Source organism: Limnobaculum eriocheiris, assembly GCF_021010575.1.
Lineage (GTDB): Bacteria > Pseudomonadota > Gammaproteobacteria > Enterobacterales > Enterobacteriaceae > Limnobaculum > Limnobaculum eriocheiris.
Genome location: NZ_JAJNAG010000011.1, coordinates 1 through 90,604, shown reverse-complemented (window position 1 = coordinate 90,604; position 90,604 = coordinate 1). Strand labels below are relative to the sequence as shown.

Genomic DNA, 90,604 nt, shown 5'->3' with positions numbered 1-90,604 from the left:
TGCGAACCCATCTTAAACGGTTGACCCGCAAGACTATCTGCTTCTCAAAGTCAGAAGAAATGCACGATAAGATCATCGGATGGTATCTGACGATCAATCATTACCACTAAATCTGCGTCACGACCCTGACGATCAATCATTACCACTAAATCTGCGTCACGACCGCCCAATCCGGCTTATTCAGAATATGGTCCTGCCAGTCAATCACTTCACTCTCCGGTACCGCAATATGGCGCACTGAAATTCTGGCAGCATGCATGGCAGACTTAGAACCGGCTAACAGCGGATGCCATTCAGGTAGGGCTTTGCCTTCCGCTATCAAGCGATAGGCACAGGTAGGCGGCAACCATTCAAAAGTGGGTAAATTGTCCCGGGTCAGTTTGATACAGTCTTCTTCCAGTTCAAAACGACGATCGTAATTGCTGCACTGACAGCTTTTAATATTAAGCTGATTGCATGCGACATTAGTGAAATAGATTTCATCTGTATCTTCATCAATCAGTTTGTTCAGGCAACATTGACCACATCCGTCACACAACGACTCCCATTCGTCATCGGTCATCTCAGGCAGCGTCTTTTGCTGCCAAAAAAAGGATTGGCTCATGATGGTATTCCGGTATTAATAAACAAGGGATTAATCTAAAAATAAACGCCTGTAACGGTTGGCTACAGGCGTCTGTTTAAGACGATGTATTGTGATTATAACACGCGGCTGGTGATTTCTTTACCATTAAGCGCCACGACGAGGTTATCACCATGCTCAATCGGACCAACACCGGATGGAGTACCGGTCAGCACAATATCACCAGGACGCAGGGTAAAGAAGCGGCTCATGTAAGAGATCAGTGGCAGAATCGGAGTAATCATTTCGCGGGTATTCCCGTTCTGACGAACCTGACCATTAATCGACAGAGAGAGTGAAGCCTGTTGAGCATCACCAAATTGCCCTACCGGAATAAAACCCGATATAGGACAAGAATTATCAAAAGCTTTAGCCTTTTCCCAGGGTTCGCCGGCTTTTTTACACTCTGCCTGCAAATCACGCAGGGTTAAGTCAATAGCGATACCGTATCCTACGATGGCATTAGCGACTCGCCCTTCATCAGCATTCTTCAACGGTAAACCAATAAGTACTGCCAGCTCGACTTCATAATGAACCGAACCAAACCCGTCCGGTATTGCTATTGGCTGAGTAATATCGCATAGCGCGGTTTCAGGTTTAATAAACAGTAGCGGCTGCTGAGGCGTATTATCCCCCATCTCTTTGATATGGTCTGAATAATTTTTGCCAACGCAAACGACTTTACTCACAGGCAATTCTAACAGATCGCCCTGCCAATCCCGATGTTGATACATATGATTGCTACTCCTTCATAACCTTTGTCTGATTTTCGATGTAGAGATTTATTATTGTTCTTAACCCGACATATTGCCGGGCCGTTTGGTATTGTCCGAGTGTAATCGCCCGATAGTATCATTACATCGGTAACAAAAACTTAGATTAAACGCTTAGTTTTGTACAACTTTATCTGCCAAAGTACCGATGCTAATCGCAAAGTAAGTAGAACGGTTCCAGTGCATAATGGTGCGGAAATTGTTAAACACCATAAATGTACGGCCCTGCGCATCATCTGGCTGAACAATCCAGGCCTGCTGATTGCCCGGAACTTTACGGGAAAGCACAACGCCCTGTTTCTGCCATTCGGCTACCGTCTTCATTTTTGCATCTTCCAGCCCGATGGCTTGATCCGTCAGGGCTTTGGTTAATTTAACCTCTTGCCCCCAGCCTTCATTCGGATTCCAGCCTTCGGTTGCCAGATAATTAGCCGTTGAAGCAAACACATCGTCCAGGTTATTCCATATATCAATACGCCCGTCGCCGTTGCCATCCAGACCATACTTAAGGAATGAGGTAGGCATAAACTGACACTGTCCCATTGCCCCGGCCCATGACCCCTTAAATTGATCGATCCGAATATGCCCTTGCTGTAAAATTTGCAGCGCAGCTATCAACTGTTTAGTAAAAAACTCCTCACGACGCCCTTCAAAAGCTAATGTGGACAACGCAGAAATGATATCTTCTTTACCCTGACGCTTACCAAAGGTGCTCTCCATGCCCCACAGCGCCACAATATAGCTGGCAGGCACGCCAGAACGTTTGCTGGCTTTATTTAGTTTACTTCTATTAGCCTGATACATTTGGCGCGCGCGATCTATTTTCCAGTCAGGCAAAACTCGCTGTAAATAGTCATCAAGGGTGATCTTCTTTTCTAACTGATTTTTATCTGAATCAATGACGCGACTAAGAAAATAGACATTAGCAAATGCCCGATCGATGGTTTGCTGATTAATACCTTCGCTCAAAGCTCTGGCCTTGAGTTTTTCCACATAAGCAGGAAACTGTGACTGGTTATAATCCGAACTCTGTTCCGTTGAAGAACTACCTGCTGAAGCGTTGTTGACGACCGGTTGAGCCTGAAGATTTTTGCCGCTGCACCCGGCGAGTAATGCTACACCTGTCAACCAAGCAATCATTGATAATTTCACTATCATCATCCCAAATTATTTTTACGTAAACCGCGTAAACAAAAGTTCTATTTTTACAACCCTATGAAAACGATATCGGCTTCTTTTCCTTAATATTAAACGCGGTTTAATCGTCAACATCATCAGGTGTTTTTAATAAGCTTTCTACCGGAGGTGGAACCTGTAAATAGAACCCCTGCCCGATCAGATCTTGTTTTACTCGAGCAATATCTGCTGAAGCCAGTTTAGTTCGTTGCTCTAACTCCAGCGTCATGACAAACACAGGCTTACCAAAACTATTCATTAAGGCCTCAGGAATTTTAGAGAAGTCATCCCGCCGTTCAATATAAAGATAGGTCTGATCGCGTTTATTGCTTCGATAAATTGCACACAACATTATTCTTTCGCTCTAATTAATTTAGTCATTGACTTGCCTAGATATGCCGCTAACTATAACATGCAGCTATACGTTCGTGCATTTTACAATATTGAACATTAAAACAGCGCTCTGGCTACAATAGCGGGAGCCAAAAACTGAGTCAGGATAGATGTCACAATCGCCAGTTGAGTTAAAAGGCAGTAGTTTTACTCTGTCTGTTGTTCATTTGAATCATTCAGAACCCAGCATCATTCGGGAAGCTTTAACTGAAAAAGTGAAGCAAGCTCCCGCTTTTCTGCAAAATGCGCCGGTGGTTTTGAACGTTGCTGCACTCACACCTGATGCTGATTGGTTGCAGGTGCAGCGTGCCGTGATGGATGCTGGCTTGCGCGTTGTTGGCGTAAGTGGGTTTCATAACGATGAACAAAAACGATCTATCCAATCTGCCGGTTTACCGCTGCTGACAGAAGGCAAAACAGGAAAAGTGACCAAAGCTGTTGCGCCCCCACCTCCACCACCAAAAACACGAATAATTAGTACCCCTGTTCGTACCGGGCAGCAAATTTATGCCCGTGGTTGCGATCTTGTGGTTATCAGCTCGGTCAGTTCTGGTGCAGAGCTGATTGCTGATGGCAATATTCATGTTTACGGTATGATGCGCGGTCGCGCGCTGGCCGGTGCCAGTGGCGATATAACCAGTCAGGTTTTTTGTACTCAGCTTGCTGCTGAATTAGTTTCTGTTGCCGGTGAATATTGGCTAAGTGACCGAATTCCATCTACATTCTATGAGCGCAGCGCAAGACTGTTTTTGCAAGATAACATCTTAACTATTGAATCATTTAATTAAGCCTTATTTACAAGGAACACCTTATGGCACGAATTATTGTTGTTACTTCCGGTAAGGGGGGCGTTGGTAAAACCACCTCCAGCGCTGCCATTGCTACTGGTTTAGCACAAAAAGGAAACAAAACTGTTGTTATCGATTTTGATATTGGGCTGCGTAATCTCGACTTAATCATGGGATGCGAACGTCGCGTAGTGTATGACTTTGTTAACGTCATTCAGGGTGATGCCACGCTGAATCAGGCTCTGATTAAAGATAAACGTACAGAAAACCTCTATATTCTGCCTGCGTCTCAAACGCGCGACAAAGATGCATTAACTAAAGAAGGCGTGGAAAAAGTACTGGCTGACCTGGGAGAGATGGAGTTTGATTTTATCGTTTGTGACTCTCCAGCCGGTATTGAAAGCGGCGCCCTGATGGCCCTCTATTTCGCCGATGAAGCGATTATCACCACTAACCCGGAAGTCTCTTCAGTTCGTGACTCTGACCGTATTCTTGGCATTCTGGCATCAAAATCTCGCCGGGCTGAAAATGGAGAAGAGCCGATTAAAGAACATTTGCTGGTCACTCGTTATAACCCGGGCCGCGTTAACCGTGGCGATATGTTAAGCGTTGAAGACGTACTGGAAATTCTGCGTATTCCTCTGCTGGGGGTTATTCCTGAGAGCCCTTCTGTGCTGCGTGCCTCCAACCAGGGTGAACCTGTTATTCTGGATACCGAATCTGATGCTGGTTTAGCTTATGCGGATACTGTTGAGCGTTTGTTAGGCGCAGAAATACCATATCGTTTTCTGACTGAAGAGAAAAAAGGTCTGTTAAAGCGACTGTTTGGAGGGGCATAAACCATGGCATTGTTAGATTTTTTCCTGTCCCGTAAAAAGCCAACCGCCAATATCGCAAAAGAGCGGCTACAGATTATCGTTGCAGAACGTCGTCGCGGCGATAGCGAACCGCACTATCTGCCTCAGTTAAAGCGCGATCTTCTTGAGGTTATCTGTAAGTATGTACAAATTGATCCAGAGATGGTTTCTGTTCAACTTGAACAGAAAGGTGATGATATCTCCGTGCTGGAACTTAACGTGACACTCCCTGAAAATGATGAAGTGAAACGTTAAGTTAAGTCTGCCAGAATTATTAGCATGGCTATATGAGAAAAACCGCCTTAATGGCGGTTTTCTGTTTTAAGCATCGTAACTGATTTCTACATAAAAACGCTGGCTTCCTGCTCAAGTAATGCGGTCAGACGCTCACTCATTAACTGCCCTCGCCATCCCTGCATTAGTTCAGGCTGTTCACCGGCATCCTGTTGCCAGAAAAACTTCAGTAGCTGGTTAATCTGGCGGCGTGATGCCAGTAGCTCAACATTCAACCCGCTTTCACCAGAAATGGTCTGGATCAGCGTTTTGATATCTTTAAACACTTTCTTATAACCGGCATGATCCACAATTCGGGATATTTTCTCCGGTAGTATCTCTTCCGGCAGTTGCTGACCTTCCGCCACTAAACGCAGCATAGTGCGACCATGATAGCGAATTTCTGGTCCGCTTAACCCTAAGGGTTCCAGCTCTCCCATTGATGATGGCTGATGCCGGGCGACTTGCCAGAGGTTCTCCTCCCTGACAACAAAATTAACCGCCATATCTCGCTCACGGGCGTAATTTAAACGCCAGGCGGCTAACAGCTTCAGGCAGCCTAACTGACGGCGATTCAACTGCCAGGCATTATTAATATCCATATAGGCATCTTCAGGGGCAAGCTGCTCACAACGGCGCTTGCTCATCATAATGCACTCATTTTTAGCTGCATCCAGCCATTTTAGCTGCTCGGTCTCTTGCAAAATGACCTCGGCGATAGGCAGCAGGTAAAAAACATCGGCGGCCGCATAAATACATTGCCTTTCGGTAAGCGGACGCGCCAACCAGTCGGTGCGCGATTCGCTTTTATCCAGTTCAATTTCCAGATATTCCGCAACCAGTGCGGCAAATCCGGTAGAAAGGGAACGTTGATTAAAGGCTGCCAGTATTTGGGTATCAATCATCGGTTCTGGCAACACGCCAAATTCATGGAGAAAGACTTCCAAATCTTCACTACAGGCATGAAGAAACTTAATCACGTTTGGATTCACCAATAGCGCGCGAAATGGTTCCCACTGTTGAATACTCAACGGATCGATCAAAACCACCTGTTCACCATCATAAAGCTGAATTAAACCTAACTGAGGGTAATAGGTGCGGGTTCGAACAAATTCAGTATCCAACGCAATGCGTGAAACCTGACTGGCACGTTCGCAAACCTGCTGTAATTCGACATCGGTTGTTATCAGTTGATAATCCAAAACATAGTCTCTTATTTGTTAGTTTCTGACACAAATAACGCCGGAAAACCGGCGTTATATATGCCTCATCACAAACCGATTAGGCTTGATTGCCGGCCTGTTGTTTAATGGCTTCGTCACGCAGATCCTTACGCAGTATCTTACCCACGTTAGATTTAGGCAGCTCATCACGAAATTCAACGATTCTCGGAATTTTATAACCGGTTAATCCACTGCGGCAATGGGCCAGAAGTTCATCCTTAGTCAGGCTTGGATCTCTCTTAACCACATAGATTTTTACGGTTTCTCCGGAAACTTCATTCGGCACGCCAATGGCAGCCACTTCCAGCACTTTTGCGTGACTGGCTACCACTTCTTCAATTTCATTAGGATAAACGTTAAATCCGGAAACCAGAATCATATCTTTTTTACGATCGACGATTTTCATAAAGCCCTGTTCGTCCATCACCACAATATCACCGGTTGCCAGCCACCCCTCTTTTAACACTTCACTGGTTGCTTCAGGGCGATTCCAGTAGCCTTTCATAACCTGTGGGCCTTTAACCCAAAGCTCACCCGGCTCGCCTTCCGGTACATCAATACCCTGGTCGTCAACCAGACGGATTTCCGTTGATGCCACCGGTAAACCAATACTGCCGCTGTATTGCTGTAAATCATAAGGATTACCGGCAACCAGTGGTGAACATTCGGTGAGGCCATAGCCTTCCAGCAAATGAGTGCTCGTCAGTTGCTGCCAACGGTCAGCTACGCTGCGCTGCACCGACATTCCGCCACCAACAGTAATACGCAGATGGCTGAAATCTAACTCGCGGAAATCCTCATCATTAATTAACGCATTAAACAGAGTATTCACCCCAGTCAGTGCCGAGAATGGATAACGGGAAAGCTCTTTTACCATTCCTTTTAAATCGCGCGGATTGGTAATTAGCAGGTTACATCCCCCCACTTCAAGAAACAGCAGGCAGTTTACGGTTAAAGCAAAAATATGATAAAGCGGTAGCGCCGTTACCACCAGTTCCTGTCCCACAATTAACAGTGGAATATAGGCCGCACGGGCCTGCTCCATGTTAGCCAGCAGATTACCATGGGTCAGCATTGCGCCTTTGGCCACACCGGTGGTTCCACCGGTATATTGCAGCAGCGCCAGATCCTCCGGTAATAATCGCGGTTTAATATACTGCTGGTTACGTCCCTTATGTAAAGCACGGCGAAACGATATGGCACCCGGCAGGTTATATTTTGGCACCAGTTTTTTAATGTACTTAACAACAAAGTTAACCAGAGAACGCTTACCAACGGAGAGTTGATCGCCAAGACCGCTAAGAATCACATGCTCGATTTGCGTCTGCTTAACCACTTTTTCCAGCGTATGGGCAAAGTTCGACACTATCACTATCGCTTTTGCACCACAGTCATTTAGCTGATGCTCCAGCTCTCTTGGGGTATACAGTGGATTCACATTAACCACCACCATACCCGCACGAAGAATGCCAAACAGCACGATAGGATATTGCAACAGGTTAGGCATCATTACCGCAACCCGGTCACCTTTTTTCAACCCCAGTGAATTTTGCAAATAAGCGGCAAAGGCGCGACTACGCTTCTCTAATCGACGGAAAGTCATTACCTTTCCCTGATTGATATAAGCAGGCTGATCGGCAAAGCGATTGACCGCATTTTCAAACATATCCGCCAGTGATGAGTAACGTTGAGGATCGATCTCTGCCGGAACATCTTTGGGATAACGGGATAACCATACCTTATTCAATGAAATACTCCTGTATCTGACGCTTTGTCCTGGTTCTGCCGTTATTATTCTTTAAACAGAACAAGACGCATTACAGTGAACTAAACCGTTAATAACCTTATGGTTACCATAAGCAAATAATCTATTACCACTGTAATATCAAAAAATGGCATTCTCTGACAAAAATATAGGGGAAAAACAACGGTGGTTTCCGCTTATTCCCGGCCCGGTAATTTCTTCCAGGTCACTTCATTACGTAAATAGACCGGCTCGGCTAACTCAACCGCTTGAGTCTCACCCCTTTTCCAGCAGGCAACCGCCAAAGGCAGCATATCTTCCGCCTGCGGCAACGGCATTTTACCGTTATAAATAATCACATCGGTTTCGTCGGCCATATCCGGATAGGTTTCCCATCCGGTACCGGCAATAGCCCATTCACCATGGGTTGATTTTAACTGGGCTTTAACCTGCTGCGGAGACAGAACCTGTTCCGTATTAATCAGACTCCACTCCCCTTGTGAGGAGCGTTGATATTGCCCCCAGTAAACTTCGCCCATTCTGGCATCAATGGCGGTCAGAACTTGCGTCATGCCGGTCATACGGTAAGCCCCCTGAGCCATAGTGTTCAGCGTTGAAACGCCAATCATGGGTAAGTCGGCACCTAAAGCCAACCCCTGAGCAATACCTATACCAATTCGCACACCGGTAAAGCTACCCGGGCCTCGACCAAAAGCCAGGGCATCCATATGGGCCAGAGTTAGTCCGGTTTCAGCTAAAATTTGCTGAACCATAGGCAAAATACGTTGTGTATGTTCACGGGGACACAGTTCGTACAAAGCATGAACTTTACCGTCATTCCAGATGGCAACGGAGCACGCTTCTGTGGCTGCATCAAGCGCAAGAATTCGCGTTGACATAGAAAACCTCAGGCGGGATTACCGATAAAAATAGTCCGCCAATCATATCATATTGATGAGAGTTATTATTCATTAGCTAAGCGGTTTTATTTATCATCAGCCGTTGAGCGTTGATGAAGAAATTCAATCGCTTTAGTCAAATCACGGGTTCTGGGAGCCGGCGGCAGGCTATTAAGAAATATCGCCCCATACGGACGCATCACTAAACGGTTATCACAAATAACGATAACCCCACGATCGTCCGTGTCGCGAATCAGGCGTCCTACCCCTTGTTTCAGCGTAATAACCGCATCCGGAAGCTGAACCTCATTAAAAGGATCGCCACCGCGTAATCGGCAATCCTCAATACGCGCCTTAAGCAGCGGATCGTCCGGTGAAGTAAATGGAAGCTTATCGATAATGACACAAGAGAGTGCATCACCACGAACATCCACCCCTTCCCAAAAGCTGTTAGTTGCCACCAGTAAGGCATTGCCTGAATCAACAAACTGAGAAAGCAACTTGCCTTTACTGGTTTCTCCCTGCATCAAAACCGGCAAGGTCATGCTCTCACGGAAGGCTTCCGTTAAGTCGCGCATCATTTGATGGGAGGTGCATAAAAAGAAACAGCGGCCATCATTAGCTTCAATAAGTGGTTGCAGCATGGCCGCCAGCTGTTTAGCTCCGCCATATTGATTAGGCGACGGTAGAAAACGTGGCACACACAACAGGGCCTGAGTTTCATAATCAAACGGACTGGCAAGAATTAAGGTTTCAGCCTTTTCTAATCCTAAACGCTGATTGAAGTGATCCAGAGAATCATTCACCGAAAGGGTTGCTGAAGTAAAAATCCAACTTCCCTTTTTTTCGTCCATTAAATCGCGGAACTTATCCGATACAGACAACGGGGTCAGAGCCAGCACAAAATGGCGGGCACCACATTCATACCAATAGCTATAGCCGGGAATAGTGACATCTTTCAGACGGTCAAGGCGGGCACGGTACTGAGTCGCTCTTTCAAAGGCGGCATCCAACAAGGCCGAGCGGCCCAGCGCCATTTTGATGACGTCATAACAAAGAGTCAGCGCATCATCCACTAACAGCAGGGCTCGTTGAATTGCCGGTTGCTCCAGCACATCCCGCAGATTACCGCGGAAACCGGGTTCCCCCAGCGCCAGTCGAAAATCCTGAGTGCTTTGGGTTAAACGGTCGGCGCTCTTTTGCAGTTGAGCCATATCCCGCACTTCAGTGCGGTAAGCAATAATAATATCTTTAGCTAAATCCAACAGCTGACGGCTGGTAACCTGCTGACCAAAGTATTGACTGGCAATATCCGGCAATTGATGGGCTTCATCAAAGATCATAACATCGGCATTAGGGATCAGCTCGGCAAAACCGGTCTCTTTCACCACAATGTCAGCTAAAAACAGATGATGGTTAACAACCACCAAATCCGCATCCATCGCCCTACGCCGTGCTTTAACCACAAAACACTCTTTATAATAAGGACAGTCGCTACCCAGGCAGTTATCGTTGGTGCTGGTGACCAGTGGCCAGATATAGCTATCTTCCGCCACCTGAGTACAGGTACTTACATCACCATCTACGGTGCTGGATGACCAACGACGTAAACTCACCAGATCGTTAAGGGTTGAATTCGTCAGTTCTCCCCCGGTCATTGATTGCTGCTCCATGCGCTCAAGACACAGGTAGTTAGAGCGCCCTTTTAGCAGCGCCAGCTTGCCGCTAAACTCCAGTGCGGTAGCGACCGTTGGTAAATCGCGGGCAAACAGTTGGTCTTGTAAGGCTTTTGAACCGGTTGAAATAATAACCTTACGCTTAGAGCGTATTGCCGGTACCAGATAAGCATAAGTTTTCCCCGTGCCGGTACCTGCCTCCACCACCAGTTCCTGTTTTTTCTTGATTGCCTGAGTGATAGCTTTGGCCATTACGCGCTGCGGTTCACGCGGCTTAAAGCCTTTAATTGCCTGAGCTAATGCACCTTTGGGTGCGAAATCATCTGCCAAGTATGAGTATCCGTTGGGTTAAGCTTGAATGAGTCTGACCGCCAGCATTGAGCAGATACGGTAAAGAAGTTGCTTATTATGCCTGTCCTGACCTGTCACCACCACCCTGTTTGCTCATATAACCGGAAATTGGCTGATATTCAGTCTATTGATTTTTCCGGCAATGACTCATCCGGTTCGCATTTGTGAAAAAGGGTTTATGCTTGATCCTGGAGGGGAATTGACCCACAAGAGTGGTTATCTTAACCTTATGCCATTACTATGATGTCACTATGATAAATTCAGGAGCAATACACAATGACCATTAAACGAATTAATCCGGACAAGCGCTGGTCTGACGCCGTGATTTATAACGATACTATCTATTATACCAGCGTACCTGACAACCTGGATGCAGACGTTACCGCTCAAACGGCTAACGTACTTGCCGATATTGATATCATGCTCAGTCAGTTGGGCTCCAGTAAAGAACGTATTCTGGATGTCACCATCTTTTTAGCCGATCGGGTTGATTTTGCCTCCATGAATGCTGCGTGGGATGCATGGGTTCCTGCTGGCAATGCGCCGGTACGTTGTACCGTTGAAGCAGCGTTAATGAAGCCACAATATAAAGTCGAGATTAAGATTATTGCTGCCTGTTAGCCACAGGGATAATAAAAATCAGATTAATATTCTGAGGTTTGCCACCATTAACATCGTTAAATTACAGCGATAAAAAATCCCGCCTGCAATTAAAACGGGCGGGACTTATGCATAACTGAACGGCGAAAAAAATTAACCTTTTGCGTGCGCTACCGCTTCACGAGCCAGCTCAGTGATACGATTAAAATCACCCTTCGCAATAGCATCTGCCGGAACCAACCATGAACCACCCACGCACAACACGCTTGGCAGTGCCAGATAGTCACGGCAGTTGTTCAGCGTAATACCACCGGTAGGACAGAAACGAACTGAAGAGATCGCACTACAAATTGCCTGAAGCGCTTTTACGCCACCGTTAGCTTCTGCCGGGAAGAATTTAAACTCACGTAAACCGTAATCCATACCCAGCATCAGTTCAGAAACGCTACTGATCCCCGGAATCAAAGGCATATTGCCTTCAACCGCTGCCTGCAACAGAGGTTCGGTTAAACCAGGGCTGATAGCGAACTGTCCGCCAGCGGCAGCAACCTCAGCCAGTTGTTGAGGATTCAGCACTGTACCTGCACCAATAATGGCTTCGGGTACTTCTTTGGCGATGGCGCGAATGGCATCCATGGCACAAGGGGTACGCAACGTCACTTCCAGTACGCGAACGCCACCGGCAACTAAAGCTTTGGCCAGAGGAACGGCATCTTTCAGCTCCTTAATAACAATAACAGGAACAACCGGCCCATCAGACAGGATACTTTCAGCGCTTACTTTCCAGTTTTTCATCTCGAGAGATCTCCATGTGGCTAATCAAATACCTGACTCAATCAGGCATGTCGCAGCCGTTAAAATAAACGTGCAACTGACTCGCCACACGCAGGATTATTAAATTCTTTATGCAGACCAGAACACATCTACCGGCGTTTGAGTTTGGTGAATAACCGCACGAACGGGCATTTCATTGACGTCATCCCCTGCCTGTGCCTGATGAAAAACCGCGCGCTTATTTTCCCCCACCAGATGCAGGAAAATATGGCGGCTGTTTAATAGCGCAGGAAGCGTGAGCGTTAATCGGTCTAATGGTGCGGTTAATGGCGTCATTCCCATACACAGATGTTTAGACTTCATATCCAGTGCCGGAAATAAATTCTCAGCGCCAGGAAACAATGATGCCGTATGTCCATCATCACCCATACCCAAAATCACGACATCAAAAGGTTTGGCTATCTTCCTGAGGGAGTTTTCAATCCCTGAGGCGCCTTCAAATGGAGTAAGGCTCTCATTTATTAATGAGACAAAATGTGCCGTTGCAGCATGATCCTGCAATAAGTTTTCACGTACTAACTTCTCATTGCTGGAATCATCACTGCTGTCTACCCAACGCTCATCCGCCAACGTAATGGTGACTTTTTCCCAGGCTAATGGTTGCTGACTGAGTAATTTAAATAAACCTAACGGAGTTTTGCCACCGGAGACTACAAGACTCGCTTTTCCCTTAGTATCAATTCCTTTTTGCAACTCAGAGACTACCTGTTGCGCTAAGCGGCGATTTAAATCATCCGTTGATGGGAAGTTAGTTAAGTTTGCCATGGTAGTTACCTTCATTAACAATCGTTTTAGCCATCCCACTCTAACCTGCGAGATGGCATCGTTTGGTCCTATTTATTCAAATTCGCTCCATGAGCGGCCATCGCGGGTAATCATAGCAACGGATGCTACTGGCCCCCAGGTTCCTGCCTGATACGGTTTTGGTGGTTCATTATCCGCAGCCCAGGCATCCATAATGGAATCAACCCATTTCCACGCCTCTTCCACCTCATCACGACGAACAAACAGCGCCTGAATACCGCGCATGGTTTCCAGCAACAGACGCTCATAAGCATCGGCCACATGTTGTTCATGGAAGGTATCTGAGAAGCTCAGATCCAGTTTAGTTGTTTGCAAGCGATGTTTGTGGTCCAGACCCGGTACTTTATTCAGGATCTGTACATCAACCCCTTCGTCAGGCTGAAGACGAATGGTTAAGGTGTTTGGTGGTAATGTTTGATAAGAATCCCGGAACAGATTAATTGGCAGATTTTTAAAGTAGATAACCACTTCAGAACATTTAGACGGTAAACGCTTGCCGGTTCTCAAATAGAAAGGTACGCCTGCCCAACGCCAGTTATCAATATCTACCCGCAGGGAAACGAAGGTTTCAGTGTTACTGCGTTTATTAGCACCCTCTTCATCCAGATAGCCTGGTACTTTTTGCCCCTGAACAAAACCAGCGGTGTATTGGCCTCTGACCGTTGCTTCGCGAATATTGGTATGGTCGATACGACGCAAGGAGCGCAACACTTTAACTTTTTCATCGCGAATACGGTCAGCACTTAAGTCCACCGGCGGTGACATAGCAATCATCGTCAGAATCTGTAACAGGTGATTTTGTACCATATCACGCATCTGCCCGGCTTTGTCAAAATAGCCCCAACGCCCTTCAATACCAACCTCTTCTGAAACGGTAATCTGAACGTGATCGATAGCCGTGTTATCCCACTTAGCGGCAAACAGTGAGTTAGCAAAACGCAGTGCCAACAGGTTTAGAACGGTCTCTTTACCCAAATAGTGGTCGATACGGTAAACCTGAGATTCATCAAAATACTCAGCAACCTGATCGTTAATTTCCTGAGAGGATTTTAAATCGGTACCCAGCGGTTTTTCCATCACTACACGGCTGGGAAATTTATTTAACCCAGCTTCACCTAAACCACGACAAATTGCACCAAATGTATTCGGTGGCATAGCAAAATAGTTAATGGTGACTCTGCTGGTTTGGTCAAGCATCTGACCCAACCTGTTATAGCCCGGGACATCATTAACGTCCAGATTACAGAAATCTAAACGTGCGCTTAACCGTTTCCAGACCTCAGGATCGATCTCCTCTTTCATAAAGGTGGTTAGCGCTTTTTCGATAACCTCAGTATATGCAGCCTTATCCCAGTCAGCACGACCAACCCCCAGAATTCGAGTATCCGGATGGATATGACAGGCTTTTTCCAACTGATAAAGTGATGGTAATAGCTTACGGCGCGCCAAATCACCTTTAGCGCCAAAAATAACTAAATCACAGGCTTGAGCTATCGAATCATCTACCATAACTATCTCCTCAATTAAGCCGTAAAAATGTTAGTGTACGACTTAAAAAATCTTGTAATTTTATTACATAACTAATGTACCTCTTTATCTGACCGGCGTAAACAGGTGGATAAAAAGGCCAATACCTGTAATAAACCCTTGCGAGACTAAGAGGTAACCCATTAAATATAAAAAATATTTGGCTATACCCTTACGCTTTTCGTGCTTTTAAAACGCTAAAATCAGATATGAGTCAAATTTTCTGAAAAAAAATTACAAGACCCAGTTTTATTACTGCACGAACTGATATCACGTAGTATATTTCCACAAATCAGAGATTGATTTCTCCTTTGAATGTAATAGGCAGATACAGCGGGATATAAATATGCTGGAAAGAATTCACCAATTTCGAGATTCATTAAGTAAATCAGAGCAAAAAGTTGCCGATGCTATTTTAGCTGCGCCACAAACCGCTATTCACTCCAGCATTGCTACCTTAGCGAAAATTGCCAACGTTAGCGAGCCAACCGTTAACCGTTTTTGTCGCCGACTCAATACTAAAGGCTTCCCCGATTTTAAACTGGCGCTGGCACAGAGTCTGGCCAACGGAACACCTTATGTAAATCGTAATGTAGATGAAAACGACACCACCGATGCCTTTACCTATAAGATTTTTGAATCTGCCGTTGCCAGCCTGAATATGGCCAAAAGCAGTCTTGACATTATAGCCATTAATCGGGCAGTTAATTTACTGACACAAGCGAAAAAAATATCATTTTTTGGCTACGGTGCCTCCTCCGTTGTGGCTCACGATGCCATGAATAAATTTTTCAGATTTAATGTTCCGGTGATCTATTTTGATGACATTGTGATGCAACGAATGAGCTGCATGAACTCTAATCAGGGTGATGTTGTGGTATTAATTTCTCACAGCGGCAGAACCAAAAGTCTGGTTGAACTGGCGGATATTGCCAGCCAAAACGGTGCTACAGTTATCGCAATCACATCCCAGGGAACACCGTTAGCAAATGCTGCTACGCTATCCATTTTGCTTGATGTGCCTGAAGATACCGATATTTATATGCCTATGGTGTCTCGCCTTGCCCAACTCACCATTATTGATGTGCTGGCAACAGGATTTACCCTGCGTAACAGTCTGGCCCGTGATAATCTGAAACGGGTTAAAGATGCCTTAAAACAATCGCGTTTTGATAAAGAAGGTTAATTTTTATTTTATCCACCATTTTAATTAATAAAGGAACGGGAACGATTCATTCACTGAATCTGATAAGTTGATATTAAGCAAACGATTAAGCTTTAGGTGATATGAAACGAGACAGCTCTTATTTGAGAAGCTAGTTATATAGTGGTATAAAACCCCTCAGAAATTAAGACAACGGAATTTTTTAAAGTCCGGCAAATTTATTCTGTCTGACTTTTATTAACACTAACGCTTTAAAAACACACTGATTAGGTCAAAACTTATCATGTTAAATGGAGTGATACATGTCCAGAAGGCTTAGAAGAACCAAAATTGTTACCACGTTGGGCCCTGCAACTGACCGTGACAATAACTTAGAAAAAATTATTGCCGCAGGCGCCAACGTAGTTCGCTTAAACTTCTCCCACGGAACCCCCGAAGATCACCAACTCCGCGCTAATAAAGTCAGAGAAATCTCAGCAAAATTAGGTAAGCATGTTGCTATTTTAGGCGACCTGCAGGGGCCTAAAATCCGTGTATCAACCTTTAAAGAAGGTAAAGTATTCCTCAATGTGGGCGATAAGTTTCTGTTAGACGCCAACCTTTCCGTTGGTGATGGCGATAAAGAAAAAGTCGGTATTGATTATAAAGGCCTGCCTGCGGACGTCGTTCCTGGCGATATTTTGTTACTGGATGATGGTCGCGTGCAGCTCAAAGTTCTCGAAGTTCAGGGAATGAAAGTGTTTACCGAAGTTACCGTTGGTGGCCCACTATCCAATAATAAAGGGATTAACAAACTGGGTGGTGGCCTTTCTGCCGATGCGCTAACCGACAAAGATAAAGCCGACATCATTACCGCAGCGAAAATCAATGTAGACTATTTAGCCGTCTCTTTCCCTCGCACCGGTGAAGACTTGAACTATGCACGCCGTTTAGCACGCGATGCTGGCTGTAACGCCAAAATTGTCGCCAAGGTCGAACGTGCAGAGACAGTAGCTACCGATGCAGCTATCGACGATATCATTCTGGCATCTGATTCCATCATGGTAGCTCGTGGCGATCTGGGCGTAGAAATTGGCGATCCTGAACTGGTTGCTGTACAGAAAAAACTGATTTTACGCGCCCGCCAGCTAAACCGTACTGTTATCACCGCAACCCAGATGATGGAGTCGATGATTACCAATCCTATGCCAACCCGTGCTGAAGTCATGGACGTTGCTAATGCCGTATTGGATGGTACCGATGCCGTGATGCTTTCAGCAGAGACCGCCGCGGGTCAGTATCCTGCCGAGACCGTCGCTGCAATGGCTCGCGTTTGCGTTGGGGCAGAGAAAATGCCTCGTCTGAACGTATCCAAGCACCGTATGGACGTCGAGTTTGATAACATTGAAGATACTATTGCATTATCGACTATGTATGCCGCTAACCACCTGAAAGGTATTAGCGCCATTATTGCCATGACAGAATCTGGTCGTACCGCGCTGATGATGTCTCGTATCAGCTCCGGTCTGCCGATTTTCGCCATGTCTCGTCATGAGCAAACGCTGAACCTGTGTGCCCTCTACCGTGGCGTGACGCCGGTTATGTTCACCGGTGATTGTGATGGTCTTGCTGCGGCAATGGCCGCCACCAATCAGCTGCGTGATCGCGGTTTTCTGATGTCTGGCGATCTGGTTATCATTACTCAGGGCGACGTGATGGCGCTGGTTGGCAGTACCAATACCTGTCGTATTCTGCGAATTGAGTGATTGAGTTTTAATATGCAAAAAGGGCCCATTTGGGCCCTTTTTGATTGATGACAATAATTATTTATTTTTTGGCCACAGGTCCTGACGCTTATAAGGTTCTGTGTCGCCCTCTTTTCTGGTTTTCAGAAACTTAAGTACCCAAACATACTGCTCAGGGTTAGGACGAACCAGTTTTTCAACTTCTTCATTCATTCTGCGGGCAATAGTATGTTGGTCCGCATCAGCAATATCGCTCATTTCCGGATTAATGTAGATATCCAGAATACCCTCATCGGAACGATATACCGGAAATAGCGGTACAATCGCCGCATGGCATACTTTCATTAGCCGACCAACGGCAGGTAACGTAGCTTTGTAAGTCGCAAAAAAATCAACAAATTCGCTGTGTTCCGCGCCGTGGTCCTGATCCGGAAGATAATACCCCCAATACCCCTGACGTACTGAACTGATAAAAGGTTTAATACCGTCCTGACGGGCATGCATACGACCACCAAAACGGCGACGGACGGTATTCCACATCCAGTCAACCAGCTCATTCTTCTGGTTATGGAACATGGCGGCCATTGGCTGACCGCGTGCCGCCATCATCATCGCCGGAATATCCACGCTCCAGCCGTGCGGCACCATAAAAATCACATTACGACCGGAAGCACGAATAACATCTAATTGTTCATCACCGTGCCAGCGCACGCGCTTCATTAAATATTCCGGACTGCGCACGCTCTGCTCCACCATCAACATCGTGGAGTGAACCGCAGTGACAAACATCTGTTCAATGATGGCATCCCGTTGCTGTTCACTTAGCTCAGGAAAACAATAATATAAATTGATTCGGGCGCGGCGTCGGGCACTACCCACAAATCGCCCGGCAAATTTGGCCAGTGACGCTAACATCGGGTTTCTGATTTTTACCGGCAGGTAAGCCAGCAATAACATAACGCCAACCCCCAGCCAGACTCCCCAATATTTAGGCAGAAAAAAGGACTTCTTAAATAGAGGAATAAACTCAATATTTGAACGTTGTTGTTTTTGCATGCCAAAACTCATTAGATAGATGAACAATCTGCCGTTGATAATAGTCTGCTCATCTGATGAATATAAATAATTAAACTGTGTTTGAAAAATAAAACGCTGCCAAATTATTAGCAGCGTTTTATCTTATTCTCAGAGATGAAGCTGTGGAACTACTTCTTTAACCTGGGCCAGATATTCCGCACGATCCTGACCAATCAGCGAGTCGGAACGTGGAAGCGTCGCAGTTAATGGGTTCACTGCCAGTTCGTTAACCCACAGTTCATAGTGTAAGTGAGGTCCGGTGGAACGGCCCGTGTTACCGGATAATGCAATGCGATCGCCCCGCTTAACTTTCTGCCCCGGTTTCACCAGAATCTTATTTAAGTGCATATAACGTGTGCTGTACTGACGACCATGGCGAATTGCCACATAGTTACCCGCTGCACCGCTGAATTTAGCTACAACCACTTCGCCATCACCAACCGCCAGAACCGGGGAACCAATCGGGATAGAGAAATCGACGCCTTTATGCGGTGCTACGCGACCGGTAATCGGGTGTAAACGACGTGGGTTAAATGATGATGTCACTTTGTACTGTTTTGGTGTCGGGTAGCGCAGGAAACCTTTTGCTAAACCAGAACCTTCACGATCGTAGAATTTACCGTCACCAGAACGAATGGCGTAATAATCTTTACCTGAGCTCTGCATTCTTACGCCAATCAATTGACTCTGTTCATTCTTACCATCCAGTACTTCTCTGGAAAATAATATTGAAAAACGATCGCCGTTACGTAGCTTGCGGAAATCCAACTGCCATTGAAGCGCCTTGGTCACTGCCCGAATTTCCGAGTTAGTCAGACCCGCCGCTCTGGCGCTAACCAAAAAACTTCCATCCATTTTGCCGGTGACAACCGCGTTCTTCCACTCGCCTTTTAAGGTATTAATCGTCTCTTTAAAGCCGTTTTCTGCACGCTCATAAACACGCGTTTCACGGCGAGAAACTACCCAGGTCAACGATTGCAGAGTTCCCTCGTCATCCAACACCCAGTTCAATTGTTGACCAATTTTCAGGTTAGTTAGGGCACTGTTCTTATTTGCCAACAAATAGATGTCAGAAGCATCCATACCAAACTGGGTCAGAATACTGCCAAGGGTATCACCGTTAGAAACGACATATTCATTTGGTGTTGAAGCGTCCCCCGTTGTTTCATCCAACTCATCCTTAGGAATTTCATCATCAGGGGTTGGCTGATCCATAGGTTCAGCATCATCAGCATCGGTATTGGTTGAAACGCTGCTGTTGGTTGCGGTAGTTGTAGGTAAAGGAAGCGGCGATTCCGATTCCGTTATCGGTTTATATACTGCCGCCTGCCACACCAACATACTCCATGTGAGAAACAAAAGTGCCCCAAAGGTAAACTTATGAAGCCGGGGTAAGTTATTATAAAACAAAGCAATAGATCTAACGACTTGGAGCACTACTCGAATTCCTCGTTCTGTTACTCCAGGCAGCTCGTAAACTGTTGGGATAGCTGAGTCAAAAACTGTATGTAGCTATCTTTACCTAACGTTATTTTGCTGCCTAACGGATCCAGTGTTCCGATGCGGACATTCGTCCCTTGGGCGACAGCATTTATGACGGCTGGCTGGAATTGTGGCTCAGCAAAAACGCATACCGCTTTATGCTCAACCAACTGTGTTAGTATATTGTGTAGGCGTTGCGCACCGGGCTGGATTTCGGGGTTGATTGTAAAGTGCCCTAATTGGCTTAAACCGAATGTTTTCTCAAAATAATTATAAGCGTCATGAAAAACAAAATATCCTTTGCCACGCAACGGCTGCATTATATTAGCAATATTTTCTTTTGTCAGCTCTAGTTGTTTCTCGAACTGACTAAGATTACCATCTAGTTTGTCCTTACTTTGTGGCATAAGTTCCAATAATTTGTGATGAATTGCAATTGCGGACTGTTTTGCTATTTCCGGTGACATCCAAATGTGCATATTGTAGTCACCATGATGATGGTCATGTTCGTCATGATTATGAGTATTATCAGTATGTTGCTCCTGATGCCCTTCATCATGATCGTCATCTTCACTACCTTTAATCAATAATGACTTTACTGAACTCAAACTGGCTAATGGAATTTGTTTTTTTTCATCAATCTGCTGTAAAGGCTTAGTGAGAAAAGCTTCCATATCCGGACCTATCCATATGATTAAATCCGCTGAACGTATTTTCTGGACATCTGATGGCCGAAGCGCATAATCATGCGGCGATGCGCCATCCGGAAGCAACACTTCTACCGGCGTTACCCCTTCGGTAATAGCGGACGCAATAAACCCCAGCGGTTTAGTTGAGGTTAAAACTGCGGCTGATGCGTTAATAGCAATACCTGCTGTTAATAGTGTTCCTGCCAGAATCATGCGGTTAAACCATTTTGTATTTGCTGTTTGCTGCATTTGTTCTAATCTCATTTGAATAGTAATTGCCTTTGATATGTTATAATATAACACATATTGAATTCTGCAAGAAAAATGAAAATGTCCACTTTGCTTAAGCTAGAACATATTTCTGTTATTTTCGGTAGCCGGAAAGTCCTTTCCAACGTCTCGCTGACGCTGGATGAAGGCCGGATTCTTACCCTGCTTGGCCCAAATGGTGCTGGTAAATCAACTCTGGTTCGCGTGGTTTTAGGGCTGGTCGCTCCCGCTTCAGGAACAATTAACTGCCCAAAAGATTTACGTATTGGCTATGTCCCGCAGAAATTGCATCTTGACCCTACCTTACCATTAACCGTTGAGCGTTTTATGCGCCTGCGTCCCGGGGTCAAAAAGGATGATATTCTGCCAGCCCTCAGCCGTGTTCAGGCAAAACATTTAGTAAAAATGCCGATGCAAAAACTATCGGGTGGAGAAACCCAACGCGTGTTACTGGCCAGAGCCCTATTAAATCGTCCGCAATTGCTGGTACTGGATGAACCAACTCAGGGTGTTGATGTTAACGGACAACTGGCACTGTACGATCTTATTGAAAAGCTGCGTATGGAACTGAACTGCGCAGTATTAATGGTTTCTCACGACCTGCATTTAGTCATGGCAAAAACGGACGAAGTGCTGTGCCTCAACCAGCATATTTGCTGTTCTGGTGCGCCGGAAGCCGTATCAGAGCATCCGGAGTTTATTGCTATGTTTGGCCATCGTGGTGCCCGGCAGTTAGCTGTTTATCATCACCGGCATAATCATCAACATGACCTGCAGGGTCGTATCGTTCTTAAAACTTCAGGCAGTAATAAAGCATGATAGAACTACTATTCCCCGGCTGGATGGCGGGCATATTATTGGCGCTGGCTGCTGGTCCTTTAGGCTCTTTTGTCGTTTGGCGCAGAATGTCTTACTTCGGTGATACTCTGGCGCACTCTTCTCTGCTGGGCGTAGCTTTTGGCCTGTTACTGAACATTAATCCTTTCTATGCGGTGATTGCCATCACTCTGCTACTGGCGATTGGTTTAGTCTGGCTGGAGCGCCGTCCTCAATTTGCGGTGGACACGCTATTAGGTATTTTAGCCCATAGCGCCCTCTCTTTGGGTTTGGTCACTATCAGCCTAATGTCAAACGTCCGCGTTGATCTGATGGCTTACCTGTTTGGTGACCTGCTCTCTGTCACCATTAACGACCTGTGGATGATTGGTGCCGGTGTGATTGTGGTACTGGTAATTTTATGGTGGCAATGGCGTTCATTATTATCGGTGACGATTAATCCTGATTTGGCGCATGTTGATGGTATTAACCCTGAAAGGGTTCGATTACTGCTGATGCTGGTCACTGCGCTAACCATTGGTCTGGCCATGAAATTTGTTGGGGCATTAATAATCACCTCATTACTGATTATTCCTGCTGCGACTGCCCGTAGATTTTCACGTACTCCAGAACAAATGGCTGGTTTTGCAATTATTGTTGGCATAATTGCCGTAACCGGCGGTTTAACCCTTTCCGCTTTTCATGACACGCCGGCTGGCCCTTCCGTCGTGCTTTGCTCCTGCTGTCTGTTCATCTTAAGCCTGATGAAAAGGCAATCTGATTAATCTTATGAGAAATAAAGAAAAGATAAATTTATTGATCTCGTGAAGCAAAGTTGTATTTTTTAGTATGAATGAGACGACAATAAGCTTTAAAATAGCCCGTCAGAAATATAAAGGTCTTGCTAAAGGCGAACTTTTCGTCAGCGCAAGACTCTTTTTTATGTGGGTTATAAAGATGAATCCACTACTCATCCATTGCATATGACGTAAAGTTAACATTGTGAACATTGATATTATCAGCCTGCTAAACAGCAACTACATTCTTTTGCTATTTGTAGTGTTAGCATTGGGCTTATGCTTAGGGAAAATTCGTCTGGGTTCAGTACAACTGGGTGGCTCAATTGGCGTACTGGTTATCTCCTTATTATTAGGTTATCAACATTTTACTATTAACACCGAAGCCTTAAGCCTGGGCTTTATGCTCTTCATCTTCTGTGTTGGTGTTGAAGCGGGTCCAAACTTCTTTGCTATCTTCTTTCGCGATGGAAAAAACTATTTTTTACTGGCGCTGATTCTGGTTGGTAGCGCTATGTGCATTGCGCTGGGGCTGGGCAAATTCCTTAAGTGGGATATTGGCCTTACCGCCGGTATGCTGGCAGGTTCAATGACCTCTACCCCGGTGCTGGTTGGTGCTGGCGATACGCTACGCCATACCACTTCTGATTCAGCCTTATTAGCAGCCGCTCAGGATCACCTCAGCTTAGGCTATGCTCTGACTTATCTGATTGGTCTGGTGAGTTTAATCTTTGCGGCCCGTTATATGCCAAAGTTACAGCGGCAAGATTTATCCACCTGTGCCCAGCAAATTGCCAGGGAGCGCGGTCTGGATCATGATAGCCAGCGTAAAGTATATTTACCGGTGATCCGCGCCTATCGCGTAGGTCCGGAGCTGGTTGCCTGGGCCGCCGGTAAAAACCTGCGTGAACTGGGTATTTACCGCCAGACTGGCTGCTATATCGAAAAGATTCGTCGTAACGGCATTATTGCCTCACCTGACGGCGATGCCGTTTTACAGGTAAATGATGAGATTTCATTAGTCGGCTACCCGGATGCGCATTCCCGACTGGACCCCAGCTTCCGCAACGGCAAAGAGGTATTTGAACGCGATTTGCTGGATATGCGCATCGTCACCGAAGAGATCGTAGTTAAGAATAATAATGCGGTAGGCAAACGTCTGAGCCAGATTAATCTGACCGATCATGGCTGTTTCCTTAACCGGGTTATCCGCAGCCAGATTGAAATGCCTATTGACGATAATATCGTACTGAATGCCGGTGATGTGCTACAAATCAGCGGTGACGCGCATCGAGTTAAGGGCGTTGCAGAACATATTGGTTTTATCTCTATTCATAGCCAGGTTACGGACCTGTTAGCCTTCTGTGCCTTCTTTATTCTTGGTCTGATGATCGGCCAGATCACCTTCCAGTTTAGTAACTTCTCGTTTGGTATTGGTAATGCTGCGGGTCTGCTGTTCTCAGGAATTATGCTGGGGTTTATGCGGGCTAATCACCCTACCTTTGGTTATATACCTCAGGGTGCCCTTAATATGGTAAAAGAATTTGGGTTAATGGTCTTTATGGCCGGTGTGGGGCTGAGTGCCGGTAGCGGCATTGGTAATAATCTGGGGTTGGTTGGTGGGCAAATGCTGATTGCCGGTTTAATTGTTAGCCTGCTTCCGGTTGTTATTTGCTATCTGTTTGGTGCCTACGTTTTACGTATGAACCGTGCCCTGCTGTTTGGCGCCATTATGGGTGCCAGAACCTGTGCGCCAGCAATGGAAATTATCAGTGATACCTCCCGTAGTAATATTCCTGCTCTGGGTTATGCGGGTACATATGCGATTGCCAATGTCTTACTTACTCTGGCGGGTTCCCTCATCATTATTATTTGGCCGAGCCTGCTTTAAAAAATAATTTAATATAAATCATGGCATTATGAATAAATGTAAAAAAAGTGAAAAAAATCTTGCTTACGCGATGAACTATTTAAACCCATTCACGTCTTAAATAGTGCCACTGCTTTACTTAGAACTCCCTCATTGAGGTTGACCCGATAAGTCGTTTTTTTACGTTTCATACTTATCGGGTTTTTTATTGCCCCTAATTCAGTCACTCTCGCGATTTGTTCATGCATGTCATAACGCAATGGCATACAATGTAAAAAATGCATTACCCCAAAACTCATAAGGAAGCGTGATTCTTATGTCATTAATCAAAAAAATATTTATTGGTTATCTGATCTGTTTTGCTATCGGCACAGCTCTTCTTTGCAGCTTTTATCTACCATCAACTGATATTGTTAAAATCACAGGTTCTGAAGTTAAGCGCGTTGATAATGATGGTCCAATTTCTGCAGAAAATCCGGCTGATGGCCCAACGCGCGACGTGTATTACATTTATACCATCGATGAAAATAAAAATATCATGGTTTACCGTAACGAAGATACCGGATGGAACTTTCCCTGGTATTTTAAATTCAACAGTGCAGATATTCAGGCTCAGGCTCAATCCGCTAATGATGCAAACCAAATCACCCGCGTTGTTCACTACGGCTGGCGCTTTAATATGGTGAATATGTTTAAAAACATTATCTCAATTAAACCTGTTGATGGGTTTGACGCATCCGGCTTCTCTTTTTATACCGTGATGAAAGTACTGGGCTGGCTTATCTGGTTTGTTCTGATTGCCGTTCAGGCTGCACTACCAACGGTTATTACTAACTGGCGCGATCGTAAAGATCTAAAACGCTCTGATGGTTCTATCGTTAAATAATTTATCTTTTCTGCCATAAAAATGGCGGCATGAAACCCAGCCGCCATTTCGCTTTAATAAAATAAACCAATGATCAATGTATGTACCACCAACCCAACCAGAAGTGGTACTGAGGTTCTTTTACCACCTATTATTCAAAGTTGATTTATTTTGAAACTCAAATTTTCTGGTTTTATCTGTCTGATGCACTAAACTACTGCCAGCTGTCGGCCAGCAAATCACCGTATCTGACTATATAATTTTGGCTCCGACATCGGTAGAATTCCATCCCAGTCGCTAACAGCTGCAAATATCGACAAGTCGGTCTGCGGCTGAATTACTAATCAATGAGTTTTGCATAATGTCCCAAACTACAACGCCTCATGCTCCAACAGTCGGATTTATTTCTTTAGGCTGCCCTAAAAATCTGGTCGATTCAGAGCGCATTCTTACCGAGTTACGTACTGAAGGTTATCAGGTAGTTCCAAGTTACGAAGGTGCCGATTTGGTGATCGTGAATACCTGCGGCTTTATTGAAGGTGCAGTACAGGAGTCGCTGGAAGCCATTGGGGAAGCATTAACCGAAAACGGTAAAGTTATCGTCACGGGTTGTTTGGGTGCCAAACAAGATCAAATTCGTGAAGTCCACCCTAAGGTGCTGGAAATAACGGGCCCTCATAGCTATGAGCAGGTTTTAGCCCATGTCCATACTTATGCGCCGAAGCCAGAATACAATCCATTTACCAGTCTGGTTCCGGCTCAGGGCGTTAAGCTAACGCCGAAGCATTATGCTTACCTGAAAATATCTGAAGGCTGTAACCACCGCTGTACTTTCTGCATTATTCCTTCCATGCGTGGCGACCTCGACAGCCGTCCTATTGGATCTGTACTGGATGAAGCAAAACGTTTGGTGGAGGCTGGGGTAAAAGAGTTACTGGTTATCTCACAGGATACCTCAGCTTACGGTGTAGATGTTAAACACCGCACTGGTTTCTGGAACGGTCAGCCGGTTAAAACCGATATGGTAAGCCTGTGCGAACAACTCTCTACTATGGGAATTTGGGTGCGTTTACATTATGTCTACCCATACCCGCACGTGGACGATGTTATTCCACTGATGGCTGCGGGCAAAATACTGCCTTATCTGGATATCCCTCTACAGCATGCCAGCCCAAAAATTCTGAAGGCCATGAAGCGCCCTGGTTCAGTGGAACGCACGCTGGAACGCGTTAAGCGCTGGAGAGAGATCTGTCCACAGTTAACCCTGCGTTCCACCTTTATTGTTGGTTTCCCTGGTGAAACGGAAGAAGATTTCACTATGCTGCTGGACTTCCTGAAAGAAGCTAAACTGGATCGCGTCGGCTGCTTTAAATATAGCCCGGTTGAAGGTGCTGCTGCTAATGAGCTTGCCGATCAGGTACCGGAAGAGATCAAAGAAGAACGCTTCCATCGCTTTATGCAGCTTCAGCAACAGATTTCTGCCCAGCGATTACAGGACAAGATTGGCCTGACTATACCGGTTATTATCGATGAAATAGATGAAGAAGGTGCCATTGGCAGAAGTATGGCCGATGCACCAGAAATTGACGGTGTGGTTTATCTGAATGAAGAGCGTCAGGTTAAAGTAGGTGATATTGTTCAGGTTACTATCGAGAATGCTGACGAGTATGACCTGTGGGGTTCTGTAACAAGATAAAGCTGTACCAATTTGACTGATAAAGATCCCGGCAAATATATAAGCCGGGATTTTTTATACGGCAAAAATAGAGAATCAGAGCCCCTGCGTTACAATTTTTGCCGCCAATGCTAAAACTTCCCGACGAGATTTGGCCTCTTTTTCATTCTGGGTAAAGTAAGTGACCAGAATTAATGGTGCTTTATCCTTAGGCCAGATAACGGCAATATCATTGGTAGTTCCATAGGAGCCGCTGCCCGTTTTATCACCGACCACCCACTCTGTTGACAAACCAGCTCGAATACTGGCGGCACCGGTAGTGTTTCCTTTTAACCATTCCACCAGTTGATCACGTTGTGGTGCAGCAAGCGCATCTCCCAGCGTTAATTTTTGCAAACTGAGCGCCATAGCCAGCGGTGTTGTGGTATCGCGTTTATCTCCGGGAATGGCAGAATTTAACGTCGGTTCGGTGCGATCTAAACGAAATGTTTTATCACCAATAGAACGCGCAAACGCCGTAGCTTTTTTAGTGCCGCCCAGTTGTTCAATCAGTTTATTCATGGCTGCATTATCGCTGTATTGCAATGTTGCTGCACTAAGCTCGGCTAATGACATCTTATTGTTTAAGCTTTTTTCAACAATTGGACTATAACTGACCAGATCTCTCTTTTTAATTTCTACTTGCTGACTCAAAAGATCTTTTTGTGATTCGCTTTGTTTCAATACTCCGGCAACCACCATCACCTTGCTGGTACTGCACATTGGAAAACGTTCGTCACCACGATAAACAATCTGTGAATTATCTGCCGTGTTAATTAGTACAACGCCCAATCGTCCACCGCTACTTTTTTCTAAATCAGCCAGACTCTGCTGGATGGTTGAAATCTGGTCCGTTTTAGCGGCTAACGAAGGTGTAGAAAATGTGATAAAGGGTACAAAGGCTGCTGCTGCCAGCATGCTTTTACGCAACATATTTTTAGCCATATTAGTCTCGTTAAATGAATATTTTACAAAAATTCGATCTCTCAAATGGTTATGCGTTATCACTTCGATGGTTAATCAGCTTATCAAAAGAAATACTATTACCATCGTCAAATTAATCGCTATGATGATAGATATAACTCATCATACCCTGTTCTATTAATGCATTGGATTAGTGATAATCCCGGGCAATATCAATCATTATCAGACGATTTACAAGCAAGGTTATTTTCAGTAAGGGTAAAGAAAAACTTATAGGTATTGATTAATGCGATCTTTTTTTCCGCTTAATGCATTACGTGCTTTTGAAGCCTCAGCAAGACACCTGAATTTTACCCGCGCCGGTCTTGAACTAAACGTCACTCAGGCGGCGGTAAGCCAACAGGTTCGCTTACTTGAAGCACAGTTGGGTACCGCACTTTTTAAGCGGTTACCGCGCGGTTTAGAAATGACCGAACAGGCTCAGGTTCTGCTACCGGTATTAACCGAAGCATTTGACCATATCCAGACGGTGTTAAAACGATTTGAAGGCGGTGAATTTCATGAGGTTCTCACTGTTGCTATCGTAGGAACTTTTGCCGTGGGTTGGCTACTGCCCCGACTGTGGAAATTTCATGAAAAATACCCTTTCATTGAATTGAAACTGCTCACCAATAATAACGTGGTCAACCTTGCTGCCGAAGGGTTGGATTTTGCCATTCGTTTTGGCGAAGGAAGCTGGCCGGGCAGTGAGAATACTCTGCTATTTGATGCCCCATTAACGGTGCTATGTTCACCCGAAGCCGCTAAACGTTTATCTGAACCGGGCGATCTGGCAAAAGAAGTCCTTCTGCGCACTTATCGTGAGGAGGAATGGGATCGCTGGTTAATCAGTGCGGGCCTTAACCCATGGCGACCAAACGGTATGATTTTCGATTCTTCCCGTTTAATGGTTGAAGCCGCCATACTCAATGCCGGAGTCGCTTTAGCCCCATCAAAAATGTTTAATAAGGAGCTGGAAAGCGGTGTGCTTGTTCGTCCCTTCAATACAGAGATCAATATGGGTGGCTACTGGCTAACCCGATTAAAATCAAAACACCTTACCCCGGCTATGCAACTGTTTCAGGACTGGATATGCCAGGAGGAGTAACCCGCTTTTTTATCGCTTTCATCTTTAATAAAGATTTTGCTTGCTTATTCATATTTAATGAATATATATTCGATTTATGCGAATAAATAGTCATAGCCTTTTTTTACTATCGGAGTCTGTACCATGAAGAAAGTTGTAGCCATTCTATTATTAGCCGGTGTCGCGTTATCTGCTCAGGCCGCCGACCCTATTCGTTTTGCATCATCTGCAACTTACCCTCCGTTTGAATTTATGGATAAAGACAGCAATATCACTGGCTTTGACCTCGATTTAGCCAAAGCACTCTGTAAAGAGATGAAAGCGGAATGTACTTTCTCTAATCATGCGTTTGACAGCCTGATCCCTGCCCTGAAATTCCGTCGTTATGATGCGGTCATTTCCGGTATGGATATCACCGCTGAACGCAGTAAACAAGTTTTGTTCAGCCAACCTTACTATGCAAACTCTGCCGTTTTGATTGTACGTAAAGACACCATTACCTCCGTTGACCAAATGAAAGGTAAAAAAGTGGGTATGGAGAATGGCTCCACACACCAGAAGTACATGAACGAAAAGCATCCTGAAATAAAAACCGTTCCTTATGATAGTTACCAGACCGCCGTTATTGACCTGAAAAATGGTCGTCTGGACGCGGTATTTGGTGATACCGCCGCCGTGAACGAATGGCTGAAAACCAGCCCTGAACTGGTCACCCTGGGTGAGCATATTGCCGATCCGGCTTACTTTGGTGCAGGTTTAGGTATTGCAGTGCGTCAGGATAACACCGCGCTGATGGAGAAGATTAATGCTGCGCTGGAAGCCGTGAAGAAAGACGGAACCTATCAACAAATTAGTCATAAATGGTTTCCACAGTAATCATTGGTCTTAACTGTAAAAATGGTCTCTTTATGAGACCATTTTTACTTTAAGTTTCGCAGTGTTAATATACCTTTTCTCTCGTTTCCGGTTAAAGGATAACCTGTTATGTATCATCAACTCTATCTCTCCCCTGTTGGTCAGTTGCGTATCGTGGCAGACGATATTGCTCTGCGTCAGCTCTGGTTACCCAATGAAGTAGAGCAGCGTCAGCCAGAAACTACATGGGTTGAAGATAGCCATCATCCGATAATTAGCCTGGTGGTCAAAACGCTCACTGATTATTTCGCCGGTAAAAAGGTCGATTTCAGCGTAATCCCTTGTCAGCCAGAAGGTTCAGAATTTCAAAAAAGCGTCTGGCATCAGTTGCAATCGATTGATTATGCAAAAGTTGTCAGCTATGGCGATATTGCCGCTGCGATTAATAAACCCAAAGGTGCTCAGGCCGTTGGTGGTGCTGTTGGTGCTAACCCTATAGCCATTATTCTTCCATGCCATCGAGTGATGGGAAAAGATAACTCATTAACCGGATATTCAGGCGGTTTACACGTGAAGAAGGCACTGCTGGAACTGGAAGGCATTCCCTATAAAGAGAATAAACGCTGAGGTCTTATTTCGGTTCAGTGTGTTGTAGCAAGGTCAGAACTTCATAATGGGCGGTATGGGGGAACATATCAAACAGCTGAACCCTTACTACCCGATAACCGTTAAGCTGATGAATGTCTTTTGCCATGGTTTGGGCATTGCAGCTGGAGTAAAGGATCCAGTCGGGAGACATTTGACTCAGGTATTCACACAGCGCCTCACCAATACCCCGACGTGGAGGATTAACCAGTACCAGATCCGGAATATTCTGCCGGTGTTTACTTTGGGCAAATTGGGTTGAGTCCAACGCATCAAACTCAATATCCCTTAATCCAATAGCGGCTGCCGAGCGTTTAGCACATTCGATAGCTTCCGCACTGATTTCAATACCGGTTAACTTGACCCCAGAGTTAGCCGCACAGTGAAGACCAAAGCCCCCTACACCGCAAAACAGATCCCACATACTGTGAATATTCAGCGTTGAAACCCACTCTCTGGCTGTGGCATACAGTTTTTCTGCCACAACAGGATTGGTCTGGAAAAAACTGCGCGGTCGAATATACAGTGGAATATGGTTGAGCTGCTCTTCCAGCGCATCCTGTGAAGTGAGGATCACTTCCTGCTCCCCTTCCAGTACCGCCATATGAACCGGCTGAATATTTGCCGATATGACCTGGAGTTGAGGCAGCTGTGCCTGTAACCAGGGCAGCGCCTGACGAAGCTGTTGGAGCTTGATTTCCGAACGCAGCACAAAGCGCAGCATTAAACCGCCGTTGAGACGACTTTCGGTAAGTAAAATAAACTTCAGTTCCCCCCGTTTACGCTCAACGTTATAAGGCGTTAATCCTGCCCGGGCAATAAACTGTTTAAGATGAGGAAACACATCACGCATAGATTGCGGATAAAGCGGACAATCGCATAGATCGACAGCTTCATCCTGTTTAAGAGGAAGCCCCAGCACCGGGCGTTCAACGCTACCGCTCACCACCATTTTTGCTTTATTACGAAATCCGGTTTCAACACCCGATACCGGCATACACCATTGTTCAACAGGCATCGACTCCAGCAAGGCGGCTAACGCTTGCTGCTTCTCTTCCAGTTGTTGTGTATAGGGTTTATCTATCCATTGACATGAATAGCAAAGCCCTGCGGCATGAAGCTGGCACTGCATCAGAACTGACTCCGAAACCAATGAATTAAGCAGGTATGGGAAAGATTAATGAATGGTATGGGTAATTGAGTGAAGCACCTGAATATCATCTTCAGTTTCACGTTCGTTATCGCTGACCGTCAGCAGCTCATTGGCTCTGGCTTCCATAATAATTTGGGTGGTTTGCTCTTCGGCTTCCTGAAGTAATAAACGGAACTGTTCTAACGTAATACCGGCGGCGGCACTTAATGACTGACAAATAACCAGCTTAGGTAAATTGTCATCCTGAACATCAATAAATACTTTAGTGGTTAATGATGAGGCATTAATCTGGCTAAGGTCTGCAACCAGAGGAATCAATGCCACAGGACGAATTTCCGCTACCGCAGAGAACAGAATAACATTTTCGAGCAGATCGACTTTGGCATCAAAAATACCATCAACACTTTGCAGGTAGGGTAAATGTAACGCCTGACAAGAATCACATTCGAAAAAGGCGATGCCCAACTGTTCAAGCCAACTACGCATTAGGGCCAGATCAGGGACGATCAGCTTATCCATTATGGTATGTCCTCAGTAAATCAAAAAGAAAGTGCAATAACGCACGAATATTACCCTATTTATCACTCGATGAGGTAAGTTATTATGAATTTTTATGTTAGCGTCGGAAAAAATATGCAACATCAAAAATTTTTAGCTATGGACCCTCACCTGCTGTTTAGCATTATCAATATGAAACTAAGGGATGAATTTGAATCCCTTGACGATCTGATCGCTAGTTATGAGATTGATCGAGAAGCGCTAATAAAAAAGTTATCGGATGCCGGATATCAATACCAGCCATCCAATAACCAGTTTCGATAATTTAACGGGTCGCCCATCCTTGCTTATGCAAATAATCCAGAATAAAAGGACGACGTTCTTTACGAACCGTAACGGCTATTTGTTCGCTCCAGCTAACATGCTTCTTATTTTCTGAGCGGGCTTCATAATAGGCCACAATATGGGCATCGTACTGCGCCAGCAGATCCCGGTTCAGTGGCTGGTAGCTGTTTTCGTGCACTACTATGTCAGCAGGTAAACGAGGCTTCTGTTCAGGCTGTTGGTCCGGATAACCCAAACATAAACCAAACAGGGGTAATACCTGTTTTGGCAGTTGCAGTAGTTCTGTTACTGCTGCAATATTATTTCTTAACCCACCAATATACACGCCGCCGAGCCCTAAAGATTCCGCAGCAGTTAAGGCATTTTGCGCCATCATGGCAGTATCTACTGCACCTAACAATAGTTGCTCGGCATAGCCCAGTTCGGCTTCAGGACAAATCTCCTGATTACGATGATAGTCAGCACAAAACACCCAAAACTCTGCTGCCTGAGCCACATGCTTTTGACCACCGCTGTATTCAACCAGCGCTAAACGTAAATCCCGATCGGTTACCCGAATAATGGAGCTGCATTGTAAAAAGCTGGAGCTTGATGTCGACTGCGCGGCCCGAATAATTGCCTGACGTTGTTCATCCGATATTGACTGAGGGGTAAAAGCGCGGATAGAACGATGAGAGCAGATAAGATCGATAGTCGGCGTCATAGTAAGTCCTGATATTGGTTGGTATGGCTGAAGAACATGAACACAAGGGGTATCCTAACATAAGCAACGCCTGTGACAGAAAGTGATTCCCTATTGTCCGGCCGCTATATATGTTTTTTTACACAAATTTTTCTTCATAAATTTATGTAGTTAGTGTCAGATAGGTAAAATTTATCAAACTGACAGGCAATTCCTGCTTTTTTTTACTGCCTGTGACGGGCATAGTAATGCAGTTTTTATCATATTGGCTAACGGCGAAAAGCCGAACATTTTAATAATTTTAAGGAGTATTCATGTTTGTTGTGATTTTTGGACGTCCTGGGTGTCCTTATTGTGTTCGTGCTAAAGAATTAGCAGAAAAGTTAAGTCAGGAACGCGATGATTTCAGCTATAACTACGTTGATATTCACGCAGAAGGTATCACTAAAGCCGACCTGGAGAAAACTGTCGGTAAACCAGTAGAAACCGTACCTCAAATCTTTATCGATCAGGTTCATATTGGTGGCTGCACCGATTTCGAAGCTTACGCAAAAGAAAACCTGAGCTTGTATCAATAATTATTAATAATACGTCTGACTTAATAAAAAACCGGAGCTATGTTCTCCGGTTTTTTCATCTCTATGGCTAATCTCAATTAACGCCGTTCGTCATCTCTGGTAATGCCAAAATGCTGATAGGCATGTTGAGTCGCCATTCGCCCTCTTGGTGTGCGTTGAATAAACCCCTGCTGAATCAGATAGGGTTCGATAACATCTTCGATGGTTTCCCGTTCTTCACCAATGGCTGCCGCAAGGTTATCCAATCCAACCGGGCCACCCATAAATTTATCAATAATGGCCAGTAGTAGCTTACGATCCATAAAATCGAAACCTTCTGCATCTACATCCAGCATATCCAACGCTCGGGTTGCCACATCACCATCAATAGCACCATTCGCCCTAACCTCAGCAAAATCACGTACCCGACGCAGCAGTCGGTTAGCGATACGCGGGGTTCCTCGTGCACGACGGGCTATTTGATTTGCCCCTTCCTGTGACAGGTTAAGATCCATACACTGGGCGCTACGTGAAACGATAGACTCCAGATCGGCAACCTGATAAAACTCCAAACGCTGCACAATTCCGAAGCGATCGCGCAGTGGCGAGGTTAATGATCCTGCACGTGTCGTAGCCCCGACCAGAGTAAAGGGAGGTAAATCAATTTTGATAGAGCGTGCAGCCGGGCCTTCACCAATCATGATATCCAACTGATAGTCTTCCATCGCCGGGTACAGGATTTCCTCCACCACAGGCGAAAGGCGATGAATCTCATCAATAAACAGCACATCGTGAGGCTCAAGATTGGTTAACATTGCTGCCAAATCCCCTGCCTTTTCCAGAACGGGCCCGGAAGTGGTTCGCAGGTTTACCCCCATCTCATTGGCAACGATATTCGCCAATGTGGTCTTCCCCAAACCGGGAGGGCCAAAAATCAACAGATGGTCCAGCGCATCACCACGCAATCTGGCGGCCTGAATAAAGATTTCCATCTGCTCACGCACGTGAGGCTGCCCAACATACTCATTCAGCAGTTTGGGGCGCATCGCACGGTCAATGGGATCTTCTTCTTCAAACTGCGCTACGGGTGAAATCAAGCGATCGGCTTCAATCATGATTGTTCTCTTTCTACTTACAGTGCAGAACGCAATGCTTCACGGATCAGGGTTTCGCTATCAGCACCTGGCGTTATCACTTTGCTGACCAGTCTGCTGGCTTCCTGTGGTTTATACCCCAGAGAAACCAGTGCAGATACTGCTTCTGATTCCGCATCGTTATCCGCACTTTTCGACGGACTGAGCGGAGGTAAATCATTATTGTTGTTAAACAGATCGCCATTAAGTCCTTTAAAACGATCCTTCATTTCCACCACCAGACGTTCGGCAGTTTTCTTGCCGACCCCCGGCAATTTAACCAGTGTGCTAATTTGCTCCTGCTCAACCGCATGAACAAACTGCTGGGCTGACATACCCGAAAGAATCGCCAGTGCCAGTTTTGGCCCTACACCATTCACTTTAATCAATTCGCGAAACAGCGCCCGCTCCTGCTTATCGTTAAAACCATACAGTAATTGCGCATCTTCACGTACCACAAAATGGGTGAAGATAATGGCTTCCTGACCCCGATCGGGCAATTCATAAAAACAGCTCATTGGCATAAATACTTCATAACCAACGCCGTTCACCTCAAGCAGAACTTCAGGGGGCTGTTTTTCCAGAATAATTCCACGTAAACGACCAATCACGACTCGGGCTCCTTATGGCTTACACAGGGCAGATACTGAAGATAAAGTTTCTCTTAAGTGAGCTGCCGCTCAATATCTCTATTTATACACGTATTACAAACAAAAGCTGGATAAATATCCAGCTTTTGTTTTATTTATTTGATCGCCGCATCACCTGGCTTTAGCGTTTCACGCAATTATTCCCCGACCCGACCACGGGCTAGCATTAATCTGGCGTTACCTATGCGAATAGTATTTTGGCTCAGGTGACAGTGGGTAATAGCAATTGCCAGCGCATCAGCAGCATCCGCCTGTGGGTTAGCGGCCAGTTTAAGTAAGGTTTTCACCATATGCTGTACCTGTGTTTTTTCTGCCGCACCGTGCCCTACTACCGTTTGCTTAACCTGACGGGCAGCATATTCAAACACCGGTAAATCTGCATTAACCGCCGCAACAATGGCAGCACCGCGCGCCTGCCCCAGTTTTAATGCTGAGTCCGCATTGCGGGCCATAAATACTTGTTCAATGGCAAAAAAATCGGGTTGAAACTGGGTGATAATTTCACTGACGCCGGCATATACCAGCTTAAGACGGGTGGGAAGATCGTCGACAGCGGTGCGAATGCAACCGCTACCGAGATACTCTAACTTGCGCCCCTGCTGACGAATTACGCCGTAACCGGTAATTCGCGAGCCGGGGTCAATGCCAAGAATAATGGCCATTAAAGGGTTGCCGCAACCTCATCAGAGATTTCACCATTGTGGTAAACCTCTTGAACGTCGTCGGAATCTTCCAGCATATCAATCAGACGCAGCAGTTTTGGTGCAGTTTCTGCATCCAGCTCGGCCTTGGTTGATGGAATCAGGGAGACTTCTGCTGCAATGGCGACCAGACCGGCTGCATCCAGAGCATCCTTCACATCACCAAAGCTTTCCGGTGTGGTGAAGACATCAATAGCGCCATCATCATAAGTAACAACGTCATCGGCGCCTGCTTCTAATGCTGCGTCCATTACCGCATCCTCATCGGTACCTTCAGCGTAAGAAATAACGCCTTTCTTGGTAAACAGATAAGAAACCGAACCATCAGTACCCAGATTGCCACCAGTTTTAGTAAACGCATGGCGCACTTCAGATACGGTACGGTTACGGTTGTCACTCAAGCACTCAACCATAACGGCTGTACCACCAGGGCCATAACCTTCATAAATGATAGTTTCCATATCGTTATCATCATCGCCACCCACGCCGCGGGCAATGGCACGGTTTAAAGTATCCCGCGTCATATTGTTTGATAACGCTTTATCGATAGCAGCACGTAAACGCGGGTTCGATCCTGGGTCACCACCGCCTAATTTGGCAGCGGTTACCAGCTCACGAATGATTTTTGTAAAAATTTTACCGCGCTTTGCATCTTGTGCCGCTTTACGATGCTTGGTATTGGCCCATTTACTATGACCTGCCATAAAAAATCTCCAGTCGAAAGCCGGTTAAGGCTTAATGAGAAATAACAAATTCTTCAATCGCCTGCCGGTTGCTCCACGATTTTGTCAGTCGAGCCGCCTGCATTTTATCCAGCCATTGATAAGCATGATGCTCAGATAACGCGATCTCACGCTCTACGGGTAGTGCCAGACAAAACCAATGTTCCAGATTATGCAAAGTACCCGGCGCATAACGGTGGCGAAAATGTGTAAAAATTTCAAATTCAACGCTACGTTGGCAATCTTGCAGGGTCAGCTGTTCTGCCAGAATATCAATGCCAACTTCTTCTTTGACCTCACGTAGCGCCGTTTGCTCCGTAGACTCACCCGCTTCCAGACTACCAGTAACCGATTGCCAAAAACCAGGATCATCGTTACGTTGTAACATAAGTACCCGACCACTATCACGGCTGTAAATCACAACCAGCACAGATTCCGGGCGCTTAAACTGCTTCATATTACCTGTCTGACTTCTCTGTCACTACACTGATAGACAGCTCTTTTAGCGATGCCGGGTTAGCGTAGCTTGGTGCTTCAGTCATCAGACAGGACGCTGCCGTAGTTTTCGGGAAGGCAATAACGTCACGAATATTTTCAGTACCGGTTAACAACATCACTAAACGGTCCAGACCAAATGCAATACCCGCATGTGGCGGTGTACCATATTTTAGCGCATCCAGTAAGAAACCGAATTTTTCACGCTGTTCCTGTTCATTAATGCCCAGAATGCCGAATACCGCCTGTTGCATTTGGCCACTGTAGATACGAACCGAACCGCCGCCAACTTCATAACCATTCAGTACCATATCATAAGCATTCGCAATGGCTGATTCCGGATCGACAACCAACTGTTCTGGCGTCATCTCTTTTGGTGAAGTAAACGGATGGTGCATAGCGGTTAAGCCACCTTCGCCGTCATCTTCAAACATTGGGAAATCGATAACCCACAGCGGCGCCCAGCTGTTTTCATTAGTGATCTTCAGATCACGTCCTATTTTCAGTCGCAGCGCGCCCATAGCATCGGTCGCTACTTTAAAGCTGTCCGCACCAAATAGCAGAATATCGCCGTCTTTCGCCTGGGTACGTTCCAACATCGCTTCGATAATCTCAGCGGTAAGGAATTTAGCTACCGGACTCTGTACGCCATCCATTCCACCATGACGCTCATTAACCTTCATCCAGGCCAGACCTTTGGCACCATAAATAGAAACAAACTGAGTGTAGTCATCAATTTGTTTACGGGTCAGTTGTGCCCCACCCGGTACACAAAGCACGGCAACGCGACCTTTAGGATCGTTTGCCGGGCCAGAGAATACTTTGAAATCGACCTCTTTTAGCAAATCAGCCACGTCAACCAGCTCCATTGGGTTACGCAGGTCTGGTTTGTCAGAACCATAACGGCGCATCGCTTCCGCGAAAGTCATTCTTGGGAACTGGCCTAAATCAACGCCTTTTACTTCCGCCCACAGCTCGCGCACCATTTTTTCCATAATGGCGCGAACCTGTTCTGCGCTCATAAATGAGGTTTCTACGTCGATTTGGGTGAATTCTGGCTGGCGATCTGCACGTAAATCTTCATCGCGGAAACATTTCACGATTTGATAATAACGGTCAAAACCGGACATCATCAGCAATTGTTTAAACAGCTGAGGTGATTGAGGCAGCGCATAGAATTTGCCTTTATGTACCCGGCTTGGCACCAGATAGTCACGAGCACCTTCCGGCGTCGCTTTGGTCAACATCGGCGTTTCAATATCCAGAAAACCGTTGCCATCCATATAGCGGCGAACAAACGCAGTTATACGCGCACGCGCTTTCAAACGCTCAGCCATTTCCGGACGACGCAGGTCCAGATAGCGATATTTCAGACGCTGTTCTTCAGTATTGTTTTGATTAGAATCCAGCGGCAGTGGCTCTGAACGGTTAATGATATTCAGAGTGTGGGCAAAGATTTCTACACCACCGGTTGCCATATCTTTGTTGGCCTGGCTTTCAGGACGAGCGCGTACAGTTCCAACGATCTGGATGCAGTACTCATTACGTAACTCAGAGGCTTGCTCATATGCAGCTTTGCAATCAGGATCAAAAAACACCTGTACAATACCTTCGCGGTCACGCATATCGATAAATATTAAGCCACCTAAGTCGCGACGACGATTTACCCAGCCGCACAGGGTTACTTCTTGCCCAACGTGAGTGGTGTTGAGCTGTCCACAATAATGAGTACGCATAACGATCTATCCTTTTATTCAGCCAATGCTGCGCCCGGGCAATTCGCCTGACAGGCCCCAGCACAAGGGGTATCTGATGAAGTATTCTTACGGCTTTGCGGGGCTTCACTCGCATACCAGCCGGAACCTTTCAAATGAAAATTTCCGGGGGAGACCAATTTAACTAACGCTGATTCACCACACTCCGGGCATTCCACCAAAGGGGCATCAGCTAACTTCTGTAATTTATCCAGACGATGGTGGCAAATACCACACTCATATTCATAAATAGGCATAATGATAATTCTGAATACCGATCGTTTGTTATTTCATTCAATCAGGATAACGCTAAACTGCTAACGATAGCGTCACTCAAAAGGCAGTTATTATAAAGGAAATTATCACTGCCGATAAGAGCTACATCAGGTGACATCAACCAGATTCAAACTAATTTATGCTTAAACGAACAAAAAAACAGCACCCTGGTTTTTAAAATCTGATTATTTGCTATCTCACAAACCTGAATTGTGCCATTGCGTTATCCACAACTTTGTTAATTATTTCTCTGAAAATAATATTTGATAATAATCCGACTTTATCGTTATGTTTTTTATCTTATAAAATAGTAAGTAAGCTAAAGTTATTTCTTTATAGCGGAATTTTTTGTTATATCCGGTTATTATCCTGTTGCAAAAATTAATATCTGTGGGGTGATGAATGGTTAGCGCACTGTATGCTGTGCTGGGCGCACTACTATTATTTAAGCTGTCTCTGGATGTTGTAAAACTTCGCACTCAATATCGTGTTCCTTTTGGGGATGGCGGCTTTTATGAGTTGCAGATGGCGGTTCGTATTCATGGCAATGCTGTGGAATATATTCCTATTGCACTCATTTTAATGGTGATTATGGAAATGAACGGGGCCAATGTCTGGCTGGTTCATGTTAGCGGGATTATGTTGTTCGCCGGCCGCCTGAGTCACTATTATGCTTTACGCCATCGCGACTGGTTTTGGCGTCGTTCGGGTATGGCTGCCACCTATATATCTATGGTTATGATGGTTTGTGCCAACATCTATTATTTACCCTGGGAACAAATTCTGATTCTGTACTAATTCGTTATCATAAAAATACGGGAATAGCCGTTACTACGACCATTGGTTATTTGCCGTTGGGTTTACAGACATTCCACCACTGCTCTGATAAACTGTGCCTCTTATTCATTGTTCTGACGCTTTCTATTGCTATGCCAAACCGCGATACCTTATTTGCTGCCCCAATAAATAAACTGGGTGACTGGACTTTCGACGAACAGGTCGCCGAAGTGTTCCCGGATATGATTCAACGCTCTGTTCCCGGTTACTCCAATATTATTTCGATGATTGGGATGCTGGCTGAACGCTTTGTCCGTCCCCATACTCGCATCTATGATTTGGGCTGTTCGCTTGGCGCAGCAACCTTATCGGTCAGACGTAATATTAAAGTTGATGGTTGCCATATTATTGCTGTTGATAACTCACCGGCAATGGTCGAACGCTGCCGCCGTCATATTGATGCATTTCGTGCAGCCACGCCGGTAGAAGTTATTGAAGCTGACATTCGTGATGTTGAAATTCAGGATGCCTCTATGGTGGTGCTGAATTTTACCCTACAGTTTCTTGAACCCGATGACCGCCAGCGGTTACTGAATAAAATCTATCAGGGGATGCTGCCCGGCGGTATTTTGGTGTTATCGGAAAAATTTAGTTTTGAAGACCAGCAAATTGGCGAATTACTGTTTGATATGCACCACGATTTTAAACGAGCCAATGGCTATAGCGAGTTGGAAATCAGCCAAAAACGCAGCATGCTGGAAAACGTAATGCGTACCGATAGTGTGGAAGCCCACAAAACTCGTCTGCATCAGGCGGGCTTCAACCATGCAGAAACCTGGTTTCAATGTTTTAACTTCGGATCATTGATTGCAGTAAAAGAGGACGCTAATTCATGATTGAGTTTGGTGATTTTTACCGTCTGATCGCTAAAGGCCCTCTCAGCCACTGGTTAGAAACGCTACCGGCACAAATTGCTGCCTGGCAAAAAGGGTCCCATCACGGGCAATTCAAGCAGTGGTTTAACGCGGTTGAGTATCTACCTACCATTAAACCCGAGCCGTTGGATTTATTGCACAGCGTTACCGCAAATACCACTCCCGGCCTGAGTGAAGGTCAGCAGTTAGGCATATTGACCCATTTGAAAGCCTTGATGCCATGGCGCAAAGGGCCGTTCAATTTATATGGGATCCATATTGATACCGAATGGCGCTCAGACTGGAAATGGGAGCGTGTTGTTCCTCATATTTCATCGTTAGCCGGTCGTACCGTATTGGACGTGGGTTGCGGTAGTGGTTATCACATGTGGCGCATGATTGGCGCGGGTGCGCATTTAGCCGTTGGTATTGACCCTACTCAACTATTTTTATGTCAGTTTGAAGCAGTACGTAAACTGTTAGGCGGCGACCAGCGGGCACACTTGCTGCCATTAGGTATTGAGCAATTACCAGAACTGAAAGCTTTTGATACTGTCTTCTCTATGGGTGTGCTCTACCATCGCCGCTCCCCTCTGGACCATCTGTATCAGCTAAAAAACCAGTTAGTTTCAGGCGGTGAGTTGGTTCTGGAAACCATTGTCATTGAGGGGGATGAACATCAGGTGTTAGTACCGGGAGATCGCTATGCTCAAATGCGTAATGTCTATTTTATTCCATCGGCTGCGGCACTGGTTAACTGGCTGGAAAAATGTGGCTTTGTTGATATTCGCATTGTTGATGTTTGCCCGACGACCCTTGAAGAACAGCGTAAAACAGAGTGGATGACCAGCGACTCTTTAGCTGAATTTCTTGACCCGCAAGATCACAGAAAAACCATTGAGGGATACCCTGCGCCAGTCAGGGCCGTTATAGTAGCAAAAAGATCATAACGGAACTCCCTGCCCGGCTGGGGGTTTCCTGAAAAGGTTATCCTGACTGCTGACGAAACCGCACCACGTTAGGAGCAAAAACCTCCTTCATTGCCGCCACCATATCACTATCAACCTGAAACTGAGCAAACTCATCGGCTTCGCTATCGGTATTCATATTCACTCCTGCCTTACGATAACGCATACAGGAGGGGATGGTCTGACAGGCAGAGGTATGGATCTCCTGAACGCCCACTTCGATAAACTTATGAATATTCGTCAGGCTAATCCCACCGCCGGGCATAATGACAGGTCGTTGACTTTGCTGAATTAAGGTACGGATTAAAGGCAATCCAACTTCAGCAGTTTGCTGTTGGCCTGACGTCAGAATACGGTCTACTCCCAGATCCGTCAGTTGGCTTAATGCCAATAACGGATTAGCACACATATCAAACGCCCGATGAAAAGTAATAGACATTCCTGCCGATTGACGGAGGATTTGTTGCATACGTTCAACGTCAATATGGCCATCTTCCGTCAGGATCCCAATGACTATCCCGGGGAAACCAAGGTCACGGATCTGGTCAATATCACGTTTAATTATGGCAAATTCACTTTCGCTATAACAAAAATCACCTCCTCTTGGACGCACAATCGGATGAACCGGAATAGAAATTTGATGAGAAACCAGGTCAAGCATACCGATACTCGGCGTAATTCCCCCTTCTTGCTTGCCTGCACAAAGTTCTATGCGATCCGCGCCAGCGCGTTCGGCCTTTATGGCACAATCGGCGCTATAACAACACACCTCCAGTTTTGACATCTTTCCCCCTAAATCAAGTAAAAATAAAACAATTCTTGAGCAAGAGAACACATCTGGCGTAGTCTACACTTTACTGAATGACACCTAATCAAAGGCACACTAAAGGTTTTATTATGGCATCTAATTTTGATCTGTATGTGGAGCGGCATCACACCGATAGTGATAAGTGGCACAAATATGAAGATAAAGAGATTATTCCCCTGTGGGTGGCGGACAGCGACTTTAAATCTCCTCCTGCAGTGATTGAGGCCCTGCAAAAACGTGTAGCCCATGGAGTCTTTGGTTATGGCTACCCTTCTCCTGAGCTGGTTGACGTGTTCATTCAGCGTATGAAACAACGCTATCAATGGGATGTTAAGTCAGAGTGGCTGGTTTTTCTTCCGGGCCTGGTGTGTGGATTAAACTTATGCGTTCGGGCATTAACCACGCCAGAACAGGGAACTATTGCCCCCCATCCAATTTATCCTCCCTTTATGAAATCTGCACGCTTTGCCAATCGCAATCAGGTTTCTGCACCGGTTAAGCTACAAAACAAGCGCTGGGTGTTAGATCTGGAGGCAACGGAGAATCAACTCTCCGGTTCTGAAAAACTATTGCTGTTATGCAATCCTCAGAACCCGGGGGGAACCGTTTATCGTCGTCATGAATTAGCCGCTCAACTCGATTTCGCCCAACGACATAATTTGATTGTCTGTTCCGATGAAATTCACTGCGATCTGCTGTTGGATGAAGGATTAGAACATATTCCTTTCGCCTCTCTCAACGAAGATGCGGCTCAACGTTCTGTGACATTAATGTCGCCGTCCAAAACTTTTAATATTGCCGGATTAGGGGCATCAATTGCCGTTATTCCAAATGCAGCATTACGACATCGCTTTACCGAAGCGCGGGCGGGCATTGTTCCCAGCGTCGATATTCTGGCTTATGTTGCCGCAACGGCTGCTTATCAGGGTGGCGATCAATGGCTCGAGGAACAGTTACTTTACCTGCGCGGTAACCGCGATCTGGTCATGGAAAAGATCAATGCCATCCCCGGACTAAAACTGATGCCCGTTGAGGCCACCTATCTGGCCTGGATTGATGCATCAGGACTAGCCGTAAGCAACCCTCATACCTTCTTTGAGCAAGCTGGTGTTGGGTTATCGCCTGGCAGCGACTTTGGTAATCCAAACTTTGTTCGTCTGAATTTTGGCTGTCAGCGAGCACTATTGGAACAAGCGCTAACGCGTATGGCGAATGCCGTAGCAACCTTACCCGCTTTAGCCTGACAGATTACGGCCATCATCAAATCAGATAGTGGTCCGTTTTTTCTTTACCTCCAACATTTAGCTTTCGCTTCTGACAACATCCTGAATACTATATGGATGAAACTTAATGGTTATACCATTATCTGTTATCGCCAGCGTTGGATTGGGTAATCTTTCCCCTTCTCCGGTCGGATTGCTGAATTTTAGTTTTAACTGCGGCATTAACAAAATATCGTCAGAGAATAGAGCCAGCGCCGTTTGATGGAAGTTTTCCGCAACGCCAGGCACCACCCACTCAACATGCTCCCAGCCCTCTTGCGGATAAAGCTTATCTCCCGGATAGGGTAACTCAATGCAATCAATCAACCACTGACCAACCTGTAAAGGTTCATACAGATTAAACAAACAGATAGGACGACCATTAATCATTTTCTCTGACATCAGTTCGCCGCACTGCATTAGCCCCTGACGCCAGCGTTCCGCCGTGGCTTTCTGAAAACAGCGAACTGAAATATGATCCGCATAATAAGTTCCCAGTGACAGCTCCAACCGAATGAGCAGCTGTTGTAACTTATCAACAAATGCCGGTAAGCTCTGATGTAAATCATTAAGCTCTGCAATATCCTTCAATGATGCCACTTCTGTTTCCACCTTTGGTATGCTAATTACACTGACTATTATTCATAATAACTTTGTTCAGGTAAAACCGGAGTTACTGATAGTGAGTATTTTGAGTTTGCCCCATTTTTACTTTACACTGCGATTTACTATCTGACCCCAGGCCCAAAGCTTTATGCAAGAGATTACGACCAAAACACCGGCCATAGATAAAACGACCCGCATTTTAAAGTATGTCTCTGCTCAAGGCAGCGTGACTTTTAGTCAAATTCATCAAAATCTGGATTTGGCCCAAAGCTCAACGGCTACATTACTCAATAGTCTGGTAGCCCATGGCTTTCTGCGTCAGGAAAAGAATCGCTATTATTTAGGCCTGACGCTATTTGAATTAGGCATTCGTGCAATTGAAAGCTTTGATATTCGGGAACTGGCTATTGCACCCATGACTTTCCTGCGGGATAGCACCGGTTTAGCCTGTCACTTAGGCGTTCTGGATAATACTTCTGCAATTTATCTGGCAAAAATTGAAAGCCCTGGTGCAATCGTGGTACGAAGCTGGTTGGGAAAGCGCCTGTCATTACACAGTTCCAGCCTGGGAAAATGCCTGTTGGCCTGGTTACCTGAAGCCGAGATCGATCGGCTGTTGCCAGAAGAAGTATTAGAAGTAAAAACCAAAACCACCATCACCACCCGTAGCGCATTTAAAGCGGAACTGGCTACAGTTCGCCGACAAGGCTGGGCATTTGACAATGAAGAAGATTATGACGGGGTAAGTTGCATCTCTGCCCCGGTATTTGATAGGAATAATAAGGCCATTGCGGCAATTAGTATGTCTGGCGTTAGCTTTCAGGTTCCGGAAGAGAAAATCCCGGAGTTTGTTGAATTAGTAAAAACCGCAGCAAACATGTTGTCGGAATCCATTCGTTAATTAATTCCTTCGATTAACCGCAGAGAGCTCTCTGCGGGTTCATCATTCAATTCTGTGATCTGTCTCTGTCTATTGTCGTTTTGTGGCTTTAACAACGGTTTTATCTTCGCTATATTTACGACTCTTATATATGAGATTATTGCTCCCACATACGAGAGTTAAGTTAAAGCTGTAGCAAATACCCGTGATGACCGCATTCCAGCTATAAGCGATCAGAACAAGCATCCGGGTCCGATAATGTCATTAATGATTTGGTGGCATGGTGCCCGGGAAATTATGTTGTGAATCATCAGAGGAATAAGAGATGAGTAATAAAGCCCTGTTTTCCGGTGCCTGGTGCCCTTCTGTCATACCATTTAAAACCAGCGGTGAAATTGATTACCATGCACTGCAACAGCATTTTGATCGTCTGGCGGCATCAGGAACTGATGGAATCTTACTGATGGGGACCATTGGCGAGTTTGTCACTATGAGCCTCAGTGAACGTGAAGTATTACTGAAAAAAGCCCGTAAAATGACAAAGCTTCCTATGATCGCTCATGTATCAACAACTTGCGTTAACGATATGGTAAATCTGGCCGACATTGCTTACGCGGAAGGTTATGAAGCCGTTATGGCACTACCGCATTACTATTATGCCCAAACGCCAAAACAGCTTTATGAATATTTTATCGATCTGAATAATCGATTTAAAGGAAAGTGGTTAATTTATAATTTCCCGGCCCGCACCGGTTGTGATGTAGATGCAGCATTGGTGTTAAAATTAGCTAAAGAGTGTCCGAATTTTGTCGGGATTAAAGATACAGTGGACTGCTCTTCCCATACGCGTCTGATTGTTCGTGCGATGGCGCCGGTACGCAAAGATTTCTCTATATTTGCCGGTTATGATGAATATTTTGTACCCAATCTGATGAATGGTGGTGCTGGCGTGCTTTCTGGTTTAAATAATGTAGTGCCAGAGCTATTTACTAAAATTAAAACAGCTTATCAGGCTAATGATCTCGCAGAAGTTGCGGCTCTGCATGAAGAAATAGGCCGACTATCAGGTATCTATGCGATCGGCGACGATTTCGTTACCACCATCAAAACTACCGTTGCCAGAAAATATAAATATCTTGAACCCATTTCCCGTAACTATGGCGGCAAGCTTAATACTGAGCAATTAGCTGCTGTTGATATGTTATTTGATATCAAATAACCACTACCCTACCTGCACCAGCCCCATGATTTATGTGGGGTTTTTTTATTGTTCTTATATAATAGCTCTACAACATACACCGGATAAAGTTAACACCCATACCCTTTCCAACCCTCAATACAGGGTTCTTTATAGCAAAAGTTATCCGCAACTTAACAAGCCAAATAAGTTAGTGCTAAAAAAATAATCAAAATAGAAATGTACTAATAGACCTATTAAGTTAAACGGTATTTTATACTGCTTCGTACCGGACTTCTTCTACATCAGTTACATTATTCTTTTAACTATCAAGGTGAAAACATGCTTTATTATCATGATTAATCACGATGGTATTTCAATCAGACTAAGCCAATCAGGCCGTTACCAGACCGGATAATTTTATAGAAACAAAGGCAGGAGAGTTGAATGGTGTTGGATGGCTAATGATAAGGTCAGTAAACGGGAAGAGTTCCACTCTCCTCTTCCCGTCAAGTGTGCCCGCCCTCAGGCTGAACTAAGATCCGGTAATATGATGTGAATAGTCATTTCAATACCTTTTAGTAAGATGCAGAAATCAAACATTCCATCACAGGTCTAAGCAAGTCACTCTGTTTTCGTCTTTTGCTTATGCCCCAATCTTTTCTTCTTCTTCCAGCGTAATCAGGTAAATATGGCGGTCAATAATTCCCTGACTGACCCCTAATACCTGACTGATTTCTACCCGGCTCTTCCCTTCATCAAGTAAAGCCTTAACCTGACGTAAAATGTTAGTTTCATTTCCCAGATATATATATCGAACCTGAAATGTTCTTTTACAGGACGTACAATAATAGCGCTGCACTCCGGAGCGCGCTAATCCATGCTTACGGATGCTGTCTATCTTACTGCAGTGGTGACAAACAGGCAGATTTTCCTTCATCTTACTTCTCCTCATATACTTCTGATAAAATGAACATATAACAAACCACCACATGTCCTTTCTGCATCATAAAGATCCGAAACGTTCACCATTCCATATTGGATTTCAGTTATCGTTCTCTTTGACCGTTATGTTGAAACAAAAACATTCAGCCTTTTATTATGTTTACTACATTATTCACATTGTGAATTCTGTTCCATCCCGGCTAAGACACTCTTATCCCCGGGTAGAAATCGGGAGTGAGCAGTAACCATCCCGATAACCATTCAAATCTTCAGCGTTCGATATGTAATCTCAAATCTAAAACTCGAACCTCAAAATATTCAACATGTTATTGGTAAATAAGTCGATCCACTTCATCATTATTTCAAAATCCGGCTCAACCCTAAAAGGGTAATAACAAATCGGTAGAAATCAGAAAAAACACATATTATTAACTTGCTTAATTCATTCACTTTAATGGCATATCAAATATATTAATAATCGGTATTAAAAAATCATATCATTAATAATTAAATACCTTTATGATTATTGAGAATAATATCTTTAACCACTCTATTACAAATCGTTAATTCCTAACATAACAACCGCTTTGATAGCAAACGACTATCGATAACGTTTTTTTTATCGTTACAATTTTCCAAACATCATTATAACCAGCTGTTTATATTAACAAAGTTAAGTGTTAACTATTGTGATTTTTGCCGGATAAATAAGGGTGAAAAATACATTATTGATAGTACTAAATTAATTTTAAATCGCTATTTTTATCAAATATACGGCGGGGAATTATAGGGTAATAATAATAGACTAATAATATACACTACCAAATTGTTGCTTATAAGACATACAGAAATAATTAATTACTATCCGTTTACTTGAGTTTAATTTAAGTTAACCAACACCTCCATACTACACATCCTATTTATAAGCAGATGCAATAAGCTACAATTAAGATCTATTTATCCGGTTAACACCGTCCAAAAAACATCATTCTCTTTCATAGTGTTTGATAAGTATGGTGATACTATAATATCTATGCCCCTACGGATGGTTATCTGACCAATTTACAAATTCGTCCTGGTAGTTATGCGACAGCAGGCACTCCTTTGGTAGCCCTGGTCGATATTCACTCTTTTTATGTGATGGGTTATTTCGAAGAGACCAAACTAAGCCGTATTAAGCCCGGATATGCAGCCAACATTACACTTTATAACGGTAATATCCCTTTTAGTGGTGAAGTTGAGAGCATTGGTCGGGCTATTTCTGACCAAAGCGTCGATGGTGATGTGGATATGTTGATGAACGTTAAACCTAACGTTCCCTGGGTTCGTCTTGCTCAACGAGTACCTGTCAGAATAAAACTTACTAAAGTTCCTGAAAACGTTTTACTCATCGCCGGAACCACTTGCTCTGTATCCATTCATCAATAGGCAAATGGTGTGAATATTTCCTGGCTTGAATGGAAAAACACCCCCTGGGGAAAAGCAACTCAAGCACAATGGTGCTATGCCTTACGTAACGCTATAGCTATGTGTCTGGCCCTTGGTGTTGCTTTTTTACTTGATTTAGATGCACCTTATTGGGCGATGACGTCCGCCGCTGTTGTTAGTTTCCCTACTATTGGCGGTGTTATCAGCAAAAGTATTGGCCGTATTCTGGGCAGCTTGCTGGGTGCTCTGGCTTCCATGCTGATTGCCGGCACATGTCTGAACGATCCCTGGTTGTTTACTTTTGCAATTGCCGGATGGTTATCGCTGTGCACCTATATTTCTAACCACTACCAGAATAATGTCTCTTATGCTTTTGCGCTGGCGGGCTATACCGCCGCCATTATCACCTTCTCCCTGACGGACAGTACCGATTCTCTACAGGTTTTTGATACCACTCAGGCCCGGGTATGTGAGGTGGTCACCGGCATTATCTGCGGTGCAGTGATGATGATGATTTTGCCCAGCACTTCCGATGGTTCCACTCTGCTTGATTCCCTAAAGAAAATGCACCACCGACTACTGGAACATGCTGAAAGCTTATGGCAGGCGGAAATCACACCTCAAATACGAACATCCCATGAAGGCATCATCAGTCAAATTCTGACCATGAACGTGTTGAGAATTCAGGCTGTATGGAGCCATTATCGCCTGCGTCGACGTAATAATATTCTTAACTATATGCTGCACCAGCAATTACGTCTTACCAGTGTGATTGCCGGTATTCGTCGTCTGATGATCAACTGGCCGGGCAGGCCTGAAAACCTGCCTGAAGTTTTGCATCGTTTGCTCATTGAGCTGGGCAAGCCAGACACTAATAAGTATCGTCTGAGTAAGATTTTACAAGAGATCTATCCAACGGATGAAAACGATTTTCGCCACCGCACGGTCTGGCTGCGGTTGCGTCACTTTTGTTGGCTCCATTTAGAGTCCAGCCGTTGGTTACTTCGTCTGGAAGTTTCCACGCCGGATAGCGCTCTGCAACCACCTAAAGTCAGAAGTATCGCTCAACATACCGACTCTACCGAAGCCGCATATAACGCATTAAGAACGTTTTTATGTATCCTGATCGGCTGCGCCTATTGGATAAATACCCAATGGGATGCCGGCGCTTCTGCATTAACACTATCAGCTGTGTGCTCTATTCTGCCACACCCTCGCCCATCAATAGTGTTATGACGCTGATTAAGGCCATCGTACTACTTTCCATCGCCTGTTTTATGGTTAAGTTTGGCCTGATAATTCAAATCGATGACTTCTGGGTATTCTGTGCTTTTTTGCTACCGATATTACTCACCATGCAAATGCTAAAATTACAGTACCCTCGCTATGCTTCACTTTGGGGACAGTTAATTGTTTTTATGGGATCCTTTTTGACCATCACTAACCCACCTGATTACGACTTTAGCAGTTATATTAATGATGACTTTGGCAAGCTGGCTGGCGTTATTCTTGCCGGAGCCGCCTTCCAAATATTACGACCAAGTTCCGATAAAGTGAAAAGCCGCCGGATTATCCGTGCATTGCGCCGTGATTTTATGGGGCAGCTAAGTCAAAAGCCTTCTCAAACTGAAAGCTATTTTGAGTCAATGGTTTATCATCGCATCAGCCAGTTAACTCAAAGTAAAGATGAACAGATTCGCATTTGGGTATTACGCTGGGGAGTTGTTTTGCTTAACTGTAGTCATGTTGTATGGCAACTGCGTGAATGGGAAACCCGTTCAGATCCGCTCGTCGTGGTAAGAGAAGTCTGCATTCGCTGCTTAAAAGGCATTATGACGGAAAAAGGCGTTCAACAACGCTCGCTGGAAGTGGCGTTGGAAGAATTATTAAAGATGAGTAACGTTCTTTCCCGTCATCATGACGCTTCAGCCAGAGAGTTGACCGGTTTGATTTGGCGTCTTTACTGTTCTCTGTCTCAACTACAGCAGGCCAGCAACGGTATGCCGGGAACTCCGCCAGAACAGATTAAACCAGCCTGTTTTTATTACAACATAAAAGTATTACTTAACTTCAGCAACAACCCCTGTCGGGACTTCTGCCACCTTATCCTTTTTCAGCGCCATAATAACGATAGCACCGACAATAGTCAGAACCGCCAGTGTTAACAGGCCCGCCATTGAGTTATTCATTACCGTTTCGGCTTTGACCCGAATTAACGGCGCCAGGAAGCCACCTATGGCACCAAACATATTAACGAACCCGATACCAGCGGCCAGTGCTACCCCGGATAACATACTGGTTGGCATAGTCCAGTATACCGGCTGAACTGCAATAAAGCCTGCCGCAGCAAAGCACAGTGCGATTATTGCCACAACCGGAGAGGCAAATGCAGACACCGCGATGCCAATACCGGCAACGGCCAGCGTCAGTGCCGCCAGATTGCGACGGTTTCCGGTTCTGTCTGAATAACGAGGAATATAGTAAGTTCCAAACATCGCAGCAATCCATGGAATAGCTGCCACCATTGAAGCCTTAAAGCCTACGGTAGTTCCCATCAGTGCTGCTACCTGAGTTGGCAGAAAGAAAATCAAACCGTATACGCTAATCTGAATCAGCATATAGATAATGGCCAGATGCCACACTTGCACATTCTTAACTGCATCCATCAGCCTTGACGTTTGTTTTTTCGACTCTTCACTGGATATTTGATTGATTAACGCTTTTTTCTCCTCAGCAGTTAAAAAACGCGCCTTTTCCAAATTGTCGTCCAGATACCAGAAGGTCCAGAAGCCTGCCATAACGGCCAGAGCGCCTTCAATCATAAACATCCAGAACCAGCCCGGATGCCCGGCAAAACCATGCATTTCCAATAGTGCACCAGACAGCGGTGAACCTAATGTTAATGCCAATGGTGCCCCCATATAGAACAGCCCCATCACGCTGGCACGGGTACGCTGTGGAAACCATTGGGAGGTCAGATAGATCATTCCCGGAAAGAAACCTGCTTCAGCCGCCCCTAATAGGGTACGCACCGTCAGGAATTTCCATTCGGTATCACAAAAAGCCATAGCTGAAGATAAAACGCCCCAGCATAGCGTAGTCACACCGATCCATTTTCTGGCACCAAATTTTTTCATTAACAGATTGGCAGGTGCCCCCAGACAGGCATAAGCAATAAAGAAGATACCGGCGCCCAGCGCATAAGCTTCATTACTTAAGCCGGTATCCAATTGATAAGACTGCTTGGCAAATCCAATATTGGCGCGATCCAGAAAGGCCAGAATATATAGCGTCAGCATAAAGGGAATCAGACGCCACCTTGTTTTAGTTACAGCCGTGTTGAGAACCGTAGTCATGACTAGATCCTTAATGATATGTAGTTTGATATTGCCTGCCGTCTAACAGGCAGGCTTATTATTTAATTAACGGCTAATCAAATATTAGTGTGTGTAAGGGCGAGTTAATTTACACGCCGGATTCAGCTCAACACCAAAACCTGGTTTATCCAGTACTGATTTATGCATCCGTCCGTTAACCGGTACCGGTTCATTCAGCAGAATCGGGTCAAACTGTGGACGCATGGTTGAGCAGTCCGGACTGGTCATCAGGAACTCACTAAACGGCGTATTGGTAAATGTGATTACCGCATGATGCGAATAAACAGAAGAACCATGTGGAACCACCAGTTGACCGCGCGATTTAGCAATAGCCGCAATTTCTAACAGTGTGGTTAAGCCGCCGCACCAGCCAACGTCTGGTTGCATGATATCGATGCCGGTTTCCGACAGGGTTCGGAACGACTGTAATGTACCGTGATGTTCACCGGAGGTAACTAACATTCCCGGAGGAGCGTTACGCTTCAGCTCCGCATACCCTTCATACTGCTGTGGAGGCAAGCACTCTTCAATCCACTTCAGGTTGTATGGTGCACAGGCATGGGCCAGCTTAGTGGCGTAGTTCACATCCTGGCTCATCCAGCAGTCCAGCATCAGCCAGAAATCAGGGCCGCATTTCTCACGCATATCGGCAACCATCGCGGCATCTTTGCGAATACCGGCATCGCCATCATGCGGTCCCCAATGGGTTGGCATTTTACCCCCAATGAATCCCAGACCTTTCGCCAGATCGGGACAAGCTCCCGTTGCATAGAACTGGATCTCATCACGCACCGCACCGCCCAGAAGTTTGTATACCGGCAGATCGACCACTTTCCCGAACAGATCCCATAACGCCAGATCGACACAGGAAATGGTATTCATTACCAGACCACCAGAGCCTGAATAGTACATCGTGGCGTTCATCATTTGATCGTTAATCAGCTTGATATCCGACACACATTTGCCTTCAATAAAGCGGTTCAGATGCTTTTCTACAATAAAGCACCCCATTTCACCGCCGGTGGAAATGGCAAAGCCTTTCACGCCGTTTTCAGCTTCGACTTCTACAATCAGTGTTCCCAGCACGTTAATCCCAAATGACTGACGGGATTGCTCATACTGCTTATATTTACTCATTGGTGTCGCAATATGATCGTCAATCCAGTGCTTGTCTTCCTGGTCATGATAATCCGCACCGCCAGACCCCTTATCTGCGGTCGCTCCACCCATAAAATAGGCTCTAACCTGTTTGATTTTAGGTAAGTTCATGGTTATCCTCTGTTTCGCTAGTTGGCAATATTTAGAAGTTGTTGCAGGGCTTTCTCTAGTTTATTTTTTATTGAGTTAGCCTTTTCTTTTACCGAGTCAACCTGTGGGAATGGTGTTTCCCCCATGTTGAACCCTCTTATTTCCATTCCCAGTTTGTAACCCAGCGGGAATGGTAATGAAGACAGCATCATCATTACGGGCAGAGCAGCCATTTGTAACTGATGAGCCTGTTGATCTTTTCCTTCCATGGTCAGGCGATAAATTTTCACCATAACTTCAGGTAATACCCCTGCCGTTGCCGTCATACAGCCTTTACCACCCGCTTTCAGCGATGGATAAAGAAACTCTTCACGACCGGTCAGCACATTAAACTGTGGATTCACATCAGCACAAAGGGAAAGTATCTGCATAAACTCAACGGCGTTACCACCCGAGTCTTTAATGCCTACCACATTTGGTAACTGCGCCAGCTCGGCAACCATTGCAGGTGTAATGGCATCGGCAAAGAATGGGATGTTATACAGACATACCGGCAGCGGTGTGCTTTCAATAATCTGTTTCATCGTGGCAACAATCACCTCTGAAGAGTGACGATAAAAAACCGGTGGCATTAAAACCAGACCCGCAGCACCCTTTTCTTTGGCAAATTTCCCCAGTGCAATACTTTCCTGCGCTGTACTGGCAGGTATACCGCACCATACCGGAACCCGCCCGGCGGCCTGGTCAATAACCGTCTCCATCAGCGCGCACTTTTGTTCAAACGACATCAGGCCTGATTCTCCAACCGAGCTCACCGGGAATAATCCGGTCAATCCCGCTTCGATTTGAAAATCAACAATCTTTCTGAGCTCTGCTAAATCAGGTACCCCATTTTTCCATGGCGTCAGCATCGCGCTATAAATACCAGAAGGTCGAATCATGACTATTTTTGCTCCTTACTTGTGACTATGGCCCAGCTCTTTGGAAATCAGTTCTGCTGCATGCATTACCCTTTCCGCTAACATCTGCAAATTGTTTTCATTAACTTGCAAAGTGGTTCCTACCGCTGAAATCGCGGCAATAATTTTGTTGGATGAATCAAATATCGGAGCAGAAATACACTGGATATTCAGCAGATCTTCCTGATTATCGAAGCTCCAGCCACGCTGTCGAATCAGGGCCAGTTCATTCACCAGCGCTTCCTCAGAAGTCAGGGTGTAAGGTGTAACTACCTTAAATTCAATGGCGGAAATTAATGCTTTTTGCCGCTCGACACTTATCCAGGCTAACAGGCATTTGCCCAACGCAGAGCTATATAGCGAAAGCCTTTTTCCTTCCCATGAACGTACCTGAATGGTGCTTTTAGAGTCGACTTTCAGCAAATAGATAGGGTCGTTATCATCCAGAATACCTAAATGGCAAACTAATCCGGTCTCCAGCATTAGCTGGGTGAGATAATCTTTAGCGATACGGCGCAGGTCCAATTGTTCCACAGAGCGACTGCCCAGCTCCATTAGCTTCAGCCCTAAGCGCAGAGAGCCATCTTCACTTTGCGCCAGCAGCCGAAGATTTCTCAGCTCATCAATCATTAAATAGAGCGAACTTTTCGGCAGGGAGAGACTGGTAGCAATATCCGTCACCGAGCAGTGACCATTTTCTGCAACAAAGTTGAGAATATCGATAGCTCTGGTCAGGGCAGGGACTTTCGACCTTTTGTCAATTTCCATTATATTGGAACTCATTCTTTTATATTAGACTTCATATTTAACATGTCTAACCGGGCAAACAATAGCCAAGTTGTCAATTTGTGATACTCATCTCACGGCATATTATTTATCCAACTTTCTTACATTAATTATTCCAATATGATGGAAAAAATCAGCCAATAATGAATGGAATACAATGGGTTGGAAAACATGAACAGGGTAATAACAGAATGGATTTTGGTTTACGGAGGACAAAAAAAGCAGCGAATAAATCGCTGCCTGTTATACAAAGTCAATAATGATTAAAAGCTAAAGCGATAACCACCATTAATCTGGTGCTGGTTAAACTTATTACCGCTGGCACTATCCAAATCCAGATAAAAAATATTATGCGCGAATATTTTGCCACACCATCAACATATAATCCTGATGGTGCCATATAGCTGGTATAGCCCCCCATATGACTTGACTCTACCATCCAATAAATTCATTAATTATCTCTTCCCTGATGGTTATTATTCTTCATTAAAATCCCGCCATGCCGGAACACCCTGCGCCCCTTCAGCGGCTTTCACGCCATTTATCACGGCTCTGGCAACCACTTCAGCGGCTAAAGTACCTAACAGATTCATCGAAACATCAATACCGCCAGTAGCCAGAGCAAACAAAGTATCACCATCACTCATGGTATGAACCGGATAGATAGTTCGCGCCAGTCCGTCATGACTCATTTGGGCAATTTTGGTCATTTGAGTTTTATTCATATTGGCATTACAGGCAACCACACCAATCGTGGTGTTGGTGCCTACTGGTCCTGGGTCTGTCACATTTTGCAACATCAAAGAAAGCATATCCTGAATTCGCCCCTGACCATCATGACTGCCGGCAAGAACACGCTGTGTTTCAGGATCTCTGATTTCACCAACCGCATTGACCACCACCATGGCACCAACCACCAGTCCATTTGGCAGTGTTATTGACGCGCTCCCTAAACCCCCTTTCATCCGCCATCGATCGCCAGCCAATTTTCCCACTGTTGCGCCAGTACCCGCACCAATGTTGCCGTCAGAAAATCTGCTTTTGCTGGCGTTCTGCGCTGCCAGATACCCCATCGTCGCATCAGGACGAACTTTAGCATCACCAAAAGAGAGATCGAAGATAACGGCCGCGGGCACTATGGGAACCACACCAACCCCTACATCAAAACCAATATTCTGCTCCTCCAGATACTTCATGACCCCGCTTGCTGCATCCAGACCATAGGCGCTACCGCCCGTGAGCAACAAACCATGTATTTTATCCACCGCGTTAACTGCACTCAGTAAGTCGGTTTCTCGAGTACCGGGAGCTGCGCCCCGAACATCTACGCCACACACGGCAGGATGCTCCATAATGATCACACTGCATCCTGTCATCGCAGTCATATTATGCCGATGACCCACTTTTATTCCGGGCACATTAATAATGGAACCATTAATATTAAACATAGATATCTCTTTGCTGACGACGACACAGTATTGGCATGCCCTGGAGGGCTACTTAGTCTTCTCCGATGAAGAAAAATATAGTTATACTCTCAAACTGCAACACATTCTCTGTTCAGATGAAATATTTTCAACCTCTTTATGATAAATAACCAACACACCATTAGTTTTTCACAGGTAAACTATCGCTCTTCTTCATATCAAGATATGGATATTGTCATGATAAAAAAATTCAACTACCGAACGTTGTTATGTGGTCTGCTGATTGCACTTCCTTGCCTGCCTGCGGTTTCAGCCGCTCCAGAAGGATATCAACTGGAACAGGTCGTTTTATTCAGTCGTCATGGCTTGCGCGCCCCATTAGCTAACTCAGGTAGTGTTCTCGCAATATCAACCCCGAAAAGCTGGCCAGAATGGGAAACTAAGGGCGGTCATCTCACCACTAAAGGCGGTATCCTTGAGAGCTATTTTGGTGAATACGTTATCTCCTGGTTAACACAAGAAAAACTCTTCATTAAAGATACCTGTCCACTGGCTAAAGATACCTTTATCTATGCCAATAGCCTGCAAAGAACCCTTGCCTCGGCACAATATTTTACTCTGGGCGCATTTCCAGGTTGTGAAGTGAAAATTTTCCATCAGACCGATCTTGGTGTAATGGACCCGAATTTTAATCCCATTATTCATGATGGCTCAGATGAGTTTAAACAGTCAGCACTTGCTGCGATGAATACCGAAGCCAGTGCAAATGGACCAGTGCAAATGGATTAGCGGGATTAAATCGGGAATTAAAACCTGCTTATGACTTATTGAGTAAAATTACCGACTATAAAAACGGCAGCGTCTGCCTGACTGATAAACGCTGCAACTTAAACAGTGAACCTGCCTCATTCACCGTTGAGAAAGATAAAGAGCCGGGAGTCAGTGGCCCTTTGCGTATTGGCACCTCTATTTCTGACACCTTTATTCTGCAATATTATGAAGGCTTCCCGTCACAAGACATTGCCTGGGGTGCGATACAATCAGACAGCGAATGGAAAATGCTGGCAACCATTAAAAATCGCTACGGTGAAGTCCTGTTTGGTTCACCTCTGGTAGCCAAAGATGTTTCTGCGCCATTGATTAAGTACATTAACGCTATCTTTACTCAAGATGTGATGCGTCAACCAGCAAAATTTAATCTGTTGGTTGACCATGACTCAAATGTAGTCTCTTTACTTTCGGTATTGAAGATTAAGCCATATCAACTTCCCGGCCAGTTCGAAAAAACACCCATTGGAGGGAAAATTGTTTTTGAACGCTGGAAAGATAAAGTTAACGATAAAAATTTAATGAAGATCGAATACCTGTATCAAACCAGAGAACAAATTCGCTTTGGTGACAAACTGACACTAAATCATCCTCCTAAGCGAGTTGTGCTGGAGATGGCCGATTGTCCTGTTGATGCCAATGGCTTTTGCTCTTTTGATAACTTTTCTAAAGTACTTAGTTCCTTACAGACTTCTTCCCCAAAAACTGAGTAATATTTATTTTTTATTCGGCATTCACTTCGTTACTCACGAGGTGATTGCTATTCCACAAACTACCTTTTAATCTGCTGAGATAAATTTTCATATTTTGTGATAACGGCTAAATTATTAACTGGTCCGTCAATAAACAGTTACCAGATATAATTTATACTCATCTCATAACATCTTACTGACAGTAATTCACTATGCTGAAAAATATGATAGGCGCTCTGGTTGTTATGCTTGGTATCTCCTTCTCTCCTGTCATTCATGCTCAGGAAGCGTCTACTACAGAGAGCCATTACCAGTTTGATCAACATTCTGATTTCACTATTTTCTGGCATGACTTACAGCTTGCCGTGAGCAACAAAGATAAAGAAGCCGTCGCTAAAATGATGAACTTTCCATTTAGCGACTATGAACATTCACCAATGATCTTTCAGAACGCGTCAGAATTTCTGTCTCAGTATGATGAACTTTTTGATGCTGAAATGATAAAACTCATTAAAACCAACCAGTATCGTCAGGGAGACGCCGATCAGAGCCAGGTTCTTGATGCGGTGAGCCCCGAAGGCTATATCATTGAGCATGAAAATAGCGACAACGGCTACAATCTGGTGATTGAACAGGTGGATGGCATTTATAAGCTGGTTCGCATTGCTTTTTACTCATAGCGGTTAACCGCAACATGATTGAGGGAGATAGCCCGCGATGCTCCCTTTACTGGTCTCTGTTTACGTTTTTTTGTCTTAACTTGCATAACCGTAAAACCCGGTCTTAACTGATTAATGCATTCACTCACTATGGAAAAACATTATGAGTCACGATCAGAAGAAAAAACCGCTAAAGACCCCGGAAGAAAAACGTCGCGAAAAACATGAGAAAAAGCATCCTCACGAAGAGGATAAGAAAAAGTAGTTGATAATGACGCCTTATTTCAACTTGTTGATGAACCCGGTATAACCGGGTTCATTTTCTGTCCGACTGGACGCTATCATCACATCCGAGTAAGATTTCCTTTTTCTTTCAGAGGATGAACTCATGGCTCAACAACGCAGTCGTCGTTTACGTAAAAAATTACATCTGGATGAGTTTCAGGAAATTGGTTTTACCGTTAACTGGAACTTTGCTCAGGGTACCGATATCGATACCATCGACGCTTTTATTAATCGCATGATCAAAGAAGTCATTGAGCCTAATGGCCTTGGTTTTGGCGGCAGTGGCTATTTAGACTGGGAAGGCATTATTTGTCTACAGAAAGTCGGTAGTTGTACCGAAGAGCACCGTACCCTGATTGCTAACTGGTTAACACAAAACGGTATGGAAAATGTCGAAACCAGCGAACTGTACGATATCTGGTGGGAATAATTATCCCCTTTATGCCTTAAGGCAATACGTCTGGCGGTTAAATTAGTCGCCAGACCTCTCCTGTTTTGCTTTTACTGTTGCACTTCCCGCCTGCTGAATATTTTTTATTTACTCCACCTTTTTTGAATCGTTTCGTGCGAATGCCATAATTATGATAAATATCAATTTTTACCGTAGTTAATTCCTCTGTTTCGCCGGGCCAGTCACAACTTTAATATCGGTTTTCTCTATGATAAATTTTATGTATTCGTCTATATCTGGTCATATTGACGATACTATAACGATAAGTGCTATAAACACCTGTGCAAGGATGGTTATAATGAGTGATATTGCCCTGACAGTCAGCCTGTTAGCGCTGGTAGCCGTACTCGGCTTATGGATTGGCAACTGGAAAATTCGTGGCGTTGGGTTAGGTATTGGTGGCGTGTTATTTGGCGGTATTATTGTGGGTCACTTTGCCTATGCTTACCATATTGAACTCGACGAAAACATGCTGCACTTTGTGCAGGAATTTGGCCTGATTCTGTTTGTTTATACCATCGGTATTCAGGTTGGCCCTGGTTTCTTCTCCTCATTACGCCGTTCCGGATTACGCTTAAATGGATTTGCTTTTTTACTGGTGATCCTCAGTTGCGTAGTGACTGCCGGATTACATAAGCTGTTCGATATCCCTCTCCCGATTATCTTAGGTATTTTCTCAGGCGCGGTCACCAATACCCCTTCCCTTGGTGCCGGGCAGCAAGTGTTAACCGATCTTCACGCCAATAGCGCACTAGTGAACCAAATGGGTATGGCATATGCAATGGCTTACCCATTTGGTATTTGCGGTATTTTGCTGGTGATGTGGGTTATTCGTCTGGCATTCAAAATCAGCGTTGACCAGTCAGCAAAAGAGTTTGACCACCAGTCAGGTGCATCTGCGGATAATCTGCAAACCATTAACGTGGAAGTGTGTAACACCAATTTGAATGGTTTACAGCTGCAAGATATTCCAATTATTAACGGTGACAGCATCATTTGCTCTCGACTGAAACGAGATAATGTTCTGATGGTGCCTTCCGCTTCTACACAAATACAGCTGGGAGATTTACTGCATCTGGTTGGCGATCGGCAATTACTGAATCAAGCCAAGCTGCTTATTGGTAACGAGGTTGATGTTGCTCTGTCTACCCGCACCAGTGACCTGAAGATGGCACGGGTAGTGGTAACCAGCGAAAAGATTATGGGCAAAAGGATAGGCGATTTAAATCTGCACCGTTATGATGTGGTCATTACCCGTCTTAACCGTGCTGGTGTAGAGCTGATGGCTGGTCGCAGCCTCTCATTACATTTTGGTGATATCCTTAATCTGGTTGGCAAACCTTCTTCTATCGATATCGTTGCAGATATTGTCGGCAACGCTCAACAACGCCTTCAACAGGTACAGATGTTGCCGGTATTTATTGGTATTGGCCTTGGTGTATTACTGGGTTCTATTCCACTGTTTATTCCCGGTTTTCCCGCTGCTTTACGCCTGGGGCTGGCCGGTGGGCCACTGGTTATTGCCCTTATTCTTGGTCGGATCGGTACCCTGGGGAAAATGCACTGGTTTATGCCCCCCAGCGCTAACCTAGCCTTACGTGAGCTTGGCATTGTGCTGTTCTTATCCGTGGTTGGGTTTAAATCCGGCGCCAGCTTTATTAATACGCTGCTTAACGGTGACGGTATTATCTGGATAGGATACGGTGCACTTATCACCATTATCCCTTTGTTGATTGTAGGATTGTTAGCCTATACCGTAGCAAAAATGAATTATCTGGTTATTTGTGGATTACTGGCTGGTTCTATGACCGATCCTCCGGCACTGGCTTTTGCCAACGGAATGCACCCTACCAGTGGCGCTGCCGCCCTTGCCTATGCCACGGTATACCCATTGGCTATGTTTCTAAGGATTATGTCACCACAGATTCTGGCATTGATGTTCTGGATTTAAATAACGCCGCCTGCGGGTTACTGATAAACAAAAAGGGCATCCCAACCGGATACCCTTTTTAACGCCTGTTATTCTCTTAACTTAGCTTCTTTTGCCAGAACATCGCTTTTCCCATCGCTGGATCCAACTCATAACCTGAAAAACCAAATTTGCTATAACAGCCTTTAGCTACATCATTGCCTTCAAGTACTTCCAGCGTCATTTTGCAGCAGCCTTTCTCCCGGGCAATCTGTTCAACTTTTTCCATCATCTTTTGACTCAGTCCCAGCCCCCGAAATGATGGATTAACCACCGCATCATGAATATTTACCAGAGGTCTGACGGCAAACGTTGAAAAACCCAGAAAACAGTTAATTAATCCGGCAGGTTGATTATCGACATAAGCCAACACGGTAAAAGCATGAGGTAACTTCGCCAGCTCCCCCAGTAAATTTGCTTTCACTGATGATTCTAATGCTTCTCCTCCCCCCATTGGGTCTTGGGCATAATCATCCAATAGCATCAACAGATCTTTCCCCTGCGCGGGATTCTGATAATCGGCAATAACAATCTCTACATTCATAACTAACAGCGGGTCCTGATCTTTGTTACCAGACAGACTTATTCTGCATCAGCAGGTTTTTTACGAATGAACTTATTTAACAGATTGCTTAAATCTTCTGGCGGAGCAGGACTCAGACATTCATCTAAAGAAACACCCAGCTCTTTATTCTCTTTTTTCTTTTCTTCCGCCGTTAGCTTTTCATCTTCATCACCATTTTCCACCACGACGGTAGCTTTCCTCTCAACTACCTCTGGTTTTGATACTTCAGGCTTTTTTACTTTTTCCGATACCTCCGTCTCTTCTACTTTTGATACCGGCTTCACAGCCTGAATGGTATACATGACTTTGGCATAAGGCACATCTAATTCGGATGCGTCTTGTTGAGAGTCCTGGCCATCAAAGAAAATGTGCGGTTTAAATGCTTTAAGGAATCGCGACTTCTGTAAACCACCCAGGAAGAAGATATCATTAATATAGATGCCCCAATGTTTCAGGGTATCGATCATCGTCATTTCAGACGGATCGCTGGAGCTGTTTTGAGAAGTAATCAATGCAACCCGCAGCGGTGAGTGCTCAAGACTCTCAGACACACGCTCTTGCACTTTAGATAATTTAATCAGTAAATTGGCATGAGGTCCCGGATTGATTGAAGATTCGGACTCATCATTGACTTTAGCGCTGGTAATTGCGTTAAATATTCCTGCGTCACCATCAAAAGCGAAGCGAAGCTGTGGTAATGCCGCCTGAGCAAGTGTCTTCTTAGGTGCATATACCATCGCGGTAACACACTGGTTATTTTCCATTACCCGTTTAGCTTCTTGCTCATCGGTGGTTAGAAACAGATCGATATAATATGCACCAAGGTAATCAGTAATTGATTCGCCAGAAGTAAAAGCCGAACGGGAAATATTTAACCCACGTTTTTTAATCTCTTTTAATACTCTGTAACCAACCTCAGGTGCATTGCGCGATACCACAACGATTTCAACAACCGGCCCATCGTCATTCGCTTTTTTATGTTCATTTAAGGCCAGGATTGATTTTACCAGCGGCATGCCTGCACCATCCTCCAGGGGTTTATCTTCATTTCCCCGCAGATAGCGTCGAAACTCCTTCATGGCCGAATCAGGATCTTGCTGTAACTTTTCCTGGTACATGTCGTTGTCAGCGGATAAATCAAATAGCGCTGTAGCTGAGATGCCTATTACCAACGTTTTAGATAGATCGATTGTCATAATATCTTCTTATTTCCTTTAATATTGTAGATGCCCAATCACCCATAGTATTGATTTCAAGCACATAACTTTTTTTTGGGTAAACTAACACTCTGGCTAGCTATTTCCAGCTCTCGATGTCTGTGTTTGCTATGTTTGTCATCAGGTGTAAATTTAACGTTTGTACCACCGAAATCAAATTTATTTTTGCTCAAACAACACGGCTGAAAGCCAGTATTCATTATTTCTCGATTTTATTCCAGTTAGGTTGATGAATGTATTCTATTTTCCCAAACTATTTAATAAAAATGAGATTAATGTCTCTTGATAAACAATAACCACCTCAACTAATTGTAGGTTGTCCTTCCCGATTCTTATTTTCATTTATCAGAAATAGCGTATAAGCGTGTTTAAAGATATCCGAATTTTCCGAACGGAGATAATGAGGCATGGTATAATCGATAGGAAATTCAACGGAAATGACTTATGACGATGTTATTAGCTCTTCTAGCCAAAGCCTTTATTGGCGCATTACTGGGGCTGATTATCAGCACTACCGGAGTTGGGGGTGGTGTACTTATTTTGCCAGTATTAATCTGGCTGTTTGGCATGGATATGCTAACTGCGGTTGCAACAGCAAACCTGATGTCCATGCTAATGAAAATATCATCAACCGGGGTTCACTTCCGTTTAGGTAATATTCCATTAAAACGTTCACTGATTATTCTTTCTATCATGTTACCCAGTACACTGATTGCCAGCTATGGGATTACTTTGCTAGCCAGCGTCGATGCCTGGCATCAATACGTCCAGTTTAGTATTAATGTATTGATTGTGCTGGCTATCGTTTTATCATTACTGATCTTCTGTACCCAACTATTTCACCCTACTGTACTGATTAGTGACGAATCAGTAAAAACAGAAATACCAATAACCCGCTTTATTCTTCCAGGAGTTGCTGCGGGTATTACTATTGGGGCCACAGGTGTAGGTGGTGGTGTTGTTATGCTGCCTGTTTTAACTAAATATGCTGGCATGAATATTAAACAAGCAATAGGAACCTCGGTATTCGTTACCATGTTGCTTTCAGGCGCTTCAGCACTGGCTTATGGCCAGGGCGGTTATACTGATTTACATCTGGCATTAATACTCAGCCTTGGTTCAATACTCTCAATTCCTTTCGCCAAATACTTGCTTAAAAATATTTCAGAACGCGCTTTTCAGTTGATCACCTTTGCTTTTATTCTTTGTAGCGCAGTCACTATGTTGTATCGCCTGTTGGCATCACACTGAACCCTCACCTGAAATTGATACCACAACGTCTTCAATGAAGTTACTGAGCGATTGCTTCGCACTTCATATATTGACGTACTGGTGTCAGTGCAATTTTTAACTCATAACTTATCCTTTCAGGCGTATAAACCATCCTCTGACATCCTTTTTATTTGTCGCAAAAAATGGAAATAAATATATAGGTAAAGTCTTATTTGCAGCGCATAAAAATAGGAAAAAGAACAAATAAAAATGAAGCATAACTTATTTAAATTACTGTTTTTTTAACTGATAAATATAAAGGCACCTCCATATGAAAGCGTATTTTCTCAGATTAATGTGCAATCCACGTTGCAGGGCAGACCAATGACCAGCGTCATTACTGTTTAATGTTTATCTCTATTCCTTGATTTATAGATTGAATATCAATACAACAGTTTAAAAATTGACCGATAACTAAAGCATTAGTAGAGAGATGCTCGGTCAGCATGGGCGTTGTAAAACGCCCATCTCCAGCTATAGCCATTGGCAACAGTAATTGATCGGCTAAATACTCACCAACAGCCGCTGATGATTTCAAATATGCCAGTACCTCATCACAGGCTTCCTGTGCTACCTTCTCTGCCGCTTTGCCTTTCGTACCTATCGCACAGAATAGTTCTGTTAAATGCTCAAATTGCAGTTTTACTAACAGCGCATTGCCAGCACATCTTGCAGATGACACATCAACCAAACTCAGTTTTGATTGTTCGGCCTTCAATCGTTGCTTTACAATGTTTAATTCTCTAAAAGCAACTGAATCAGGCAGATCCGCAATTAGCGATTGTGCACTGACCTCAATTAATTTGCCTCGTTGAGGTAAATACAGCGCCTGCCACTGTTTAACAGGATAAACGATAACATCAATCTCACCACCTCCCGCCGGATAAAAACCACAACGATGTAGTGATAAAGTTGCTTTAGCGCCCATCTGCTCCATTAATGGCAGCCAAACCTGTTGCAAAAAGCTAATTGATGGTGCCAGAGGATTATGAGTACCGCCGCTTAACCTTACCCGGCTTTCACCGTTGGCTGACCATAAAGCTGGTAACAGCGTCTGTAATACCAAGGCACAACTACCTGCTCCCCCCAGGTCAAACCGGTAGTCCCCCGATTTAATACGACCGGGAATAAATGTCAATTCCGTTGAGTTTAATATTGCTCCAGTCACCTGAGCAGCACAAACCTGCTGTGCTGCCAGAATTGCAGTTAAGTGTTGGCGCATAATACCGGGCTTACTCCGCCCGGCTCGAATATGGGTAAAACGTACGGCTTTACCGGTAATCATCGACAGAGATAGTCCACTGCGAAGAATTTGCCCTCCGCCTTCGCCTTTTGAACCATCAACTTCAATCCATTGCACTTTGTGCTCCTTTCTTATCATACAATCTGTGCATCGGGAGCTTATCCTTTAACGCAAACTACCTGCTTCAGGGTATGAACTATCTCTACCAGTTCTGACTGTGCGGTCATTACTGCATCAATATCTTTATAGGCCATAGGTATCTCATCAATAACGTCTGAATCTTTACGGCATTCAACGCCTGCCGTCGCCTTGATTTGATCTTCTATTGAGAAACGGCGTTTAGCTTCGGTACGACTCATGGTTCGACCCGCTCCGTGGCTACAGGAGCAAAAAGCATCCGGATTACCTTTTCCTCGCACGATAAAAGATCGCGCCCCCATAGAGCCTGGAATAATACCTAACTCCCCCGCCTGAGCGCTCACCGCACCTTTACGGGTTACCAGTACATCCTGACCAAAATGCTGTTCTTTCTGTACATAGTTATGATGGCAGTTCACCGCTTCCATTTCTAAACTAAAAGGCTTAGTGATAACGCTACGTACCGCGGCAATCACGTTATTCATCATAGTTTCACGATTTAGTCGGGCATAACGCTGCGCCCAGTCAACGGCAAAAACGTAATCGTTATAATGTTCGCTACCTTCAACCAGATAAGCTAAATCCTGATGTGGCAGATTAATAAAGTGTCGTTGCATATCCTTTTTAGCCAGCTCAATGAACAGGCTTCCGATAGCATTACCGATACCGCGTGAACCGGAGTGCAACATAAACCACACAGCCTGATTCTCATCCAGACAAACTTCGATAAAGTGGTTACCGGTTCCCAGGGTTCCTAAATGAACCCGGTTATTGGTATTTTTCAACTTAGGGTACTTATCAATAATCTGCTTAAAGTCAGGATCTAATTGTAACCAGGCGCGATTTACCACTTCAGGCACATCATTCCATGCCCCCTTATCTCGTTTGGATCGATTAACCTCACGTCCATGCGGTACCGCTCGTTCTATGGCATCACGCACGGCAGATAAGTTATCCGGTAGATCGCTGGCATGCAGAGATGTTCTTACCGCAATCATTCCACAACCAATATCTACACCCACCGCGGCCGGAATAATTGCTCCTACGGTAGGAATTACCGATCCAATGGTCGATCCTTTACCTAAATGCACATCAGGCATCACTGCAATATGTTTAAAGATAAACGGCATTTTGGCTGTGTTCTCTAACTGACGTTTGGCCTCGTCTTCCACCGGAACTCCCTGTGTCCACATTTTTACCGGACGGCCATTCTCAACGTTCATTACCTGAATTGAAGGTTTCATGATTTATCCTTTTACTCTTTTCCATTTCATCGTTTGTCTTGTTATTGCGACAAACGGTTTTAATAAGGTTGGGCGACAAGTTTTGGTGAAACATTCACAATGCTCTATCCAACTGAGCTACGGAACCTGGTTAGATTCCGGCGGGAATTGAACCCGCGACCTTTGCACTTGGATGTAGTTCCACCGGCATTCGCCCTGTATTTAGTTGCGGTAACAAGTATTATGCGAAACACTTGCTCTACCTATTAAGCTATTGCTGATTGCTCAGTAACCCGGGCTCGAACCGGGAACCCTGTAGTTTCACCTGCATTTACCGCTTATTCATAAAGCAAACCGATAACAACCAGTGATGCAGAGATATCTCCTTACGGAGGCCGGATTCGAACCGGCTAAACCATGTAATCCCTGCGGGCATTTGTTACCCGTTTGCGTTGTTCTGCAATGATACTCACTATGTCTTTAACTATTTGAGTTAACTCTGGCCCTGAAAAGCGGAGGACAAAAGTGATGAAACGTATTTGGATGCAAGCATCCGGTGCTCTGCCTCTGAGCTACGGTTCCATTGTGGCGAAACCGACGGGATTCGAACCCGTGACCTCCTCATTCGTAATGATGTAGTTCCATCGGCATTCCTCCTTTATCAGGAGTGGCATAACATTATGATGATCGGGAAGATAAATCCCTTATCATCCTGCTTTAACCGTTATGCCACGATGCGCAGCTATTGTGACAATGTCACCTTATTAATTTCGCCTAACCAGTGTTCTGATTGCATTTGTCCCTGGGAAAATGCGCTAATCATCTGAAATACCGTATCAGAGAATCCTCCGATATTCAGAATATCTGCCCGTTCCGCTACCTGCGTTGTGGCATAAGGCTGGATATCCAGACAAATCAGCTTGGCCGACGGATTAAAGCGCTTAAACATTTCCCACTGACGCATAGTTTCTGTTGCGCCACTTCCCTGACGATAAATACTTCCCCAGGATTCGTTATCCGAAACCAACAGTACCAAATCTGCGCGAATGCCTTTGGCATTTAACCATTTCAGCGGCGCACTGCAATCGGTTCCACCGCCGCAAGCGCCAGCCAGTTTGGCGGCATTGGTTAGCACGGTATCCCTTGGGTTCAACACGACACGATGACTCTCTACCACCTGATATTCAAAAGGTACGATTAACGTATCACGTTGCTTACGCAGATAAGTCGCTGCAATCAATGCTGCAATATCAACGCAGCGAGTTACGGTTGTTGCTCCCGGGCGATAACCGGTTGCCGGAGAGTGCATCGAACCCGATACATCCGGACAAACCACCATTTTTCCGGCTACTGGTAATACATTTTCTAATGCAATTTCCAGCGCATCCTGTAATGCTTCACGCACCATCAATGGAATTTCTTTACCGGTTGACTGATACGCTGTCATTAGCTGATAAGGAAACACCTTTGCCTGCATAATATTTTTTCTGTCACTCAACCTATCAGCAATCACTTTTGTCATTCCCGGCAATTCAAACACACCGTGACGAGCAAAGGTATTCAGATTCATTCTCACCATCTGCCAGCTACCCTGCTTTGCAATCTCCGCCCAATCAGTCGTGGTTAAATTTAGTGACGTTAACATCTGAAACGGCACTGTCGGTAACCCGTTTTCATCACCCTGCCCCTGACGTTTGTATTGCTCAAACGCACGGGTAATGGGTGGTAACGCATTTTCATCATAGGGCTTACCAATTAACCAGGCAAAGAAGGCCTCTCTCCAGCTTTCCTGAGGTTTTGGGTGAACCATTTTTACCACATCCGCCAACGAAGGATTGTTGCCTACGGCTGCGGATAACAGTGCCTGCTCACTGGCGTTATTTAACCAATCCTGTACTAATTTTTTAGGACGCGACCCCAGGGATTTTCGTCCTACCGTACCACTACGCAATATCTGTACAAAGTTGCGCAGCATTTTGCCGTTATCCACCACCAGTGGAAAAGCCATCGGTAAGTACTCTTTTCCTTTAACTGACAGCACCGCTAACAGCAATGCCGGCATATCTTTCATATAGCCATATTGACGACAGTACACGGCTATTTTTGCCAGCATTAGCGGGTCAACCTGAGAACACAGTGACATTACGGTATCCAACTGTGTTTCAGCTGAAGCGTAATAAGTACCGTTTAAGCACCCTGTTGCGGCATACTGTGCCAGGGCATGTTCTGCGCTAAAGCGATATGCGGTTCCACCTGCTTCGTTCTGACTATTAGCTTTGGGTAACCAGCGGCCCTTTAATGATTTAAATAGTTGAATATTCGCCATTCTCATTCTCCTTTGAGACAAATTTAATCTGCCGGACAGAATGCAGCTTTGTTAGTTATCACCATCAATCTTTGATTATCGGTTCTAACGCTGCTGTCCTTCATGCCAGATATATAGCGACAAACGTGCCAACTTTTAAAACCCATAGAAAAATATTTTTAATATATTGAATTCAAATGAAATTAAATTTAATACCAATTTCAAAAAATAAATAGAAGGGAAACAGGCTGGAGATAAATCTATCCAAAAAGATAAATGATTATAAATAAAGATAGCCAATGGCAATGCGAGCTGATCCCACATTGCCATTACGGATGCTTTTCTCAATAACTGGCGAATACCTTTATTTTAACTGCTGTATCGCCTGCCAAACTTCGCTCAACCCATTAACCTGTATATCCGCCAGCCCAAACCGTTTATCCTGACGTGCTTCAGGTGCAGGCATAACAATGACTTTCATCTGGGCGGCTTTAGCGGCCACCATACCGTTTACCGCATCTTCAATCACGATACACTCTTCCGGATTAACGCTAAGGATTTCTGCTGCCCGTAAAAATACCGCAGGATGAGGCTTACCGTTGATCATACCTTCAGCAGATATTTGGTGAGAAAAGTAATGGCTGATGTTTAGCGCATCCAATACACGGGTAATTTGCTTTTGCGGTGAAGAAGAAGCCACGACCATGGGTAAACCATGATGTTGGATAGTCTCAAGTAGTTCTACAACCCCAGGCATGGGTTGTGGATTGGTTTGTATTTGGCGCCCCACTTCTGCAACAATTTCTTCAACCCGAAGAGGGACATCTTGCAGCGGAAGTGAATAGCGATGATGATGTTCTGTCAGTAATTTGTCAATACGAATACCGGCACTATCTTTGAAATCCTCATCGCTTAAATGAACCCCATAACACTGTAAATAAATTTCCTGCTCCACTTTGACCCAAACAGGCTCTGAATCTACCAGTACACCATCCATATCAAAGATAATAGCCGTCGTCATACCCTCGTTCTCCCGCTCTGATAATATTAATTCCTGCCTGTCGGTAACGTTGAAACGTCTCCTCCGGCAGTAATGCATCAGTAATAATACAGCTCATGGAGAGTAACGTCGCCACACTGTGGGGTTTTATCTGATCAAATTTGCTGTGATCCGCCAGTAATACGACCTGCCGGGCCCGTTGAATCAGCATTTTCTTTACTCCAACTTCAAAAACGGTGGAGTTGGTAATACCGCTCTCCAGAGATAGCGCATCACAAGACATAAACGTTTTATCCGCAGAGAATAACTTCAGCATATCTACCGCCAGACTTTCCCCGACAGAAAAATAACCGGAGCGGATCATGCCTCCAACGATATAGCTTTCCAGTTGGTTATAACAACCCAGTTGATTTGCTATTTTCACATCGGTGGTAATCACTTTGGCAGAGATATCCGATAACCGTTTAGCCAGTTCCAGACAGGTTGAACCTGAATCTAGCAGAATACAGTCATCCGGCTTTATCATATTACGGGCAATCTGAGCTATGTCCTGTTTAGCCACGCGCTGAATACTCTGTTTAACGTCAAAAATATATTCCTGATCGACGGTCGTTTTATCAAAAACAATACCGCCATGGCAGCGCACCATTCCCGGATAACCATCCACGATTATCTGAAAATCTCGTCTGACCGACGCCTCCGCATAGCCAAACAGTTCAACCGCCTGACGCGTTTCGATCTTTTTATGTTGCCATAGATAGTGCAGGATATTACGCATTCTATCGGAACGTTTATCGCTCATCGCCAACCTCCCGAAAAGTATCGATACTTGTCATATAGTCTTCTGAGCTAAATAGCGCCCGCCCCAGCACCAGATGCCGGGCTCCTGCAACATACAGTTTACTGGCCGCAGCCAGCGTAATACCACCATCGGCCCAAATCTCCATTGTTTTAAATAGCGATGCGGCCCGCGTAACTTTCTCAATCAACAGAGGGTTAAAATGCTGCCCGATACCATCCGGCTCACTGGTCATAATCATTATGCTATCCGCCTGCGAGGCCAGATAATAATAGGGTTCCAACGACGTTACCGGATTGAACGCCAGCCCGGCTTTACTGCCTATCCCTTTAATTAAAGCCAGAACTTCAGCGGGATTAGCCAGTGTTTCAACATGAACAAATATCCATGCGGGATTAAGCGGTTTCAGCCACTCAACCCAGGGAAAAGGATCATTCACCATTAAATGAAACGACAAAGGATGAGGCGTAGCCGCTGCGACCTGAGTAACGGTTTTTAAGCCAAAGGTGATATTTCGAATAAAGCTGGTGTCTTCAATATCCAGATGTATTGAACCCAGCGTTGCTGTATTCAACCGGTCGAGCGTGTTACCTAACTCAAGCTGACAGGCAGAGGCTAATGAAGGATGAATGGTGGTTAGCATAATCAGTTATCCACGCTTGCCAAATATAATAACCGATAGAGTTCATCATCACTCTTAGCCTGTTGTATTTGCGCTATCAGTACAGAGTTATCCAGTAAGGAAGCAATGGTCTGAATGGTCTTTATATGCTGTTCGGCATCCGTGGCGCTAACACAAATCAGCAACCAGATTCGATCACAGTCGTCATGACCAAAACTCACGGGTTGCGACAATGTAGTGAATGCCACGCCGTTACGAATAGCCCCCTGTTCCGGACGCGCATGGGGTAAAGCTATACCCGGTGCAATCAGATAATAAGGGCCATATTCCAGAGTATTATCAATAATGCCCTGTATATACTCTGCTTTTGCATAGCCAAGCTCAATCAAAGGTGTGGCTGCCAGCGCCACAGCTTCACGCCATGATTCAGCATGGCGTGAAGCCTGCGTGGTTTTGCAATCCTCAATCAACATCGTTGACTCCTTTAACCATTAGGTTATTGTAATATTCCCCCGAAGGTACTTTTGGCGAAGACTTCGGGGGAATAGCCTGTTCAATGGCTAACTATCAGGGGTAAGCAGTTTGCTTATCCCTTTCTTATTGGCGAATACTGCGAACCTTATCCATAAATCGCGCTACGCGATCCCCATCAACAAAGTTCTCAAAGATGCCATCTTTCTTAAAATGAGTCGCCGTCACGCATCCATCGGCAATAGATAACTGTTCCTCCACGTTTTCCAGACAGACGCCGGTATTGGCTAACACGACAGTGCCAGGCACGGTATCTTTTACTAACTTCAGCGTTGCCGAGTCGGTTTTACTTCCTGCCGTCAGGCCAGAAACACAAAGTGCGTCAGGACGATTGTTAAATACCGTTGATTTAGCAATCGACTGAATATCCCGATTACCTAAATAAACCGCCGCTTCTGGTACAATATTGAACAGGGTTTTCACTTTTCCTGCGCCAATACGCTGCTGGTGTCGAATGGTTTCCCCAACATTGGTATTCCAGACGCCAAAATCACTGGCATAAGCCCCGGTAAAAATTTCCCGAATAAACTGTGCGTCTACCGCCATGGCCAAATCAAAAGAAGCCACCGGATCCCAGAGTACGTTGACCCCATACGGAACCCGGATTTCCGACATCAACTGGCCTATAATGCGGGCCATTGCCGCAGAAGTTTCAGGTTTCACCTTGGTCAAATAGGGCATACTAAATTCATTGGAGAACATCACTGCATCCACGCCGCCATTCTGTAAAGCGGTTAAATCATCATATGCCCGATCAATCACCCAGCTCATTCCTTTGCTGGCATCAAAACCAGGATCTCCCGGCAGCGCTCGAAAATGACACATAGCTATTACCGCTTTTTCTGTGCCAATAACTGACTTAAGCCAACTCATCACTGTTACTCCTGTTTAATTAAGACATTAATAAAAATTGTTAATCATCAATTATGCAGACAGCTCTTTGGTGCGTAACCACAGTACGATTGCGCATACCGCCCCCACTGCAATCACGGCGCCAATAATGCCCATCGCCATTAACTCAACAATAGACCAGCCAAACATATTCCCCACGGACAATGCACTGATTTGTGCGCCATCAGCCGCGAAGCTAAATCCGCCATTACGGGCCATTTCGGTAAAATAAGGGGCAAACTGGGTGGCAATGAGCAGTACGGTAATCATTACAATGACACCGCTAATTAGGGTACGAATCAGATCGCCACGATGAATCACCGTTGCCATACAAATGAAAAATGGTGCAACGGGAAGATCCGCCAGCGGTAATACCTGATTGCCGGGCAATACGCTGGCAATCAATAACATAATCGGGATCAGTAACAGACCTACCGCAATCGTCGTTGGATGCCCCAGTGTCACCGCGGTGTCCAGACCAATATAAACTTCCCGACCGTGAAGGTATTTTTGAAAGAATTTACGTGCACCGTCTGAAATAGGCATTAAACCTTCCACAATCAGGCGAATCATTCGGGGAAACAACACCATAATCGCCGCGACGGTAATCATTAGCGTCATCGTGCCTTTAAAGTTTTCTCCGGCAGACAGGCCAAAAATTAGCCCCAGTACAACACCAATAATGACCGGGTCGCCAACCATGCCAAAACGTTTCTGGATCTCTGTCGCATCAATATTCCGTCCTTTAAGGAACGGAATATAGCTATAAAGCTTATCCAACAGGATAAACAGCGGTACCGAACTGGAACCGTAACCCTGAGGAATAGAGATCCCTTCCAGTCCAACAATGTTTTGTACCCGTTTAGCGGTGAGATCGGCCATTTTTAGAGACAGCGCCGCATGACAAATTGCCGCCAGTACGCCGTAGATCATATTTCCCGTCATTAGCTGTACGACTGAACCAGTGATAGCGTAGTGCCAGTAATTATAGATATCGACGTTCATGGTTTTGGTTAATCGGGTAACCAGCATGCCAATATTGAGTAAGAAAATGACCGGGATAATAATGGCACCAATGGCGGTAGCATAACCCACGCCGGAAGCAGGCCCTGCGCCTACATCCAAAATGTGCAGGCTCAGACCAAAACGTTCAATCATGATTTTTATTGGTGGGCTGAGGCTATCAATAGCCATAACAATAACTAACCCCATACCAACGAAACCGATGCCTACCGTTACCCCCGCTTTCACCGCCTGCAGAACAGGGATTCTAAAAATCAGACCAATCAGAATCATCACCATGGGTACAAAAACGGTTCCGCCAAGAGACAAAATGTAATCAAACATAACGCTCCCGCCCTATTGGCTCAGCAGTGCTTTAATTTTTTCTTTGAGCACATCATCATTGATACCAATTAATAATGGTGCACCGTTCAGCGTAGGGATGCCGTAATCCTTATCCACTTTCATGGAGGTTACGATCAGGTCCATTCCGCTACAGTTATAAGGGATCTCATTCAGGCAACATTGAGATGTACTCACCGGGATCCCTTGCGCCGTTAAGTACTCTTGCAGGCGCTGTGCAATCATGGTTGAGGTGGACATGCCTGTTCCACAGGCTACCAGTATCTTCTTCATTTTGTTGTACCTCGTCATAGAGAGTTGTTGTGTGCCTGGGCCTGACGAGGGGCAACAGGAAACTGTTGCCCCTTAATCTGAGCTATGGCGGTTAATAATCGAATACAATCACTCAGGTCGCGTATGCTGGCCACTTCGCTGGGGGAATGGGTATAGCGACAGGGAATAGACAGACTGGCGCAAGGAATGCCATCTTGCTCCATTTGAATATATCCAGTTTCAGTAATGACTCCCGGAGCCACTTCTCTTTGTACCGGAATTTGATGCTCTGCTGCGGTTTGCTCCAGAAAAGCAATCAGTTTCGGAGGTGTAATCAGACCGGCCAGCGTACCGCGCCCATGATAATTCAGGCAGGTAATACCCGGTCCCTTATTGATAACTACATCGGAATAATCTGATAAGTCGGGGGTATCACAGGATGGTGTAATATCTATCCCTATGGTCATATCCGGATTAATTCGACGCAATACCGGCAAAATCCCCCGGATATTAAATTCCTCCTGTACCGAGGCCACCAGATAAAGCGAGATATCTAAATCCATCTGTTCTACCGCTGCGGCAACGCCCAGTAATGCAGTACATCCCAGCCGATCGTCCAGCGCTTTACTGCAAACCAGATCGTTGGCTAAAAGCTGTGGCGGGTTATACAGGCATACCGGTGTTCCGACTTTGATTCCCATTCGGGCGGCATCCTGTTTATCCACAGCACCAATATCAATCCACAGATGTTCAATACCCGGAGGTTGAGTACGTTCATCCCCTTTACTGAAATGATAAGATTTAATACCAATACAACCGTGCACCGGGCCGTGCTCGCCGTCCAGTCTGACCGTTGAGCCAGACATGGTGATCTGTGCCGGACCACCGACTCGTTCGAAGCGCAAAAAACCATTTTCTTCAATTTTGCGCACCATAAAGCCCACTTCATCCATATGTGCAAAGACCATCAGTCTGAAAGCATCAGGGGACTGGCTGCCATATTGGGCCACCACATTCCCTAATCTGTCCTGCCATACCTGATAAGCTGTTTGGCTAAACTGCTGTTGCATAACAGCGGCTATTTTATGTTCATGGCCTGAAATACCATCCAGTGCCAATAAACTGAGTAAATTTTTTTGCACATCAAAAGTCATATATCCGCCCTGTTTCGCTATTTAGGAGGCGCTCAACACCACCTCCATTCAATCAACTACTGAACGTTTATATGCTTCCATTGGCGTTAAAATTGTGACAGCCATCACCACTGATGGGGCAACTCCCTGCCAATAGTGAGTTCTGTGATTGATTTCAAAATAAAATAATCAATTGAAGTGATTGTTAGCATTATTCACTCACTGAATTTGATTGTTTTTATCTGATTGCAGGTTTTTTATGATGGGGATAACAGGGCAACGCATCGATTCGACGATTGTAGTGGAAATTGAACCACCATCAGCATATAATTCTTGAAATTGATTTATTTTAAGAAGGAAAATAGAGAATGAAGATTAAGCTCACTCTGATGGCCGCTTTAATAGGTATCTCTACCCATGTACTGGCTGAAACACCAAGCCATAGCCCAGCTTCTAAAGAAGAAACCTCTGTGTCAAAAGAGATTGCTCCCGCCACTAAAACTCCGGAGCTGAAAGAGATCGCACCTTATCCCGAAGCACAAAAGGGTCAGATTCGCCATGCGATTTTTCTGCCTGTAGTGGAAAATGAAAATAACCTGAAGGTCGAACTGGTGATGGGTAAAGAGATGGATGTCGACTGTAACCGTCAAATGCTCAGCGGCAAGTTGAAAAAAAAGGACCTTGAAGGATGGGGATATAACTATTTTGTTTTAAGTGATGTAAGCGGTCCGGTTTCAACCATGATGGCCTGCCCGGATGGTAACAAGCACAAGGCGCTGGTAACGATTTCCCGCGGTGATTTTTTACAACGCTACAACAGCAAACTGCCTATTGTGATTTATGCTCCACAGGATATTCAGGTTCGTTATCGTATTTGGTCAACTACCGATGAAACCACTGCGGCAGAGGTAAAATAATCGCTGTGGTCACTAACGTGCTTTCAGATACCTTCTGAATTCAGTCGTTCTGTTGGCTCGTTTCTCTATGACTTTCCTCCTGTATATAAACCTATTGATATCACAATATGTTTTTTAACCTGTCCGGTGGAAAATCGTGGATCAACGGCTATAACCCAATAAAGCCTGCCTTGCCATATTTGCGTGACCTCCTTCTTTTACAGCCACATATAACCTGACGTTATTTAGATTAATTAGATAGTTAGGTCTGATTGACCACAACTGACTCTGATTCAATGCCTCAATTGATTTAACTTTGCTTTTTAACCCCCGACTTACCCTTAGCAAACAAAGCATTAATCATCTTTTATCGGGGGAATAAACCGATTATTTTTACTTCACAATGAAATAGTCAGATTCATTGATATACCCCATGCAATAATTTTGCAAAGGGAGTATGGTTATCAGATAAATTTATGCGACGGGCCACGTCGGCCCGCCATTTTTTTAGCTCTATTTAGGGTCAGGTTATCCCACGATGAAAACGCATGGAATTAACGGTGTCAGACCGTTCAGTGCATTAATTGACGCCTGTTGGCACGAGTCCTACACACTTCAACGTTTCCTTAAAGATATTATTGCCGGCATTACCGTAGGGATTATCGCAATCCCACTGGCTATGGCCCTGGCTATCGCCAGTGGTGTGCCCCCTCAATATGGTCTGTACACGTCGGCTATTGCTGGTATTGTCATTGCGGTTACCGGTGGCTCTCGCTATAGCGTTTCCGGACCGACCGCCGCCTTTGTGGTTATTCTCTATCCGGTATCTCAACAGTTTGGTCTGTCTGGTTTGTTGATTGCCACCCTGATGTCCGGGGTGTTTTTAGTACTTATGGGGCTGGCCCGTTTTGGTCGCCTGATTGAATATATCCCTATCTCTGTCACCTTAGGTTTCACTTCCGGTATCGGTATCACTATTGCGACCATGCAGGTTAAGGATTTTTTTGGCCTGACGCTGGATGTACCGGAACACTACATAGATAAGGTCGTCGCGTTAGCGTCCGCTATGCCAACCATCAGTTGGGCAGATACTCTGATCGCCAGCGTAACCTTAGCCGTGTTGATACTGTGGCCCCGTTTAAAATTACGAATTCCCGGCCATTTACCGGCATTGCTGGCAGGAACCGCCGTTATGGCCCTGCTTTCCTGGTTTGGTTATCCCGTTGCCACTATTGGCTCCAAATTCCATTACCTGATGCCAGACGGCAGTAGCGGTCAGGGTATTCCACCGATTCTTCCACAGTTTGTGCTGCCCTGGAACATTCCAGATATCAGTGGCAAAAGCTTTGAGCTCAGTTGGGACACCATTTCTGCCTTACTACCTGCCGCTTTCTCAATGGCTATGTTGGGGGCTATTGAATCACTGCTCTGTGCCGTGGTTCTGGACGGCATGACCGGTAAAAAGCATCACTCTAACGATGAGTTAATTGGTCAGGGGCTGGGAAATTTAACCGCGCCCTTCTTTGGCGGTATTACCGCGACTGCGGCAATTGCCCGCTCTGCGGCTAACGTGCGGGCCGGTGCCAGCTCTCCGATTTCTGCCATTGTTCACTCAATACTGGTAATTATGGCGTTACTGGTTTTGGCCCCTGCGCTTTCCTACTTGCCACTGGCCGCGATGTCATCACTGTTGCTGTTAGTAGCATGGAACATGAGCGAAGCGCATAAAGTTATCGATATATTACGTCGTGCGCCAAAAGACGACATTATCGTGATGCTGCTCTGTATGAGCCTCACGGTACTGTTCGATATGGTTATCGCCATCACCGTAGGTATCGTTCTGGCTTCGTTGCTGTTTATGCGTCGAATTGCTCGCATGACGCGTTTAACGGAAATAACCACAGAATCAACTACCGATCGTCTGGTGATGCGCGTTAGCGGCCCGCTGTTCTTCGCTGCCGCAGAAAGAATCTTTAATGAATTGACACAGCGTATTGAAAACCAACGGGTGATTATTCTGCAATGGGATGCGGTGCCAGTGCTGGATGCCGGTGGCCTTAGCGCATTCCAACGGTTTATCGACATTCTGCCGGAAGGTACTGAATTGATTAACTGTGATATTCAGTATCAGCCATTAAAAACGCTGGCGCGAGCGGGTATTAAACCTATTGCTGGTAAACTGGCGTTCTATGCCTCTCTGGAGGAGGCACTGATAGCGGAGTCTGAAATTCCTGATTAGTCGGAAACACAGTGTCTAATGATTATAAAGCCCCGTTTTAAACGGGGCTTATCATTTCACGGATTAACGTTGATTAATTACAGTAAATTTAACGCTTCATCCAGTTCGGTCTCAGCTTCCCGAAGCTTCTTCTGTTTTTTACTGATTTTGTCAGACTTACCGGAAGCTTTTGCTTCGGCCAGCTCCTGACGGCGCTTTTCAACTTTACGCTCTTTATCCGCTATCTTACACTCAACATCGACAACGTAGCCTTTATTGCTACAGTGAGCTTTCACATTACTTAATGCTCGCTCTAACCCCGCTAAACGATTCGGGTTATTATATTTCTTTGCATATTCTATCTGCTGATTGATTTTCTCCTCTTTTATTGCACAGTAATCTTTACCCGCGTTAGATTCCGCAGCAAAGACGGCTGGAGAAATAATTAAAGGAACAATTAAACAGATTTTCTTAAACATATGCTATCTCCCTGGAAAGCAATTAATATCCTCAACCCTTTGAGAATTTGGGGATAATAACACGCAAACACAGGTTATCAACCCATTGAAACAATTCGTAGCATTTACTAAAAAATTTTTAACACAGCTAAATAAAAATATAACGCAATCTTAATGTATGAGGAGGATAATTTATTAACAGCATTAAAACTAATGCGTGTTAAAAAATGAATAACATCAATTTTATATTTATACTGAAAAAATAAAGGAGAGCCAACGCTCCCCTTTTTACTTCGCTATTTTCAAAATTATTTACTGGTATCCAGCTCCGGGAAGCTCTTAACCAGTTCATCAATGGCTTTCATTTGCATCAGAAATGGCTCCAGTTTATCCAGCGGCAGTGCGGAAGGGCCGTCACACTTAGCATGAGCAGGATCCGGATGCGCTTCAATAAACAGACCGGCAATACCAACCGCCATACCGGAACGGGCCAGCTCGGCAACCTGAGCGCGACGTCCACCAGATGCAGCGCCAAACGGGTCGCGGCATTGTAAAGCATGGGTTACGTCGAAAATCACCGGATGACCACCCGTTGCCTGCTTCATTACGTTAAAGCCCAGCATATCTACAACCAGATTGTCATAACCAAAGTTACTGCCACGATCGCAGAGAATAACCTGATCGTTACCGCCTTCTTTAAATTTATCGACGATATTCCCCATCTGACCCGGGCTAACAAACTGAGGCTTTTTAACGTTAATGACCGCACCGGTACGCGCCATGGCTTCCACCAGATCGGTTTGGCGTGCCAGGAATGCCGGTAACTGAATGACGTCAACCACATCAGCCACCGGTTGAGCCTGCCAGCTTTCATGCACATCAGTAATGATTTTTACACCAAACGCCTGCTTTAGCTCCTGAAAAATTTTCATCCCCTCTTCCAGACCCGGACCGCGATAAGAGTGAATAGAAGAGCGATTGGCTTTGTCAAAAGAGGCCTTAAAGACATAAGGAATGCCTAACTTTTGCGTAACAGTAACGTAATATTCACAGATACGCATCGCCAGATCTCGTGACTCCAGCACGTTCATCCCACCAAACAGAACAAATGGCAGGTCGTTAGCTACCTTGATGTCACCAATTTTAACCACTTTCTGACTCATGCTGCCTTTTCCTTAATCTTTTGATTAACAGATTTAACTGCCGCCATTGACCGCATCTTAATGAAGCGTAACGGTGTTTTGTTCAATATTGTTAAGCTGTAATTTTATAATCTCAGTTACCGGATCTTCCGGGCACTGTTCTACAAAATAATTTAAATCTTTTGCTGCAATGTGGTTGCACTCCAATTGAGCATAAATCAAACCACGATCGCGAATCTCATAAGGGTCTTCCGGATCAAAACTCAGAGCCAGTTCACTGGCCCGCAGTGCTAACTCCGGTTTATTTTCCTGCATTAACGCCCCTTTAAGAGAACCCAGTAACCGTATAATAATCTGACTGTTCTCTGCATCACTCAGGTCGTCATTGCTCAGGGTTGCACTGATGCCAAGATGCCCTTTTAGCCAGACATTCAGAATATGACTGGTTAAGGTTTCCCCATTCAGTGGATTAATAACCCAACTGTCACCATCCAGCCATTCCGCTTTAATCAGCAATTGGGTTGGGAAAATCACCGGATAAAGAGGAATATCCAGTCGATTAGCGATATACATCAATATCAGACCTAATGATGAAGGCGCTCCCTGATGGGTTTTCAACACTTTATCCAGCCATAAGGTATCTGACAGATTGTAGACACCACCCGCGCCGCCAAATCCCCAGGTATGATAGAACAGCTCCAATAGCTGCTCGAGCTGTAAATCCGCCTCCAGATCTGCGGAAATAATACTTCTGGCCCTTTCCGCCAACTGGTCTAACTCATAACGAACCTGATCTTCCGGAAAATCATCACGAATGAAACGAGTAATCAGGTAGATACCCTCGCTTAGTGGATGACTGTTAAACTCAAAATCGGTTATGTTTCCGCGCTTCATGCATACCCCATAAATAACGGCATTTTACTTGTTGCTAATGTAACTATCAGATACAGACAGAGTATTGCAGCCATAAATGCTACCGATTTCACCATCTGGCTCCGATTCCGTTTTCCCAGAGCGATATATCCCAAAACAATATAAATCACCAGTGCTATCAGCTTTTCAGTTAACCAGGTTCCCTGAACAGAGAACGGATAAAAGTGGGTGATAAAGATTAACATTACACCGGTACCAAATAGAATAGTGTCATTCAGATGAGGTGTAATCTTGATCCAACGCTGCTGCATAATGGCAGAACCACGCCATTTCCAGTAAAAACGCAAAATGAACAGCACAATACTGATTACCGCAGTGAGAACATGTAAATGTTTTACCCATATATACATATAAAGCTGTTCCTGTTTATTTGGTGTCTGACCAGTAATAATTCAAGTTTAATGTTTAAACCAGCGCCCCAGCGTCACTCTTTCATTGCCACCATAATCCTGATGAGTAGCAATTAACTCAAAGCCGCGTTGTTTAAACAGAGTTCGCACCTGCTCCCCTTGCATCCATCCATGTTCCAACAATAACCAGCCGCCGGGCTTAAGGTATTCCGGTGCTTGTTCAATAATATGGTTTAAATCGGCAAAGCCTTGCTGTGCAGAAATTAAGGCACTGTTTGGCTCATAACGTACATCCCCCTGATACAAATGAGGATCGCTTTCATCAATATAGGGTGGGTTACTGACGATCATATCAAAATAGGCATCACTCAGCGGCTCAAACCAGTCACCCTGTACAAAATGGACGTTGTTGATATTCAGATTGTCTGCATTATCTTGCGCCAGCGAAACCGCCTCCACCTGATAATCGATGCCGGTTACTGAGCTATCGGGGCGTTCATGACCTAATGCCAGCGCAATAGCACCGGTTCCGGTACCTAAATCCAGAATATCACAATCAACAGTGGGTAAACGTTCTAATGCCAGCTCCACCAACTTCTCGGTATCCGGTCGGGGAATCAAGGTAATTGGCGAAACCTTTAATAATAGCGACCAGAACTCACGGGAACCCACCAGATAGGCAATAGGCTCTCCCTGTAGTCTTCGGCACAATAGTTCGTCAAGACGAGATTCCTGTTCAGCATTCAGCTCAGTTTCACTAAATGCCATCAGAAATGTGCGCGTTTTTCCCGTCACATGTCCCAACAGGATTTCCGCGTCCCGTTTAGGACTGTCACCACCGGTTAATTTAGCGATGGCTTGCTCTAACCATTGATTAAATGTCATGGTGTCAAATTATGCATCCTGCTCAGATAGCGCTGCCAGTTGGTCAGCCTGATATTCCTGAACAATAGGTTGAATGAGCATATCCAGTTTCCCTTCCATCACTTCATCTAAACGGTAAACCGTCAGGTTGATACGATGATCGGTTACCCGTCCCTGAGGAAAGTTATAGGTCCGATTACGGTCAGAACGATCGCCGGTACCTAATAAATTACGGCGGGTTGAAGCCTCTTCAGACTGGCGTTTTTGCATTTCTGCTGCACGAATACGTGCACCTAATACCGATAGCGCTTTGGCTTTGTTTTTGTGCTGGGAACGTTCATCCTGGCACTCCACCACAATACCGGTTGGTAAGTGGGTTATCCGGATAGCAGAGTCGGTGGTGTTAACGTGCTGACCACCTGCGCCGGAAGAACGGAAAGTATCAATTTTCAGATCCGCCGGGTTAATATCCGGCAGTTCCGCTTCCGGAATTTCTGGCATCACCGCAACAGTACAGGCTGAGGTATGAATACGCCCCTGGGACTCCGTCTCCGGTACTCGCTGCACCCGATGACCACCAGATTCAAACTTAAGCTGGCCATATACACCATCACCGGTTACTTTGGTGATGATCTCTTTATAACCACCGTGCTCACCCTCGTTAGCACTCATAATCTCTACGCGCCAGCGGCGAGATTCTGCATAGCGGCTATACATACGAAACAGATCGCCGGCAAAAATTGCCGCTTCATCACCACCGGTACCTGCCCGCACTTCAAGGTAACAGTTACGTTCATCATCAGGATCTTTCGGCAGCAGCAATACCTGAAGCTGCTGCTCCAGAGTTTCAATTTGCTGTTTGGCTTCATCGATTTCTTCCTGAGCCATTTCACGCATTTCAGGGTCGGCCAGCATCATCTCAGCGGCGACCAGATCCTCTTGCACTTTCTGCCATTGACGAAAACAGTTAGTGACGTCTTCCAGTTGTGCATACTCCCGCGAAAGCGCACGGAATCTGTCCTGATCGGCGATAACAGACGCATCACCCAGATGTGCCTGTACTTCTTCGTGACGCTCTTGTAATGCTTCTAATTTAGCAACAATAGAAGGTTTCATGCGTGGCTAAACACCTTGTGAATAAAATAAAAGAAACTAATACTGATCCAGCCCGAGGCTGTCACGTAATACATTTAATTGCTCCAGATCGCCGCTGCTTGCCGCTTTCTGAAGAGATTTGGTTGGTACATGGATAAGACGGTTGGTGAGCTTATGGGCCAGTTCATTAATGGTACTTTCAACATCAGCCCCTTGTTCAATGGAAAACAGAGCCTTTTCCACTAACTCTTCCCGAATGCCATCCGCCATCGCACGGTAATCCCGAATGGAAGAGACCGCAGACTGTGAGCGCATCCATGCCATAAAGTTTGCGCTTTCCTGCTGAACAATATCTTCAGCCTGAACGGCTGCCGCTTTACGCTGCGATAAATTGTGTTCAATAATCGCATGCAAATCATCAACGGTATACAGATAGACGTTTGACAAATTACCCACTTCGGGCTCGATATCGCGTGGTACAGCAATATCGATAAATAACATTGGCTGGTTACGACGAGCTTTTAGCGAGCGTTCAACCATACCTTTACCAATAATAGGTAACGGACTGGCGGTTGAACTGATAACAATATCGGCCTTATACAGACGCTCATCGATTTCAGGCAGAGTGATAACTTCCGCCTGAACTTCATCCGCTAACTGCTGCGCTCTTTCTCGCGTGCGGTTAGCGATAACCATTTTTTTCACCTGATGCTCACGTAAATAACGCGCCACCAACTCAATGGTTTCACCCGCGCCGACCAGCAGTACATTCACGTCACCCATAGATTCAAAAATCTGACGGGCTAGGGTACAGGCAGCAAAAGCAACCGACACCGCACTGGAACCGATTTCGGTCTCGGTACGAACACGTTTTGCCACGGAGAATGATTTCTGGAACAGGCGCTCAAGCTCAGTATTTAACTTACGATGTTCCTGCGATTCAGCAAACGCCTTCTTTACCTGCCCCAAAATCTGAGGTTCACCCAACACCAGAGAATCCAGCCCGCTGGCAACACGCATCAGGTGATTGACCGCTTCAGAATCTTGATGCCAGTACAAACTTTTCGTTAATTCTTCCGGTGATAGCTGATGATACTGACATAACCATTTAATTAACTGTTGCAGGATGTTTTCATCTTGCTCAACGCTTAAATACAGCTCGGTTCGGTTACACGTAGACAACACAACACCGCCCTGCACCAAAGGTTGTTGGTGCAGGCTTTGCAATGCATCACCTAATGTATCCGGAGAAAAAGTGACCTTTTCCCTCAATGATACCGGGGCAGTTTTATGATTGATTCCAAGTGCAAACAGCGTCATGAAATAGTTATAGTTATTGTAGATTCTCAGTTGAATCGGCATTTCGTTGGCATATTCTACTTGATGCTGACTACCAATAAAAGTCACTACTTATCGTGAGAGTGCGTTTGCGGGATTTATCGGCATAAAACAGATATACTTTGTGCCATTAATTTTTTATCCGTAATAACAATCCGATTGACGTTTTACCTTAAGGTCATTAGCGTTATCGGTTATCGACAGGATCCCGGCGAGAACATCATGATATTTACACGGACTTCTACTTTTCTGAAACTGCTCCCTTTAGCCAGCCTATTTCTGACTGCCTGTACTTTAACCGGTCAACAGGGTACGGCGGTTTCACCCTCTTCCCCTGAATGGCAACAGCACCAACAACAAGTTACGGCCCTATCTCAATATCAAACTCGTGGGGCTTTTGCTTATTTGTCATCAGAGCAGAAGGTGTATGCCAGATTCTTTTGGCAACAACAGAATCCTGACCAATATCGTTTAGTATTAACCAATCCATTAGGTAATACCGTTATGGAACTAAACGTTCAGCCGGGTCTGGTTCAGTTAACTGATGATAAAGGTCAACGCTATGTTAGCGACGATGCTGAAAAAATGATTCAGGAACTGACGGGTATGACCATTCCACTCAATAACATGCGTAAATGGATGCTTGGCCTGCCGGCGGATGCTAAAAATTACACTCTGACTCCTGAAGCCCGCCTGCATAAAGTGACACTGGAACAAAACGGACAAACCTGGACCGTTGACTATCAGGCCTATAATCAGGATGTTCAACCGGCCCTGCCAAGCCGTCTGGAAATATCCCATGATGAAGAACGCATCAAACTGAAGATGGACAACTGGACATTGCAATGATGGTTGACTGGCCTTCCCCCGCCAAACTAAACCTGTTTTTGTATGTTAATGGCCGTCGTCCTGACGGCTACCATGACTTGCAAACACTGTTTCAGTTTCTTAATTATGGTGACACCCTTAATTTTGCACTACGTCAGGATAATCAAATTTGTCTGTTAACACCGATTAGTGGCGTTCCGGATGAACAAAATCTGATTATTCGTGCCGCCCGAATGCTACAGCAGTTCAGCAACTGTCATCTGGGCGCGGATATTTCCGTAAGCAAAATTTTACCTATGGGCGGTGGTCTGGGCGGCGGTTCCTCTAATGCGGCAACGGTACTTGTGGCACTCAATCGTCTATGGAAATGCGGTTTGACACCGGAACAGTTATGCAAAATAGGATTAACGCTGGGAGCCGATGTTCCAATATTTATTTATGGGCATGCCGCTTTTGCTGAAGGCGTTGGTGAAAAATTACAACCCGCTCAACCAAAAGAGAAATGGTATTTAGTCGCTCATCCGGGAGTACATATTCCCACACCCTTTATCTTTAACGATCCGGACCTGGTTAGAAATACGCCAAAACGTACTCTTACCACCCTTTTAGCCTCACCTTTTTTAAATGATTGTGAACCAATCGCAAGAAAAAGGTTCCCCGAGGTTGAACAGCTCATTTCTTGGCTGTTAGAATATGCACCATCACGTTTAACGGGAACAGGTGCTTGTGTATTTTCAGAATTCGATACGCAAGCGGCGGCTGTTGACGTGTTAAAACAAGCCCCTGAGTGGTTACATGGTTTTGTTGCGCAAGGTGTCAATACCTCACCGCTGCAAGCTATACTCTCAAGGCAAGAATGAGTACTACCTTAAATGTTGTAACCAAAGCTATTCTGGAGTCGGCCCTGTTTACAGCATTTTGTAGTCTCTATTTCCGTATATCATCAATGGGTCAGCTCTATCCCTGCCCGCGATGATATCTTATCTGGATGCAAGCCTGAGGTTCTTCTCGTGCCTGACATGAAGCTCTTTGCTGGTAACGCTACGCCGGAACTAGCACAACGTGTAGCCAATCGTCTTTATACATCTCTTGGTGACGCCGCTGTAGGCCGTTTTAGTGACGGTGAAGTGAGTGTTCAAATTAATGAAAACGTACGTGGTGGCGATATCTTTATTATCCAATCCACCTGTGCACCAACCAATGACAATTTAATGGAATTAGTCGTAATGGTTGATGCGCTGCGTCGCGCTTCTGCTGGTCGTATTACTGCGGTAATTCCTTACTTTGGTTATGCCCGTCAGGACCGTCGTGTACGTTCTGCCCGTGTACCTATCACCGCTAAAGTCGTTGCTGACTTTCTTTCCAGCGTTGGCGTTGACCGTGTTTTAACCGTAGATCTACACGCTGAACAGATTCAAGGGTTCTTCGATGTACCGGTTGATAACGTATTCGGTAGCCCGATTCTGCTGGAAGATATGCTGCAACAAAATCTGGAAAGCCCGATTGTTGTCTCTCCGGACATTGGTGGCGTAGTTCGTGCCCGCGCTATTGCTAAACTGCTTAACGATACCGATATGGCTATCATCGACAAACGTCGCCCACGGGCTAACGTTTCTCAGGTGATGCATATTATTGGTGATGTTAACGGTCGCGACTGCGTTCTGGTTGACGACATGATTGATACCGGTGGCACCCTGTGTAAAGCAGCTGAAGCACTGAAAGAGCGTGGCGCGAAACGTGTATTTGCTTACGCGACTCACCCGATCTTCTCAGGTAATGCCGTTGATAACATCAAAAACTCCGTGATTGATGAAGTGGTGGTTTGTGACACCATTCCGCTGTCTGCCGAAATCAAAGCGATTAATAAAGTTCGTACATTAACGCTTTCTGGCATGCTGGCTGAGGCGATTCGCCGTATCAGTAACGAAGAGTCAATTTCTGCCATGTTTGAGCATTAATCGCTAAGTATTGGCAAACGTTGTCTAATGAAAAAAACCCGTTATTCAATATTGAATAGCGGGTTTTTCAATTGATAAGCACCATGATGGTATGCCTGTATAATGATTAATCAATAGTTACAGCACTCTACCGTTTAACTTTTGGACTCAATTATCCTAAAGCTTAACCTACAAATGTTTATGGCGATATCCGCATTTACGGGCACCATTGTCGCTGTGTTTGATCCACCAATAACGATCAGCAACCCGATCACGCCCACCAATACGAGCACCAACCAACCACACTAAGGCACCAACAAAAATCCCCATCACGGGTATATGGGCCAGGTCTCCCGGTAAAAGTACCACATCCTTCAGATGGCCAAGAATAGTCAGGCCTACACCCCCTATCATTGAAACCAAACCTAATCCCATTAGGACATTGCCAAGCAAAACTGCGTTTCTGCGTTTCATAGTACCCTCCACCAAAAGCTTGCTGAAGTGACTTAACTTTTGTTTCACTATGAGTATAGACACGTAAATACATTATTTGTGTGGCTACGATCACAGCGTGGCCAATAATTCTTACAATTTGCTTACAATTCATTAGACAGCAAATTTCGCAATTTGTGCTAAGGCAATAACAACACTTTTTTGATGAGTACAACGCTTCAATAACATAATCTGGTCGCAATTTTGTAATTCGATAGACTAAGAGTAAACTAACCCGCTTATTATTTTGTCTTCCCAATACCATCATGTTTGTAGGAATTGACTGTGAGCAGCATTAAATTAATTGTCGGTTTAGCCAATCCGGGGGCAGAATATGCCCAAACTCGTCATAATGCCGGGGCCTGGTTTGTTGATCTGTTAGCTGAACGCCATAATCAACCGCTAAAAGAAGAAGCCAGGTTTTTTGGTTATACCGCTCGTCTGAATATTGCCGGCGATGATGTCAGGCTATTAGTTCCTACTACTTTTATGAATTTAAGTGGAAAATCAGTACTGGCAATGGCCAGCTTTTTTCGCATTGCTCCCGATGAAATTCTGGTGGCTCATGATGAGCTCGACCTTCCCCCGGGCGTAGCTAAACTAAAGTTGGGCGGAGGCAATGGTGGTCATAACGGTCTGAAAGATATCGCTAACAAACTGGGCAATAACCCCAACTTTTATCGCTTAAGAATTGGTATTGGTCATCCGGGTGACAAAAATAGAGTCACCGGATTTGTTCTTGGTAAACCACCGGCTTCTGAACAGAAAATGATTGATGAAGCTATTGATGAGGCGGTGCGCTGTACGGATATTTTGATTAAAGAAGATATAACTAAAGCGATGAACCGATTACATGCCTTTAAAGCCACTGCATGATATTCAGTTAAGACTCACAGATAAATAATACTATGCCAGAAAAAACATCAGCCGCTAAATTAGCAGCTGATGTTATCAAATAGCTAACTGATTAGCCTTTGATTTTGCGGTAGATAAACAGAACCAGCAGCGCACCAAGAACGGCAATAACCAGGCTACCAATATTGAAACCATCTACAGAACCAAAACCGAAGAAGGAACTGATATATCCCCCGACTAATGCACCAACAATCCCCAGAATAACGGTTACGATAAAACCACCGCCATCTTTGCCAGGCATGATCCATTTAGCCAAAATACCAACGATTAAACCCAATACGATCCAAACAATAAAACCCATATTAACCTCCAAAAAAAACACATTCCTGTCAGACTAACTGCTCAAACTCACCTTTTATTTGGTTCATTAGCTGAGCAGCGTTTCCCTTATATTGCTACTCGTTAATGATAGTTGTTACCAGTCGAAATTTCTATTTTTACATGATAATTCAACAGAATAACCCTCTGTTATCATGAAAAAGTTGGTCGTGACGCAGATTTAGTGGTAATGATTGATCGTCAGATACCATCCGATGATCTTATCGTGCATTTCTTCTGACTTTGAGAAGCAGATAGTCTTGCGGGTCAACCGTTTAAGATGGGTTCGCAAA

At 45.0% G+C, this 90,604-nt stretch carries 90 protein-coding genes and 3 pseudogenes; 36 read left to right on the top strand and 57 right to left on the bottom strand.

Annotated features, from left to right (window positions below; translation table 11 throughout):
• Positions 1–110, top strand: a 110-nt coding sequence (locus LPW36_RS07395; RefSeq protein ID WP_230608631.1) for an IS1 family transposase, incomplete at its 5' end; no start/stop codon positions are given.
• Between the two features lie 35 nt (positions 111–145).
• On the opposite strand, the gene LPW36_RS07390 is transcribed toward LPW36_RS07395, so the two are convergent.
• The 4 genes from LPW36_RS07390 to LPW36_RS07375 form a co-directional block, all read right to left on the bottom strand.
• A complete protein-coding gene (locus LPW36_RS07390) occupies positions 146–604 on the bottom strand; it encodes a YcgN family cysteine cluster protein (protein ID WP_230608858.1) in 459 nt (152 codons plus the stop codon).
• Between the two features lie 95 nt (positions 605–699).
• Positions 700–1,356 carry a fumarylacetoacetate hydrolase family protein gene (locus LPW36_RS07385; protein ID WP_230608857.1) on the bottom strand — a complete coding sequence of 219 codons (657 nt, stop codon included), beginning with the start codon at positions 1,354–1,356 and terminating at the stop codon, positions 700–702.
• A 153-nt stretch (positions 1,357–1,509) separates the two neighbouring features.
• Entirely contained in the window at positions 1,510–2,547 is a 1,038-nt protein-coding gene (locus LPW36_RS07380) for a lytic murein transglycosylase (protein WP_230608856.1), read from the bottom strand.
• Between the two features lie 106 nt (positions 2,548–2,653).
• A complete protein-coding gene (locus LPW36_RS07375) occupies positions 2,654–2,923 on the bottom strand; it encodes a YcgL domain-containing protein (RefSeq protein WP_230608855.1) in 270 nt (89 codons plus the stop codon).
• A 151-nt stretch (positions 2,924–3,074) separates the two neighbouring features.
• On the opposite strand from LPW36_RS07375, the gene minC reads away from it, so the two are divergent.
• The 3 genes from minC to minE are packed head-to-tail and all read left to right on the top strand — an operon-like array spanning position 3,075 to position 4,864.
• The gene (gene minC, locus LPW36_RS07370; RefSeq protein WP_230608854.1) at positions 3,075–3,752 is read left to right on the top strand and encodes a septum site-determining protein MinC; all 678 of its coding nucleotides are present in this window, start codon (positions 3,075–3,077) and stop codon (positions 3,750–3,752) included.
• A 23-nt stretch (positions 3,753–3,775) separates the two neighbouring features.
• Complete coding sequence (gene minD / locus LPW36_RS07365; protein ID WP_230608853.1) at positions 3,776–4,591, top strand: septum site-determining protein MinD; 816 nt, start codon at positions 3,776–3,778, stop codon at positions 4,589–4,591.
• A 3-nt stretch (positions 4,592–4,594) separates the two neighbouring features.
• Positions 4,595–4,864, top strand: coding sequence for a cell division topological specificity factor MinE (gene minE, locus LPW36_RS07360; protein WP_230608852.1), 270 nt, complete (start codon positions 4,595–4,597; stop codon positions 4,862–4,864).
• Between the two features lie 86 nt (positions 4,865–4,950).
• On the opposite strand, the gene rnd is transcribed toward minE, so the two are convergent.
• The 4 genes from rnd to LPW36_RS07340 form a co-directional block, all read right to left on the bottom strand.
• Positions 4,951–6,084 carry a ribonuclease D gene (gene rnd / locus LPW36_RS07355; RefSeq protein ID WP_230608851.1) on the bottom strand — a complete coding sequence of 378 codons (1,134 nt, stop codon included), beginning with the start codon at positions 6,082–6,084 and terminating at the stop codon, positions 4,951–4,953.
• 79 nt (positions 6,085–6,163) lie between these two features.
• Complete coding sequence (gene fadD, locus LPW36_RS07350; RefSeq protein WP_230608850.1) at positions 6,164–7,852, bottom strand: long-chain-fatty-acid--CoA ligase FadD; 1,689 nt, start codon at positions 7,850–7,852, stop codon at positions 6,164–6,166.
• A 194-nt stretch (positions 7,853–8,046) separates the two neighbouring features.
• A complete protein-coding gene (gene tsaB, locus LPW36_RS07345; RefSeq protein ID WP_230608849.1) occupies positions 8,047–8,748 on the bottom strand; it encodes a tRNA (adenosine(37)-N6)-threonylcarbamoyltransferase complex dimerization subunit type 1 TsaB in 702 nt (233 codons plus the stop codon).
• Between the two features lie 86 nt (positions 8,749–8,834).
• Complete coding sequence (locus LPW36_RS07340) at positions 8,835–10,754, bottom strand: DNA repair helicase YoaA (RefSeq protein ID WP_230608848.1); 1,920 nt, start codon at positions 10,752–10,754, stop codon at positions 8,835–8,837.
• Positions 10,755–11,051: 297 nt separating this feature from the next.
• On the opposite strand from LPW36_RS07340, the gene LPW36_RS07335 reads away from it, so the two are divergent.
• Positions 11,052–11,396 (top strand): RidA family protein, encoded by a 345-nt coding sequence (locus LPW36_RS07335; protein WP_230608847.1) that lies wholly within the window; start codon positions 11,052–11,054, stop codon positions 11,394–11,396.
• 132 nt (positions 11,397–11,528) lie between these two features.
• On the opposite strand, the gene LPW36_RS07330 is transcribed toward LPW36_RS07335, so the two are convergent.
• From LPW36_RS07330 to zwf, 3 genes are all read right to left on the bottom strand, one after another.
• Entirely contained in the window at positions 11,529–12,170 is a 642-nt protein-coding gene (locus LPW36_RS07330; protein ID WP_130591442.1) for a bifunctional 4-hydroxy-2-oxoglutarate aldolase/2-dehydro-3-deoxy-phosphogluconate aldolase, read from the bottom strand.
• Positions 12,171–12,278: 108 nt separating this feature from the next.
• Positions 12,279–12,974: a 6-phosphogluconolactonase gene (gene pgl, locus LPW36_RS07325; protein ID WP_230608846.1), complete on the bottom strand. Its 696-nt coding sequence runs from the start codon at positions 12,972–12,974 to the stop codon at positions 12,279–12,281.
• Positions 12,975–13,046: 72 nt separating this feature from the next.
• On the bottom strand, positions 13,047–14,522 hold the full coding sequence (gene zwf / locus LPW36_RS07320; protein WP_230608845.1) for a glucose-6-phosphate dehydrogenase: 1,476 nt from the start codon (positions 14,520–14,522) through the stop codon (positions 13,047–13,049).
• Positions 14,523–14,880: 358 nt separating this feature from the next.
• Between zwf and LPW36_RS07315 the strand changes: the two genes are divergently transcribed.
• Both LPW36_RS07315 and pyk read left to right on the top strand, forming a co-directional pair.
• Positions 14,881–15,726 (top strand): MurR/RpiR family transcriptional regulator, encoded by an 846-nt coding sequence (locus tag LPW36_RS07315; protein ID WP_230608862.1) that lies wholly within the window; start codon positions 14,881–14,883, stop codon positions 15,724–15,726.
• Between the two features lie 281 nt (positions 15,727–16,007).
• Positions 16,008–17,450: a pyruvate kinase gene (pyk, locus tag LPW36_RS07310; protein WP_230608844.1), complete on the top strand. Its 1,443-nt coding sequence runs from the start codon at positions 16,008–16,010 to the stop codon at positions 17,448–17,450.
• A gap of 57 nt (positions 17,451–17,507) precedes the next feature.
• Here pyk and lpxM read toward each other — a convergent pair whose 3' ends face one another.
• The 3 genes from lpxM to znuA all read right to left on the bottom strand — a co-directional run bounded on the left by lpxM (position 17,508) and on the right by znuA (position 20,926).
• Positions 17,508–18,485, bottom strand: a complete 978-nt coding sequence (lpxM, locus tag LPW36_RS07305; RefSeq protein ID WP_230608843.1) for a lauroyl-Kdo(2)-lipid IV(A) myristoyltransferase — start codon at positions 18,483–18,485, stop codon at positions 17,508–17,510.
• A gap of 129 nt (positions 18,486–18,614) precedes the next feature.
• Positions 18,615–19,943, bottom strand: coding sequence for a murein DD-endopeptidase MepM (mepM, locus tag LPW36_RS07300; protein WP_230608842.1), 1,329 nt, complete (start codon positions 19,941–19,943; stop codon positions 18,615–18,617).
• Positions 19,944–19,963: 20 nt separating this feature from the next.
• Positions 19,964–20,926: a zinc ABC transporter substrate-binding protein ZnuA gene (gene znuA, locus LPW36_RS07295; protein WP_230608841.1), complete on the bottom strand. Its 963-nt coding sequence runs from the start codon at positions 20,924–20,926 to the stop codon at positions 19,964–19,966.
• 81 nt (positions 20,927–21,007) lie between these two features.
• Between znuA and znuC the strand changes: the two genes are divergently transcribed.
• The 5 genes from znuC (at position 21,008) to rimO (ending at position 26,991) form a co-directional block, all read left to right on the top strand.
• Complete coding sequence (gene znuC / locus LPW36_RS07290; RefSeq protein WP_230608840.1) at positions 21,008–21,766, top strand: zinc ABC transporter ATP-binding protein ZnuC; 759 nt, start codon at positions 21,008–21,010, stop codon at positions 21,764–21,766.
• Positions 21,763–22,548 (top strand): zinc ABC transporter permease subunit ZnuB, encoded by a 786-nt coding sequence (znuB, locus tag LPW36_RS07285; RefSeq protein ID WP_230608839.1) that lies wholly within the window; start codon positions 21,763–21,765, stop codon positions 22,546–22,548. Before znuC ends, znuB begins: the two co-directional genes overlap by 4 nt.
• A gap of 217 nt (positions 22,549–22,765) precedes the next feature.
• Positions 22,766–24,451: an aspartate:alanine antiporter gene (locus LPW36_RS07280; protein ID WP_230608838.1), complete on the top strand. Its 1,686-nt coding sequence runs from the start codon at positions 22,766–22,768 to the stop codon at positions 24,449–24,451.
• A gap of 295 nt (positions 24,452–24,746) precedes the next feature.
• Positions 24,747–25,316, top strand: coding sequence for a DUF1523 family protein (locus LPW36_RS07275; RefSeq protein ID WP_230608837.1), 570 nt, complete (start codon positions 24,747–24,749; stop codon positions 25,314–25,316).
• 340 nt (positions 25,317–25,656) lie between these two features.
• Positions 25,657–26,991 (top strand): 30S ribosomal protein S12 methylthiotransferase RimO, encoded by a 1,335-nt coding sequence (gene rimO, locus LPW36_RS07270; RefSeq protein ID WP_230608836.1) that lies wholly within the window; start codon positions 25,657–25,659, stop codon positions 26,989–26,991.
• A gap of 75 nt (positions 26,992–27,066) precedes the next feature.
• Here rimO and bla read toward each other — a convergent pair whose 3' ends face one another.
• Positions 27,067–27,954, bottom strand: a complete 888-nt coding sequence (gene bla, locus LPW36_RS07265; protein WP_230608835.1) for a class A beta-lactamase — start codon at positions 27,952–27,954, stop codon at positions 27,067–27,069.
• A 265-nt stretch (positions 27,955–28,219) separates the two neighbouring features.
• Here bla and LPW36_RS07260 point away from each other — a divergent pair, with 265 nt between their 5' ends.
• The 3 genes from LPW36_RS07260 (at position 28,220) to LPW36_RS07250 (ending at position 30,541) form a co-directional block, all read left to right on the top strand.
• Positions 28,220–29,080, top strand: coding sequence for a LysR family transcriptional regulator (locus LPW36_RS07260; protein ID WP_230608834.1), 861 nt, complete (start codon positions 28,220–28,222; stop codon positions 29,078–29,080).
• A gap of 123 nt (positions 29,081–29,203) precedes the next feature.
• A complete protein-coding gene (artJ, locus tag LPW36_RS07255) occupies positions 29,204–29,935 on the top strand; it encodes an arginine ABC transporter substrate-binding protein (RefSeq protein ID WP_230608833.1) in 732 nt (243 codons plus the stop codon).
• A 108-nt stretch (positions 29,936–30,043) separates the two neighbouring features.
• On the top strand, positions 30,044–30,541 hold the full coding sequence (locus LPW36_RS07250) for a methylated-DNA--[protein]-cysteine S-methyltransferase (protein ID WP_230608832.1): 498 nt from the start codon (positions 30,044–30,046) through the stop codon (positions 30,539–30,541).
• 4 nt (positions 30,542–30,545) lie between these two features.
• On the opposite strand, the gene rlmC is transcribed toward LPW36_RS07250, so the two are convergent.
• The gene (gene rlmC, locus LPW36_RS07245; protein ID WP_230608831.1) at positions 30,546–31,691 is read right to left on the bottom strand and encodes a 23S rRNA (uracil(747)-C(5))-methyltransferase RlmC; all 1,146 of its coding nucleotides are present in this window, start codon (positions 31,689–31,691) and stop codon (positions 30,546–30,548) included.
• Between the two features lie 45 nt (positions 31,692–31,736).
• Entirely contained in the window at positions 31,737–32,231 is a 495-nt protein-coding gene (locus LPW36_RS07240) for a type III secretion system chaperone family protein (RefSeq protein WP_230608830.1), read from the bottom strand.
• Positions 32,232–32,345: 114 nt separating this feature from the next.
• Between LPW36_RS07240 and LPW36_RS07235 the strand changes: the two genes are divergently transcribed.
• The gene (locus LPW36_RS07235) at positions 32,346–32,534 is read left to right on the top strand and encodes a DUF4250 domain-containing protein (RefSeq protein ID WP_230608829.1); all 189 of its coding nucleotides are present in this window, start codon (positions 32,346–32,348) and stop codon (positions 32,532–32,534) included.
• Between the two features lies 1 nt (position 32,535).
• On the opposite strand, the gene nfsA is transcribed toward LPW36_RS07235, so the two are convergent.
• On the bottom strand, positions 32,536–33,258 hold the full coding sequence (gene nfsA / locus LPW36_RS07230) for an oxygen-insensitive NADPH nitroreductase (protein ID WP_230608828.1): 723 nt from the start codon (positions 33,256–33,258) through the stop codon (positions 32,536–32,538).
• A gap of 293 nt (positions 33,259–33,551) precedes the next feature.
• Between nfsA and LPW36_RS07225 the strand changes: the two genes are divergently transcribed.
• Positions 33,552–33,815 (top strand): GrxA family glutaredoxin, encoded by a 264-nt coding sequence (locus LPW36_RS07225; protein WP_108899566.1) that lies wholly within the window; start codon positions 33,552–33,554, stop codon positions 33,813–33,815.
• A gap of 77 nt (positions 33,816–33,892) precedes the next feature.
• Here the strand turns inward: LPW36_RS07225 and ruvB are convergent, their stop codons facing one another.
• The 7 genes from ruvB to LPW36_RS07190 all read right to left on the bottom strand — a co-directional run bounded on the left by ruvB (position 33,893) and on the right by LPW36_RS07190 (position 39,506).
• Positions 33,893–34,909, bottom strand: coding sequence for a Holliday junction branch migration DNA helicase RuvB (ruvB, locus tag LPW36_RS07220; RefSeq protein ID WP_230608827.1), 1,017 nt, complete (start codon positions 34,907–34,909; stop codon positions 33,893–33,895).
• Positions 34,910–34,926: 17 nt separating this feature from the next.
• Positions 34,927–35,538 carry a Holliday junction branch migration protein RuvA gene (gene ruvA / locus LPW36_RS07215; RefSeq protein WP_230608826.1) on the bottom strand — a complete coding sequence of 204 codons (612 nt, stop codon included), beginning with the start codon at positions 35,536–35,538 and terminating at the stop codon, positions 34,927–34,929.
• A 176-nt stretch (positions 35,539–35,714) separates the two neighbouring features.
• Positions 35,715–36,239, bottom strand: coding sequence for a crossover junction endodeoxyribonuclease RuvC (ruvC, locus tag LPW36_RS07210; protein ID WP_230608825.1), 525 nt, complete (start codon positions 36,237–36,239; stop codon positions 35,715–35,717).
• On the bottom strand, positions 36,239–36,982 hold the full coding sequence (locus LPW36_RS07205; protein ID WP_230608824.1) for a YebC/PmpR family DNA-binding transcriptional regulator: 744 nt from the start codon (positions 36,980–36,982) through the stop codon (positions 36,239–36,241). The genes ruvC and LPW36_RS07205 overlap by 1 nt, the downstream gene beginning before the upstream one ends.
• 31 nt (positions 36,983–37,013) lie before the next feature.
• Positions 37,014–37,457 carry a dihydroneopterin triphosphate diphosphatase gene (gene nudB / locus LPW36_RS07200; RefSeq protein WP_230608823.1) on the bottom strand — a complete coding sequence of 148 codons (444 nt, stop codon included), beginning with the start codon at positions 37,455–37,457 and terminating at the stop codon, positions 37,014–37,016.
• 1 nt (position 37,458) lies between these two features.
• Positions 37,459–39,231, bottom strand: coding sequence for an aspartate--tRNA ligase (gene aspS, locus LPW36_RS07195; protein WP_230608822.1), 1,773 nt, complete (start codon positions 39,229–39,231; stop codon positions 37,459–37,461).
• Between the two features lie 14 nt (positions 39,232–39,245).
• Positions 39,246–39,506: an FmdB family zinc ribbon protein gene (locus LPW36_RS07190; RefSeq protein WP_218465647.1), complete on the bottom strand. Its 261-nt coding sequence runs from the start codon at positions 39,504–39,506 to the stop codon at positions 39,246–39,248.
• 421 nt (positions 39,507–39,927) lie between these two features.
• Here LPW36_RS07190 and LPW36_RS07185 point away from each other — a divergent pair, with 421 nt between their 5' ends.
• From LPW36_RS07185 to cmoB, 3 genes are all read left to right on the top strand, one after another.
• Entirely contained in the window at positions 39,928–40,323 is a 396-nt protein-coding gene (locus LPW36_RS07185) for an MAPEG family protein (protein WP_230608821.1), read from the top strand.
• 131 nt (positions 40,324–40,454) lie between these two features.
• Positions 40,455–41,198: a carboxy-S-adenosyl-L-methionine synthase CmoA gene (gene cmoA / locus LPW36_RS07180; RefSeq protein ID WP_230608861.1), complete on the top strand. Its 744-nt coding sequence runs from the start codon at positions 40,455–40,457 to the stop codon at positions 41,196–41,198.
• Positions 41,195–42,166, top strand: coding sequence for a tRNA 5-methoxyuridine(34)/uridine 5-oxyacetic acid(34) synthase CmoB (cmoB, locus tag LPW36_RS07175; RefSeq protein ID WP_230608820.1), 972 nt, complete (start codon positions 41,195–41,197; stop codon positions 42,164–42,166). The genes cmoA and cmoB overlap by 4 nt, the downstream gene beginning before the upstream one ends.
• A gap of 37 nt (positions 42,167–42,203) precedes the next feature.
• Here cmoB and cutC read toward each other — a convergent pair whose 3' ends face one another.
• Entirely contained in the window at positions 42,204–42,968 is a 765-nt protein-coding gene (gene cutC / locus LPW36_RS07170) for a copper homeostasis protein CutC (protein WP_230608819.1), read from the bottom strand.
• A gap of 113 nt (positions 42,969–43,081) precedes the next feature.
• On the opposite strand from cutC, the gene LPW36_RS07165 reads away from it, so the two are divergent.
• Complete coding sequence (locus tag LPW36_RS07165; protein WP_230608818.1) at positions 43,082–44,236, top strand: MalY/PatB family protein; 1,155 nt, start codon at positions 43,082–43,084, stop codon at positions 44,234–44,236.
• Positions 44,237–44,293: 57 nt separating this feature from the next.
• Here LPW36_RS07165 and LPW36_RS07160 read toward each other — a convergent pair whose 3' ends face one another.
• Positions 44,294–44,854: a VOC family protein gene (locus tag LPW36_RS07160; protein ID WP_230608817.1), complete on the bottom strand. Its 561-nt coding sequence runs from the start codon at positions 44,852–44,854 to the stop codon at positions 44,294–44,296.
• 154 nt (positions 44,855–45,008) lie between these two features.
• Between LPW36_RS07160 and LPW36_RS07155 the strand changes: the two genes are divergently transcribed.
• Both LPW36_RS07155 and LPW36_RS07150 read left to right on the top strand, forming a co-directional pair.
• Complete coding sequence (locus LPW36_RS07155; protein WP_230608816.1) at positions 45,009–45,761, top strand: IclR family transcriptional regulator; 753 nt, start codon at positions 45,009–45,011, stop codon at positions 45,759–45,761.
• Between the two features lie 304 nt (positions 45,762–46,065).
• Entirely contained in the window at positions 46,066–46,959 is an 894-nt protein-coding gene (locus tag LPW36_RS07150; protein ID WP_230608815.1) for a dihydrodipicolinate synthase family protein, read from the top strand.
• Positions 46,960–47,563: 604 nt separating this feature from the next.
• On the opposite strand, the gene LPW36_RS07145 is transcribed toward LPW36_RS07150, so the two are convergent.
• The gene (locus LPW36_RS07145) at positions 47,564–47,857 is read right to left on the bottom strand and encodes an IS1/IS1595 family N-terminal zinc-binding domain-containing protein (RefSeq protein ID WP_230608814.1); all 294 of its coding nucleotides are present in this window, start codon (positions 47,855–47,857) and stop codon (positions 47,564–47,566) included.
• Between the two features lie 1,034 nt (positions 47,858–48,891).
• Here LPW36_RS07145 and LPW36_RS07140 point away from each other — a divergent pair.
• Together LPW36_RS07140 and LPW36_RS07135 are read left to right on the top strand one after the other, a co-directional pair.
• A pseudogene (locus tag LPW36_RS07140) lies at positions 48,892–49,290 on the top strand (HlyD family secretion protein); the annotation flags it as partial.
• A gap of 99 nt (positions 49,291–49,389) precedes the next feature.
• A pseudogene (locus LPW36_RS07135) lies at positions 49,390–51,455 on the top strand (FUSC family protein).
• On the opposite strand, the gene LPW36_RS07130 reads toward LPW36_RS07135, so the two are convergent.
• From LPW36_RS07130 to LPW36_RS07110, 6 genes are all read right to left on the bottom strand, one after another.
• Positions 51,351–52,646, bottom strand: coding sequence for an MFS transporter (locus LPW36_RS07130; RefSeq protein ID WP_230608813.1), 1,296 nt, complete (start codon positions 52,644–52,646; stop codon positions 51,351–51,353). The pseudogene LPW36_RS07135 and the gene LPW36_RS07130 overlap by 105 nt on opposite strands.
• A gap of 84 nt (positions 52,647–52,730) precedes the next feature.
• Positions 52,731–53,936: an L-rhamnonate dehydratase gene (rhmD, locus tag LPW36_RS07125; protein WP_230608812.1), complete on the bottom strand. Its 1,206-nt coding sequence runs from the start codon at positions 53,934–53,936 to the stop codon at positions 52,731–52,733.
• 17 nt (positions 53,937–53,953) lie between these two features.
• Complete coding sequence (locus tag LPW36_RS07120; RefSeq protein ID WP_230608811.1) at positions 53,954–54,856, bottom strand: dihydrodipicolinate synthase family protein; 903 nt, start codon at positions 54,854–54,856, stop codon at positions 53,954–53,956.
• 15 nt (positions 54,857–54,871) lie between these two features.
• Positions 54,872–55,642 (bottom strand): IclR family transcriptional regulator, encoded by a 771-nt coding sequence (locus LPW36_RS07115; protein WP_230608810.1) that lies wholly within the window; start codon positions 55,640–55,642, stop codon positions 54,872–54,874.
• Between the two features lie 271 nt (positions 55,643–55,913).
• On the bottom strand, positions 55,914–56,099 hold the full coding sequence (locus LPW36_RS17965) for an autotransporter outer membrane beta-barrel domain-containing protein (protein WP_420844738.1): 186 nt from the start codon (positions 56,097–56,099) through the stop codon (positions 55,914–55,916).
• Between the two features lie 37 nt (positions 56,100–56,136).
• Positions 56,137–57,108, bottom strand: coding sequence for a P1 family peptidase (locus LPW36_RS07110; protein ID WP_230608809.1), 972 nt, complete (start codon positions 57,106–57,108; stop codon positions 56,137–56,139).
• A 216-nt stretch (positions 57,109–57,324) separates the two neighbouring features.
• Between LPW36_RS07110 and agp the strand changes: the two are divergent.
• From agp to LPW36_RS07085, 4 genes and pseudogenes are all read left to right on the top strand, one after another.
• Positions 57,325–58,628, top strand: a pseudogene (gene agp, locus LPW36_RS17960) (bifunctional glucose-1-phosphatase/inositol phosphatase).
• A 191-nt stretch (positions 58,629–58,819) separates the two neighbouring features.
• On the top strand, positions 58,820–59,287 hold the full coding sequence (locus LPW36_RS07095) for a hypothetical protein (RefSeq protein WP_230608806.1): 468 nt from the start codon (positions 58,820–58,822) through the stop codon (positions 59,285–59,287).
• A gap of 367 nt (positions 59,288–59,654) precedes the next feature.
• Entirely contained in the window at positions 59,655–59,981 is a 327-nt protein-coding gene (locus LPW36_RS07090) for a YggL family protein (RefSeq protein ID WP_218465623.1), read from the top strand.
• A gap of 319 nt (positions 59,982–60,300) precedes the next feature.
• Positions 60,301–61,953 carry a putative transporter gene (locus tag LPW36_RS07085; RefSeq protein ID WP_230608805.1) on the top strand — a complete coding sequence of 551 codons (1,653 nt, stop codon included), beginning with the start codon at positions 60,301–60,303 and terminating at the stop codon, positions 61,951–61,953.
• A 76-nt stretch (positions 61,954–62,029) separates the two neighbouring features.
• Here the strand turns inward: LPW36_RS07085 and LPW36_RS07080 are convergent, their stop codons facing one another.
• Positions 62,030–62,515, bottom strand: coding sequence for a GNAT family N-acetyltransferase (locus LPW36_RS07080; protein ID WP_230608804.1), 486 nt, complete (start codon positions 62,513–62,515; stop codon positions 62,030–62,032).
• A 38-nt stretch (positions 62,516–62,553) separates the two neighbouring features.
• A complete protein-coding gene (locus tag LPW36_RS07075) occupies positions 62,554–63,732 on the bottom strand; it encodes a 5'-nucleotidase (protein WP_230608803.1) in 1,179 nt (392 codons plus the stop codon).
• Positions 63,733–64,197: 465 nt separating this feature from the next.
• Between LPW36_RS07075 and LPW36_RS07070 the strand changes: the two genes are divergently transcribed.
• The gene (locus LPW36_RS07070; protein ID WP_230608802.1) at positions 64,198–65,004 is read left to right on the top strand and encodes a sulfite exporter TauE/SafE family protein; all 807 of its coding nucleotides are present in this window, start codon (positions 64,198–64,200) and stop codon (positions 65,002–65,004) included.
• A gap of 358 nt (positions 65,005–65,362) precedes the next feature.
• Here the strand turns inward: LPW36_RS07070 and rtcA are convergent, their stop codons facing one another.
• From rtcA to LPW36_RS07015, 11 genes are all read right to left on the bottom strand, one after another.
• On the bottom strand, positions 65,363–66,385 hold the full coding sequence (gene rtcA / locus LPW36_RS07065) for an RNA 3'-terminal phosphate cyclase (RefSeq protein ID WP_230608801.1): 1,023 nt from the start codon (positions 66,383–66,385) through the stop codon (positions 65,363–65,365).
• Between the two features lie 41 nt (positions 66,386–66,426).
• Positions 66,427–67,650 carry an RtcB family protein gene (locus tag LPW36_RS07060; protein ID WP_230608800.1) on the bottom strand — a complete coding sequence of 408 codons (1,224 nt, stop codon included), beginning with the start codon at positions 67,648–67,650 and terminating at the stop codon, positions 66,427–66,429.
• A gap of 721 nt (positions 67,651–68,371) precedes the next feature.
• Positions 68,372–69,955, bottom strand: a complete 1,584-nt coding sequence (locus tag LPW36_RS07055; RefSeq protein ID WP_230608799.1) for a vWA domain-containing protein — start codon at positions 69,953–69,955, stop codon at positions 68,372–68,374.
• A gap of 343 nt (positions 69,956–70,298) precedes the next feature.
• Positions 70,299–70,955, bottom strand: coding sequence for a hexitol phosphatase HxpB (hxpB, locus tag LPW36_RS07050; protein ID WP_230608798.1), 657 nt, complete (start codon positions 70,953–70,955; stop codon positions 70,299–70,301).
• Positions 70,933–71,736, bottom strand: coding sequence for a DeoR/GlpR family DNA-binding transcription regulator (locus LPW36_RS07045; protein WP_230608797.1), 804 nt, complete (start codon positions 71,734–71,736; stop codon positions 70,933–70,935). The genes hxpB and LPW36_RS07045 overlap by 23 nt, the downstream gene beginning before the upstream one ends.
• Positions 71,726–72,376, bottom strand: a complete 651-nt coding sequence (locus tag LPW36_RS07040; RefSeq protein ID WP_230608796.1) for a beta/alpha barrel domain-containing protein — start codon at positions 72,374–72,376, stop codon at positions 71,726–71,728. Before LPW36_RS07040 ends, LPW36_RS07045 begins: the two co-directional genes overlap by 11 nt.
• 2 nt (positions 72,377–72,378) lie before the next feature.
• Complete coding sequence (locus LPW36_RS07035) at positions 72,379–72,825, bottom strand: PTS sugar transporter subunit IIA (RefSeq protein WP_230608860.1); 447 nt, start codon at positions 72,823–72,825, stop codon at positions 72,379–72,381.
• A 127-nt stretch (positions 72,826–72,952) separates the two neighbouring features.
• Positions 72,953–73,759, bottom strand: a complete 807-nt coding sequence (locus LPW36_RS07030) for a BtpA family protein (protein ID WP_230608795.1) — start codon at positions 73,757–73,759, stop codon at positions 72,953–72,955.
• A 51-nt stretch (positions 73,760–73,810) separates the two neighbouring features.
• On the bottom strand, positions 73,811–75,124 hold the full coding sequence (gene sgcC / locus LPW36_RS07025) for a PTS sugar transporter subunit IIC SgcC (RefSeq protein ID WP_230608794.1): 1,314 nt from the start codon (positions 75,122–75,124) through the stop codon (positions 73,811–73,813).
• Between the two features lie 12 nt (positions 75,125–75,136).
• Positions 75,137–75,415: a PTS sugar transporter subunit IIB SgcB gene (sgcB, locus tag LPW36_RS07020; RefSeq protein WP_140917832.1), complete on the bottom strand. Its 279-nt coding sequence runs from the start codon at positions 75,413–75,415 to the stop codon at positions 75,137–75,139.
• Positions 75,416–75,429: 14 nt separating this feature from the next.
• On the bottom strand, positions 75,430–76,548 hold the full coding sequence (locus LPW36_RS07015; protein WP_230608793.1) for a M42 family metallopeptidase: 1,119 nt from the start codon (positions 76,546–76,548) through the stop codon (positions 75,430–75,432).
• 347 nt (positions 76,549–76,895) lie between these two features.
• Here LPW36_RS07015 and eco point away from each other — a divergent pair, with 347 nt between their 5' ends.
• Positions 76,896–77,444: a serine protease inhibitor ecotin gene (gene eco, locus LPW36_RS07010; protein ID WP_230608792.1), complete on the top strand. Its 549-nt coding sequence runs from the start codon at positions 76,896–76,898 to the stop codon at positions 77,442–77,444.
• A 517-nt stretch (positions 77,445–77,961) separates the two neighbouring features.
• Positions 77,962–79,662, top strand: a complete 1,701-nt coding sequence (gene dauA, locus LPW36_RS07005) for a C4-dicarboxylic acid transporter DauA (protein WP_230608791.1) — start codon at positions 77,962–77,964, stop codon at positions 79,660–79,662.
• A gap of 77 nt (positions 79,663–79,739) precedes the next feature.
• Here the strand turns inward: dauA and LPW36_RS07000 are convergent, their stop codons facing one another.
• From LPW36_RS07000 to hemA, 7 genes are all read right to left on the bottom strand, one after another.
• Positions 79,740–80,120 (bottom strand): DUF1090 domain-containing protein, encoded by a 381-nt coding sequence (locus LPW36_RS07000; protein ID WP_230608790.1) that lies wholly within the window; start codon positions 80,118–80,120, stop codon positions 79,740–79,742.
• Positions 80,121–80,407: 287 nt separating this feature from the next.
• Complete coding sequence (gene kdsA, locus LPW36_RS06995; RefSeq protein ID WP_230608789.1) at positions 80,408–81,262, bottom strand: 3-deoxy-8-phosphooctulonate synthase; 855 nt, start codon at positions 81,260–81,262, stop codon at positions 80,408–80,410.
• 57 nt (positions 81,263–81,319) lie between these two features.
• Positions 81,320–82,135, bottom strand: coding sequence for an invasion regulator SirB1 (gene sirB1 / locus LPW36_RS06990; protein ID WP_230608788.1), 816 nt, complete (start codon positions 82,133–82,135; stop codon positions 81,320–81,322).
• On the bottom strand, positions 82,132–82,524 hold the full coding sequence (locus tag LPW36_RS06985; RefSeq protein ID WP_230608787.1) for a SirB2 family protein: 393 nt from the start codon (positions 82,522–82,524) through the stop codon (positions 82,132–82,134). Before LPW36_RS06985 ends, sirB1 begins: the two co-directional genes overlap by 4 nt.
• 48 nt (positions 82,525–82,572) lie before the next feature.
• Complete coding sequence (prmC, locus tag LPW36_RS06980) at positions 82,573–83,409, bottom strand: peptide chain release factor N(5)-glutamine methyltransferase (RefSeq protein ID WP_230608786.1); 837 nt, start codon at positions 83,407–83,409, stop codon at positions 82,573–82,575.
• Between the two features lie 9 nt (positions 83,410–83,418).
• On the bottom strand, positions 83,419–84,504 hold the full coding sequence (prfA, locus tag LPW36_RS06975; protein ID WP_230608785.1) for a peptide chain release factor 1: 1,086 nt from the start codon (positions 84,502–84,504) through the stop codon (positions 83,419–83,421).
• A gap of 36 nt (positions 84,505–84,540) precedes the next feature.
• A complete protein-coding gene (hemA, locus tag LPW36_RS06970) occupies positions 84,541–85,803 on the bottom strand; it encodes a glutamyl-tRNA reductase (protein WP_230608859.1) in 1,263 nt (420 codons plus the stop codon).
• Positions 85,804–86,043: 240 nt separating this feature from the next.
• Between hemA and lolB the strand changes: the two genes are divergently transcribed.
• From lolB to prs, 3 genes are all read left to right on the top strand, one after another.
• Positions 86,044–86,670: a lipoprotein insertase outer membrane protein LolB gene (lolB, locus tag LPW36_RS06965; protein ID WP_230608784.1), complete on the top strand. Its 627-nt coding sequence runs from the start codon at positions 86,044–86,046 to the stop codon at positions 86,668–86,670.
• Positions 86,667–87,509, top strand: a complete 843-nt coding sequence (gene ispE / locus LPW36_RS06960; RefSeq protein WP_230608783.1) for a 4-(cytidine 5'-diphospho)-2-C-methyl-D-erythritol kinase — start codon at positions 86,667–86,669, stop codon at positions 87,507–87,509. The genes lolB and ispE overlap by 4 nt, the downstream gene beginning before the upstream one ends.
• Before the next feature lie 150 nt (positions 87,510–87,659).
• Positions 87,660–88,607, top strand: a complete 948-nt coding sequence (gene prs / locus LPW36_RS06955) for a ribose-phosphate diphosphokinase (protein ID WP_047781175.1) — start codon at positions 87,660–87,662, stop codon at positions 88,605–88,607.
• A 168-nt stretch (positions 88,608–88,775) separates the two neighbouring features.
• Here the strand turns inward: prs and ychH are convergent, their stop codons facing one another.
• Entirely contained in the window at positions 88,776–89,060 is a 285-nt protein-coding gene (gene ychH, locus LPW36_RS06950; RefSeq protein ID WP_230608782.1) for a stress-induced protein YchH, read from the bottom strand.
• 303 nt (positions 89,061–89,363) lie between these two features.
• Here ychH and pth point away from each other — a divergent pair, with 303 nt between their 5' ends.
• A complete protein-coding gene (gene pth, locus LPW36_RS06945) occupies positions 89,364–89,954 on the top strand; it encodes an aminoacyl-tRNA hydrolase (RefSeq protein ID WP_230608781.1) in 591 nt (196 codons plus the stop codon).
• A 91-nt stretch (positions 89,955–90,045) separates the two neighbouring features.
• Here the strand turns inward: pth and LPW36_RS06940 are convergent, their stop codons facing one another.
• Together LPW36_RS06940 and LPW36_RS06935 are read right to left on the bottom strand one after the other, a co-directional pair.
• Entirely contained in the window at positions 90,046–90,294 is a 249-nt protein-coding gene (locus LPW36_RS06940) for a GlsB/YeaQ/YmgE family stress response membrane protein (protein WP_230608780.1), read from the bottom strand.
• A 198-nt stretch (positions 90,295–90,492) separates the two neighbouring features.
• Positions 90,493–90,604, bottom strand: a 112-nt coding sequence (locus LPW36_RS06935) for an IS1 family transposase (RefSeq protein ID WP_230607651.1), incomplete at its 5' end; no start/stop codon positions are given.

What these genes read in the sequence shown, in the direction of transcription:
- LPW36_RS07390 (WP_230608858.1), bottom strand. Translation starts at nt 604, where the DNA reads ATGAGCCAATCCTTTTTTTGGCAGCAAAAGACGCTGCCTGAGATGACC.
- LPW36_RS07385 (WP_230608857.1), bottom strand. Translation starts at nt 1,356, where the DNA reads ATGTATCAACATCGGGATTGGCAGGGCGATCTGTTAGAATTGCCTGTG.
- LPW36_RS07375 (WP_230608855.1), bottom strand. Translation starts at nt 2,923, where the DNA reads ATGTTGTGTGCAATTTATCGAAGCAATAAACGCGATCAGACCTATCTT.
- minC (WP_230608854.1), top strand. Translation starts at nt 3,075, where the DNA reads ATGTCACAATCGCCAGTTGAGTTAAAAGGCAGTAGTTTTACTCTGTCT.
- minD (WP_230608853.1), top strand. Translation starts at nt 3,776, where the DNA reads ATGGCACGAATTATTGTTGTTACTTCCGGTAAGGGGGGCGTTGGTAAA.
- minE (WP_230608852.1), top strand. Translation starts at nt 4,595, where the DNA reads ATGGCATTGTTAGATTTTTTCCTGTCCCGTAAAAAGCCAACCGCCAAT.
- tsaB (WP_230608849.1), bottom strand. Translation starts at nt 8,748, where the DNA reads ATGTCAACGCGAATTCTTGCGCTTGATGCAGCCACAGAAGCGTGCTCC.
- LPW36_RS07335 (WP_230608847.1), top strand. Translation starts at nt 11,052, where the DNA reads ATGACCATTAAACGAATTAATCCGGACAAGCGCTGGTCTGACGCCGTG.
- LPW36_RS07330 (WP_130591442.1), bottom strand. Translation starts at nt 12,170, where the DNA reads ATGAAAAACTGGAAAGTAAGCGCTGAAAGTATCCTGTCTGATGGGCCG.
- pgl (WP_230608846.1), bottom strand. Translation starts at nt 12,974, where the DNA reads ATGGCAAACTTAACTAACTTCCCATCAACGGATGATTTAAATCGCCGC.
- zwf (WP_230608845.1), bottom strand. Translation starts at nt 14,522, where the DNA reads ATGGTAGATGATTCGATAGCTCAAGCCTGTGATTTAGTTATTTTTGGC.
- pyk (WP_230608844.1), top strand. Translation starts at nt 16,008, where the DNA reads ATGTCCAGAAGGCTTAGAAGAACCAAAATTGTTACCACGTTGGGCCCT.
- lpxM (WP_230608843.1), bottom strand. Translation starts at nt 18,485, where the DNA reads ATGCAAAAACAACAACGTTCAAATATTGAGTTTATTCCTCTATTTAAG.
- znuA (WP_230608841.1), bottom strand. Translation starts at nt 20,926, where the DNA reads ATGCAGCAAACAGCAAATACAAAATGGTTTAACCGCATGATTCTGGCA.
- znuC (WP_230608840.1), top strand. Translation starts at nt 21,008, where the DNA reads ATGTCCACTTTGCTTAAGCTAGAACATATTTCTGTTATTTTCGGTAGC.
- znuB (WP_230608839.1), top strand. Translation starts at nt 21,763, where the DNA reads ATGATAGAACTACTATTCCCCGGCTGGATGGCGGGCATATTATTGGCG.
- LPW36_RS07275 (WP_230608837.1), top strand. Translation starts at nt 24,747, where the DNA reads ATGTCATTAATCAAAAAAATATTTATTGGTTATCTGATCTGTTTTGCT.
- rimO (WP_230608836.1), top strand. Translation starts at nt 25,657, where the DNA reads ATGTCCCAAACTACAACGCCTCATGCTCCAACAGTCGGATTTATTTCT.
- bla (WP_230608835.1), bottom strand. Translation starts at nt 27,954, where the DNA reads ATGGCTAAAAATATGTTGCGTAAAAGCATGCTGGCAGCAGCAGCCTTT.
- LPW36_RS07260 (WP_230608834.1), top strand. Translation starts at nt 28,220, where the DNA reads ATGCGATCTTTTTTTCCGCTTAATGCATTACGTGCTTTTGAAGCCTCA.
- artJ (WP_230608833.1), top strand. Translation starts at nt 29,204, where the DNA reads ATGAAGAAAGTTGTAGCCATTCTATTATTAGCCGGTGTCGCGTTATCT.
- LPW36_RS07250 (WP_230608832.1), top strand. Translation starts at nt 30,044, where the DNA reads ATGTATCATCAACTCTATCTCTCCCCTGTTGGTCAGTTGCGTATCGTG.
- rlmC (WP_230608831.1), bottom strand. Translation starts at nt 31,691, where the DNA reads ATGCAGTGCCAGCTTCATGCCGCAGGGCTTTGCTATTCATGTCAATGG.
- LPW36_RS07240 (WP_230608830.1), bottom strand. Translation starts at nt 32,231, where the DNA reads ATGGATAAGCTGATCGTCCCTGATCTGGCCCTAATGCGTAGTTGGCTT.
- LPW36_RS07235 (WP_230608829.1), top strand. Translation starts at nt 32,346, where the DNA reads ATGCAACATCAAAAATTTTTAGCTATGGACCCTCACCTGCTGTTTAGC.
- nfsA (WP_230608828.1), bottom strand. Translation starts at nt 33,258, where the DNA reads ATGACGCCGACTATCGATCTTATCTGCTCTCATCGTTCTATCCGCGCT.
- LPW36_RS07225 (WP_108899566.1), top strand. Translation starts at nt 33,552, where the DNA reads ATGTTTGTTGTGATTTTTGGACGTCCTGGGTGTCCTTATTGTGTTCGT.
- ruvB (WP_230608827.1), bottom strand. Translation starts at nt 34,909, where the DNA reads ATGATTGAAGCCGATCGCTTGATTTCACCCGTAGCGCAGTTTGAAGAA.
- ruvC (WP_230608825.1), bottom strand. Translation starts at nt 36,239, where the DNA reads ATGGCCATTATTCTTGGCATTGACCCCGGCTCGCGAATTACCGGTTAC.
- LPW36_RS07205 (WP_230608824.1), bottom strand. Translation starts at nt 36,982, where the DNA reads ATGGCAGGTCATAGTAAATGGGCCAATACCAAGCATCGTAAAGCGGCA.
- nudB (WP_230608823.1), bottom strand. Translation starts at nt 37,457, where the DNA reads ATGAAGCAGTTTAAGCGCCCGGAATCTGTGCTGGTTGTGATTTACAGC.
- aspS (WP_230608822.1), bottom strand. Translation starts at nt 39,231, where the DNA reads ATGCGTACTCATTATTGTGGACAGCTCAACACCACTCACGTTGGGCAA.
- LPW36_RS07190 (WP_218465647.1), bottom strand. Translation starts at nt 39,506, where the DNA reads ATGCCTATTTATGAATATGAGTGTGGTATTTGCCACCATCGTCTGGAT.
- LPW36_RS07185 (WP_230608821.1), top strand. Translation starts at nt 39,928, where the DNA reads ATGGTTAGCGCACTGTATGCTGTGCTGGGCGCACTACTATTATTTAAG.
- cmoA (WP_230608861.1), top strand. Translation starts at nt 40,455, where the DNA reads ATGCCAAACCGCGATACCTTATTTGCTGCCCCAATAAATAAACTGGGT.
- cmoB (WP_230608820.1), top strand. Translation starts at nt 41,195, where the DNA reads ATGATTGAGTTTGGTGATTTTTACCGTCTGATCGCTAAAGGCCCTCTC.
- cutC (WP_230608819.1), bottom strand. Translation starts at nt 42,968, where the DNA reads ATGTCAAAACTGGAGGTGTGTTGTTATAGCGCCGATTGTGCCATAAAG.
- LPW36_RS07165 (WP_230608818.1), top strand. Translation starts at nt 43,082, where the DNA reads ATGGCATCTAATTTTGATCTGTATGTGGAGCGGCATCACACCGATAGT.
- LPW36_RS07155 (WP_230608816.1), top strand. Translation starts at nt 45,009, where the DNA reads ATGCAAGAGATTACGACCAAAACACCGGCCATAGATAAAACGACCCGC.
- LPW36_RS07150 (WP_230608815.1), top strand. Translation starts at nt 46,066, where the DNA reads ATGAGTAATAAAGCCCTGTTTTCCGGTGCCTGGTGCCCTTCTGTCATA.
- LPW36_RS07145 (WP_230608814.1), bottom strand. Translation starts at nt 47,857, where the DNA reads ATGAAGGAAAATCTGCCTGTTTGTCACCACTGCAGTAAGATAGACAGC.
- LPW36_RS07130 (WP_230608813.1), bottom strand. Translation starts at nt 52,646, where the DNA reads ATGACTACGGTTCTCAACACGGCTGTAACTAAAACAAGGTGGCGTCTG.
- rhmD (WP_230608812.1), bottom strand. Translation starts at nt 53,936, where the DNA reads ATGAACTTACCTAAAATCAAACAGGTTAGAGCCTATTTTATGGGTGGA.
- LPW36_RS07120 (WP_230608811.1), bottom strand. Translation starts at nt 54,856, where the DNA reads ATGATTCGACCTTCTGGTATTTATAGCGCGATGCTGACGCCATGGAAA.
- LPW36_RS07115 (WP_230608810.1), bottom strand. Translation starts at nt 55,642, where the DNA reads ATGGAAATTGACAAAAGGTCGAAAGTCCCTGCCCTGACCAGAGCTATC.
- LPW36_RS17965 (WP_420844738.1), bottom strand. Translation starts at nt 56,099, where the DNA reads ATGGTAGAGTCAAGTCATATGGGGGGCTATACCAGCTATATGGCACCA.
- LPW36_RS07110 (WP_230608809.1), bottom strand. Translation starts at nt 57,108, where the DNA reads ATGTTTAATATTAATGGTTCCATTATTAATGTGCCCGGAATAAAAGTG.
- LPW36_RS07095 (WP_230608806.1), top strand. Translation starts at nt 58,820, where the DNA reads ATGCTGAAAAATATGATAGGCGCTCTGGTTGTTATGCTTGGTATCTCC.
- LPW36_RS07090 (WP_218465623.1), top strand. Translation starts at nt 59,655, where the DNA reads ATGGCTCAACAACGCAGTCGTCGTTTACGTAAAAAATTACATCTGGAT.
- LPW36_RS07085 (WP_230608805.1), top strand. Translation starts at nt 60,301, where the DNA reads ATGAGTGATATTGCCCTGACAGTCAGCCTGTTAGCGCTGGTAGCCGTA.
- LPW36_RS07080 (WP_230608804.1), bottom strand. Translation starts at nt 62,515, where the DNA reads ATGAATGTAGAGATTGTTATTGCCGATTATCAGAATCCCGCGCAGGGG.
- LPW36_RS07075 (WP_230608803.1), bottom strand. Translation starts at nt 63,732, where the DNA reads ATGACAATCGATCTATCTAAAACGTTGGTAATAGGCATCTCAGCTACA.
- LPW36_RS07070 (WP_230608802.1), top strand. Translation starts at nt 64,198, where the DNA reads ATGACGATGTTATTAGCTCTTCTAGCCAAAGCCTTTATTGGCGCATTA.
- LPW36_RS07060 (WP_230608800.1), bottom strand. Translation starts at nt 67,650, where the DNA reads ATGAAACCTTCAATTCAGGTAATGAACGTTGAGAATGGCCGTCCGGTA.
- LPW36_RS07055 (WP_230608799.1), bottom strand. Translation starts at nt 69,955, where the DNA reads ATGGCGAATATTCAACTATTTAAATCATTAAAGGGCCGCTGGTTACCC.
- hxpB (WP_230608798.1), bottom strand. Translation starts at nt 70,955, where the DNA reads ATGACGACGGCTATTATCTTTGATATGGATGGTGTACTGGTAGATTCA.
- LPW36_RS07045 (WP_230608797.1), bottom strand. Translation starts at nt 71,736, where the DNA reads ATGAGCGATAAACGTTCCGATAGAATGCGTAATATCCTGCACTATCTA.
- LPW36_RS07040 (WP_230608796.1), bottom strand. Translation starts at nt 72,376, where the DNA reads ATGCTAACCACCATTCATCCTTCATTAGCCTCTGCCTGTCAGCTTGAG.
- LPW36_RS07030 (WP_230608795.1), bottom strand. Translation starts at nt 73,759, where the DNA reads ATGAGTTGGCTTAAGTCAGTTATTGGCACAGAAAAAGCGGTAATAGCT.
- sgcC (WP_230608794.1), bottom strand. Translation starts at nt 75,124, where the DNA reads ATGTTTGATTACATTTTGTCTCTTGGCGGAACCGTTTTTGTACCCATG.
- sgcB (WP_140917832.1), bottom strand. Translation starts at nt 75,415, where the DNA reads ATGAAGAAGATACTGGTAGCCTGTGGAACAGGCATGTCCACCTCAACC.
- LPW36_RS07015 (WP_230608793.1), bottom strand. Translation starts at nt 76,548, where the DNA reads ATGACTTTTGATGTGCAAAAAAATTTACTCAGTTTATTGGCACTGGAT.
- eco (WP_230608792.1), top strand. Translation starts at nt 76,896, where the DNA reads ATGAAGATTAAGCTCACTCTGATGGCCGCTTTAATAGGTATCTCTACC.
- dauA (WP_230608791.1), top strand. Translation starts at nt 77,962, where the DNA reads ATGAAAACGCATGGAATTAACGGTGTCAGACCGTTCAGTGCATTAATT.
- LPW36_RS07000 (WP_230608790.1), bottom strand. Translation starts at nt 80,120, where the DNA reads ATGTTTAAGAAAATCTGTTTAATTGTTCCTTTAATTATTTCTCCAGCC.
- kdsA (WP_230608789.1), bottom strand. Translation starts at nt 81,262, where the DNA reads ATGAGTCAGAAAGTGGTTAAAATTGGTGACATCAAGGTAGCTAACGAC.
- sirB1 (WP_230608788.1), bottom strand. Translation starts at nt 82,135, where the DNA reads ATGAAGCGCGGAAACATAACCGATTTTGAGTTTAACAGTCATCCACTA.
- LPW36_RS06985 (WP_230608787.1), bottom strand. Translation starts at nt 82,524, where the DNA reads ATGTATATATGGGTAAAACATTTACATGTTCTCACTGCGGTAATCAGT.
- prmC (WP_230608786.1), bottom strand. Translation starts at nt 83,409, where the DNA reads ATGACATTTAATCAATGGTTAGAGCAAGCCATCGCTAAATTAACCGGT.
- prfA (WP_230608785.1), bottom strand. Translation starts at nt 84,504, where the DNA reads ATGAAACCTTCTATTGTTGCTAAATTAGAAGCATTACAAGAGCGTCAC.
- hemA (WP_230608859.1), bottom strand. Translation starts at nt 85,803, where the DNA reads ATGACGCTGTTTGCACTTGGAATCAATCATAAAACTGCCCCGGTATCA.
- lolB (WP_230608784.1), top strand. Translation starts at nt 86,044, where the DNA reads ATGATATTTACACGGACTTCTACTTTTCTGAAACTGCTCCCTTTAGCC.
- ispE (WP_230608783.1), top strand. Translation starts at nt 86,667, where the DNA reads ATGATGGTTGACTGGCCTTCCCCCGCCAAACTAAACCTGTTTTTGTAT.
- ychH (WP_230608782.1), bottom strand. Translation starts at nt 89,060, where the DNA reads ATGAAACGCAGAAACGCAGTTTTGCTTGGCAATGTCCTAATGGGATTA.
- LPW36_RS06940 (WP_230608780.1), bottom strand. Translation starts at nt 90,294, where the DNA reads ATGGGTTTTATTGTTTGGATCGTATTGGGTTTAATCGTTGGTATTTTG.